General features: G+C 71.0%; 90 protein-coding genes and 3 pseudogenes (1 of these 93 running past the window's edge). 67 read left to right on the top strand and 26 right to left on the bottom strand.

Translation table 11 applies throughout. The annotated features are described in order from the left end of the window. Together ACWGJ5_RS29085 and ACWGJ5_RS29080 are read right to left on the bottom strand one after the other, a co-directional pair. Positions 1-1,089, bottom strand: the 5' portion of a protein-coding gene (locus ACWGJ5_RS29085) for an aspartate aminotransferase family protein (protein ID WP_453312621.1). Its footprint begins 276 nt before the window's first position; only the first 1,089 of its 1,365 coding nucleotides appear in the window; it begins with the start codon at positions 1,087-1,089; the stop codon falls past the left edge of the window. 19 nt (positions 1,090-1,108) lie between these two features. Next, a complete protein-coding gene (locus tag ACWGJ5_RS29080) occupies positions 1,109-1,630 on the bottom strand; it encodes an Lrp/AsnC family transcriptional regulator (RefSeq protein ID WP_453312620.1) in 522 nt (173 codons plus the stop codon). Positions 1,631-1,800: 170 nt separating this feature from the next. On the opposite strand from ACWGJ5_RS29080, the gene ACWGJ5_RS29075 reads away from it, so the two are divergent. Next, positions 1,801-3,240, top strand: coding sequence for a gamma-aminobutyraldehyde dehydrogenase (locus ACWGJ5_RS29075; RefSeq protein WP_453312619.1), 1,440 nt, complete (start codon positions 1,801-1,803; stop codon positions 3,238-3,240). 65 nt (positions 3,241-3,305) lie between these two features. Here ACWGJ5_RS29075 and ACWGJ5_RS29070 read toward each other — a convergent pair whose 3' ends face one another. Continuing rightward, positions 3,306-4,280, bottom strand: a complete 975-nt coding sequence (locus ACWGJ5_RS29070) for a hypothetical protein (RefSeq protein ID WP_453312618.1) — start codon at positions 4,278-4,280, stop codon at positions 3,306-3,308. Positions 4,281-4,455: 175 nt separating this feature from the next. Between ACWGJ5_RS29070 and ACWGJ5_RS29065 the strand changes: the two genes are divergently transcribed. Then, positions 4,456-5,649, top strand: coding sequence for an extracellular solute-binding protein (locus ACWGJ5_RS29065; RefSeq protein ID WP_453312617.1), 1,194 nt, complete (start codon positions 4,456-4,458; stop codon positions 5,647-5,649). Positions 5,650-5,753: 104 nt separating this feature from the next. Here the strand turns inward: ACWGJ5_RS29065 and ACWGJ5_RS29060 are convergent, their stop codons facing one another. Then, positions 5,754-6,206, bottom strand: a complete 453-nt coding sequence (locus ACWGJ5_RS29060) for a hypothetical protein (protein ID WP_453312616.1) — start codon at positions 6,204-6,206, stop codon at positions 5,754-5,756. A 398-nt stretch (positions 6,207-6,604) separates the two neighbouring features. Between ACWGJ5_RS29060 and ACWGJ5_RS29055 the strand changes: the two genes are divergently transcribed. The 4 genes from ACWGJ5_RS29055 (at position 6,605) to ACWGJ5_RS29040 (ending at position 9,678) form a co-directional block, all read left to right on the top strand. After that, on the top strand, positions 6,605-6,988 hold the full coding sequence (locus ACWGJ5_RS29055) for a hypothetical protein (RefSeq protein WP_453312615.1): 384 nt from the start codon (positions 6,605-6,607) through the stop codon (positions 6,986-6,988). 133 nt (positions 6,989-7,121) lie between these two features. Then, the gene (locus ACWGJ5_RS29050; protein WP_453312614.1) at positions 7,122-8,078 is read left to right on the top strand and encodes a hypothetical protein; all 957 of its coding nucleotides are present in this window, start codon (positions 7,122-7,124) and stop codon (positions 8,076-8,078) included. An 81-nt stretch (positions 8,079-8,159) separates the two neighbouring features. Further along, positions 8,160-8,816, top strand: coding sequence for a hypothetical protein (locus ACWGJ5_RS29045; RefSeq protein ID WP_453312613.1), 657 nt, complete (start codon positions 8,160-8,162; stop codon positions 8,814-8,816). Then, the gene (locus ACWGJ5_RS29040; protein ID WP_453312612.1) at positions 8,800-9,678 is read left to right on the top strand and encodes an inositol monophosphatase family protein; all 879 of its coding nucleotides are present in this window, start codon (positions 8,800-8,802) and stop codon (positions 9,676-9,678) included. The genes ACWGJ5_RS29045 and ACWGJ5_RS29040 overlap by 17 nt, the downstream gene beginning before the upstream one ends. Before the next feature lie 38 nt (positions 9,679-9,716). On the opposite strand, the gene ACWGJ5_RS29035 is transcribed toward ACWGJ5_RS29040, so the two are convergent. Next, a complete protein-coding gene (locus ACWGJ5_RS29035; protein ID WP_453312611.1) occupies positions 9,717-11,000 on the bottom strand; it encodes an SLC13 family permease in 1,284 nt (427 codons plus the stop codon). Positions 11,001-11,101: 101 nt separating this feature from the next. Here ACWGJ5_RS29035 and ACWGJ5_RS29030 point away from each other — a divergent pair, with 101 nt between their 5' ends. The 4 genes from ACWGJ5_RS29030 (at position 11,102) to ACWGJ5_RS29015 (ending at position 20,551) form a co-directional block, all read left to right on the top strand. After that, positions 11,102-16,933, top strand: a complete 5,832-nt coding sequence (locus ACWGJ5_RS29030; RefSeq protein ID WP_453312610.1) for a WD40 domain-containing protein — start codon at positions 11,102-11,104, stop codon at positions 16,931-16,933. A 65-nt stretch (positions 16,934-16,998) separates the two neighbouring features. Beyond that, on the top strand, positions 16,999-17,511 hold the full coding sequence (locus tag ACWGJ5_RS29025; protein ID WP_453312609.1) for a hypothetical protein: 513 nt from the start codon (positions 16,999-17,001) through the stop codon (positions 17,509-17,511). An 81-nt stretch (positions 17,512-17,592) separates the two neighbouring features. Next, positions 17,593-18,861 (top strand): alginate lyase family protein, encoded by a 1,269-nt coding sequence (locus ACWGJ5_RS29020; RefSeq protein WP_453312608.1) that lies wholly within the window; start codon positions 17,593-17,595, stop codon positions 18,859-18,861. A gap of 10 nt (positions 18,862-18,871) precedes the next feature. Next, positions 18,872-20,551, top strand: coding sequence for an RNA polymerase sigma factor (locus tag ACWGJ5_RS29015; protein WP_453312607.1), 1,680 nt, complete (start codon positions 18,872-18,874; stop codon positions 20,549-20,551). A gap of 50 nt (positions 20,552-20,601) precedes the next feature. Here ACWGJ5_RS29015 and ACWGJ5_RS29010 read toward each other — a convergent pair whose 3' ends face one another. Both ACWGJ5_RS29010 and ACWGJ5_RS29005 read right to left on the bottom strand, forming a co-directional pair. Then, on the bottom strand, positions 20,602-21,303 hold the full coding sequence (locus tag ACWGJ5_RS29010) for a glycerophosphodiester phosphodiesterase (RefSeq protein ID WP_453312606.1): 702 nt from the start codon (positions 21,301-21,303) through the stop codon (positions 20,602-20,604). Between the two features lie 35 nt (positions 21,304-21,338). Next, entirely contained in the window at positions 21,339-22,406 is a 1,068-nt protein-coding gene (locus ACWGJ5_RS29005; protein ID WP_453312605.1) for an adenosine deaminase, read from the bottom strand. A 351-nt stretch (positions 22,407-22,757) separates the two neighbouring features. Here ACWGJ5_RS29005 and ACWGJ5_RS29000 point away from each other — a divergent pair, with 351 nt between their 5' ends. Together ACWGJ5_RS29000 and ACWGJ5_RS28995 are read left to right on the top strand one after the other, a co-directional pair. Next, on the top strand, positions 22,758-23,507 hold the full coding sequence (locus ACWGJ5_RS29000) for a DUF4190 domain-containing protein (RefSeq protein WP_453312604.1): 750 nt from the start codon (positions 22,758-22,760) through the stop codon (positions 23,505-23,507). A gap of 109 nt (positions 23,508-23,616) precedes the next feature. After that, positions 23,617-24,066, top strand: a complete 450-nt coding sequence (locus ACWGJ5_RS28995) for a DUF4190 domain-containing protein (RefSeq protein WP_453312603.1) — start codon at positions 23,617-23,619, stop codon at positions 24,064-24,066. A gap of 154 nt (positions 24,067-24,220) precedes the next feature. On the opposite strand, the gene ACWGJ5_RS28990 is transcribed toward ACWGJ5_RS28995, so the two are convergent. After that, positions 24,221-24,784, bottom strand: coding sequence for an NADAR family protein (locus tag ACWGJ5_RS28990; RefSeq protein WP_453312602.1), 564 nt, complete (start codon positions 24,782-24,784; stop codon positions 24,221-24,223). 209 nt (positions 24,785-24,993) lie between these two features. On the opposite strand from ACWGJ5_RS28990, the gene ACWGJ5_RS28985 reads away from it, so the two are divergent. The 8 genes from ACWGJ5_RS28985 (at position 24,994) to ACWGJ5_RS28950 (ending at position 33,276) form a co-directional block, all read left to right on the top strand. Continuing rightward, the gene (locus tag ACWGJ5_RS28985) at positions 24,994-26,529 is read left to right on the top strand and encodes a gamma-aminobutyraldehyde dehydrogenase (RefSeq protein WP_453312601.1); all 1,536 of its coding nucleotides are present in this window, start codon (positions 24,994-24,996) and stop codon (positions 26,527-26,529) included. Between the two features lie 87 nt (positions 26,530-26,616). Next, positions 26,617-27,864 carry an ABC transporter substrate-binding protein gene (locus ACWGJ5_RS28980; protein WP_453312600.1) on the top strand — a complete coding sequence of 416 codons (1,248 nt, stop codon included), beginning with the start codon at positions 26,617-26,619 and terminating at the stop codon, positions 27,862-27,864. Between the two features lie 5 nt (positions 27,865-27,869). Next, positions 27,870-29,021 carry an ABC transporter ATP-binding protein gene (locus ACWGJ5_RS28975; protein ID WP_453312599.1) on the top strand — a complete coding sequence of 384 codons (1,152 nt, stop codon included), beginning with the start codon at positions 27,870-27,872 and terminating at the stop codon, positions 29,019-29,021. Further along, positions 29,021-29,956 (top strand): ABC transporter permease, encoded by a 936-nt coding sequence (locus ACWGJ5_RS28970; protein WP_453312598.1) that lies wholly within the window; start codon positions 29,021-29,023, stop codon positions 29,954-29,956. Before ACWGJ5_RS28975 ends, ACWGJ5_RS28970 begins: the two co-directional genes overlap by 1 nt. Then, positions 29,957-30,757 carry an ABC transporter permease gene (locus ACWGJ5_RS28965; RefSeq protein WP_453312597.1) on the top strand — a complete coding sequence of 267 codons (801 nt, stop codon included), beginning with the start codon at positions 29,957-29,959 and terminating at the stop codon, positions 30,755-30,757. It begins immediately after the preceding gene. A gap of 52 nt (positions 30,758-30,809) precedes the next feature. Continuing rightward, positions 30,810-32,240, top strand: a complete 1,431-nt coding sequence (locus ACWGJ5_RS28960; RefSeq protein ID WP_453312596.1) for an NAD(P)/FAD-dependent oxidoreductase — start codon at positions 30,810-30,812, stop codon at positions 32,238-32,240. Positions 32,241-32,397: 157 nt separating this feature from the next. Continuing rightward, on the top strand, positions 32,398-32,673 hold the full coding sequence (locus tag ACWGJ5_RS28955) for a hypothetical protein (RefSeq protein ID WP_453312595.1): 276 nt from the start codon (positions 32,398-32,400) through the stop codon (positions 32,671-32,673). A 144-nt stretch (positions 32,674-32,817) separates the two neighbouring features. Beyond that, positions 32,818-33,276 (top strand): hypothetical protein, encoded by a 459-nt coding sequence (locus ACWGJ5_RS28950; protein WP_453312594.1) that lies wholly within the window; start codon positions 32,818-32,820, stop codon positions 33,274-33,276. Between the two features lie 13 nt (positions 33,277-33,289). On the opposite strand, the gene ACWGJ5_RS28945 is transcribed toward ACWGJ5_RS28950, so the two are convergent. Together ACWGJ5_RS28945 and gabT are read right to left on the bottom strand one after the other, a co-directional pair. Next, complete coding sequence (locus ACWGJ5_RS28945; RefSeq protein ID WP_453312593.1) at positions 33,290-34,003, bottom strand: phosphatase PAP2 family protein; 714 nt, start codon at positions 34,001-34,003, stop codon at positions 33,290-33,292. 414 nt (positions 34,004-34,417) lie between these two features. Further along, positions 34,418-35,752: a 4-aminobutyrate--2-oxoglutarate transaminase gene (gabT, locus tag ACWGJ5_RS28940; protein ID WP_453312592.1), complete on the bottom strand. Its 1,335-nt coding sequence runs from the start codon at positions 35,750-35,752 to the stop codon at positions 34,418-34,420. 300 nt (positions 35,753-36,052) lie between these two features. Between gabT and ACWGJ5_RS28935 the strand changes: the two genes are divergently transcribed. The 4 genes from ACWGJ5_RS28935 (at position 36,053) to ACWGJ5_RS28920 (ending at position 43,159) form a co-directional block, all read left to right on the top strand. Then, a complete protein-coding gene (locus ACWGJ5_RS28935; protein WP_453312591.1) occupies positions 36,053-38,179 on the top strand; it encodes an ATP-binding protein in 2,127 nt (708 codons plus the stop codon). A gap of 147 nt (positions 38,180-38,326) precedes the next feature. Continuing rightward, a complete protein-coding gene (locus ACWGJ5_RS28930) occupies positions 38,327-39,985 on the top strand; it encodes a PucR family transcriptional regulator (RefSeq protein WP_453312590.1) in 1,659 nt (552 codons plus the stop codon). Positions 39,986-40,144: 159 nt separating this feature from the next. Then, positions 40,145-41,590, top strand: a complete 1,446-nt coding sequence (locus ACWGJ5_RS28925) for an aldehyde dehydrogenase family protein (protein ID WP_453312589.1) — start codon at positions 40,145-40,147, stop codon at positions 41,588-41,590. Between the two features lie 201 nt (positions 41,591-41,791). Then, positions 41,792-43,159, top strand: a complete 1,368-nt coding sequence (locus ACWGJ5_RS28920) for a S53 family peptidase (RefSeq protein WP_453312588.1) — start codon at positions 41,792-41,794, stop codon at positions 43,157-43,159. 118 nt (positions 43,160-43,277) lie between these two features. On the opposite strand, the gene ACWGJ5_RS28915 is transcribed toward ACWGJ5_RS28920, so the two are convergent. After that, positions 43,278-46,121, bottom strand: coding sequence for a glycoside hydrolase family 3 C-terminal domain-containing protein (locus ACWGJ5_RS28915; protein ID WP_453312587.1), 2,844 nt, complete (start codon positions 46,119-46,121; stop codon positions 43,278-43,280). A 352-nt stretch (positions 46,122-46,473) separates the two neighbouring features. Here ACWGJ5_RS28915 and ACWGJ5_RS28910 point away from each other — a divergent pair, with 352 nt between their 5' ends. The 6 genes and pseudogenes from ACWGJ5_RS28910 (at position 46,474) to ACWGJ5_RS28885 (ending at position 52,488) form a co-directional block, all read left to right on the top strand. After that, the gene (locus tag ACWGJ5_RS28910) at positions 46,474-48,183 is read left to right on the top strand and encodes an extracellular solute-binding protein (RefSeq protein ID WP_453312586.1); all 1,710 of its coding nucleotides are present in this window, start codon (positions 46,474-46,476) and stop codon (positions 48,181-48,183) included. A 28-nt stretch (positions 48,184-48,211) separates the two neighbouring features. After that, positions 48,212-49,258 (top strand): ABC transporter permease, encoded by a 1,047-nt coding sequence (locus ACWGJ5_RS28905; RefSeq protein WP_453312585.1) that lies wholly within the window; start codon positions 48,212-48,214, stop codon positions 49,256-49,258. Continuing rightward, positions 49,255-50,190 carry a carbohydrate ABC transporter permease gene (locus tag ACWGJ5_RS28900; protein WP_453312584.1) on the top strand — a complete coding sequence of 312 codons (936 nt, stop codon included), beginning with the start codon at positions 49,255-49,257 and terminating at the stop codon, positions 50,188-50,190. Before ACWGJ5_RS28905 ends, ACWGJ5_RS28900 begins: the two co-directional genes overlap by 4 nt. Before the next feature lie 72 nt (positions 50,191-50,262). After that, a pseudogene (locus ACWGJ5_RS28895) lies at positions 50,263-51,166 on the top strand (beta-galactosidase); the annotation flags it as partial. Beyond that, positions 51,135-51,731 (top strand): annotated as a pseudogene (locus ACWGJ5_RS28890) (glycosyl hydrolase family 95 catalytic domain-containing protein); the annotation flags it as partial. The pseudogenes ACWGJ5_RS28895 and ACWGJ5_RS28890, both read left to right, overlap by 32 nt. A 43-nt stretch (positions 51,732-51,774) precedes the next feature. Beyond that, on the top strand, positions 51,775-52,488 hold the full coding sequence (locus tag ACWGJ5_RS28885; protein WP_453312583.1) for a glycoside hydrolase family 12 protein: 714 nt from the start codon (positions 51,775-51,777) through the stop codon (positions 52,486-52,488). A gap of 48 nt (positions 52,489-52,536) precedes the next feature. On the opposite strand, the gene ACWGJ5_RS28880 is transcribed toward ACWGJ5_RS28885, so the two are convergent. Both ACWGJ5_RS28880 and ACWGJ5_RS28875 read right to left on the bottom strand, forming a co-directional pair. Next, on the bottom strand, positions 52,537-54,576 hold the full coding sequence (locus ACWGJ5_RS28880; protein ID WP_453312582.1) for a glycoside hydrolase family 31 protein: 2,040 nt from the start codon (positions 54,574-54,576) through the stop codon (positions 52,537-52,539). 81 nt (positions 54,577-54,657) lie between these two features. Beyond that, complete coding sequence (locus ACWGJ5_RS28875; protein WP_453312581.1) at positions 54,658-55,671, bottom strand: LacI family DNA-binding transcriptional regulator; 1,014 nt, start codon at positions 55,669-55,671, stop codon at positions 54,658-54,660. Between the two features lie 321 nt (positions 55,672-55,992). Here ACWGJ5_RS28875 and ACWGJ5_RS28870 point away from each other — a divergent pair, with 321 nt between their 5' ends. Beyond that, complete coding sequence (locus ACWGJ5_RS28870) at positions 55,993-57,930, top strand: acyl-CoA dehydrogenase family protein (RefSeq protein ID WP_453312580.1); 1,938 nt, start codon at positions 55,993-55,995, stop codon at positions 57,928-57,930. A gap of 38 nt (positions 57,931-57,968) precedes the next feature. Here the strand turns inward: ACWGJ5_RS28870 and ACWGJ5_RS28865 are convergent, their stop codons facing one another. Then, complete coding sequence (locus ACWGJ5_RS28865; RefSeq protein ID WP_453312579.1) at positions 57,969-58,433, bottom strand: hypothetical protein; 465 nt, start codon at positions 58,431-58,433, stop codon at positions 57,969-57,971. 235 nt (positions 58,434-58,668) lie between these two features. Between ACWGJ5_RS28865 and dxr the strand changes: the two genes are divergently transcribed. The 9 genes and pseudogenes from dxr (at position 58,669) to ACWGJ5_RS28820 (ending at position 67,677) form a co-directional block, all read left to right on the top strand. Further along, positions 58,669-59,940: a 1-deoxy-D-xylulose-5-phosphate reductoisomerase gene (gene dxr / locus ACWGJ5_RS28860; RefSeq protein WP_453312578.1), complete on the top strand. Its 1,272-nt coding sequence runs from the start codon at positions 58,669-58,671 to the stop codon at positions 59,938-59,940. Further along, complete coding sequence (locus ACWGJ5_RS28855) at positions 59,937-61,241, top strand: M50 family metallopeptidase (RefSeq protein WP_453312577.1); 1,305 nt, start codon at positions 59,937-59,939, stop codon at positions 61,239-61,241. Before dxr ends, ACWGJ5_RS28855 begins: the two co-directional genes overlap by 4 nt. A 174-nt stretch (positions 61,242-61,415) precedes the next feature. Further along, a pseudogene (locus ACWGJ5_RS28850) lies at positions 61,416-61,640 on the top strand (recombinase family protein); the annotation flags it as partial. Between the two features lie 43 nt (positions 61,641-61,683). Beyond that, on the top strand, positions 61,684-62,217 hold the full coding sequence (locus ACWGJ5_RS28845; RefSeq protein WP_453312576.1) for a transposase: 534 nt from the start codon (positions 61,684-61,686) through the stop codon (positions 62,215-62,217). A 170-nt stretch (positions 62,218-62,387) separates the two neighbouring features. Further along, positions 62,388-63,545: a flavodoxin-dependent (E)-4-hydroxy-3-methylbut-2-enyl-diphosphate synthase gene (ispG, locus tag ACWGJ5_RS28840; RefSeq protein ID WP_228623087.1), complete on the top strand. Its 1,158-nt coding sequence runs from the start codon at positions 62,388-62,390 to the stop codon at positions 63,543-63,545. Positions 63,546-64,068: 523 nt separating this feature from the next. Next, a complete protein-coding gene (locus ACWGJ5_RS28835; RefSeq protein WP_453312575.1) occupies positions 64,069-64,413 on the top strand; it encodes a barstar family protein in 345 nt (114 codons plus the stop codon). A gap of 85 nt (positions 64,414-64,498) precedes the next feature. Beyond that, complete coding sequence (locus ACWGJ5_RS28830; protein ID WP_453312574.1) at positions 64,499-65,347, top strand: GNAT family N-acetyltransferase; 849 nt, start codon at positions 64,499-64,501, stop codon at positions 65,345-65,347. Between the two features lie 21 nt (positions 65,348-65,368). After that, positions 65,369-65,899 (top strand): GNAT family N-acetyltransferase, encoded by a 531-nt coding sequence (locus ACWGJ5_RS28825; protein ID WP_453312573.1) that lies wholly within the window; start codon positions 65,369-65,371, stop codon positions 65,897-65,899. Between the two features lie 74 nt (positions 65,900-65,973). Continuing rightward, positions 65,974-67,677, top strand: a complete 1,704-nt coding sequence (locus ACWGJ5_RS28820) for a proline--tRNA ligase (protein WP_453312572.1) — start codon at positions 65,974-65,976, stop codon at positions 67,675-67,677. Positions 67,678-67,712: 35 nt separating this feature from the next. On the opposite strand, the gene ACWGJ5_RS28815 is transcribed toward ACWGJ5_RS28820, so the two are convergent. From ACWGJ5_RS28815 to ACWGJ5_RS28800, 4 genes are all read right to left on the bottom strand, one after another. Continuing rightward, positions 67,713-68,435, bottom strand: coding sequence for a hypothetical protein (locus ACWGJ5_RS28815; protein WP_453312571.1), 723 nt, complete (start codon positions 68,433-68,435; stop codon positions 67,713-67,715). A 76-nt stretch (positions 68,436-68,511) separates the two neighbouring features. Next, positions 68,512-69,411 (bottom strand): aminoglycoside phosphotransferase family protein, encoded by a 900-nt coding sequence (locus tag ACWGJ5_RS28810; protein ID WP_453312570.1) that lies wholly within the window; start codon positions 69,409-69,411, stop codon positions 68,512-68,514. 53 nt (positions 69,412-69,464) lie between these two features. Then, positions 69,465-69,965 carry a ferritin-like domain-containing protein gene (locus tag ACWGJ5_RS28805; protein ID WP_453312569.1) on the bottom strand — a complete coding sequence of 167 codons (501 nt, stop codon included), beginning with the start codon at positions 69,963-69,965 and terminating at the stop codon, positions 69,465-69,467. Continuing rightward, complete coding sequence (locus ACWGJ5_RS28800; protein WP_453312568.1) at positions 69,962-70,471, bottom strand: hypothetical protein; 510 nt, start codon at positions 70,469-70,471, stop codon at positions 69,962-69,964. The genes ACWGJ5_RS28805 and ACWGJ5_RS28800 overlap by 4 nt, the downstream gene beginning before the upstream one ends. Before the next feature lie 298 nt (positions 70,472-70,769). On the opposite strand from ACWGJ5_RS28800, the gene rimP reads away from it, so the two are divergent. From rimP to ACWGJ5_RS28755, 9 genes are all read left to right on the top strand, one after another. Next, positions 70,770-71,288 (top strand): ribosome maturation factor RimP, encoded by a 519-nt coding sequence (gene rimP / locus ACWGJ5_RS28795; RefSeq protein ID WP_453312567.1) that lies wholly within the window; start codon positions 70,770-70,772, stop codon positions 71,286-71,288. 2 nt (positions 71,289-71,290) lie between these two features. Next, complete coding sequence (nusA, locus tag ACWGJ5_RS28790; protein ID WP_450980285.1) at positions 71,291-72,277, top strand: transcription termination factor NusA; 987 nt, start codon at positions 71,291-71,293, stop codon at positions 72,275-72,277. Positions 72,278-72,418: 141 nt separating this feature from the next. Further along, on the top strand, positions 72,419-72,715 hold the full coding sequence (locus ACWGJ5_RS28785; RefSeq protein WP_453312566.1) for a YlxR family protein: 297 nt from the start codon (positions 72,419-72,421) through the stop codon (positions 72,713-72,715). 144 nt (positions 72,716-72,859) lie between these two features. Beyond that, the gene (gene infB, locus ACWGJ5_RS28780) at positions 72,860-75,922 is read left to right on the top strand and encodes a translation initiation factor IF-2 (protein ID WP_453312565.1); all 3,063 of its coding nucleotides are present in this window, start codon (positions 72,860-72,862) and stop codon (positions 75,920-75,922) included. A gap of 180 nt (positions 75,923-76,102) precedes the next feature. Then, positions 76,103-76,396: a DUF503 domain-containing protein gene (locus tag ACWGJ5_RS28775; RefSeq protein WP_069778419.1), complete on the top strand. Its 294-nt coding sequence runs from the start codon at positions 76,103-76,105 to the stop codon at positions 76,394-76,396. A gap of 51 nt (positions 76,397-76,447) precedes the next feature. After that, positions 76,448-76,909 (top strand): 30S ribosome-binding factor RbfA, encoded by a 462-nt coding sequence (gene rbfA / locus ACWGJ5_RS28770; RefSeq protein WP_453312564.1) that lies wholly within the window; start codon positions 76,448-76,450, stop codon positions 76,907-76,909. Then, positions 76,906-77,811: a tRNA pseudouridine(55) synthase TruB gene (gene truB, locus ACWGJ5_RS28765; protein WP_453312563.1), complete on the top strand. Its 906-nt coding sequence runs from the start codon at positions 76,906-76,908 to the stop codon at positions 77,809-77,811. Before rbfA ends, truB begins: the two co-directional genes overlap by 4 nt. 316 nt (positions 77,812-78,127) lie before the next feature. Then, entirely contained in the window at positions 78,128-82,327 is a 4,200-nt protein-coding gene (locus ACWGJ5_RS28760) for a hypothetical protein (protein ID WP_453312562.1), read from the top strand. 177 nt (positions 82,328-82,504) lie between these two features. Continuing rightward, positions 82,505-83,452: a bifunctional riboflavin kinase/FAD synthetase gene (locus ACWGJ5_RS28755; protein ID WP_453312561.1), complete on the top strand. Its 948-nt coding sequence runs from the start codon at positions 82,505-82,507 to the stop codon at positions 83,450-83,452. A 63-nt stretch (positions 83,453-83,515) separates the two neighbouring features. On the opposite strand, the gene ACWGJ5_RS28750 is transcribed toward ACWGJ5_RS28755, so the two are convergent. From ACWGJ5_RS28750 to eccE, 3 genes are all read right to left on the bottom strand, one after another. Next, positions 83,516-86,812 (bottom strand): SCO5717 family growth-regulating ATPase, encoded by a 3,297-nt coding sequence (locus ACWGJ5_RS28750; protein ID WP_453312560.1) that lies wholly within the window; start codon positions 86,810-86,812, stop codon positions 83,516-83,518. A 346-nt stretch (positions 86,813-87,158) separates the two neighbouring features. Further along, positions 87,159-87,920, bottom strand: a complete 762-nt coding sequence (locus ACWGJ5_RS28745; protein WP_453312559.1) for a hypothetical protein — start codon at positions 87,918-87,920, stop codon at positions 87,159-87,161. Between the two features lie 14 nt (positions 87,921-87,934). Then, positions 87,935-89,128, bottom strand: a complete 1,194-nt coding sequence (gene eccE, locus ACWGJ5_RS28740) for a type VII secretion protein EccE (protein WP_453312558.1) — start codon at positions 89,126-89,128, stop codon at positions 87,935-87,937. Positions 89,129-89,468: 340 nt separating this feature from the next. Here eccE and eccB point away from each other — a divergent pair, with 340 nt between their 5' ends. From eccB to ACWGJ5_RS28705, 7 genes are all read left to right on the top strand, one after another. Further along, positions 89,469-91,001: a type VII secretion protein EccB gene (eccB, locus tag ACWGJ5_RS28735; RefSeq protein WP_453312557.1), complete on the top strand. Its 1,533-nt coding sequence runs from the start codon at positions 89,469-89,471 to the stop codon at positions 90,999-91,001. A 6-nt stretch (positions 91,002-91,007) separates the two neighbouring features. Next, positions 91,008-92,282: a type VII secretion-associated serine protease mycosin gene (gene mycP, locus ACWGJ5_RS28730; protein WP_453312668.1), complete on the top strand. Its 1,275-nt coding sequence runs from the start codon at positions 91,008-91,010 to the stop codon at positions 92,280-92,282. Positions 92,283-92,424: 142 nt separating this feature from the next. Beyond that, positions 92,425-92,865: a hypothetical protein gene (locus ACWGJ5_RS28725; RefSeq protein ID WP_453312556.1), complete on the top strand. Its 441-nt coding sequence runs from the start codon at positions 92,425-92,427 to the stop codon at positions 92,863-92,865. After that, complete coding sequence (locus tag ACWGJ5_RS28720; protein ID WP_453312555.1) at positions 92,865-94,604, top strand: hypothetical protein; 1,740 nt, start codon at positions 92,865-92,867, stop codon at positions 94,602-94,604. The genes ACWGJ5_RS28725 and ACWGJ5_RS28720 overlap by 1 nt, the downstream gene beginning before the upstream one ends. Before the next feature lie 87 nt (positions 94,605-94,691). Beyond that, on the top strand, positions 94,692-95,846 hold the full coding sequence (locus tag ACWGJ5_RS28715) for a S8 family serine peptidase (RefSeq protein ID WP_453312667.1): 1,155 nt from the start codon (positions 94,692-94,694) through the stop codon (positions 95,844-95,846). Positions 95,847-95,924: 78 nt separating this feature from the next. Beyond that, on the top strand, positions 95,925-96,263 hold the full coding sequence (locus tag ACWGJ5_RS28710; RefSeq protein WP_453312554.1) for a WXG100 family type VII secretion target: 339 nt from the start codon (positions 95,925-95,927) through the stop codon (positions 96,261-96,263). A gap of 24 nt (positions 96,264-96,287) precedes the next feature. Then, positions 96,288-96,593: a WXG100 family type VII secretion target gene (locus tag ACWGJ5_RS28705; protein WP_228623110.1), complete on the top strand. Its 306-nt coding sequence runs from the start codon at positions 96,288-96,290 to the stop codon at positions 96,591-96,593. Positions 96,594-97,039: 446 nt separating this feature from the next. Here ACWGJ5_RS28705 and eccCa read toward each other — a convergent pair whose 3' ends face one another. Continuing rightward, positions 97,040-101,005, bottom strand: coding sequence for a type VII secretion protein EccCa (gene eccCa / locus ACWGJ5_RS28700; RefSeq protein WP_453312553.1), 3,966 nt, complete (start codon positions 101,003-101,005; stop codon positions 97,040-97,042). Positions 101,006-101,310: 305 nt separating this feature from the next. Here eccCa and eccD point away from each other — a divergent pair, with 305 nt between their 5' ends. Further along, positions 101,311-102,804, top strand: coding sequence for a type VII secretion integral membrane protein EccD (eccD, locus tag ACWGJ5_RS28695; protein WP_453312552.1), 1,494 nt, complete (start codon positions 101,311-101,313; stop codon positions 102,802-102,804). 302 nt (positions 102,805-103,106) lie between these two features. On the opposite strand, the gene ACWGJ5_RS28690 is transcribed toward eccD, so the two are convergent. Next, on the bottom strand, positions 103,107-103,544 hold the full coding sequence (locus tag ACWGJ5_RS28690) for a hypothetical protein (RefSeq protein WP_453312551.1): 438 nt from the start codon (positions 103,542-103,544) through the stop codon (positions 103,107-103,109). Between ACWGJ5_RS28690 and ACWGJ5_RS28685 the strand changes: the two genes are divergently transcribed. Then, the gene (locus ACWGJ5_RS28685; protein WP_453312550.1) at positions 103,543-103,755 is read left to right on the top strand and encodes a hypothetical protein; all 213 of its coding nucleotides are present in this window, start codon (positions 103,543-103,545) and stop codon (positions 103,753-103,755) included. The genes ACWGJ5_RS28690 and ACWGJ5_RS28685 overlap by 2 nt on opposite strands. Before the next feature lie 65 nt (positions 103,756-103,820). Here ACWGJ5_RS28685 and ACWGJ5_RS28680 read toward each other — a convergent pair whose 3' ends face one another. Then, positions 103,821-104,150: a DUF397 domain-containing protein gene (locus ACWGJ5_RS28680; RefSeq protein WP_453312549.1), complete on the bottom strand. Its 330-nt coding sequence runs from the start codon at positions 104,148-104,150 to the stop codon at positions 103,821-103,823. A 221-nt stretch (positions 104,151-104,371) separates the two neighbouring features. Here ACWGJ5_RS28680 and ACWGJ5_RS28675 point away from each other — a divergent pair, with 221 nt between their 5' ends. The 6 genes from ACWGJ5_RS28675 to ACWGJ5_RS28650 all read left to right on the top strand — a co-directional run bounded on the left by ACWGJ5_RS28675 (position 104,372) and on the right by ACWGJ5_RS28650 (position 110,287). Next, a complete protein-coding gene (locus tag ACWGJ5_RS28675) occupies positions 104,372-104,635 on the top strand; it encodes a hypothetical protein (protein ID WP_453312548.1) in 264 nt (87 codons plus the stop codon). Positions 104,636-104,816: 181 nt separating this feature from the next. Further along, complete coding sequence (gene rpsO / locus ACWGJ5_RS28670) at positions 104,817-105,104, top strand: 30S ribosomal protein S15 (RefSeq protein WP_228623116.1); 288 nt, start codon at positions 104,817-104,819, stop codon at positions 105,102-105,104. A 335-nt stretch (positions 105,105-105,439) separates the two neighbouring features. Continuing rightward, positions 105,440-107,659 (top strand): polyribonucleotide nucleotidyltransferase, encoded by a 2,220-nt coding sequence (locus ACWGJ5_RS28665; protein ID WP_453312547.1) that lies wholly within the window; start codon positions 105,440-105,442, stop codon positions 107,657-107,659. Then, positions 107,656-109,035 (top strand): M16 family metallopeptidase, encoded by a 1,380-nt coding sequence (locus tag ACWGJ5_RS28660; RefSeq protein WP_453312546.1) that lies wholly within the window; start codon positions 107,656-107,658, stop codon positions 109,033-109,035. The genes ACWGJ5_RS28665 and ACWGJ5_RS28660 overlap by 4 nt, the downstream gene beginning before the upstream one ends. Positions 109,036-109,068: 33 nt before the next feature. Further along, positions 109,069-109,821: a 4-hydroxy-tetrahydrodipicolinate reductase gene (gene dapB / locus ACWGJ5_RS28655; protein WP_453312545.1), complete on the top strand. Its 753-nt coding sequence runs from the start codon at positions 109,069-109,071 to the stop codon at positions 109,819-109,821. Positions 109,822-109,834: 13 nt separating this feature from the next. Further along, positions 109,835-110,287 carry a hypothetical protein gene (locus tag ACWGJ5_RS28650; RefSeq protein WP_453312544.1) on the top strand — a complete coding sequence of 151 codons (453 nt, stop codon included), beginning with the start codon at positions 109,835-109,837 and terminating at the stop codon, positions 110,285-110,287. A 138-nt stretch (positions 110,288-110,425) separates the two neighbouring features. On the opposite strand, the gene ACWGJ5_RS28645 is transcribed toward ACWGJ5_RS28650, so the two are convergent. Both ACWGJ5_RS28645 and ACWGJ5_RS28640 read right to left on the bottom strand, forming a co-directional pair. Further along, the gene (locus tag ACWGJ5_RS28645; protein WP_453312543.1) at positions 110,426-110,986 is read right to left on the bottom strand and encodes a hypothetical protein; all 561 of its coding nucleotides are present in this window, start codon (positions 110,984-110,986) and stop codon (positions 110,426-110,428) included. A gap of 90 nt (positions 110,987-111,076) precedes the next feature. Next, on the bottom strand, positions 111,077-111,313 hold the full coding sequence (locus ACWGJ5_RS28640; RefSeq protein WP_453312542.1) for a hypothetical protein: 237 nt from the start codon (positions 111,311-111,313) through the stop codon (positions 111,077-111,079). A 166-nt stretch (positions 111,314-111,479) separates the two neighbouring features. On the opposite strand from ACWGJ5_RS28640, the gene thyX reads away from it, so the two are divergent. From thyX to ACWGJ5_RS28625, 3 genes are all read left to right on the top strand, one after another. Beyond that, the gene (gene thyX / locus ACWGJ5_RS28635) at positions 111,480-112,229 is read left to right on the top strand and encodes an FAD-dependent thymidylate synthase (RefSeq protein ID WP_453312541.1); all 750 of its coding nucleotides are present in this window, start codon (positions 111,480-111,482) and stop codon (positions 112,227-112,229) included. A gap of 239 nt (positions 112,230-112,468) precedes the next feature. Beyond that, the gene (dapA, locus tag ACWGJ5_RS28630; RefSeq protein ID WP_228623124.1) at positions 112,469-113,368 is read left to right on the top strand and encodes a 4-hydroxy-tetrahydrodipicolinate synthase; all 900 of its coding nucleotides are present in this window, start codon (positions 112,469-112,471) and stop codon (positions 113,366-113,368) included. Positions 113,369-113,534: 166 nt separating this feature from the next. After that, positions 113,535-115,220, top strand: coding sequence for a ribonuclease J (locus tag ACWGJ5_RS28625; RefSeq protein ID WP_453312540.1), 1,686 nt, complete (start codon positions 113,535-113,537; stop codon positions 115,218-115,220). Positions 115,221-115,343: the final 123 nt, after the last annotated feature.

Raw genomic sequence — 115,343 nt, 5'->3', positions numbered from 1 at the left:
CGGCAGGTCGTGCAGCTTCTGCAGGGTCTGCAGGAAGGCGCCCTCGTTGTCCAGCACGTGCTGGTTCAGGCCCTCGCGCTCGAACAGGTCGAGGTTGGCCAGACCCACCGCGGCGGACACCGGGTGACCGCCGAAGGTGTAGCCGTGCAGGAAGGTGTTGTCGCCCTTGTAGAACGGCTCGGCGATCCGGTCGGAGACGACGCAGGCGCCGATCGGGGAGTAGCCCGAGGTCATGCCCTTGGCGCAGGTGATCATGTCCGGGACGTAGCCGAACTTGTCACAGGCGAACATCGTGCCGAGGCGGCCGAAGGCGCAGATGACCTCGTCCGACACGAGCAGCACGTCGTACTTGTCGCAGATCTCGCGCACGCGCTGGAAGTACCCGGGCGGCGGCGGGAAGCAGCCGCCGGCGTTCTGCACCGGCTCCAGGAAGACCGCGGCGACGGTGTCCGGGCCCTCGAAGAGGATCTGCTGCTCGATCTGGTCGGCGGCCCAGCGGCCGAAGGCCTCCGGGTCGTCACCGAAGATCGGGGCGCGGTAGATGTTGGTGTTCGGCACCTTGTGCGCGCCCGGGACGAGTGGCTCGAAGGGCGCCTTCAGGCCGGGCAGACCGGTGATGGACAGGGCGCCCTGCGGGGTGCCGTGGTAGGCCACCGCACGCGAGATGACCTTGTACTTGGTGGGCTTGCCGGTCAGCTTGAAGTACTGCTTGGCGAGCTTCCAGGCGGTCTCGACGGCCTCGCCGCCTCCGGTGGTGAAGAAGACCTTGTTCAGGTCGCCCGGGGCGTAGTCGGCGATGCGCTCGGCCAGCTCGACGGCCTTCGGGTGGGCGTAGGACCACACCGGGAAGAAGGCCAGCTCCTGGGCCTGCTTGAAGGCGGTCTCGGCGAGCTCCGTGCGGCCGTGACCGGCCTGGACCACGAACAGACCCGCGAGACCGTCGAGGTAGCGCTTGCCCTTGTCGTCGTAGATGTAGGTGCCCTCACCCCGGACGATGGTCGGAACGGGGGAGTTCTCGTACGAGGACATGCGGGTGAAGTGCATCCACAGGTGGTCGTACGCGGTGCGGCTGAGGTCCTTGGTGCTCACGGTTATCGGGTCCTCACGGTTATCGGGTTCCCCACATGTAGGTCTGCTTCTTCAGCTTCAGGTAGACGAAGCTTTCGGTGGAGCGCACGCCGGACAGGGACCGGATGCGTTTGTTGATGACGTCCAGCAGGTGGTCGTCGTCCTCGCAGACGATCTCGGCGAGGATGTCGAACGAGCCCGCGGTCATCACCACGTACTCGACTTCCGACATGTCGGTCAGCGCGTCCGCGATCGACTCGACATCGCCCTCGACGTTGATCCCGACCATCGCCTGCCGGCGGAAGCCCACGGTGAGCGGGTCCGTGACGGCGACGATCTGCATCACGCCCTGGTCCAGCAGCTTCTGCACGCGCTGGCGCACGGCCGCCTCGGAGAGCCCGACCGCCTTGCCGATCGCGGCGTACGGCCTGCGGCCGTCCTCCTGGAGCTGCTGGATGATGGCGAGGGAGACGGCATCCAGCTGGGGGGTGCCGCCGTTCCTGGACTCGCGGGTGGAGTCCCTCTGGTCTGCGCTTCGACTGGCCACGACCTCACTGTGCACGAGGTCTCGACAGTTTCGCAAGGCCTGATCGATGAAATTCGTTGTTTGAGACTCTCGGTCGTGCGGATTTCGCAGAACTCGCGGCCGCGGGGGTGTTGAAAACGCGGGCCCGACGGCTAGGGTGGGTGTCTCAGTGAGTGGACGGAAAGAACCAGATCAGGAGGCCGGCAGTGAGCACCGAGCTGCGTCGTCTGCGCAACTACATCGACGGTGAGTTCCGGGACGCCGCCGACGGACGGACCACCGAGGTGGTCAACCCGGCGACGGGCGAGGCGTACGCGACCGCGCCGCTGTCCGGCGAGGCGGACGTGGACGCCGCGATGGAGGCCGCCGCCCGCGCCTTCCCGGCCTGGCGCGACACCACCCCCGCCGAGCGCCAGAAGGCCCTGCTGAAGATCGCGGACGCCTTCGAGGAGCGCGCCGAGGAACTGATCGCGGCCGAGGTGGAGAACACGGGCAAGCCGGTCGGGCTCACCCGCTCCGAGGAGATCCCGCCGATGGTCGACCAGATCCGCTTCTTCGCGGGCGCGGCGCGGATGCTGGAGGGCCGCTCGGCCGGCGAGTACATGGAGGGGATGACCTCGATCATCCGCCGTGAGCCGGTCGGCGTCTGCGCGCAGGTCGCGCCCTGGAACTACCCGATGATGATGGCGGTGTGGAAGTTCGCCCCCGCGATCGCCGCGGGCAACACGGTCGTCCTCAAGCCGTCGGACACCACCCCCGCCTCCACCGTCCTGATCGCCGACATCATCGGCTCGATCCTGCCCAAGGGTGTCTTCAACGTCGTCTGCGGCGACCGCGAGACCGGCCGGCTGATGGTTGAGCACGACACCCCGGCGATGGCCTCCATCACCGGCTCGGTCCGCGCCGGCATGTCGGTGGCCGAGTCGGCGTCGAAGGACCTCAAGCGGGTCCACCTGGAGCTGGGCGGCAAGGCCCCGGTCGTCGTCTTCGAGGACACCGACATCGCCAAGGCCGTCGAGGACATCTCCGTCGCGGGCTTCTTCAACGCCGGCCAGGACTGTACGGCCGCCTGCCGTGTCCTCGTCCACGAGTCGATCCACGACGAGTTCGTGGCGGCTCTGGCGAAGGCCGCCGAGGACACCAAGACCGGCCAGCCGGACGACGAGGACGTGCTCTTCGGCCCGCTCAACAACCCCAACCAGCTCAAGCAGGTCGAGGGCTTCATCGAGCGGCTGCCCGCCCACGCGCGCGTGGAGGCCGGCGGCAAGCGCGTCGGCGACAAGGGCTACTTCTTCGCGCCGACCGTCGTCTCCGGTGTCAAGCAGGACGACGAGATCATCCAGAAGGAGGTCTTCGGCCCGGTCATCACCGTCCAGACCTTCTCCGACGAGGACCAGGCCGTCGCGTACGCCAACGGCGTGGAGTACGCCCTCGCCTCCTCGGTGTGGACCAAGGACCACGCCCGCGCGATGCGCATGTCCAAGAAGCTCGACTTCGGCTGCGTGTGGATCAACACCCACATCCCGCTGGTCGCGGAGATGCCGCACGGCGGCTTCAAGAAGTCCGGCTACGGCAAGGACCTGTCGGCGTACGGCTTCGAGGACTACACGCGGATCAAGCACGTGATGACCTCCCTGGGCGAGTAAGCACCGGGAACAGCAGTGAGCGGCCCCCGGACGGGTTCACCTCTCCGTCCGGGGGCCGGGCTGTGTCACGACAGGAAGCCGGTCGCTACGGCGATCAGCCTGCGGTCCCCCCGGCCCTCCTCCAGCAGCCACAAGCGGCGGATCGGCACCGCGGCGAGGGACGGGCTGGGCACTGCCCGGCCGTACGCCGTCTCACGCCCGGCCGTGTCCGTATGGACGTATCGCTGTTCCCACGGGCTGCCGACACCGTGGGTGCGCTCGGTGCCGCGGTACTCGACCGCGACACGGCCGCCTCGGACGGCGCCCCGGGTCCGCGAGATCACCAGCCGGCAGACCATGCTCCCGAAACCGGTCAGCCCGACCCCGAAGTTCACGAGGAGGATGCAGATCAACGCCGGGCCCCATCCGCCGACGAGTCCGACCAGCACGCAGTAGCAGGCCAGCACGACGAGGGCGGCGCGGGCCAGCAACTGCCGGGCGGTGAAGCGCTCCCTCAACCCCGGCCGGGAGGCGGCTTCCTGTGCCGGCGTGGTCGCCGCGAGCGCGCCGATACCCGCTTTCCCCGGCGTCGTCGGCGGCTTCGGCTGCCTGGGCGTCTTCGTCGGCTCCGGCGCGAACGGGCTCGCCGCTCCCGTCCGCTGCCGTTCCTTCCTGGGCTGCCCCTTCTCGGGCCGCTCCTTTGCGATTGCCCCCGGCGACTCCCGCCCCGCCGCCCCCGACCCGCTGCCGCCCGGCGGCCGTACCGCCCCCGCGTTGTCGCCCGGCAGCGCTCCGACGAGATGGGCGTTGAGACGGTGCAGGGCCGCGAGGCCGTCGGTCGGTTCACGCCGCGCGGATACCGGATCGCGATCCGCCACCCGTGCGGCCTGCTCATAGGCGTCCAGAGCCCGGGCGTACTCCACCGCCATCACATGGGTCACACCCGGACGGTCCGCGGTGAACGGATGCCCTGCCAGCAGCTCGCCGAATGCCGTCAACCGGCCCTGCAGACGGGCCGATTCCTCCCGCCCCTCGCGGCGCCGCTTCCCTTGTGGCAGCACCCGGTCGTCGTCCTCCCGGGAAGCGGCCGGGACACCGTGCGGTGCGGGACGAATATCCGGTCGCACGTTTCCGTACCCGGCAACGGTCCCTGATCGACAGGGTGTCGGTCAGCCGGTGGCATGCTCGACGCAGCGTCGATTGTCGGTCCGAGCGGCGGGACGGCATCCTTCCCAGATGCCCCAGACTTCTTCGCGTACGTCGCCGATGTCCCGCCGCTCCCTCCTGCGCGCGATCGGCGGCACCGCCGCGCTCGGTGCCCTGGCCGGCTGCGGGGTGCCCGCCGCCTACGTCGCGCCGGGCGACCGGGCCGTGGCCGACGAGTCGGTGTCCGACAAGAGGCTGACCTGGGCGAACTGGCCGCTGTACATCGACACCGACGACCACGATCCCAACCGGCGGCCCACGCTGGACGCCTTCGAGAAGAGCACCGCCATCTCCGTCGACTACGTCGAGGAGATCAACGACAACGACGAGTTCTTCGGCAAGATCAGCCCGGCGCTGATGAACCACCAGTCCACCGGCCGCGACCTGATCGTCGTCAGCGACTGGATGTGCGCCCGGTTCGTCCGGCTCGGCTGGGTCCAGGAGATGGACCGGGCCCGCCAGCCGAACGTGGCCAAGTACCTTGACCCGCTGCTCCGTTCGCCCGCTTTCGACAAGGGCCGCCGGTTCACGGTGCCGTGGCAGTCGGGCATCACCGGCATCGCCTACAACCGCAAGAAGCTGGGCCGCGAGATCCGGCACGTCAAGGACCTCTGGGCGAGCGACCTGAAGGGTCGCGTGACGCTCCTCTCCGGCCTGGACGAGTCCTTCGCGCTGCTGATGCAGGGCAACGGCGTGGACATCACCAGGTGGTCGGCGGACGACTTCCACAACGTCTGCGACGAGGTGGAGCGCGAGATCCACCGCGGCCAGATCCGCCGCTTCACCGGCAACGACTACACCAAGGACCTGGTCAGCGGAGACGTGCTGGCCTGCCAGGCCTACTCCGGCGACGTCATCCAGCTCCAGGCCGACAACCCCGACATCCGCTTCCTCGTCCCCGAGGAGGGCGCCGAGCTGTGGTCGGACTCCCTGATGATCCCCAACCGGGCCCGCCACAAGGCCAACGCCGAGCGCCTGATCGACTACTACTACGCCCCCGAGACCGCTGCGGAGCTCGCCGCCTGGGTCAACTACGTCTGCCCCGTCCCCGCCGCCCGGGACGTCCTGGCCTCCTCGAAGGACAAGGACACCGCGTCCCTCGCCGACAACCCGCTCATCTTCCCCGACACCGGCATGCGGGGGCGCCTGATGATCGCCCGGGACATCACCGCCACGGAACGGGTGGAGTTCGCGAAGCGGTGGAACAGGATCGTGGGGCTTTAGGGTCTGCCAGTGGGTTTGTTGTGACAGCGATTTCTAGTTGGCACTCGCAATCGATACTCGACACCAAGATCGACTCTGTGTGAAGGCAGCGGGAAGGCCGAATATCAAGAGGCCTGCGGCCGCCACCGAAGCAGCGCGGGGATGGTGGAGTGGTCTGTGGTCTCCATGGTTACGATGACCTCTCGGCCCGTGGCAGTTCCCAGCCAGGTAACGAAGTCGCGTACGGATTCGAAGGTCCTTGGATCCACCACGTCGCAAGGGTCGAAGGTGAACTCGATCTCCTCGATCTCGAAGAAGTAGCTCGTGAACCACATGTCTCCGATCTCGGCAGACAGGCTCACCGATTCCTCCGGGTCCTGTTCAAGCCGGGACCAGACGTCGGAAGCATCCGGGATGCCGGTGTCCGAGGTGTCGGCCATCGTCCAGGTCAGGACGTGCCGGCCCGGGAGCACATGCAGCCCATCGAACATGCGCCGCCAGTCGTCGAGGGTGGTGTTGAGGACACACACGTCGCGCAGAGCTCCGTCGACGACGAAGTGCTCTGGCTGGTACTCCATCACAGAAATCCTTCGCAAGTGAGCCGGCCAGCACGCCAGCTCTCTTGATGAGAGTGGTCAGAACCCTGCCCAGATCGACGGCGCCCTGCTGGAAGGACGGTGCCGCCGCCTTGATGTCGGCAGTCTTGATGTCCAGTACCTTGCCGGGGACCTTGCCGTCGCCCATCGATGAACCCCCATGTGCGTGGAACATCCGCCCCCGAGAAGGGTTCGTCATTCGGCGCGCTGCGACAGCCCTCGTGACCTGCGCTGTACCAAAGTGCCGGCCATGTCTCTGATCCGGTGCTTCCGACCGCTGAAGCTACTTGGCATCAGCACAGGTCACGAACGCTGCCCGGTGCCAACTGCCGATCCCGGTCACATAGGCTGCCGCGTACGGGCAGGAACGGGGCGGGAACATGACGGTATGGGCGTTGGTCGTCGAGACGACCGTGGGGGCCAGTGAGCGCAAGCACGTGGAGGCCCATGTGGTGGCGCACGTCTGCGGGTCTCGTGCCGACGCGCTCGTGGAGCTCGAACGGCGGGCCCGGAGCTACGCGCCCGAGCACCCCAGAAGTCCCAGGCGCCGTCGGCTCCTTCGGGAGCGCGACGGATTCCTGCTCGTCGTCGACGGGGCGTGGCAGTCCTTCGCCACCCGGTTCACGGTGGCGGAACTGCTGGAGGACTCCGACGCGCCCGTCGCCGTCCCCGAACCCGTCGACGAGCCGGTGGATCAGGTCGAGCGGTACACGGACGGAGTCCCGGTGAGGCCGGCGTGGCTCGGACGTGACGACCTTCCCTGAGCGCGTCCGTCGCATTCCTGGGGAAAAGGTGCCGCTCCCCGGGGAAAAGGTGCCGCGTTCACGGCCGATTGACGCATGGCTGACCATCCCCCCTTGCTCCTACGATGGAAGCCACCGTCGGGGGAGGGTGGACGTGACGAGGAGTACGCCACAGGGCGCCGGGCGCCGGCTGGAGAACGGGATCGCCTGGGCGGTCCGGAACCTGGACGGGCTCGTCGCCATCGGCGTCGCCCTGGTCGTCGGGGCCATGGACGTCGCCAACCAGAACATGGACGACAACATCGTCTCCGGCGCCACCCTGCTGGTCCTCGCGGCGCTGGTGTACGGCTCGCTCACCGAGCGCCGGCGGCGGATGGCCGACCTGCAGGCCGCGACCTCCGGGACCAGCCGGGCCATCGAGGACCTGGCGATGGTGCGCACCCTCTCCGGCGCCGAGGTCGCCCTCGCGCACGAGCGGGCCCGGCGCACCACCACCCGCTGGGTGTTCAAGGGCGGCACCGGCACCTATCTGCGCGCCGTCACGCTGCCCGAGTGCGTGCTGGAGGCGCAGCGGCAGCGGCGGTCCCTCAGCATGAAGATCGACATCGTCAATCCCGCAGACGAGCAGGTGTGCGCCGCCTACGCGCGGTTCCGGAGCACCTTCGGTTCCGGCCCCGGTGACGCCGAGTGGACCGTCGAGCGCACCCGCAAGGAGGCGTACGCCACCGTCGTCGCCGCGAGCTGGCACCGGCAGCGACTGGACACCCTGGAGATCGACGTCCATCTGTCCTCCGTCGCACCGGCGCTGCGGTTCGACCTCTCGGACAGCTGTCTGATCATCACCCAGGACGACCCCAGCCGGGTCAGCCTCTGCGTGGAGCACGACCGCCCGCTCTACGACTACTACGTCACCGAGCTGCACCAGAGCCGCGAGCAGGCGGTCAAGCTCGATCTGCGCGAGGCCCTCCCGCTCGCCGACGAACCGACCGTCGACGAGGTCAGACGTCTGCTCGACCGGCTCGGCCTGCCGCTTCCGCCGAGCTTCACCGACCGTGACGTCGGCGACATCATCGACAAGGCGCTGCGCGCGGAGAACCCGTACCGCAGGTGAGCGAGCGCCGTGTTCCGGCCAAGGAGGCCAAGGAGGCCGAGGGGACCGAGGGGGACCGAGGGGGACCAAGGGGGAAGGAACATGGACTATCCGGCCCTGGAACGGGCCGCCCGGCGGCACGCCGCCGCCGAGCTGATGGGACACGCCGTATCGGAACTCGACCGGATCGTCTCCGGCCGCCGCTCCCTGCACGCGGTGCGCCACCCACTCGGGTTCGTCTGCCTGCCCATCCTGCGCGACGGCAGCGACGGTGTCTGCGTCCACGTCTTCGGCACACCGGAGGCGCAGCCCGACCGATCCGTGCCCCAAGTGCACTGTCACAGCTGGCAATTGACCAGCACCGTGCTGTACGGGCAACTCGACAACCGGCGGGTGGTGATCGATGACGACACCGGGGAGCCCACCCACCGGGTCTTCGAAGTGCACAGCGATCCGTCGGGCGTGGACGAACTGCGGCCCACCGAGCGGCTGGTGCGCTGCCGGCCCGGCGTGCGGCAGACGAGCGCGCGGGGCCAGAGCTATGCCCTCCCGGCGGGTGAGTTCCACACCAGCGTGGTGCCGGACGGCCGCCCCACCGCCACGCTGGTCCTGGGCCGGACCCTGCCCGGCCGGCTGGACCTCTCCCTGGGCCCGCCGTCCGCCCCGGGGCACCGCATGGTCCGCCGGACCTGCGACGCGACCCAGACCGCCCGGATCGCTCGGGCCGCCCTCAGGAGGATCCATGAGCCCGAACCCTGACCCCTGGTCCTCCGAGCGCAGTACGGCCGTGGCCGCCGCCGAGGAGGCCGGGGCGCTGCTGCGGTCCCGCTTTCCCGACGGCTTCGCCGCCCGGCCCAAGGGCCAACGCGGCGACGTGGTCACGGACTTGGACGTGGCCGCCGAGCGACTGGTGGTCGGCCGGATCCGGGAGCGCTTCCCGCACGACCGGATCCTCGCGGAGGAGTCCGGTGAGCTGGTGGGGGACGGCGGGGGCCGTACCTGGCTGGTGGACCCGCTCGACGGCAGCAACAACGTGGTGATCGGGCTGGCCGTGTACGTCGTCGGCATCGCGTTGTGCGTCGACGACACGCCGGTGGTGGGGGTCGTCCACGATCCGATGACGGGCCGGACCTGGTCCGCGCTGCGGGGCGGCGGCGCCCACGGTCCGGGCGGACGGTTCGCTGCCGCCGCGAACGACCGCCCGCTTCCCGCTGCCGGGCCGCTGCTGGCGTGGACCCAGGGTCACGGCGTCCCCCGTGACGACCCCTTCGCCTGCTCCCTCAGGCACACCCTCGAACTCCGCTCCCGGCGCCTGCTCCAGCTCTGGGCGCCCCTGGTGGCCTGGGCGATGCTGGCCCGCGGTGACATCGACGGCTTCGTGGGCTACCGCGCGGAGGCGATCGACCTGCCCGCCGGTGCGCTGCTCGCCCGCGAGGCCGGCATCGCCCTGCGGCACCTCGACGGCGCGGAGTTCGGCGGCGGCTTCGGCGGTCCCGACACGGGGCGCTCCTTCGTCGCCGGGCGCCCCGAACTCCTCCCGCACCTCCTGGACCTCGTCAGCCCCTTCTCACCCGGCACCGAGGGCGTCCAGGCTCCGGCGCGTACGCCCAAAAGGTGCTGAGTTCCGGTGCCCCCCAATGCCTGCGAGGAGGGTCCCGTCTAGCGCGTCAGGGCCAGCGCGGCCACCGCCGCCCCCACCGCGCACACGGCCAGTACCGTGCCGGTCCCCATCAACCGGCGGACCGGCACCCGCACCCCGTACGCATGGCAGCGCTCGTACCACAGCAGCGTGGCCAGGGAGGCCCACGGGGTGATCACCGGGCCGGCGTTGGTGCCGACCAGCAGGGCGAGGAGCTGGTCGTGGTTGCCCAGGGGGACGGCGGCCTCCCCGGCCAGATAGACCGGGAGGTTGTTGAGGGCGTTGGACAGGCCGCCGCCGACCGCCGCCGCGCGGAACAGGCCGAGCGTGCCGCCGTCGCCGCCGACCGCCGAGGCCAGCAGGTGGTGCAGCCCGTGCGCGTCGAAGGTCTCGACCACGAGGAACATGCCGGGCACCATCACCAGCAGCCGCCACGGGACGAGCGTCAGCCGGAGTGCGGACCGCTGCCGTACCCCGTACGCGGCGACGGCGACGAGCGCGGCCGTCCCGGACGCCGTCCACAGCGGTACGTCGGCCACCAGGATGGCGAGCAGGAAGCCCGCGCAGGCGAGCGCGCAGGCGCGGAACAGCACCGGGTCGGCGGGGCGGTGCACGGCGGGGGGCACGTAGCGGTCGGCGGTTTCCGCACGCACGTCAGCCGCACGGGCCGCGCCCGGACCCGACACCGGAACGGCGGTCAGCAGGCCGGACTCGTCCACGCCGGACTCCTCCCGCCGCCCCCGCCGCCAGAAGAACAGCCACAAACAAGCCATCGTCACGGCCAGCGCCGCGAGTTGCGGTGCCCACATCCGTCCCGCCAGGCCCAGCGGGGACAGCGCGACCCGGTTGGCGGCCAGCAGGTTCGTCAGGTTGGACACCGGGAGGAGAAGGCTCGCCGTGTTCGCCAGCCACACCGTCGTCATCGCCAGCGGCACCGGTGCGATGCCCACCCGGGAGGCGAGCGCCAGCATCACCGGAGTCAGCAGGACGGCCGTCGTGTCCAGGTTCAGGGCGATCGTCGTGACCGACGCGAACAGCACGCACAGCAGGAACAGCAGCGGATAGCTGCCCCGCCCGGCCCGCGCCACCCGCGCCGCGATCACGTCGAACACCTCGGCCCTGCTGGTGAGTTCGGCCAGCACGATGACCGTGCCCAGGAAGGCCAGGAGCGGGGCGATGCGGGTCATCGCGTCGGACGCGGAACCCGTCGGCAGCAATCCCGTGGCCACGCACAGCAGTCCGGTCGCCAGCAGACCGACCGCCACCCGGTCGAGGACATGCAGACGCAGCAATAAGGCACGCACGGTTGGAAGGGTCGCACGTTTGTACGTCGCTGTGACCAGGGCGCTGTCGAACGCCTCGAAACGACCGGTCTCCGCCTCTCTTTTCACGGCATCATCAATACATGGTGGCTCGTCAGAACACCCCGGGGGACACCGGGCCATTGGACTTCTTCATCAGCTACTCACCTGCCGACGAACGCTGGGCGTCCTGGATCGCCTGGACCCTGGAGGAGGCCGGGTACCGCACGGTCCTGCAGGCCTGGGACTTCGTGCCGGGCACGAACTTCGTCGACTTCATGGACCGGGGCGTGAGCGGGTCCGCCGCCGTCATCGCCGTACTGTCCAGGAACTACGAGCGGTCGCGGTACGGGCGGATGGAGTGGCAGGCCGCCCTGCGCGCCGATCCGGACGCGCCGGAGCGTCGGCTGATCACCGTACGGGTCGAGGACATCCCGGTGGAGGGGCTGCTCGCCACCATCACGTATGTGGACCTGGTGCCGGTCGCCGATCCGGCGGCGGCCCGGGAGCTGCTGCTCGCGCGGGTCCGGCAGGCCCTCGACGGGCGGGCCCGGCCCAGCCTGCCGCCCGGCTATCCGGGTGGTGCGAACGGCCGTCCCGTGCCCGCCGTCCCGGCGGCACCGAGTCCCGGGCGGCCGCTCGGCGGGCCCGGGTGGGCGGGGCGCCGCAGACCCGCCGCGCCGCCGTCGTACCCGCGCGTGTCCGGGGCGGAGCGGGAGCGGGACGCGGTCACCGTGCTCCAGCTGGCCGGGCCCGCCTTCGGCCGGGGTCAGGAGCCCGCCGAGTTGCAGGCGGCGATCTGGGGCGACCTGGTGGAGCTGGCGGACTCCGGGGCGCCCTCGCCCGATCTGCTGGTCGTGACCGGGGATCTCACCGCTTCCGGCAGTCGGCGCGAGTTCGAGCAGGCCCTCGCCTTCCTCACCGGGCTGCGGGCCCTGCTCGGGCTCGAACCGCACCGGGTCGCCCTCGTCCCCGGCGGCCAGGACGTCAACCAGGCGGCATGCCACGCCTACTTCAGCACCTGCGAGGCCGACGAGATGCCGCCCCGGCCGCCGTACTGGCCCAAGTGGCGGCACTTCGCCCGGCTGTTCCAGGAGCTGTACCAGGGGCTCGACGTCGTCTTCGACAGCGATCAGCCGTGGACCCTTTTCCCCGTGCCGGAGCTGCACACCGTGGTCGCGGGGCTCAACTCCTCCATGGCCTACAGCCATCGGCGCGACGACCAGTACGGGCTGATCGGGCGTGAGCAGGCCGCCTGGTTCGCGCAGGCGCTGCGGCCGCACGAGACCGAGGGGTGGCTGAGGATCGGGGCCGTACGGCACTCGCCCGGTGCCGCCCGCGTGGCCGCCCCCGGCGTGCGGCGTGCCGGTACGGCCGCCCTGGACGGTGCCGGGCCGCTCCGCGACACCGATGTGCTGAGCCGGCTGACGGCGCCCCGGCTGCATCTGCTGCTGCACGGTCCGGCCGATCCCGGTGCCGCGCTGCCCGCGCTGGCCACCGGCTCCGGCGAGGTGCCGGTGATCGGCGCCGGGCGGCCCGGCGCGCACCAGCTGGTGCGGGTCGGCCGGGAGGGGCTGGCCGTGTGGGAGGGGCCGGGGGAGCCGCGGCGGCGGGCGGTCCAGTGGCGGCGGGCCGACCGGGCCTTCGGGCCGCAGGCCACGCCCGCCGACGACCGCGACCGCACTCCCGCGCCCGCCCCCGAACCCGAGCCGCGAGCCGTACAGACCCCCGCCGAGATCCTGCTGGCCCGGGTCGCCGAGGTCTGCCGCACCCGGCACGAGGGCGCCCAGATCCGCCCGGTGGACGGGCCGGTGCCGCAACTGCTCGTCACCTGGAGCCAGTCGGGCTTCGTACGGCAGCAGCGGGTGGCGGTCCACATCGGCACCCCGACCGCGCAGGACGTCGACCGGTTCGTGGTCCTCGTGCATGCCGCCGACGCCGAGGCGGAGGCCGAACTCGTCCACGACGGGCCGCCGCCCGCACGCGAGCTGCGCGACGCGGCCCGGCGGCGCGGCGTCCGCGTGCGCAGCTTCACCGAGTTCCAGGGGCTGCTGGACCTGCGCGGCTATGTCGCCGGGCAGAGCGAGCGGCTGCGCACCGACCCCCGCTATCCCCCGGGCATGTACCTGCCGCAGCGGTACCGGGAGGTGGAGCGCCTCGACGCCGAGGACCGCGACGGACTGGTCGATGAGATGCTGCGGCTGCTCGACTCCGACCAGGGGCGCTTCCTGCTGCTCCTCGGTGACTTCGGGCACGGCAAGACCTTCGCGCTGCGCGAGCTGGCCCGCCGGATCCCCGGTGAACTGCCGCACCTCGTCCCGTTGTTGATCGAACTGCACGCCCTCGACCGGGCCTATTCCTTCGAGGGTCTCGTCGCCGCGCACCTCGCCGCCCACGGCGTCGACAACATCGATCTGCGGGCCTTCAGGTACATGCTCCAGCAGGGGCGGATCGTGCTGCTCTTCGACGGCTTCGACGAACTCGTCAACCAGGTGACGTACGACCGTGCCGCCGAACGCCTCCAGGTGCTGCTGGACTCCGCCGTGGACAGCGCCAAGATCCTGGTCAGCAGCCGTACCCAGCACTTCCGCTCCCAGGGCCAGGTGCTCACCGCGCTCGGCGAACGCGTCGGGCTGCTCCCGCACCGCCGGGTGCTGGCCGTGCAGGAGTTCAGCGCGCAGCAGATCCGCGCCTATCTGGTCAACCGCTACGAGGGCGACGAACGCGCCGCCGACCACCGGATCCGGCTGCTGGACGCCATCCCCGACCTGCTCGCCCTGTGCCGCAACCCCCGGCTGCTCGGTTTCGTCGCGGACCTCGACGACGACCGGCTGCGCGCGGTCGCGGGCGCCGGGCGCGCCCTCAGCCCCGCCGGACTGTACGAGGAGGTGCTCACCGCCTGGCTGGGCTTCGAGACGCAGCGCGGCAGCGGCAGCCCCGGCCGGGCGCCCGGGCTGTCCCTGGAGCAGCTGTGGGACGCGGTCACCGCGCTCGCGCTGCGGCTGTGGGAGAGCGGGCAGGACTCGCTGCGCCTCGACGAGCTGACCGATGTCGCCGAGACCCTGACCGGGCTCGCGGACGCCCGGCTGTCGGTGCCGCAGACCGCCCACGCCATCGGCTCCGGCAGCCTGCTGGTGCGCAGCGACGACGGTGTGTTCCGGTTCATCCACGGCTCGGTGGTGGAGTGGCTGGTCGCCCGGGAGTGCGCCCGCAGGATCACCGACGGCGACAGTGGCCTGCTGGCCCGGCGACAGCTCAGCCAGCTCGCGGTCGAGTTCCTGTGCGACCTCGCCGACCACCGGATCTGCCAGGCCTGGGCCGAGCGGGAGCTGTCCGGCACCTCCTCGGACGCCTCGGTGGACACCGCCCGCGCCAACGCCGTGAAGATCCTCGGCCGGCTCCGCGTGCCCGCCCACACCGATCTGCGCGGCGCATCCCTGGCCGGGGAGGACCTGTCCCACCGCGACTTCTCCGGGGTGGACCTCACCCGCGCCGACCTCACCGACGCCCGGCTGGTCGGCGCCAACCTCTCCGGCGCCGTCCTGCGGGGCGCCCGGCTGACCGGTGCCCGGCTCGACGGCGCCGATCTGACCGGCGCCGACCTGCGCGGCGCCGACCTCGGGCGGGCCCGGCTGATCGGCACCGACCTGACCGGCGCCCGGGTGGCGGGCGGCCGGTGGCGGCGGGCGGCGCTGATCTCGGCGACCACCGGCCCCCTGGACCGCAGCCCCGAGCTGGCCACCGCCGCGATCGCGCCCGGCATGGCCGTCGACTCCGGCTTCCGGCCCTCCGCGGTCGGTGTGCCGTACGGCTTCGACATGCGCACCAGCCGGCTGCCCGAACCCATCTCCTACAGCCCCGACGGCGAACTGCTCGCCGTCGGCAGCGAGGACGGCGGCGTCCTGGTCTGCGAGGCCGCCACCGGCATCCCCCTGCGCACCCTCCAGGGCCACACCGGCCGGGTCTACGCCGTCAAGTTCCGCGGCCGCGTCCTGGCCACCGGCAGCGCCGACGGCACCGTACGCCTGTGGGACCCGGTCTCCGGCCGCTGTCCGCACCGGCTGGAGATCCACGCCGACGGCGTCTGGCCGGTCGTCCTCGACGCCGAGGGCGCCCTGCTGGCCACCGGCGACGCCGACGGCGTGGTCACCGTCTGGGACACCGCCTCGGGCACCGCGCTGCACCGGCTGCCCGGCCACTCCGTGCCCGTCTACACCGTGGCGTTCGGGCCGGACGACACCACCCTGGTCACCGGGGACGCCTCCGGCGCCGTACGGCTGTGGGACCTGGGCAGCGGGCGGCAGACCGGCGAACTGGCCGGCCATCGCGGCGCGGTGTACCGGGCACGGTTCGGCCCGGACGGCGGCGTGCTGGCCACCACCGACCAGGGCGACGAGCGGCAGGGCGGCACCGTACGGGTGTGGGACCTCGCCACCGGGACTCCGCGGCACGAGTTCACCGGGCACTCCGGCCGCGTCTACACCCTGGACTTCCACCCCGGCGGCACCCTGCTGGTCAGCGGGGACACCGAAGGGGAGGTACGGCTGTGGGACCTGGCCGGCGGGTGCTCCGCCGGGCTGCTCGGCGGCTGCCGCGGTGCCGTGTACCAGGTGCTGTTCGACCCCGACGGGAGCCTGCTCGCCGCCGGGGACAGCGCCGGGGTGGTCCGGCTGTGGCGGATCGAGCCGGAGGCCGACCCGGTCGCGGCGCCGCTGAACCGGCAGCCCGCCGAGCACCGCGGCTCGGTGTGGGTGTGCAAGTTCCGTCCGCACGGCGACACGCCCGCCCAGGGCACCGGCGCGCTGCTGGTGACCGGCGGCAACGACGGTGTGGTACGGCTGTGGGATCCGGCCACCGGCCAGGGCCGGCGCATCCTGCGCGGTCACGGGCGGCGGATCGCCACCCTGTCCTTCAGCGCCGACGGCGCGCTGCTGGCGGCCGGCGGCAACGACGGCGTGATCCGGGTGTGGCACTCCGCCTCCGGCCGGCGGCTGCGCGAACTGACCGGTCAGAGCGACCGCCTGGTGTCGGCGGTGTTCGGCCCCGCCGGCCCCCTGCTGGCCACCGCGAGCAGCGACGGCGACCTCTACCTGTGGAACGCGGCCACCGGCGAGTACCAGCGCGAACTCGACGTGGAGACCGACCATGTGTGGGCGGAGGCGTTCAGCGCCGACGGCGAACTCCTCGCCACCGCCAACGACGACGACACGGTCCGGCTGTGGTACCGGGCAACCGGGGCGCACGTCGCCACCATCACCGAGCACTACGGACGCGTTCGCGCGATCGCCTTCCGGTCCGACGGCGCGGTCCTGGCCACCGGGTGCGACGACCGCAAGGTGCGGATCTGGGACATGGACGGCCGCCGCGTCACCGCCGAACTCGACGGCCACGCCGACCGGGTGTACGCCGTGGCCTTCGCCCCCGACGGCTCCTGGCTGGCCAGCGCCTCCTGGGACGGCACGGCGGTGATCTGGAAGGACGGCGAGATCGACCACCGGCTGACCGGCCACACCGGCAAGCTCTGGACGGCGGCGGTGCATCCGGCGAGGCCCTTGCTGGCGACGGCGGGCGACGACCGGACCGTCCGCCTCTGGAACCCGCACACGGGCCAGGAGACTGCGGTTCTGACGGGCCACACCGGCCGGGTCCTCGCGGTGGCCTTCAGCCCCGACGGCTCCCTGCTGGCCAGCGGCGGCGAGGACGGCACGGTACGGCTGTGGAACGTGCCCGCCGACGGCCCGGCCACCCTGCGGGTCACCCTGGTCGGCATGCCCGGCGGCTGGGCGGCGCTGTCCGCGTCCGGTGGCTACAAGTACGAGGGAGACGTCACCGGCGAGTTCTGGCACGCGGTCGGCATGTGCCGCTTCGAACCGGGGGAATTGGACGGCCATGTGCCGGGGGTGTGGCAGGTGCCTCTGGACGACCCGCTGGGGTGACGCCGGGAAGGCGGAGAGACGGGGGTGCTTTTGAACGCGTTCAAAAGCGGGCGTACGCTCCTGTCATGAGCGACAGAGCCGCCCTCCTCAAGGGCATTCGCGTCTGGTTGGTCTTCTTCGTGGTGTGCCTCGTCCTGAGCGGGGCCACCGCCTTCCCCCTGGTGCACGAATTGCGCTGGACCGAGGGCGCGTTGCGCGCGCTGTCCGTGCCGGACCACCTGCCCGGGCTCATGGCCTGGATCTCCCGGGTCCGTGACGGGCTCGACACCGCCGACGCCGACTACCCGTTCCTGCTCTACGGCACCGACTGGCTCGCCTTCGCCCACCTCGTCATCGCGGTCGCCTTCTACGGGCCGTACCGCGACCCCGTCCGCAACATCTGGGTGGTCGAGTTCGCGATGATCGCCTGTGCCGGCATCATCCCGCTCGCCCTGGTCTGCGGGCCGATCCGGGGCATCCCCTTCTGGTGGTCGCTGATCGACATGTCCTTCGGGGTGTTCGGGGTCCTCCCGCTGTACGTCGTTCGGAAGAAGATCAAGCGGCTGGAGGCGCTCACGGCTGCTTCGACAGCGCCGTGATCAGCCGCAAAAAACTGTTATCCCCCGGGCCCGCGCTCCGTCTCCTGCACGTCCCGCCCCCTCACGCACGGAGCCACCCCCATGCCCACCCCCACCCACAAGCGCGTCAACAAGCACCGCCTCACGCGCCGGGGCCTGTTCACCCTCGGTGGCGGGCTCGCGGCGGCCGGAGCCCTCGGCGGTGGGATCGCCGCGTTCTCCGGCGCCGGGGCCGACGCGGCCCAGACCACGTCGGCGAAGAAGCGGGCGTTCGCCCACCCCGGCATGCTGCACAACGCCGGCGACCTGCACCGGGCCGAGGTGCGGGTCGCCGCGGGCCGCGACCCCTGGCTGGCCGGCTGGCGGCGGCTCACCGCCAACCCGCACTCGCAGAGCACCTGGCAGGCCCGCCCGCAGGCCACCGTCTACCGCGGCACGGGTTCCGGACAGAACTACCGCACCCTCTACAACGACATCCACGCCGCCTACCAGAACGCCCTGCGCTGGCGGATCGGCGGCACGAAGGCCAACGGCGACACCGCGGTCGCCATCCTCAACGCCTGGTCGGCCACCCTCACCACGCTCACCGGCAACGCCGACCGCTTCCTCGCCGCCGGCCTGTACGGCTACCAGTTCGCCAACGCCGCCGAACTCGTCCGCGACCACCCGGGCTTCGACTTCGCCCGCTTCGAGAAGATGCTGCGCACGGTCTTCCACCCGATGAACACCGACTTCCTCACCCGCCACAACGGCGCCGTCATCTCCAACTACTGGGCCAACTGGGACCTGTGCAACCTCGCCTCGGTGATGGCCATCGGCATCCTGCTCGACGACCACGCGAAGTTCCGGCGCGCCGTGAGCTACCTCGAGCACGGCGAGGGCAACGGCGCGATCAGGAACGCCGTTCCCTTCCGCTACGACGCCCAGGGCCTCGCCCAGTGGCAGGAGAGCGGCCGCGACCAGGGCCACACGCAGATGGGCATCGGGCTCATGGGCGCGATCTGCGAGATGGCCTGGAACCAGGGCGTCGACCTCTACGGCTACGACGACAACCGCTTCCTGCAGGCCGCCGAGTACGTGGCCCGCTACAACCTCGGCGACGACGTGCCGTTCACCGCCTACGGCTGGCGGTCGGGCACCGGACACGGTCAGTGGCGGGAGCAGACCGTGATCTCCGCCACGGCCCGTGGCGAGATCCGCCCGGTCTGGGAGATTCTGCACAACCACTACGCCCGCCGCCGCAGGCGCTCCACCCGTTACGTCACGGCGATGGCCGAGAAGGTGCGCGCGGAGGGCGGGGGCGGCGACTACGGGCCGAACAGCGGCGGCTACGACCAACTCGGCTTCGGGACGCTGCTCTACAGCAAGTGACACCCACGTCGTGGCACACGTACAGGAGACGGGATCGGTGGACGGGCGGCAGTGGCACGGCACCGTCGTGGCCGCGCAGGCCGGCGACCGGCGGGCGCTGGACGAGCTGGTCGCGGGCTGGCTGCCGCTGGTCTACAACATCGTCGGCCGCGCACTGAACGGCCACGCGGACGTCGACGACGTCGTCCAGGAGACCATGCTGCGCGCCGTCGGCAACCTCGGCTCGCTGCGCGACCCGGACAGCTTCCGGTCCTGGCTCGTGGCGATCGCCATGCGGCAGGTCCGGGAGCGGGCGCGCCGCCGGTCCGCGCCCGACCGGCTCCCCGGCGACGCCCGCCACGACAGCGCCGACTTCGCCGAACTGACCGTTCTGCGACTGCAGTTGGAGGGACAGCGGCGCGAGGTGGTGGAGGCGGTGCGCTGGCTGGACGACGAGGACCGCCGGCTGCTGTCGCTGTGGTGGCTGGAGGTCGCGGGCGAGCTGACCCGGCGCGAGCTGGCGGCGGCCGTCGGCATCAGCCGGCAGCACGCCGCCGTGCGCGTTCAGCGGATGAAGGGGCGCCTGGAGACGGCGCGCGGCATCGTGCGCGCCCTGGACGGCGCCTGCCCCGAGCTGCGCGAGCTGACCGCCCGCTGGGACGGGCGGCCGGACTCCGTCTGGCGCAAGCGGCTGGCCCGGCACCTGCGCGGCTGCGGCTACTGCGGGGAGACCCCGGAGTCGCTCGTCCCGGCGGAGCGGCTGCTGGTCGGCATCGCCCTGGTGCCGGTTCCGGCCGGCTTCACGCTCTCGCTCGCCCTCGGCGGCAAGCAGGCGGTGGCGGCCGCGGCCTCGGCGAGCTGGTCGGCCAAGGCGCTGGCCGCGCTGACCAAGCCCGCCGTGGCGCTGGCGGCGGCCGCGACGATCGTGGCGGGCGGCGCCTACGTCGTCGTACGGACCCCGGACCATTCGCGGCACCCGGCGGTCACACACACCCCCACGGCGACCGGCACCCCCGTACGACCGCCGGCGGCCCCTCCGCCTTCCCCGTCCGCCTCGCCCACCGCGTCCCCGACGCCCTCGGCCGACCTGTACGGCACGGTCGTCGACGCCGTGGACCGGGCGCCGGACCCGGACACGCCGCCCGCCGCCCTGCCCCACCGGCCCGAGACCGGCATCACCAGCACCGGCGGCGCCCACGCCGTCATGAACCACCGCGGGGAGAGCGTGACCCTGCGCGGCAAGGGCTATGTGCTGGTCCGCTGGCAGATCTCGCCGCAGTACCGGGCCGGCGGCCTGGTCATGCCGGCCTGGACCGGTCTGAAGGGCAGGCTGTTCCACGTGGCCTCGGGCGGCGGCCGCCGCATGGACGACCCCCTCGGCACGGACCCCGCCGCCACCGGCATGGGCAACCCGGCCGTCGGCTACGACGTCCTGCCGGCCGGCACCCAGCAGATGTGGCAGAACGAGTACTTCTACCTCGACGGCAGCGTCACCCTCACCCAGAACGAACGCGGCGCCGACTACGGCCTCAGCGTCTTCCCGACCACCTGGGCCGCGGCCGAGAGGGACGTCACCACCGGCCCCGCGCAGGGCGCGCGGCGGTACGGTCTGGTCCGTGACACCGGACGCGACGACACCCCGGTCCCGCAGTACCTCACCCGCGCCACCCCGCCCGACACGGCGACGGTGCCGCAACGCTCGCGGTTGTAGTGCTCCCGCGCGGCCATGACCTCGTCGCCGTGCTCGAAGGCTGCCGGTGTCTAACGGCCGCCGAGACCCGCGCCGTTGCGCAGGGCGTGCAGGACGTCGACCCGGTTCGTGGTGATCGAGTCGACGCCCAGCTCCAGCAGGCGGCCCATCGAGCGGCGGGTGTCCGGGGTCCAGACGGACAGCAGGTAACCGTCGTGGTGGACGCGCGCCGCCAGCTCCCGGCTCACCAGGGAGAAGCGGTAGTTGAGCCAGCGCGGGCGGACCACGTCCAGCAGCGCGGGCCGGGGCGGGGCGAGGCTCGTCCAGGTCAGCGCGATCTCGGCGGCCGGGTCGGCGGCGCGCACGGCGAGCATCGCCTCGGCGCCCGCGCAGTAGTGGACGCGCTCCCGGGCGCCGCTCTGCCGGACCACGTCCATGACCCGGTCCACCATCCGCCGCTCGACCCGCCCGCACAGGTCCACCATCACCCGGCTGTCGCCGGTCGCGGCCAGTGTCTCCGCCAGCGTCGGCACACCGCCCGCCGTGAGCCCGCGCAACTCCTCGGCGGACAGTGCGCCGAGCGGCCGGCCGACTTCCCACAGCCGCTGCAGCGTGTCGTCGTGCAGCAGCACGGGGACGCCGTCGCGGGTGAGCCGTACGTCGATCTCGACCGCGTCCGCGCCCCGGCCGAGCGCGGAACGCAGCGAGTCGATGGTGTTCTCACGGACACGGTAGGGGTCGCCGCGATGGGCCACGGCGGTCACGGTCTGCATGACCCCCATTGTGGGGTGCCCCCCTGTTGGCCGTGTCAGGAGGCGAGCCAGGTACTGGTGTACGTGTCGATCTCCGCCGCGATCCGGGCCTTGCCGTCGGCGTCCAGGAAGGAGGCCTCCACGGCGTTCTTCGCGAGGCCGGCGAGACCCCGCTCGTCCAGGTCGAGCAGCCGGGCGGCCACCGCGTACTCGTTGTTGAGGTCGGTGCCGAACATCGGAGGGTCGTCGGAGTTGATCGTCACGAGCACCCCGGCCTGCACGAACTCCTTGATCGGGTGCTCGTCCAGGGTGCGCACCGCGCGGGTGGCGATGTTCGAGGTCGGGCAGACCTCCAGCGGGACGCGCCGCTCGGCGAGGTGGGCGAGCAGCTTCGGGTCCTGCACGGAGCTGGTGCCGTGCCCGATGCGCTCGGCGCGCAGATGGGTCAGCGCGTCCCACACCGTCTCCGGGCCGGTCGTCTCGCCGGCGTGCGGGACCGAGCGCAGGCCTGCGGCGATGGCCCGGTCGAAGTACGGCTTGAACTGCGGCCGGGGCACGCCGATCTCGGGGCCGCCGAGCCCGAACGACACCAGGCCCTCCGGGCGGATCCGGTCGTCGGTGGCCAGCCGGGCGGTCTCCTCGGCGGACTCCAGCCCCGCCTCTCCCGGGATGTCGAAGCACCAGCGAAGGACGGTCCCGAACTCGGCCTCGGCAGCCTTGCGGGCGTCCTCGATCGCCGCCATGAAGCCCAGCTCGTCGATGCCGCGCCGGGTGGAGGAGAAGGGGGTGACGGTCAGCTCGGCGTAGCGCACCTGCTGCCGGGCCAGGTCGCGGGCGACCTCGTAGGTCAGCAGCCGGACGTCCTCCGGGGTGCGGATGAGATCGACGACCGACAGATACACGTCGATGAAGTGCGCGAAGTCCGTGAACGTGAAGTAGTCGGCGAGCGCCTCGGCGTCCGTCGGCACCTTGGAGTCGGGGTGCCGTGCGGCCAGTTCGGAGACGATGCGCGGGGAGGCGGAGCCGACGTGGTGGACGTGCAGTTCGGCCTTGGGCAGCCCGGCGATGAAGGTCCGCAGGTCGCGGTCGGCCGTGCCGGCGGCGGGTACGGAGCTGTCGGTCATGGGGTCCTCCCCGAGCAGGGCGCCGGCGGCCCGGTGCGGGCGCGGCGCGGGTGATCGGCTGATCGTCGGTACGGACGACATCGTAGGCGGACGGCGGGTGCGGGCTGCTCGGCGGAGGGCGGTGCGGCCGGCGCCCGCCCCTGGTCCCGTCCGAGGGTGTGCGGCGCGGCGCGATCGGCGCGGTGGCGCTTTCCCGGCGGACCGGCCGCGCGGCGGAGGTCTGCCCGCGGATTGTGCACGCCTGGGATCCGCCGGAACCGCCGCCGGGGCCCTGCGTGCCTCCGGTGGGACCGGGCCGCGGTCGCGCGGCGGCGACGCCGTAGCATGGCGGGACGAACGACCGAGGGGGACATGCCAGTGAGCGACGGAGCGCAGCCGAGTGGAGTCCCGGGCGGCGACCACAACCCGTGGGCGCCGCCCGAGCACCGCACTTCGCTGGAGAAGAAGCAGCCCCAGCCGCAGGATCAGCCTCCCGTGCAGCCGCCGTCCGTGCACGACCAGGCGACCATGACCTCCCTGCCGACCGACGGCTTCGCGCCGCCCGCGTCTTCTCCCGGCTTCGCCCCGCTCGCGTCTCCTCCCGGCTTCCCACCGCCGGCCGCCTCCGGATTCGGCGTGCCGGGTACGGCCCCGGTGGGCGGCGAGGCCGTACCGCCTCCGCCGATCGGGCCCTCGGGACCCGGCATACCCGTGCCGCCCGCTTCCGGCGGCTACGGCTACCCCGGCTACCCCGCGGGCTACGGCTGGCCCGGCATGCCGATGGCCCCGCAGAACGGCATGGGCACCGCGGCGATGGTGCTCGGCATCCTCTCCCTGTGCCTGTTCTGCATGTACGGCGTCGTCTCGGTGGTCCTGGGCATCCTCGCGGTGGTCTTCGGCATCAAGGGCCGCCGGCGGGCCGATCGCGGCGAGGCCACCAATCACGGTCAGGCCCAGGCGGGACTGATCATGGGCATCATCGGCATCGTGCTCGGCATCGTCGTGATCGTCCTGCTCGCGATCGGCATCACTGCCGCCATCCATGACGGGCGCACGCACTCCGGCCCGTACGACGACGACTCCGCCCGTGGCGTCTCGGTGACGGTGGCCGCGGACCGCTGAGTCCGCCGGGCCGTGGCCTCACGGCACCCGTCCGTCGGCCGGAACCCACCCCCTCCTCCTGTGTGCGCCATTACGATGCCTTGATCGTCAACGGAGGGGAAAGCACTTCATGTCCAACATCAACCCAGAAGCCGGTGGTTTCGGTCAGCCGGCCCCGCAGCAGCCGCAGGGATACGGATACCCGCAGCAGCCGGGGTCCGGCTACGGCTACTCTCAGCCGGGGCCGTCCTACCCGACGGCGCCGCCCGCGGCATATCCGCAGATGCCCGGGTACGGGATGCCGATGCAGCCGAGCAACGGCATGGGCACCACGGGACTGGTGCTGGGCATCATCGGAGTGGTCTGCAGCCTCACCATCGCCATGGAAATCCTCGGGATGATCCTGGGCATCCTGGCCATCATCTTCGGTGCCATCGGCCGGGGCAAGGCCAATCGGGGCGAGGCCACCAACAGGGGCGCGGCGACCGCCGGTCTCGTCTGCGGCATCATCGCCACCGTGCTCCTGCCGCTGCTGGTCTTCTTGTTCTTCGCCAGCATGTTCAGCGCCGGCACGTTCTGACGACGGCCCGGGACCCTGCGACGGCCCGGGACCCTGCGACTGCCCGGGCGCCGCGACTGCCCGGGCGCCGCGACGGACCGGGCGCCGACGCCGGGGGCCGGCCTTCAGGCCGAGCCCCTCCGGCCCCTGCCCGTCGCAGGGTCCCATGCCCCCTTCACGCCCCGGCCCCCGCCAACCGCTCGCGCGCCTCCATCAGCGCGAACCCCAGCAGGTTCGGCCCCCGCCAGCGCTCCGGATCCGAGGCCGCCTCGTCGTCCGCCGCCAGGCCGATGCCCCATATGCGGTCCACCGGGCTCGCCTCCACCAGCACCCGGTCGCCCGTGCCCAGCAGGAACAGGCGCAGATCGTCGTCCGACGCGAACTTGTGCACGCTGCCCTCGACCACGATCCGGAACCGCTCCCGCTCCCATATCGCCTCGTCGAAACCCCGGACCAGCCGGCCGGCCTTCTTGGCCTGGGAGGGATGCCCTGCGGCCAGCACCCTGCGCTCCGCCTCCGCGTCCCCGAACAGCCGTGCCTTGCCGGCCATCATCCAGTGCTCGGCCGTCGCGTACTCCACTCCGTCCACCGTGAACGGCGACGGCCACCACTGGCTCAGACAGCTCGCGCCGATCCTGCCGTCCGGCCGCGGCCGGTGCCCCCAGAAGTGGAGGTACTTGATCCGGCCGCCCGCCCGGACCTCCCTGATCAGGGCTTCCACCCCGTCGATCTTCCCCATGCACGCGAGTCTGGCACGCACCACTGACACTCCGTCCGCCCTTTTCCGCCCCGACTCGACACCTGGTCGACAGATTCCGTCGCGTAACCAAAAGGCAACAACGGAATCACTTGTTGGAGTCCTATTGCTCTGTCAGGATCGGCACTCAAATCGAGCTGGAGCTACGCCACCCACCCCCCGGGACGGGGCGCACGGCGGAGGAGAGCGACATGCACAACCCGGGCACCGCCACCCCGGAACGATTCCCCGCACAGGAGCGATTCGCCGAGGGCGCGCAGTTCATCGGCGGCCGACCGACGAAGGGCACCTCGGGCCGTACCCACGCCGTGGTCGACCCCGCAACCGGCGAGGAGGTGTACCGCTACGAGCTGGCCGGCACCGACGACGTCGACGCGGCCGTCGCCGCCGCCCGCGAGGCCTTCCCGGGCTGGGCCTCGGCCACCCCGGGCGAGCGCTCCGACGCCCTGCACCGGTTCGCCGCCGTGCTCGCCGACCGCGCGGAGGACTTCGCCCGCGCCGAGTCCCTGCAGTGCGGCAAGTCGCTGAAGCTGACCCGCGAGTTCGACGTACCGGGGACCATCGACAACACCGCATTCTTCGCGGGTGCCGCCCGGCACCTGGCGGGGCAGTCCGCCGGTGAGTACTCCGGCGACCACACGTCGTACGTCCGGCGCGAGCCGATCGGTGTCGTCGGGTCGATCGCGCCCTGGAACTACCCCCTCCAGATGGCCGCCTGGAAGATCCTCCCGGCGATCGCCGCCGGCAACACGATCGTGCTGAAGCCGGCCGAGCTGACCCCGCTCACCTCGCTGCTCTTCGCCCAGGCCGCCACCGACGCCGGCATCCCCGACGGTGTGATCAACATCGTGACCGGGACCGGGAAGGAGGCGGGCGAGCACCTGGTCGGCCACCCGGACGTCGCCATGACCTCCTTCACCGGGTCCACGGCCGTCGGCAAGCGCGTCGCCGAGGTCGCCACCGCCACGGTCAAGCGGCTGCACCTGGAGCTCGGCGGCAAGGCACCCTTCGTCGTCTTCGACGACGCCGATCTGGAGGCCGCCGTCCACGGCGCCGTCGCCGGTGCGCTCATCAACACCGGGCAGGACTGCACGGCCGCCACGCGCGCGTACGTGCAGCGGCCGCTGTACGAGGCCTTCGTGGAGCGGACCGCCGCCCTGATGGAGACCGTGCGGCTCGGTGATCCCTTCGCGCCCGGCACCGACCTCGGGCCGCTCATCTCGCACGTCCAGCGGGACCGGGTCGCCGCCTTCGTGGACCGCGCCCGTGCCTACGCGCGCGTGGTCACCGGCGGCGAGAGCCCGAAGGGCGACCTGGCGAAGGGCGCCTACTACCGGCCGACCCTGATCGCCGACGCCGCCCAGGACAGCGAGATCGTCCAGTCCGAGATCTTCGGTCCCGTACTGGTCGTACTGCCCTTCGACAGCGACGACGACGGCATCCGGCTGGCCAACGACACCCCGTACGGTCTCGCCGCCTCCGCGTGGAGCGGCAACGTCTACCGCGCGAACCGCGCCACCCGCGAGATCAAGGCGGGCTGCGTGTGGATCAACGACCACATCCCGATCATCAGCGAGATGCCGCACGGCGGCTACAAGGCGTCCGGCTTCGGCAAGGACATGTCGGCGTACTCCTTCGAGGAGTACACGCAGGTCAAACACGTAATGTTCGACAACACGGCGGTCGCCCGCAAGGACTGGCACCGCACGATCTTCGGGGACCGGTAGCAGCCGTTTGTCCGGCTGCCGCCGGGTGTGACGCTCCGGCCCTCGACCAGGCCGACCACTCAATCCTCCCGAAAGGGCACCACGCGCATGGAGCAGTACGAGCCCGACCGCCTCACCCCGGTCGAAGTCGCCGCCATACGGCGCAGTCTGCGCAGCGGCCGCGCCGCGATGACCCGCCGTTCGCTGCTGCGCGCCTCCGCGGGCGGCGCGCTCGCGGTCGGCGGACTCGGGGCGCTGAGCGCCTGCGGGATCCCCGCGGCGACCAAGACGCAAGGGGGCGTGTCCGCCGACGACCACTCGGCCAAGGAGAAGGTCGTCAACTTCTCCAACTGGCCCGAGTACATCGACGTGGACGACAAGACCAAGCGGCACCCCACGCTCGACGCGTTCGCCAAGCGGACCGGCATCCAGGTGAAGTACACCGAGGACATCAACGACAACGACGAGTTCTTCGGCAAGATCCAGCCGCAGCTCGCCGCGGGCCAGGACACCGGCCGTGACCTCGTCGTGCTCACCGACTGGCTGGCCGCCCGCATGATCCGCCTCGGGTACGTCCAGAAACTGGACCCGTCCAACCTGCCGCACGCCTTCGCCAACCTGTCGGACCAGTTCCGCGCCCCCGACTGGGACCCGGGCCGGGCCTACTCGTACCCCTGGCAGGGCATCTCCACCGTCATCGCCTACAACAAGAAGGCACTCGACGGCATCGAGGTGAAGTCGGTCTCCGACCTGCTCGACAACCCCAAGCTCAAGGGCCGCGTCGGCTTCCTTACCGAGATGCGCGACAGCATCGGCATGACCATGCTCGACATGGGCAAGGACCCGGCGAAGTTCACCGACGACGACTTCGACGCGGTGATCGCCCGCCTGCAGAAGGCCGTCGACAAGGGCCAGATCCGCCGCTTCACCGGCAACGACTACACGTCCGACCTCAGCAAGGGCGACTTCGCCGCCTGTATCGCCTGGGCCGGTGACATCGTCCAGCTCCAGGCGGACAGCCCGGACGTCGGCTACGTCATCCCCGACAGCGGCTACATGACCTCGACCGACAACATGCTGATTCCCAACAGGGCGCGCCACAAGACGAACGCCGAGCGGCTCATCGACTTCTTCTACGAGCTCGAGCCGGCCGCCGAACTCGCCGCGTACATCAACTACGTGAGCCCGGTCGCGGGGGTGAAGCCGTATCTTGCCAAGATCGACAAGAGCGCGGCGGACAACCCGCTGATCCTCCCCGACAAGGCCATGCAGGCCCGGTCCCACGCCTTCCGCTCGCTGACGCAGAAGGAAGAGACCGCCTACCAGCAGAAGTTCTCGAAGCTCACAGGGGCGTGACGACGATGACGACACCAGACAACAGCGGCGACGTCCGCCTCTCCGGTATCAGCAAGACGTACGACAACGGATTCACCGCCGTACAGCCGCTGGACCTGACCGTGCCGCAGGGCTCCTTCTTCGCCCTGCTCGGCGCCTCCGGCTGCGGCAAGACCACCACCCTGCGCATGATCGCCGGCCTGGAGGAGCCCACGACGGGCACCGTCCACCTCGGCGACCAGGAAGTGACCAGCCTGCCGCCCTACAAGCGGCCGGTGAACACCGTCTTCCAGTCCTACGCCCTCTTCCCGCACCTCGACATCTTCGAGAACGTCGCCTTCGGTCTGCGCCGGCGCGGCATGAAGAGCGTGAAGAAGCAGGTCGAGGAGATGCTGGAGCTGGTCCAGCTCGGCGAGCAGGCGCGCAAGAAGCCGCACCAGCTCTCCGGTGGCCAGCAGCAGCGCGTCGCCGTCGCCCGCGCCCTCATCAACCACCCCAAGGTGCTGCTGCTCGACGAGCCGCTCGGCGCCCTCGACCTCAAGCTGCGCCGCCAGATGCAGCTGGAGCTCAAGCGCATCCAGACCGAGGTCGGCATCACCTTCGTCCATGTCACGCACGACCAGGAGGAGGCCATGACCATGGCCGACACGGTCGCCGTGATGAACGCGGGCCGCGTCGAGCAGCTGGGCTCGCCCACCGACCTGTACGAGAACCCGAACACGACCTTCGTCGCGAACTTCCTCGGCACCTCCAACCTCATCGAGGCCGAGGTCGACACGAAGAACGGCGACGACATAGTGCTCAAGGCGGGCGGCGGCAAGCTGGTGCTGCCAAAGGCGCGATGTGCGGCCCCGACGACGGCCGGCGGCAAGGTGCTGGTCGGTATCCGCCCCGAGAAGATCTCCCTCACGCACGCCGACGACGCGGGGGACATCCCCGAGGGCCGCAACCGCCTCACCGGCAGGATCGCCGACGCCAGCTTCATCGGTGTCTCCACCCAGTACGTGATAGACAGCCCGGTCTGCGACGAGCTCGCGGTGTACGTCCAGAACGTCGAGCGCGACGGCCGGCTCGTGCCCGGCGCCGACGTCGTCCTGCACTGGAGCCCGGCCCACACCTTCGGCCTGGACGCCGCTCAGGACATCGACGCGGGCACCGAGGAAGAGGCGGCCGCCTGATGACGACGCTCACCGAAGCCGAGGCGCCCCCGCCCCTCGCGCCCACCGCACCGGAGCAGAAGCCCCCGCGCAAGCGCGGCCGGTTCACCCCGTACTGGCTGCTGCTGCCCGGCATCCTCTGGCTGATCGTCTTCTTCGCGCTGCCGATGATCTACCAGGCCTCCACCTCCGTGCAGCAGGGCTCCCTGGAGCAGGGCTACAAGGTCACCTGGCACTTCGCCACCTACTGGGACGCGTTCAGCGAGTACTGGCCGCAGTTCCTGCGGTCCGTCCTCTACGCGGCCGGCGCCACGGTCCTGTGCCTGCTGCTCGGCTACCCACTGGCCTATCTGATCGCGTTCCGCGCGGGCCGCTGGCGGAACCTGATCATGATCCTGGTGATCGCGCCGTTCTTCACCAGCTTCCTGATCCGCACCCTGGCCTGGAAGACGATCCTCGCCGACAACGGCCCGGTGGTGCACGCCCTGAACTCGCTGCACGTCCTGGACCTCACCAACTGGCTCGGCTGGACGGCCGGCGACCGCGTCCTCGCCACACCGCTGGCGGTGGTGTGCGGACTGACGTACAACTTCCTGCCGTTCATGATCCTGCCGCTGTACACCTCGCTGGAGCGGATCGACGGGCGGCTGCACGAGGCGGCCGGCGACCTGTACGCCAAGCCGTGGACCACCTTCCGCAAGGTGACCTTCCCGCTGTCGATGCCGGGCGTGGTCTCCGGCACGCTGCTGACCTTCATCCCGGCGGCCGGTGACTACGTCAACTCCGAACTGCTCGGCTCCACCGACACCCGCATGATCGGAAACGTCATCCAGACGCAGTTCCTGCGGATCCTGGACTACCCGACCGCCGCGGCGCTCTCCTTCATCCTCATGGCCGCGATCCTGGCCATGGTCACGATCTACATCCGCCGGTCCGGGACGGAGGACCTGGTCTAAATGCCCTTCGTCAACTGGCTCAAGCGCCATCTCGTCGTCATCGCCGGAACCCTGACGCTCGCGTACCTGCTGCTGCCGAACGTCATCGTGACGGTGTTCTCCTTCAACAAACCGAAGGGACGCTTCAACTACGAGTGGCAGCAGTTCTCCCTGGACGCCTGGAAGCAGCCGTGCGGCGTCGCCGACATGTGCGGCTCGCTGTCCGTCAGCCTCCAGATCGCGGTGTGGGCGACGATCGGCGCCACGATCCTCGGCACGATGATCGCCTTCGCGCTGGTCCGCTACCGCTTCCGCGCCCGCGGCGCCGTCAACTCGCTGATCTTCCTGCCGATGGCGATGCCCGAGGTCGTCATGGCCGCCTCGCTGCTCACCCTGTTCCTCAACATGGGCGCGCAGCTCGGCTTCTGGACGATCCTCATCGCCCACATCATGTTCTGCCTCAGCTTCGTCGTCACAGCGGTCAAGGCGCGCGTGATGTCGATGGACCCGCGCCTGGAGGAGGCCGCCCGGGACCTGTACGCCGGCCCCGTGCAGACCTTCCTGCGGGTCACCCTGCCCATCGCGGCACCGGGCATCGCGGCGGGCGCGCTGCTGTCGTTCGCGCTGTCCTTCGACGACTTCATCATCACGAACTTCAACGCCGGCTCGACCGTCACCTTCCCGATGTTCGTGTGGGGTTCGGCGCAGCGCGGAACACCCGTCCAGATCAATGTGATCGGTACGGCCATGTTCCTCGTCGCCGTCCTCATCACCCTGTTCTCGATGCTCGTCGGCAACAGCCGCAACAAACAAAGGGTATAAGCCTTTTCAGGAATTCCCCCGTCGGGAAAGTCCTCTGTAGGGAGTTGAAATCATGGCCCCAAGCGCCATGAGTCGTGGCAAAGACAACTGGATCGCTTCTCTCTCCGAAGCCCAGCCGGTGCCGTACTGGCTGGAAGACCCCGGCAAGCCCCACCCCGAGCCCGCCCTCACCGGCACCGACACCTGCGACCTGCTGGTCGTCGGCGGCGGCTACAGCGGACTGTGGACCGCGCTCAACGCCAAGGAGCGCGATCCGCAGCGGGACGTGGTCCTGCTGGAAGGCCGCGAGGTGGGCTGGGCCGCCTCCGGCCGCAACGGCGGCTTCTGCGCCGCCTCCCTCACCCACGGCCTGCCCAACGGCCTCACCCGCTGGCCCGGCGAGATCCAGAAGCTCGAGGAACTGGGCCGGCGCAACCTGGACGAGATCGAGGCCGCGATCGCCCGGCACGGCATCGACTGCGACTTCGAGCGCACCGGCGAGATCGACGTCGCCACCGAGACCTACCAGGCCTGGGAACTGCGCGACTGGCACAAGGAGTTGGCGGAGCAGGGCCTCGCGGACGGCATCGAGTTCCTGGACGCCGACGCCGTGCGCGAGCAGGTGAACTCGCCCACCTTCGAGGCCGGTCTGTGGGACCGCCGGGGCGTGGCCATGCTGCACCCGGCGAAGCTGGCGTGGGGCCTGAAGAAAGCGTGTCTGCAGCTCGGGGTGCGGGTGTACGAGCACACGCCCGCGCTGACGTTGAAGCCGTACGGCGCCGGGATGGCCGTACGCACGCCGTACGGCGCGGTCCGCGCCCGCAGGGTCGCGCTCGGCACCAACATCTTCCCCAGCCTGCTGCGCCGCGTGCGCTCCTACACCGTCCCGGTCTACGACTACGCGCTGATGACCGAGCCGCTGAGTGACGCGCAACTGGAGTCGGTCGGCTGGAAGAACAGACAGGGACTCGGCGACTCGGCCAACCAGTTCCACTACTTCCGGCTCTCCGCCGACAACCGCATCCTGTGGGGCGGCTACGACGCGATCCACCACTACGGCGGCCGGGTGCGCGCCGAGTACGACGACCGGCCGGAGACGTACGCCAAGCTCGCGGGCCACTTCTTCACCTGCTTCCCGCAGTTGGAGGGCGTCCGCTTCACGCATGCCTGGGGCGGCGCGATCGACACCTGCTCACGCTTCTCGGCGTTCTTCGGCACGGCACACCAGGGGAAGGTCGCGTACGCGGCCGGGTACACCGGCCTGGGTGTCGGAGCGACCCGCTTCGGCGCGGACGTGATGCTCGACCTGCTGGACGAGGAGCGCACCGAGCGGACGGAGCTGGAGATGGTCCGCAAGAAGCCGCTGCCGTTCCCGCCCGAGCCGTTCGCCTGGACCGGGATCGCCCTCACCAAGTGGTCCCTGGCCCGTGCGGACGCGCACAGCGGGCGGCGCAACCTGTGGCTGCGCACCATGGACCGGCTGGGGCTGGGCTTCGACAGCTGAGGCCTTTCGTCGGCCTGTGGGGCTTTTACCCGGCCCCCATGGCTGGGTCAAGCCCCGAGTTTCCGGAGCATGACTCTGCCGCCGCGTTCCGGCGTACTTGAAGCACGGGCCTCACCGGGAGGCACCGGCTTCCACACCGGAACAGCAGGAGAAGATCATGACCCTCATCAACCGCTTCAACCGCAAGCACGACGACGCTCGTCCCAAGCGCCGCCTGGGCGGCCTGGCGACGGCGGTGGCCTCCGCCGTAGTCGTCGCCGGAGGCGTCATGCTGCCGGTGGCGGCCGCCACGGCGGCACCGATGCACCAGACGTCCGCGGTGACCATGACTCCCCGCCACGACCACCACGACGGGGACTACTGGAGCCACGACTGGGACCACCATTACCGTCACCACCACTGCGGCGACGTCTGGTACTGGTACTACTACTGACGATCACCCCCGGCCGACGTCGAAATGTGACCCAAGTCACCTCGTTGGGGTGCGGAACCCGCGTAATGCCCCGGAAAGGCCTCCTTCTCTCCTCCTGACGCGACCGCTCCGGACGGTCGGGCGAGAGACAGGGAGGCCTTGACGATGACTGGGGCGAAGACGGCCGTGGAATGGCTGGTATCCGTCGCACCGGACCCCGAAGCCTGCCGCTGGGCATGGGAGCGCAATCCCCTCGGGGTCGCGCTGCTGCCCGCCGGCAGGGCCTGGGACGTACTGATCCTGCCGGGTGACCTCGGCTATCCGACCCTGGACGTGCTCATCCGCGTGCTCGACCGACCCGGCCCGGTGCTCGTCGATTTCGGCGACAGCCGGGTCGGGTTCTTCGTGCCGCCGGGCACCGCGGCCCGCTGGATCGGCACCGGCATCCGCACCGCCGGATACGGCACCTGGATCGTCGTGCCGTATCCGGGCCGGGCGACCCGGGGCGTGCGCTGGCTGGTGCCGCCGGACGGCTCCGGCACGCTGACCGACCCGGCGCTGCTGGAGCTGGCGATGCACGAGGCGGCGGCGCGGCTGGCCGGGGGAGGGGACAGGGATCGGTAGCGCTGCATGGGACTCAGCCGGAGCCGCGCGTCCCTCCCTTCTTCAAGACGCCGGGCTGCTTCAAGACGCCGGGCTTCTTCGAGACGCCCGGCACCAGGGACAGGGCGGTCAGCAGCACGGTGCACAGGCACCAGCTGGCCACCACGTCCAGGGGCCAGTGCCAGCCGTGCCGGACCAGGCCGTACGACACTCCGAGCACCAGGGCCGCGCACCCGGCGACCAGGCTCCGGCGGGCGGCCGTGGAGCGCAGCCAGGGCAGCAGGAGCAGTGTCGCGGAGCCGTAGGCGACGGCCGCCGTGGCCGTGTGCCCGGAGGGGAAATAGCCGACGGCCGGAGGCACCACGGGGGTCCCCGGCCGTGCGGTCCAGTCCTTGAGGGGTACGACGATCGCCGGGACCAGCGCCATCAGCGCGGCCGCGGCGGCGGGTGGCAGCCACCACCGTTCCGTACCGGTGGACCGTCCCCGCCAGAGGACGTAGAACACGGCCGCGGCGAGCACCGGGACGGCGATCTGGATGTTGCCGAGGTCGGAGAGATATGCGCCGAATCCGTCCCGATGGACCAGGTCCCGGCTGAGGCGGGAGTCCAGGCGCAGCAGCGGGCCGCGCGTCACGACCTGCCAGGTGATCACGGCGAAGAGGCCGGCCGGGAGACCGAGGAGCACAAAGTGGCGGGCTGGGGTCGACACGGTACCCAGCTTCGCAGGTCCGTTCGGCCCGGAACGCATCGTCAGGCCATGTCCGGGAAACCGGCTCGATCCGTACCGGGACCGGCTGGTGCAAGGAAAGGAGAAGGAGGTCGGCCGCCCCGGAACAGGGGGGGTAGTTCCGAGGCGGCCGTCCGGATCGGAACGTCGCGCGCCCCGGGGGGTTTGGGGCGGCGACCGTCCGATCGGTGAGGAGATCCCGGAGCCGTCAGGCGCCGGTTGTTGTGTGCGCGAGGGCACGACCAGGTCGAAGCTGGGGAGGCCCCGGCCTGAAATCGCCCACAGTCCCCTGTGGGCGGGGTGTATCTCTCATCTGGGTAGAACCTACGGCAGGCCGGGCCGCTTGGGCAGACGGAATCGGCTCCCGTCATCCACCCCGCACACGTTCTTCACACGGCCTGCCGCAGGCACCGTTCAGAGGTGCGGAGCAGTCGCTCAGATGCGCGCGAAGGCCTGCTCGATGATGTCGAGGCCCTCGTTCAGCAGGTCCTCGCCGATCACCAGCGGGGGCAGGAAGCGCAGCACGTTGCCGTAGGTGCCGCAGGTCAGGACCAGCAGGCCCTCGGCGTGGCAGGCCTTGGCGAGCGCGGCGGTGGCCTCCGGGTTCGGCTCCTTGGTGGCACGGTCCTTCACGAGCTCGATCGCGATCATCGCGCCGCGCCCACGCACGTCACCGATGACGTCGAACTTCTCGGCCATGGCGGCGAGGCGACCCTTCATGATCTCCTCGATGCGCTTGGCCTTGCCGTTGAGGTCGAGCTCCTTCATGGTCTCGATGGCGCCGAGGGCACCCGCACAGGCGACCGGGTTGCCGCCGTACGTACCACCCAGCCCGCCGGCGTGCGCGGCGTCCATGATCTCCGCACGCCCGGTGACGGCGGCGAGCGGAAGCCCACCGGCGATGCCCTTGGCGGTCGTGATCAGGTCAGGGACGATCCCCTCGTCCTCGCAGGCGAACCACTGCCCGGTCCGGCAGAAACCGCTCTGGATCTCGTCGGCGACGAAGACGATCCCGTTGTCGGAGGCGAACTGCCGGATCGCCGGGAGGAAGCCCTTGGCCGGCTCGATGAAGCCACCCTCGCCGAGCACGGGCTCGATGATGATCGCGGCCACGTTGTCCGGGCCGACCTGCTTGGTGATCTGGTCGATGGCCTGCGCGGCGGCCTCGGGGCCGCAGTTCTCCGCCCCGGTCGGCCAGCGGTAGGCGTAGGCGACCGGCACCCGGTACACCTCGGGAGCGAACGGCCCGAACCCGTGCTTGTACGGCATGTTCTTGGCGGTGAGCGCCATGGTCAGGTTGGTTCGCCCGTGGTACCCGTGGTCGAACACCACGACGGCCTGCCGCTTGGTGTAGGCACGCGCGATCTTGACGGCGTTCTCGACGGCCTCGGCGCCGGAGTTGAACAGCGCGGACTTCTTGGCGTGGTCACCGGGGGTCAGCTCGGCCAGAGCCTCCGCCACCTCCACATACCCCTCGTACGGGGTGACCATGAAACAGGTGTGGGTGAAGTCGGCGAGCTGAGCGCTCGCCCGCCGTACGACGGCCTCGGCGGAGGCGCCGACGGAGGTCACGGCGATACCGGACCCGAAGTCGATGAGCCGGTTGCCGTCGACGTCCTCGATGATCCCGCCACCGGCGCGCGCGGTGAAGACCGGCAACACGGAGCCCACGCCCTGCGCGACCGCGGCGGTACGGCGGGCCTGCAACTCCTGCGACTTCGGGCCGGGGATGGCGGTGACGACGCAGCGCTCCTGCGGAAGTGCGGTCATGGGGGCTCCTGATGATCTTGCGTACCGGGCGGTCTTGTCTGGCGTCCCGGACGATTCCGGGCGGTGCGTTTTCGGCCGCATACCTATCTTTCTTCGCAGGCTAGGGCCGGGGGTGGGGGGTGGGCATGCTCCATGTGGGCGTTGTCGGTCGCCCCGGTTGTCCGTCATGGACATAGCCGTCCGGCCGGGGTACGCCCAGTCGGCGGGCGCTCTCGGCCGCGTAAGCGGTGAACTCCCCCTGCTGGGGCGTTAGATTGCTCGCTGACGGTGGACGGAACGGCTGGTCAGGGGGCAAGGTCGATGGACAGCGACGGCACGCGCGACGCACGCGGCACGCATGCGAATCCTGTACCTCGACCTGCGGTACCACGGGAGGGGAGCGCCGTGCCACCCATGCCGGCGGTACCTCCCGGTGTGCCGCCGCAACCGGACGGCTCCGCTTTCCTGACCTGGCTGCGCACAACCCGCCCGGAGGCGGCGCCCGGCGTGTGGCGCCTCGGACACCGGCCCCGGCCCGAGCAGGAGCCCGAGCAGATCCCGGCCCGACAGCTGATCAGCGGTGCTTTCATCGCCTTTCTCGTCGGCTGGCTGTTCTGGTCCTTGCTGTGGAACGGCTATCTCGGCAGCTGGTGGGTGCTGCCACTCGAACTGCTCGTTCCCGACTCCTGGCGCAACAGCGACAGCAATGTGTCGCGCGCCTTCCTCTGGTACGGCTACTACACCGTCATCGTTCTTGCCATTCTGCTCATCGTCGGCCGTCTCGGCCGCTGGGGCGAGGTCTGGCGCCGCTACGGCCCGCCGGCCTGGCGGCCGGCCCTGCCGGTGGTCGAGCGCCCGCCCACGCCCGAGCAGGACCCGGCCGAATGGCCCCACCTGCGCCGCGCCGGTGCCCACGAGGCCGCCGATCGGCTTGCCGCCGAGGCGAAGGCCGGGCTCATGCGGGACGTCGATCACGCGCGCATCAGCCGGGCCTGGCAGGGGGTGCGGTCGGGACGGCACACGCTGGCCACCTTCACCGGCGCCGTGGTCAAGGACGGCTCCGCCGCCTGCCTGCACCCCTCCGGCGAACGTGACCTGCCCGCGCGGCACGCTCGCCACGACCTGCTCACCGGCCAGGTCCGGCTCGGCACTGCCGTCGACGACCCCCGCAACCCCTACCACTACCGGGGCGCGGGCCTCGGCCTCGACCCCGGCCTGCTCGGTACCTCGCTGCTCGTCGTAGGGCCGTCCGGCTCGGGGAAGACCGGCGCGGTGGTACGGCCACTCGCCGAGTCCCTGTGCCTGCACGCCCTCGCCGGGCGCGCCTCCGTCGTGGTCGTCGGCGCGGCGGGCACCGGACTCGGCCCGGCCGAGGCCTACGACGTCGTCGTACGGATCGGTCACCCGGAGTCCGTCTACGACCTCGACCTCTACGGCGGCACCACCGACCCCGACGAGGCGGCTGCCATACTCGCCGAGGCCCTCGCAGGCGACCTCGCCGATGCGCACCCGGGCAGCGACAGCCGCCGCTCGACCACTGTTCTCGCCCAGCTGCTCGGTCCCTTCCGTGCCGTCCACGACCGCTTTCCGTCCGTGCCCGAGCTGCGCCAGCTCCTCGACGGCGCTCCCGGCCCGCTCGCCGCGCTGCGCAAGGCGCTGACGGACACCGGACAGGAGGGGCTCCTGCGGGAACTCGACGCCCGCGAACGGCAGATGGCCCACCCGGGCGACGTCGGCACCGTGCTCGCCGACCGGATCGCGCTGCTCGACCGGCCTGTCTTCGCCGGCTTTTTCAACACCTCCGACCAGGCCCGGCCGTTCTCACTCGAGGCCCTCGACCACCCGGTGCGTGTCCGCATCGACCTGCCCCAGCGCGGGCACGCCGACGCTTCCCGGATCCTGGCCCGGCTGGTGCTGGCCCAGTTCACGGCAGCCGTGACCGTACGGGAGGACCGGTCGCTGTTCGCCTGCCTGATCCTCGACGACGCCTCCGGTGTCATCACCCCGGAGGCGGTCCGCGGCGTCCAGCGCCTCCGCTCGGCGGGTGCCGGTGCAGTGCTCACCCTGCGCACCCTGGACGACGTGCCCAGGCCGCTGCGCAGTCCGCTGCTCGGCGCAACCGGCTGCCGGATGGCACTGGCCGGGGTCACGCCCTGGGATGGGCAGGACTTCGCCGAAGTGTGGGGCAAGGAGTGGATCGAGACCCGGGACGTCACCGATCGCCAGATCATCGCCGAGACCCCGGCCGGCAAGGCCGTGCACATCCTGCGACGGGTCATCACAGGACAGGCGCCCACCGCCCGCGCCGTCACCGTCCGCCAGGTCGAGCGTGAGCGCTGGTCCGCGTCCGAGTTGGCTCATGGGGTGCCGGCGGGGCATGCGGTGTTGTCGTTGACGAGTGTGCGGGGGGAGCACGCGCCGCCGTTGCTGGTGGATCTGAGGGGGTGAGGAGGCGGCGGGGGATCGTACGGTGAGGCAGAATCGGTGTAGGCCGTTCATACGGTTCGGCCAAAGGATACGAAGGATACGGACGACAAGGTCCGACCATGAGATCCACTCATCCGTACGCTCGATCTGCCGTCGACTGAAGGCCTCATGCCCCCGACCCTCGCCTCGCTCGTCCACCACTCCGCGCTGAAGCTGACCGTGCGCGCGGGCGAGGACCGCCTCGACGTGCCCGTCCGCTGGGCCCACGTCAGTGAGCTGGCCGACCCCGTGCCGTACATGGAGGGCGGTGAGCTGCTGCTGATCACCGCGCTCAAGCTGGACGCCGAGGACCCCGAGGCCATGCGGCGGTATGTGAAGCGGCTGGCAGGGGCCGGTGTCGTCGGGCTCGGTTTCGCCGTGGGGGTCAATTACGAGGACATCCCGGCGGCTCTCGTCGACGCCTGCCGGCAGGAGGGGCTGCCCCTGCTGGAGGTGCCCCGCCGCACCCCCTTCCTCGCCATCAGCAAGGCCGTGTCCGCGGCCATCGCCGCCGATCAGTACCGTGCCGTCACCGCAGGATTCGCCGCGCAGCGGGAGCTGACCAAGCAGGCGCTGAGTTCCGGGCCCGAGGGGCTGCTCGGCGCGCTCGCCGGGCAGGTCGACGGGTGGGCCGCGCTGTACGACGCCTCCGGCGCCGTCGTCGCCGCCGCGCCCGAGTGGGCCGGCCGGCGTGCCGCCCGGCTGACGGCCGAGGTCGAGCGGCTGCGGGAGCGTCCCGCGCCGGCGTCGTCCGTCGTCGGTGGGCCCGAACACGAGGACCGGGTCGAGCTGCACTCCCTGGGGACCGGGCGGCGGCCGCGCGCCGCGCTCGCCGTCGGCACCGCCGCCGCCCTCGGCACCGCCGAGCGCTACGCCGTGCACTCCGCCATCGCCCTGCTCACCCTCACCACCGAACGCTCCCGCTCCCTGCACGCGGCCGAACAGCGCGTCGGCGCGGCCGTGCTGCGCATGCTCCTCGCCGGGGAGCCCGACCACGCCCGGGCCGTCGCCGGGGACCTGTACGGCGGGCTGCTGGATGCACCGTTCCGGATGATCGTCGCCGAGGCGGCGTCCGGATCCGCCGCTCGGGCGCACGCGGACGCCCACGGCCATGTGCGCGGGCCGGGTGCCGGTGGCGCCGTGCCTGCCGCCGGCGCCACGAGCGGTGATCCGCTGGGCGGGCTGGTGGAGGCCCTGGAGTCCGCTGCCGCGCGCTCCGGGGAGGCCGTGCTGGTCGTGCCCGAGGGGGAGCGAGTGGTGGTGCTCGCCGCCGACGGCGGCGCGGCGGTGGCCGCCTGCACGGGGCACGCGGCGGCGCTGGAGGCGGCGCGGGCCGTGCCGGAGCAGGCCGGGGGTGACGAGGAGGAGCTGGTCGTCGGGCTGTCCGCGCCGGCCGGGCCGATCGCCGCGGCGGCGGCGTACAAGCAGGCCGAGCAGGCGCTGTCGGTGGCGCGGCGGCGGGGACGGGTGCTGGTGGAGCACGAGCAGCTGGCCGCGGGGTCCGTGCTGCCGCTGCTGGCCGACGACGCGGTGAAGGCGTTCGCGGACGGGTTGCTGCGGGCGCTGCACGAGCACGACGCGACGGGGCGGGGGGATCTGGTCGCCTCGCTGCGGGCGTGGCTGTCGCGGCACGGGCAGTGGGACGCGGCCGCGGCGGACCTGGGCGTGCACCGGCACACGCTGCGGTACCGGATGCGGCGGGTCGAGGAGATCCTCGGGCGGTCCCTGGACGATCCCGACGTCCGGATGGAGCTGTGGCTCGCGCTGAAGGCGACCAGCGCCGAGTAGTCCGAACAGACCGGCACCGAGTAGTCCAAGTAGTCCAAACAGTAGTGCCGGGGCTGCCCACTGCTACGACTCGGACAAGCGACCCCCGGCCGGCCCCGCCCTACCGTGGACCACGAAAGCCAAGCACACCTCCAACGCGGAAGGGCCGGGAATCCACAGATGACTTCCACCCACGCCTTCTGGCTCGCCGGCCGCCAGGTCACCGGCGAGGACACCTTCGACGTCACCTCCCCGTGGGACGGTCGCCTCGTCGGCAAGGTCGGCGTGCCGACCGACGCCCAGGTCGAGGAGGCCGTGGCCGCCGCGTACGCCGTGCGGGACGAGTTCGCCGCCACCCCGGCGCACGTGCGCGCCGCCGCCCTCGACCACGTCAGCAAGCGGCTGGTCGAGCGCACCGAGGAGATCGCCCAGCTGATCTCCGCCGAGAACGGCAAGCCCATCAAGTGGGCCCGGGGCGAGGTCGGCCGTGCCGTCTCCGTGTTCCGGTTCGCCGCCGAGGAGGCCCGGCGGTTCAACGGCGGCGAGGCCCAGCGGCTGGACACCGACGCCGGCGGCCAGGGCCGGCTGGCGCTCACCCGCCGCTTCCCCAAGGGTGTCGTGCTCGGCATCGCGCCGTTCAACTTCCCGCTGAACCTGTGCGCGCACAAGGTCGCCCCCGCGATCGCCGTCGGTGCGCCGATCATCCTCAAGCCGGCCCCGGCCACCCCGCTCTCCGGCCTGATCCTCGGCGAGCTGCTGGCCGAGACCGACCTGCCGGCCGGTTCCTGGTCGGTCCTGCCGGTCCCGAACGACCGCATGCCCGCCCTGGTCCAGGACGAGCGCCTGCCGGTGATCTCCTTCACCGGTTCCGACAAGGTCGGCTACGCGATCATGGACTCGGTGCCGCGCAAGCACTGCACGCTGGAGCTGGGCGGCAACGGAGCCGCGGTCGTCCTCGGTGACTACACCTCCGACGCCGACCTGGACTGGGCCGCGACCCGCATCGCGACCTTCTCCAACTACCAGGGCGGCCAGTCCTGCATCTCCGTGCAGCGCGTGATCGCCGACGCCGCCGTCCACGACCGCCTGCTGCCGCGCATCGTCGCCGCCGTCGAGGCCCAGGTCACCGGTGACCCGTCCGACGCCAAGACGGACGTCGGCCCGCTGGTCAGCGAGGATGCGGCCAAGCGCGTGGAGTCCTGGGTGAAGGAGGCGGTCGAGGCCGGCGCCACGCTGCTCACCGGCGGCGACCGCGACGGCGCCTCCTACGCGCCGACCGTTCTCACCGACGTACCGGCGGACGTCACCCTCGCCTGCGAGGAGGTCTTCGGACCGGTCCTCACCGTGCAGAAGGTGGACGGCGAGGCGGAGGCCTTCGCCGCGGTCAACAACTCCAAGTACGGCCTCCAGGCGGGCGTGTTCACCCGCGATCTGCAGGTCGCCTTCCGTGCCCACCGCGCCCTCGAGGTCGGCGGCGTGGTGATCGGCGACGTCCCGTCCTACCGCGCCGACCAGATGCCGTACGGCGGCGCCAAGCAGTCCGGTGTGGGCCGCGAGGGCGTGCGGTTCGCGATGGAGGACTACACCTACGAGCGCGTGCTGGTCCTGACCGGTCTCGCGCTCTGACCTGCCACGGACAGGTCGGACGGAACGGCCGGTGCCCACTGTGCGGGGGCACCGGCCGTTCATGTTCCCGAAAGCTCTGGCTGGGTAAAGGATTCGGCATCGGCCGGTCAATAATCTTGATCTGTGCATGACTCAGTCGGTCGTCTGTGTGTCTGCTAGGGCGACCGATCAAGTCCGACTTCGGACCACTCAGGGGAACACATGCACATAGCCCGTACCGGGCGCGGCCTCGCGGCCTCCGCCGCCACTGCCGCACTCGTCGCCGCAGGACTGGCGACCATCTCCCCGGCAGGCGCCACCACCGCCGCGCCCGCCGGCGTGCCGCACACCTTCGCGCAGCCGGCCATCGCGGGGCAGACCCTCGTCCACGACGTGGCCAGCCCCCTCCCCATCGCCCAGTGCCAGGCCAAATGGCACATCAACTGCTACAACCCGCTCCAGTACAGAACGGCGTACGACCTGAACCCGCTGTACAAGAAGGGCATCACGGGCAAGGGCCGTACGATCGTCATCGTCGACTCCTTCGGGTCCCCGACCGTCCAGCACGACCTGGACGTCTACAGCAAGCAGTTCGGGCTGCCCAGCACCAAGGTCGACGTCGTCAAGTGGGGCCATGTCCCCAAGTTCGACCCGAAGAACTCGGACATGACCGGCTGGGCCGGCGAGACCACGCTGGACGTCGAGATGGCCCACGCCGTCGCGCCGGGTGCGAAGATCGTGCTGGTGGAGACGGCGGTCTCGGAGACCGAGGGCACCACCGGCCTGCCGGAGATGATGTCCGCCGAGAAGTACCTGATCGACCACGGTGTCGGCGACGTCATCACCCAGAGCTTCGGTGCCACCGAGAACACCTTCCCGGGCTTCGACAAGGGCGACTTCTCCAGCATCAAGAAGCTCCGGTACGCCTTCGAGGCCGCGCAGCGCAAGCACGTGACCGTGCTCGCCTCCTCCGGTGACGGCGGCGCCACCGACATGAAGCTGGACGGCAAGACGTACTACAACAAGCGCGTCAACTCCTGGCCGTCGTCCGACCCGCTGGTCACCTCCATCGGCGGCACCCAGCTCCACCTGAACGACAAGGGCGAGCGCGTCAAGCCGGACAGCGTCTACAACGACTACGGCGCGGGCGGCGGCGGCCAGTCCCACGTCTTCAACCGGCCGGCCTACCAGGACGGGGTCAAGAACGTCGTCGGCACCCGCCGCGGCACCCCGGACATCTCGATGGCCGCCGCGGTCAACGGCGGTGCCTGGGTGTACTCCAGCTACGACCCGACGGCCACCGGCTGGGACGTCTCCGGCGGCACCAGCGAGGCCAGCCCCCTGTTCTCGGGCATCGTCGCCCTCGCCGACCAGGCGGGCGGCCACCGCGTGGGCAACATCAACGCGGCCCTCTACACCCTGCTGAAGCAGAAGAACCCGGGTGTCGTCGACGTCAACGACGGCACCGACAACAGCTACCAGGGCGTGAAGGGCTACAAGGCCGTCAACGGCTACGACATGGCCACCGGCGTGGGCACCCTGGACGCCCTGCGCTTCGTGCCGGCCCTCGCCAAGGCGAGCCGCGGCTGACGAGTCCGACACCCTGACGCTCGCGGTCGCACGTCACCGCACGTCAGCCTGCAGAAGGGGCCCGGCACCGCTGCCTTTCGGTGTCGGGCCCCTTCCCGTCGTCGGCTGATCCGGACCCTCAACCGGAGAAGCCGACGTGCGCGAGCCGCAGCGGGCCGCGCAGCCTGAGGCGGACGTCGTGCACGCCGGCGGCGGCGATGGCGGCGCCCAGGGTGGTGTAGGCGTAGACGCCTGCGGTGGGGGTGGCCGGTGCCAGGGTGGCCAGCACCGGGCCGCCGTCCAGGGACACCTCCAGCACGCCCTCGCCCGCCACCTGCGCCGTCACCTCGTCCACCCCCGTACCGAAGTCGCAGGAGCGGTAGACGAGTTCGGCCGTGCCGCCGTGCGCCGGTGTCACCGCGTCGCCCGCCGTCCTCGTCCGGTCCACGATCGCGATGCCGGACTGCTCGTCGAAGTCGGCCGCCGCCAGGCCGCGTTGCCGGACGGCGCGCGGCGCCGGGGCAGTGCCGTCGACGTGCACGGTCGTGCGCAGCCGGATGTCCTCGCTGGACGCGCCGAGCAACAGGTCGTACGGCCCGTCCTCCAGACGCCGGCAGCCCTGCGCCACGTCCCAGAACTCCAGGGCGGTCAGCGGGACTTCGAAGGAGACCGGGATCGTCTCGCCCGGGGCGAGGGTGAGCCGGCGGTGGGCCAGGAGCTCGCGGCGCGGCCGGGGCACCGACGGGTCCGCGGCCCGGCCGTAGAGCTGCACCACCTCGTCCGCCACCCGGTCCCCGGTGTTCGTCACCGTGCACGAGACACGCACCGAGCCGTCCTCGACGCGGGCCGCGAGGCCGGCGTAGCCGAAGGACGCGTACGACAGGCCGTGACCGAAGGGGAAGAGCGGGGTGCCCTCGAAGTAGAGGTAGGTCTGCCGGCCGTCGATGATGTCGTAGTCGAGCAGGTCGGGCAGATCGGCGTCGGAGGCGTACCAGGTCTGGGGGAGACGGCCGGCCGGGGAGACGTCGCCGGCCAGGGTGCGGGCCAGGGCCGTGCCCGCCGCCTGGCCGCCGTGCGCGGTCCACAGCAACGCCGGCAGCCGCGCCACGTCCACCGCGTACGGACAGGCCGAGGTCAGCACCAGCACGGTGCGCGGGTTCGCGGCCCGGGCCGCGCGCAGCAGCCGCCGCTGGTGCCCGGGCAGCCTGAGGGTCGTACGGTCCTCGGTCTCGCGGCCGCCTATGTGCGGGTCGTTGCCCGCGACCACCACGACCACGTCCGCCCGCTCGGCCACCCGGGCCACGGCCTCCTCGCCCCGTTCGACCGTGATCACCTCGAAGAGGTCGCCGGAAGCCCCGGCCTCGGCAACCTTCACGCCGTCGGCGGCGACCCGCACATGACGACCCGTGCCCAGGTGTGTGAGGAGGTGACCGCTGCGGTGCGGTACGAGGCGGAACGTCTCCTGGACCACCCAGCCGCCCGGCTGGTCGGCGGCGGCGCGTACGAAGCCGTCCTCGGCGACCGAGAGATACCGGCCGTCGGGCGCGCGCAGGGTCAGCACGCCCTCGCCCCAGTCCACCAGCGCGAACTCGGTGCCGACGGCGTCCACGGTGAGTGGCGGCAGATCGGTGCGGCCACGCAGCAGGGCCGGATCCAGGGCGCCCTCGGCGCCGCGCGCCCCGTCCGGCGCCTCCGAGGCCGCCACCTGCAGGAAGGCGCCGGCGGCGGTGCGCAGCCGGACGCGGTCCACACCCTCCGCGAACTCCACCCGGTCCGCACCGAACCGCTCGTACAGGCCCTCCAGAGGAGTGGAGCGGTGCAGCAGACTGCCGCTGTACCAGTCGAGCTTGCACTCGTCGGCGAGCAGGCCGACCACCGCGATCCGGGTGTCCGCGGCCAGGGGCAGCAGGTCGTCTTCGTTCCTCAGCAGCACGATCGCCTGCTCGGCGGCCTCCCGGGCGAGGGCCCGGTGCGCCGGGGTGTCGAACTCGCCGGTGCCGGCGTGCGGGTCGTAGCACGGGTCGAACTCGCCGAGCCGGAACCGGACGGAGAGCTGACGGCGTACGGCGGTGTCGATGTCCGCCTCCGTCAACAGGCCGCTTTCATAGGCGCGTTCGACCCTTCCGACGATCTGCGAGCTGTCCGTCCCGTGGTCGGTGAAGCTGTCCACGCCCGCCAGCAGGGCGGCCGCGGTGGCCTCCTCGTGGGTGTCGAAGTAGTGCTCGGCGTCCACCAGGTTGGAGGGCGCGCCCGCGTCCGAGCAGACCAGCAGGTCGTCGTCGGTCCAGGTGCGCAGCTCGGAGCGCAGGTGGGGGGAGAGGTGGTTGGGGCGGCAGTTGACCAGGTTGTAGGCCGGCATCACCCCGGCCACCGCACCGGCCTCGACGGTCTCCCTGAAAGCGCGCAGATCGTACTCGTGCAGCACGCGCGGCCGGACGGAGACCGAACAGGTGGCCCGGTCCGTCTCGTTGTTGTGGGCCAGCCAGTGCTTGAGGACGGGGGCCGTGCGCCAGTACACCGGATGGTCGCCACGCAGACCGTGCGTGTACGCCGTGGCGATCGCCGAGGTCAGCTTCGGATCCTCCGAGTAGCCCTCCTCGTTACGGCCCCACAGCGGATGCCGGAGCAGATTGACCGTCGGCGACCAGACGTTGAGGCCGACCCGGTCGTCCCGGGCCCGCATCGCGCGCACCTCCTTGGACACCGCCTCGCCGACCCGACGCACCAGCTCCGGGTTCCAGGTTGCGCCCAGTCCCACGGCCTGCGGGAACACCGTCGCCGGCCCCATCCAGGCGACGCCGTGCAGCGCCTCCTGGCCGGTGCGGAAGGCGGCGACGCCCAGGCGCTCCACGGCGGGCGCGAACTGGTGCAGGAGGGCGGCCTTCTCGTCCAGCGTGAGCCGTGCCAGCAGGTCGTCGACGCGCTTCGCGAACGGCAGTTGCGGATCACGGAAGGGCGGCGTGGACGGCGAGTCAACGGTCACGAGTGGTTCCCCTTGCAGAATGGAGCGACGCAAAGCTTTCGAAGCGCTTCGATGCTCTGGGATCGAGGGTGGGGTGTCAAGGTGCCGTGCCTGAAGTCGGCGCGCATCTCGGCGACTTCCCAAGGGGCATGGACCCTGGCGGCTTGTGTGGCGCATTCGGGGAATCTTGGGAGCGACCCTTGTGCGCCCTCAGGCGTTCACTTAACCTCGCAGAACATCGAAGCGCTTCGACGTTCACGTCGATGGGCTTCCGCCTCCGTCGAAGCGCGCTTCCGCTCAGCCAGATCCACTCGAGACACCGCAGCCGACGGCCACCGCCGGGTGTCCTGGTGCGCCATGAAGGGTTGACGCAATGACGCCGAACGCCGCCTCCGCATCCTCCGCGCCCAGCCGGAGAAGCTCCCCCAGCCGCAGGAGCTTCCTCGCCTCCACCGCGGTCGCCGCCGCGGCGGTCGCCGGGGGGATGCCGCTGCTCACGGCCTGCGGAGGTCCGGACAGCGGGTCGGGCGGAGGCTCCTCCGCCGGCAAGGGCGCCAAGAGGCTGCTGCCGTCCTACGTGGCGGACAACGTGGTCACCCCGGACATCCCCGCGAAGAACGGCTCGGCGATCGGCTTCACCGGCAAGCTCGACCTCGCGACCCTGAAGACCTCGGTTCCCGAGAAGCTGGGCAAGGGCGGCAAGGTCACCGTCATGTCGCCGTTCTGGGGCACCCCGCCCAAGGGCGGCAACGCCTACTACAAGGCGATGAACGACCTCATCGGCGTCGACGTCGTCTGGCAGAACCAGGACGGCAACACCTACGACCAGAAGCTCGGCGCGGTCCTCGCCTCCAGTGACGTACCGGACGTGGTGGTCGTCCCGAGCTGGAACATGGGCGGCAAGATCCCCACTGCCATCATCGGCAAGTTCGCCGACCTCGGCCCCTATCTCTCCGGGGACGCGGTCAAGGAGTACCCGAACCTCGCGGCCGTCCCCACCGACGCCTGGCAGCGCTGCGTCATCGGCGGCAAGCTGCGCGGACTGCCGCAGCCCTCCCCGTACGTCACCGGCATCGTGCCCCTCTACCGCAAGGACATCTTCGACAAGGAGGGCTACCAGGTCCCGCGCTCGGCGGACGAGTTCATGTCCCTCGCCAAGGAGATCACCAACGCCAAGGCCAGGCGCTGGGCCTGCATGGACATGAAGTGGACCGCCTTCCAGGCCTTCGGCGTGCTCTCCGGCAGCGAGAAGCCGCTCGGCTGGAACCTCGCCGGCGGCAAGCTGATCAACCGCATCGAGACCGAGGAGTACCTCGAAGCGCTGGAGTGGACCCGCAAACTCTTCGCCGCCGGGGTCGTCCACCCCGATGCCAGGATGGGCAAGAACGCCCCCGACCCGGGCCCCAAGTTCGCGGCGGGCGAGTTCCTGATCTACCCCAACAACATCTCCCAGTGGTGGAGCCGCACCGCCGAACAGGCCACCCGGAACGCGCAGTTCAGGATCTGGGGCCTGGACGTCTTCGGCCACGACGGCGGCAACCCGCAGCTGTGGGCCGAACAGCCGGCCGGCATCTTCGCCTTCGTCAACAAGAAGGCCTCCGAGTCCGTGATCCGTGACGTGCTGGCCGTCGCCGACGTCACCGCCGCGCCGTACGGCACAAAGGAGTACATGCTCACCAACTACGGCGTCCAGGGCGCCGACTACACCGTCAGGAACGGAGTGCCCGTCAAGACCACCCAGGGCAACAACGAGGTCCTCAACGCCTACGTCATGGTCGCGAGCCCCGCCGCCACCATCGCCCACCCCGACTTCCCCGACGTCGCGAGGGCCCAGGTCGAGTGGCAGCAACGGATGGGCGCCTTCACCAAGAAGTCCAGCTTCTACGGCCAGATGATCACCGAGCCGTCCCGCTACACCAACCTCGGCAACGACTTCGAGCAGCTGGAGGACGACATCACCCGCGGCCGCAAGAAGATCAGCGACATGCAGCAGTCCGTCTCCGACTGGAAGAGCAAGGGCGGCGACAAGCTGCGCGACTGGTACAAGAAGCTCCTCGACGACAGCGGCACGGCGGCCGGCTGAGGCGAGACACCGAGGCAAGGAGAAGGCCGTGTCCCACAGCACGGTGCCTCGCAGCAGGGCCGAGGCAGACGACAGGGCGGGGAAGGCCCCGGTGACCTCCGGTGACGCCGCCGGAACGCGCAAGAACCGGAAGAGGACGAGGACCGGGAAGATGGGCCTGCGCCTCAGATTCGGACGCGACCGTGTCCTGATCCTGATGACGCTGCCGGCAATCCTGCTGCTCCTGCTCTTCAACTACCTGCCGATCCTCGGCAACATCGTCGCGTTCCAGGACTACGACCCCTACATCAGCGACAACGGCGTCGTCTCGATGCTGCACAGCCCCTGGGCCGGCATCGAGAACTTCCAGCGGATCTTCGCCGACTCGGCCTTCTGGAACGCGGTTCAGAACACCGTGGTCCTGTTCTTCCTGCAGCTCCTGCTGTTCTTCCCGGTCCCGATCCTGCTCGCGCTGCTCATCAACAGCGTGGTACGGCCGAGGGTGCGGGCGTTCGCCCAGGCGGTCCTGTACCTCCCGCACTTCTTCTCCTGGGTGCTGGTCATCTCCGTCTTCCAGCAACTCTTCGGCGGTGCAGGCGTCCTGTCGCAACTCCTGCGCCGGAACGGGTACAACGGGCTGGACATCATGACCGACCCGTCCACCTTCAAGTTCCTCGTCACGGCGGAGGGGATCTGGAAGGACGCGGGCTGGGGAATCATCATCTTCCTGGCCGCGCTGGCCTCGGTGAGCCCCGACCTGTACGAGGCCGCCGCGATGGACGGCGCCGGCCGCCGGCGCCGCATGTGGCACGTCACGCTGCCCGCGCTGCGCCCGGTGATCGCGCTGCTGCTGGTACTCCGGGTGGGCGACGCCCTGACCGTCGGCTTCGAGCAGATCCTGCTCCAACGCGACGCCGTAGGGCCGGGCGCGGCGGAGGTCCTCGACACCTTCGTCTGGTGGAACGGCGTCCGCAACCAGGACTTCGGCTACGCGGCCGCCGCCGGTCTGATCAAGGGCGTGGTCAGCCTCGGCCTGGTCCTCGCCGCGAACAAGGTGGCCCATCTCATGGGCGAGCAGGGGGTGTACAGGAAGTGACGGCCGTTCTCGACAAGCCGACGAGCAGACCCTCGCGATGGGCGGCGCCGCCGCGCCCGGTATGGGAGGAGCAGCCGAACAGGGCGGGGGTGGCCGGCAAGGGCCTGGTCCTGACCCTGGCCTGCCTCGGCATCCTCTTCCCGCTCTGGATCGTGATCGTCACCAGCCTGTCCTCCCGGAAGGCGATCGACCAGGCGGGCGGTCTGGTCATGATCCCGAAGGGCGTCACCTTCGTCGCGTACAGGGAGTTGCTGAGCGGCGGCCAGGTCACCCGGGCCGCGGCCATCAGCATCCTGGTCACCCTCGTCGGCACGCTGTTCTCCATGACGGTGTCCGTGCTGTGCGCCTACGGCCTCTCGCGCACCGGCTCCCTGGGCCACCGCTGGTTCCTGATGCTGCTGCTGGCGACGATGTTCTTCAGCGCGGGCCTGATCCCGACGTACCTGCTGGTGCAGTCCCTGGGCCTGATGGACAGCTACCTGGCCCTGATCCTGCCGAGCGCGGTGAGCGTCTTCAACATCCTCGTCCTGCGCGGGTTCTTCATGGGCATCTCGCAGGAACTCATCGACAGCGCGCGCATCGACGGCGCGGGGGACTTCCGGATCCTCTGGCAGATCGTGATGCCGCTGTCGAGGGCGGTACTCGCGGTCAGCACGCTGTTCTACGCGGTCGGGTACTGGAGTGCGTGGTTCAACGCGTCCCTGTACCTGAACGACCAGGACAAGATGCCGCTGCAGAACGTCATGATCCAGCTGGTGCAGAAGCAGCAGGCGCCGACGGGGCTGGGCCAGGCCATCAAGACCGGTGAGCTGTCGGGTCTCGCGGTGCAGATGGCGGTCATGGTGATGGCCCTGCTGCCGGTGGCCGTGCTGTCGCCGTTCGTCCAGAAGCACTTCAGGAAGGGGATGCTGACGGGGGCGGTGAAGGGGTGACCGGCGGGCATTGAAGGGGGCCAGGACTCGGCTCCGCAGCAACGACAACACCTACCAGTACGGGGAGCCCGCATGACACAGACCCTCGCCTACGTCACCCGGGGCCGCATCCTCTTCGGCGGCGACTACAACCCCGAGCAGTGGCCCGAGGAGACCTGGCGGGACGACGTCCGGCTGATGAAGGAGGCGTCGGTCAACTCCGTCACGGTCGGCGTCTTCTCCTGGGCCAGGCTCGAACCCGAGCCGGGCGCCCGGGAGTTCGGCTGGCTCGACCGGCTGATGGACCTCATGGGCGACAACGGCATCGGGGTCGTCCTCGCCACCCCGACCGCCGCGTCGCCGCCCTGGATGGGCCGGCTGCACCCGGACACGCTGCCCCGCGACGCCGAGGGGCGGACCGAGTGGTGGGGCGGCCGGCAGCACTTCTCGCACTCCAGCGCCACCTACCGGCGCTACGCCGCCGCCATCACCGAGGACCTCGCCGCCCGCTACGGCAGCCACCCCGCCCTCACCGTGTGGCACATCAACAACGAGTACTGCACCTTCGACCACGGGGACGAGGCGGCCGCCGCCTTCCGCCGCTGGCTGCGGGAGAAGTGCGGCACCCTCGACGCCCTCAACGCCGCCTGGGGCACCGCCTTCTGGAGCCAGGCGTACGACACGTGGGACGGCATCCTGCCCGCGCGGCACGCGCACTATCTGAAGAACCCCGCCCAGGTGCTGGACTTCCGGCGGTTCACCTCCGACATGCTCCTGGAGTGCTTCACCGCGGAGCGGGACATCGTCCGCCGGTACGCCCCGCACATCCCCGGTGACCACCAACTTCATGCCGCTGTGGATCGGCCAGGACGCCTGGCGCTGGGCGGCGGAGGAGGACGTCGTCTCCGTCGATCTGTATCCCGATCCACGTGATCCGCTGGGCGCGCAGCACGGGGCGCTGGTGCAGGATCGGACTGGACGACACCTACGACCACCGCCACCTCAGCCACCTCAGCCACCTCTACGGCGTCCGGCCCCTGGAGGAGATCAACCCCCACGACACCCCGGACCTGGCGGCCGCTGCTCACCGGGCCCTTCAACTGCGCGGTGCCGAGAACGACTCGGCCCACGGTCATCTGCACCACGCCCTCGTCGCCGCCCGGCTCGGGGACGCCGCCCGCGCCGCCCACGCCCTGCGCCAGGTCCTGGAGGGCGACTTCTTCCACGTCTCCCTGATGAGCGCCCACTATCCGCACCGGGACGTCTACAACGCGGACGCCGCGCACACCCTGCCCGGCGTCCTGATCGAGATGCTCGTGCAGTCCACCCCGGACCGGCTCGTTCTGCTGCCGGCTGCCCCGGAGGACTGCCTGTACGGCGAACTCCGGGGTGTGCGGACCCGGTTCGGTGCGGAGATCGACCTGCGCTGGAGTCCGGAGGGTGCCCGGGCCGTCGTACGCCCCGGCCGCACCCACCGGATCGACCTGCGGACTTCCTCCGGTGCCGCACCGCTCGACCTCGTCGCCGGAGGAGACCGCGTCCTCACCCTGGGGCCGCGGTGACCGAAGAAATCCCAGGAATCCCCCCACCCATGGAAGGGACGCCATGGCAACACGCACGCTCAGCAGGATCGCCAAGGCCCTGATCGCCCCCGCTCTCGCCCTCGGCGCCACCGTCGGCCTCGCCTCGGCCCCCGCCTCCGCCGCCGTCTGGAGCTCCTGCGACCAGTGGGGCAGCACCACACTGAAGGGCTACACCCTCTACAACGACATCTGGGGCTCCGGCGCCGGCAGCCAGTGCATCTGGGCCAACTCCGGCACCAACTGGGGCGTCTGGGCGAACCACCCGAACACCGGCGGCATCAAGTCCTACCCCAACGCCAAGAAGGTGATCAACAAGTCGATCAGCTCGCTGTCGTCGCTCACCAGCAGCTACAACGTCACCGTCCCGTCGTCCGGCGCCTACGAGACGGCGTACGACATCTGGGACACCAACTACAAGTACGAGATCATGCTCTGGGTCAACAAGACCGGCGCCGTCGGCCCGCTCGGCACCTCCCAGCGCACCCTCACCCTCGGCGGCTCCACCTGGACCGTCTACAAGGGCAACAACGGCTCCAACGACGTCTTCTCCTTCGTCCGCAGCTCCAACGCCGGCTCGGGCACGGTGAACATCCTGCCGATCCTGAAGTGGATCAAGAACACCAAGGGCTGGTTCGGCGACGTGACCATCGGTGACCTCCAGTTCGGCTTCGAGATCACCTCCTCCGCCGGCGGACTGGACTTCACCGTCAACAGCGAGAATGTCAGCAGCAGTTAGCGGGCAGGAGCGGGGCCGGTCCCGTGTGGGGCCGGCCAACTTCAGCGCTCACTCCGCGATCGGCAGCTCCGCCCCGTCCCGCAGGAACAGCGGGATGCGGTCCAGCGGCGCGTCCACCGTCACCGCCGTACCGCCCTCGTACGTCTCACCCGTCCACGCGTCCGTCCAGCGGGCGCCCGCCGGAAGGTAGGCCGTCCGGGCGGTCGCGCCGGCGGTCAGCACCGGGGCGACCAGCAGGTCCCGGCCGAAGAGGTAGGCGTCGTCCACCGACCAGGCCGCCTGGTCGTCGGGGAACTCCAGGAACAGCGGGCGCAGCACCGGCAGCCCCTCCTCGTGGGCCTCCCGCATGACGCCGAGGACGTACGGCCTCAGGCGCTCGCGCAGGCGCAGGTACTTCTCCAGGATCGCGCCGGCCTCCTCGCCGTACGACCACACCTCGTTGGGGCCGCCCGTCATCTCCGGGCCCAGCGGCATGCCCGGGTCCCGGAAGCCGTGCAGCCGCATCAGCGGGGACAGCGCGCCGAACTGGAACCAGCGGACCATCACCTCGCGGTACGCCGGGTCGTCCGGGTCGCCGCCGTGGAAGCCGCCGATGTCGGTGTTCCACCAGGGGATCCCGGACAGTGCGGTGTTCAGGCCGGCCGCGATCTGGCGGCGCAGGGTCGCGAAGTCGGTGCCGATGTCACCGGACCACAGGGCCGCGCCGTAGCGCTGACTGCCCGCCCACGCCGACCGGTTGAGGGTGATGACCTCCTCACCCCGGGCACGCAGGCCCTCGTGGAAGGTGCGGGCGTTCTCGCGCGGGTAGAGGTTGCCGACCTCCGGACCCGGGCCCGCCCAGTAGCGCAGGTTCTCCGGGAAGCCCGGCTTCAGCTCCGGCTCGCAGGCGTCCAGCCAGAAGGCGGAAATTCCGTACGGAACAAGGTAGTTGTCGCGAACCCGGGACCAGACGAACTGCCGCGCCTCGGGGTTCGTGGCGTCGTAGAAGGCCACCTGGACCGTGGACGCCACCTCCTTGTCCGGCCAGTCGGCGTGCGCCATCGGGCCGTACTGGGTGCCGATGAAATAGCCGCGCTGCTCCATGAGCTGGTGGTTCTCCGACAGCGGCGACACCGACGGCCACACGGACACCACCAGCTTGACCCCCAGCTCCTCCAGCTCGCGGACCATCGCCGCCGGGTCCGGCCACTGCTTGGGGTCGAACCGCCACTCGCCGAGGTGGGTCCAGTGGAAGAAGTCGCACACGATCGCCGACAGGGGCAGGCCCCGGCGCTTGTACTCCCGCGCCACGTCGAGGAGTTCGCCCTGCGTGCGGTAGCGCAGCTTGCACTGCCAGAAGCCGGCCGCCCACTCCGGCAGCATCGGGGAGCGCCCGGTCACCGCGCTGTAGGAGCGCTGCCCGTCGGCCGGCGTGCCCGCCGTGATCCAGTAGTCGATCTGCCGGGCCGAGTCCGCTACCCAGCGGGTGCCGTTGCCCGCCAGTTCCACCCGGCCTATCGCCGGGTTGTTCCACAGCAGGGTGTAGCCCCGGCTGGACACCAGCACCGGGACGCTCACCTCGGCGTTGCGCTGCACCAGGTCCAGCACCAGGCCCTTCTGGTCCAGGCGCCCGTGCTGGTGCTGGCCCAGGCCGTACAGCTTCTCGCCCTCGTAGGCGGCGAACCGCTGCTCGAGGCGGTGGTGGCCGTGGCCGACCGCCGTGTACAGCCGCGGCCCCGGCCACCAGAAGTGGGCCCGCTCCTCGGCGAGCAGCTCCGTACGGTCCTCGGTGCGCAGAAAGCGGACCAGGCCCCCGGCGCTCACCTCGGCGGTCAGCGCGCCGACCGTCAGCCGCGCCGCGCCGCCACCGATCTCGACCCCGGCGTCCCGGGCGGGCGGGGAGTCGAGGAGCGCGCCCGGGAGCCCCTCCAGCACCGGGCCGCCGAGCCGGGCGCGCACCCGGACCGCGTCCGGACCCCACGGCTCGATCCGCACCGTCTCCTGACGGCCGCTCCACTCCAGCGCCCCGTCCAGCTCACGGAAGGTGCCGACGGTGGGGGAGGACTGGGCGAGGCTGACCTTGGGCTGTGCGACGGCGTGCTGGTTCACGGCGTGCTCCTGAAGCAGTGCGGACAGGGTCAAGGCAGGCAGAGCCGTGCCCCGGGCGCACCGGAGCCACGGGAAGGTACGTCAGGACGCGGCCGGCGCCGGTCCCGAACTCGCCCGTACCGTCAGCTCGGGCGCGATCAGCACGACCTCGTCGCCGCCCCGCCCGTCCAGCTTGGCCACCAGGTGCTCGACCGCGTACCGGCCCATCTCCTGAGCCGGGATGGCGACCGAGGTCAGCCGGACCGAAGCCTGCACGGCGACCTGGTCCGGGCAGACCGCGACCACGGACACGTCCTCCGGCACGGCCCGGCCCTGCTGGCGCAGCAGCGCGAGCAGCGGCTCCACCACCGACTCGTTCTGCACCACGAACCCGGTCGTCGCCGGGCGCTCGTCGAGGATCCGGGCCAGGGTCACGGCCATCGCGTCGTAGCCGCCGTCGCACGGGCGGTGCAGTACCCGTACGCCCGTCTCGCGGGCCCGGGAACGCAGTCCGTCGAGGGTGCGCTCGGCGAATCCGGTGTGCCGCTCGTAGACGGCCGGGGCCTCGCCGATGACAGCGATGTCACGGTGGCCGAGCGCCGCCAGATGCTCCACGCACAGCGCGCCCGTCGCACTCCAGTCCAGGTCCACGCAGGTCAGACCGTCGGTGTCGGCGGGCAGGCCGATGAGCACCGAGGGCTGGTCGGTCTGCCTGAGCAGCGGCAGCCGCTGGTCCTCCAGCTCGACGTCCATCAGGATCATCGCGTCGGCGAGACCGCTGCCGGTCACCCGGCGCACCGCGTCGGGCCCCTCCTCCCCGGTGAGGAGGAGGACGTCGTAGCCGTGGGTGCGGGCCGTGGTGGCCACCGCGATGGCGATCTCCATCATCACCGGCACGTACATGTCGGTGCGCAGCGGGATCATCAGCGCGATGATGTTCGACCGCTTGCCGGCCAGGGCGCGGGCGCCGGCGTTGGGGTGGTAGCCCAGTTCCCGGATGCTCTGCTCGACCCGCTGCCGGGTGGTCGCGGAGATGGACCGCTTGCCGCTGAGGACATAGCTCACCGTGCTCGCCGAGACTCCGGCGTGCTGGGCGACCTCGGCAAGGGTGACCATCCGTGCTCCAAGCTTTGTGAAGCGCTTCGACTACTGCGCGTTGCCTACGGGGGTGAGTGAGAGTGAGATTGACACTAGCCTCAGCCGGGGCGGGGTGTCCATAGGTTGTCGAAGCGCTTCGACAGTTTTTCCCGGGCGGTGGTACGAGGCGCGCGCCGGGGAACCAGTACACACCCGCGCGACGGGTATCCGGCCGGGCTTTCGGCCGGATGGACGCGCGAGGGGTGGTGGGGTCGGCCCGTTTCGGGTACCAACGATCCAGTAGCACTGGTCGGTAACGAACGGTCCAATTCATCCCTCTTCGCGGCGAGGTGAGCCTCAATGTCCGCCCCCCCAAAGTCACGCACCAACGTCACCGAGCGCGAGGCACGCCGGGTGGCGGAGGCCGCCCGGCAGCAGGACTGGCACAAGCCCAGCTTCGCCAAGGAACTGTTCCTCGGGCGCTTCCGGCTCGACCTCATCCACCCCCACCCGCTCCCGGACCCCGAGAGCGTCCGGCGCGGCGAGGAGTTCCTCGGCAAGCTGCGCGCGTTCTGCGAGTCCACGATCGACTCCGCCCGCATCGAGCGCGAGGCCCGCATCCCCGACGAGGTCGTGACCGGTCTGAAGGAACTCGGCGCCCTCGGCATGAAGATCGACCCCAAGTACGACGGTCTCGGCCTCACCCAGCTCTACTACAACAAGGCCCTCGCCCTGGTCGGCTCCGCCAGCCCCGCCGTCGGCGCGCTGCTGTCCGCCCACCAGTCGATCGGCGTACCCCAGCCGCTGAAGCTCTTCGGCACCCAGGAGCAGAAGGACACCTTCCTGCCCCGCTGCGCCCGCACCGACATCTCCGCCTTCCTGCTCACCGAGCCGGACGTCGGCTCCGACCCGGCCCGCCTCGCCACCACGGCCGTACCGGACGGCGACACCTACGTCCTCGACGGGGTGAAGCTGTGGACCACCAACGGGGTGGTCGCCGACCTGCTCGTCGTCATGGCGCGGGTGCCGAAGTCCGAGGGGCACAAGGGCGGCATCACCGCGTTCGTGGTGGAGGCGACCTCGGAGGGCGTCACCGTCGAGAACCGCAACGCCTTCATGGGCCTGCGCGGCATCGAGAACGGCGTCACCCGCTTCCACCAGGTGCGGGTCCCGGCCGCCAACCGGATCGGCCCGGAGGGCGCGGGTCTGAAGATCGCGCTCACCACCCTGAACACCGGCCGGCTGTCGCTGCCGGCGATGTGCGCGGGCTCCGGGAAGTGGTGCCTGAAGATCGCCCGCGAGTGGTCGGCGGAGCGCGAGCAGTGGGGCAAGCCGGTGGCGCTGCACGAGGCCGTCGGCTCCAAGATCAGCTTCATCGCGGCCACCACCTTCGCCCTGGAGGCCGTCCTGGACCTCTCCTCGCAGATGGCCGACGAGGACCGCAACGACATCCGCATCGAGGCCGCCCTCGCCAAGCTCTACGGCTCCGAGATGGCCTGGAAGATGGCCGACGAACTGGTCCAGATCCGCGGCGGACGCGGCTACGAGACCGCCGAGTCCCTCAGGGCACGCGGCGAGCGCGCGGTTCCGGCCGAGCAGATCCTGCGCGACCTGCGCATCAACCGCATCTTCGAGGGCTCCACGGAGATCATGCACCTGCTGATCGCCCGCGAGGCCGTCGACGCCCACCTCTCGGTCGCCGGTGACCTCATCGACCCCGACAAGTCCCTGTCCGACAAGGCGAAGGCGGGCGCGAACGCGGGCGTGTTCTACGCCAAGTGGCTGCCCAAACTGGTCGCCGGGCCCGGGCAACTGCCCACCGCGTACGGCCAGTTCAAGAACGGAGTCGACCTGTCCGGGCATCTGCGCTACGTCGAGCGCACCGCCCGCAAACTGGCCCGCTCCACCTTCTACGCCATGTCCCGCTGGCAGGGCCGGATGGAGACCAAGCAGGGCTTCCTCGGGCGCATCGTGGACATCGGCGCCGAGCTGTTCGCGATGAGCGCGGCCTGCGTCCGGGCCGAGCTGCTGCGAAGCCGGGACGACCACGGCCGCGAGGCCTACCAGCTGGCCGACGCCTTCTGCCGGCAGGCCCGCATCAGGGTCGAGGAACTCTTCGACCGGCTGTGGACCAACACCGACGCCCTCGACCGCAAGGTGGTCAAGGGCGTGCTCGGCGGGGCCTACACCTGGCTGGAGGAAGGCGTCGTCGATCCGTCCGGGGACGGCCCGTGGATCGCCGACGCGACCCCCGGCGCCTCCACGCGGGAGAGCGAGCGCCGCCCCTTCGGGGACTGAGCCGCTCTCCCGCCTGTCGACCGGGGCCCCGGGGCGGGTCAGTTGCCCCAGGTGCCCTGGTTCACGGCGCAGTTCCAGCCCGAGCCGTGCAGGGTGAACTTCAGCTGGTAGCTGCGGGTGTTGAGCAGGTGCGTGGGGATCCTCATGCCCAGGCTCGCCCTGCCCTTGAACGTCCCCGCGTAGACGGACACCGAGGTGGTCGAGTTGTGGGTGATCCTGCCGCCGGTGGGCTTGGCCTTGCCGAAGCGGAGGTTCTTGACGTTCGTGACGCTGAACGTGACCTTCTTGAAGCTCGTGGCCGTCTTGCTCTTGATGCCGAAGTACAGGCCCCCGTTGGTGACCCAGCCGTGCGAGTCGATGTAGAAGCGGCTCGGGTACACGATGTTGATCGGGCAGCCGGTGCTCTGCGGAGCCCGGGTGGCGGCGGCCGCGCCCCCGGCGAAAGCGAGCTGAGTGGCCGCCAGCACACCGGCGGTGGCCAGCGCGGCCGCGGTCGTACGCATGCGGTTCAAGGTGATGTTCCTCCCCCTGTTGTTCCCCCAGTTGTGCGCGCCCTTCGCGAAGGGCGCCACGGGAAGGATGCCATCACCGGCGGCCGAAAGTGCGCGATTTCAGAAATATGATCTTCACCACGCCTTGACAACGGAAAAACCCTCCATCCGGCGACGAAAGACGTTCACGCACCCGCCCGGGGGACGCCCTGTCCTGTCGGTCACCGGTTGCGGCAACAATGGGGGGATGACCGACAGCCCCGCTCATCCGGCACCCCTCGCCGATCCGCACCTCGTCTACGACCCCCTCGCGGGCGACAGCCCCAAGGACGTGGTGATCCTCGGCTCCACCGGATCCATCGGCACCCAGGCCATCGACCTCGTGCTGCGCCACCCCGACCGGTTCCGGGTCACCGCCCTGTCCGCGAACGGCGGCCGCATTGCCCTCCTCGCCGAGCAGGCGCGCCGCCTGCGGGTGCGGACCGTCGCGATCGCCCGCGAGGACGCCGTACCCGCCCTGCGCGAGGCGCTCGCCGCCGAGTACGGCCCCGGCGAGCCGCTGCCCGAGATCCTCGCCGGACCGGACGCGGCAACCCAGGTCGCCGGCTCCGACTGCCACACCGTGCTGAACGGCATCACCGGCTCCATCGGCCTCGCGCCCACCCTGGCCGCCCTGGAGGCCGGCCACACTCTGGCGCTCGCCAACAAGGAGTCGCTGATCGTCGGCGGGCCGCTGGTCAAGACGCTGGCCAAGCCGGGCCAGATCATCCCGGTCGACTCCGAGCACGCCGCGCTCTTCCAGGCGCTGGCCTGCGGGACGAGGGCCGACGTACGGAAGCTGGTCGTCACGGCGTCCGGAGGGCCCTTCCGGGGCCGTACGAAGGCCGACCTGGCGCACGTCACCGTCGAGGACGCCCTGGCCCACCCCACCTGGGCGATGGGCCCGGTGATCACGATCAACTCCGCGACCCTGGTCAACAAGGGCCTGGAGGTCATCGAGGCACACCTGCTCTACGACATTCCCTTCGACCGCATTGAGGTGGTCGTGCATCCCCAGTCGTATGTCCACTCGATGGTCGAGTTCACCGACGGATCCACGATCGCCCAGGCGACGCCCCCCGACATGCGCGGGCCCATCGCCATCGGTCTGGGCTGGCCCGAACGCGTTCCCGACGCGGCGCCCGCCTTCGACTGGAGCAAGGCCTCCACCTGGGAGTTCTTCCCGCTGGACAACGAGGCCTTCCCCTCGGTGAACCTCGCCCGGCACGTGGGGCGGCTCGCGGGGACCGCGCCGGCGGTGTTCAATGCGGCCAACGAGGAGTGTGTCGAGGCATTCCGCACCGGCGCGCTGCCCTTCAACGGCATCATGGAGACCGTCACCCGGGTGGTCGAGGAACACGGCACCCCGGCCACGGGAACTTCACTCACCGTGTCGGACGTCCTCGAAGCGGAGACCTGGGCCCGCGCCCGGGCCCGTGAACTCACAGCCACGACGGCGACCGCGGAGGCGCGTGCATGACGACCTTGATGTTCATCCTCGGCATACTGGTCTTCGCGGTGGGCCTGCTCGTCTCGATCGCGTGGCACGAGCTGGGGCACCTGTCCACGGCCAAGCTCTTCGGCATCCGCGTCCCGCAGTACATGGTCGGCTTCGGCCCGACCGTCTGGTCGCGGAAGAAGGGCGAGACCGAGTACGGCATCAAGGCGGTCCCGCTCGGCGGCTACATCCGCATGATCGGCATGTTCCCGCCCGACGACCAGGGCCGCGTCTCCGCCCGCTCCACCTCCCCGTGGCGCGGCATGATCGAGGACGCCCGCTCGGCGGCCTTCGAGGAGCTCCAGCCCGGCGACGAGACGCGCATGTTCTACACGCGCAAGCCGTGGAAGCGCGTCATCGTCATGTTCGCGGGCCCGTTCATGAACCTGATCCTCGCGATCGCCCTGTTCTTCACGGTCCTGATGGGCTTCGGCATCCAGCAGCAGACCACCACCGTCGCCTCCGTCTCGCCCTGCGTCATCGCGCAGAGCGAGAACCGCGACAGCTGCAAGAAGTCCGACCTGGCCTCCCCGGCCGAGGCCGCCGGCATGAAGAAGCGCGACAAGATCGTCTCCTTCGACGGCAAACCGACCAAGGACTGGAACACCCTGTCGGACCTGATCAGGGACAGCGCCGGCAAGACCGTCCCGATCGTCGTCCAGCGTGACGGCAGGCAGGTCACCCTGCACGCCAAGATCGCCACCAACCTGGTCGCCAAGAAGGACTCCAGCGGCCAGTACGTCCAGGGCCAGTACGTCAAGGCCGGCTTCCTCGGCTTCAGCGCCGCCACCGGCGTCGTCCACCAGGACTTCGGCCAGTCCGTGACCTGGATGACCGACCGGGTCGGCGACGCCGTCGACTCCCTCGCCGCACTGCCCGCCAAGATCCCGGCCCTGTGGGACGCGGCCTTCGGCAACGCCCCGCGCCAGCCGGACTCCCCGGTGGGCATCGTCGGCGCCGCCCGCATCACCGGCGACATCGCCGCCCTCGACATCCCCGCCTCCCAGCAGGTGGCGATGTTCGTGATGCTGCTCGCCGGCTTCAACCTCTCGCTGTTCCTGTTCAACATGCTCCCGCTGCTCCCGCTCGACGGCGGACACATCGCGGGCGCGCTGTGGGAGGCGCTGCGGAGGAACGTGGCGCGGGTGCTGCGCCGCCCGGACCCGGGCCCGTTCGACGTGGCGAAGCTGATGCCGGTGGCGTACGTGGTGGCGGGGATCTTTGTTTGCTTTACCGTCCTCGTCCTGATTGCGGATGTCGTTAATCCAGTCAAGATCAGCTAGCAACCGATCATTCTCTGTCACGATGGCCGCAGAGTGCGCCCTTCACTCGTGTAACTCACACGGGTGAAGGGCGCGGCTTTTTCGTACGACGGAGAGGCGGACTTCGTACGTTCTGGCTGCTCATGGGTGACCCCAGCGGTGCGCTGGGGCCTGGCCAGTCTCGAAGGGACTGACATGCAGCAAGGTACTGCGCCGCACGCAGATGACAAGGTCAAGGACACGGAGACCGTTGCTGTCGTTGCATACATGCGGGTCTCCACCGCGGAGCAGAAGAGAGTTCGTGAGGACAGGGGTGAGTCAGGCTCGACGGACTCGCGTCCTGGTCTGAAGGCACTCCTTGGCGACATCTCCACGGGGCAGGTGAATCTAGTCCTCGTGCATCGTCTCGACCGTCTGGGGCGAACGGAGGCGGCCATCTGGCGTTGCATCTGGCAGATCGAGGATGCCGGAGCGCGGGTGGAGGAGAGTCTTCGAACGGATCCTGGCCCACGCGCGGAACTGGCTGAGCGAACTGGAGAACCTGTGCAACGCGGATGCCTGGCGCACGGCTGTTCTGGAGGCAGCTGCTCCGGACATTCGGTCGCTCTCGCCCTCCGAGCAACGCCGCCTGATCGAGTTGGTCGGCGTACACGTGGATTTGCTCCGCTCCAGGTACCGGGCGCACCACTTTCGCTCACCTCTGGATCTGCGAGCAGCGCTCACGGGGATGCTGCACCGCCTGCGCACAGGAATCCTTTGGCGCGACCTTCCAGACCGGTTCGGTGCGCCTGAGAAGGTCCGCTGGAGGCAGCGCACGTGGTTGGCGGACGGTGTGTGGCCGGAGATCGTGAAGCTCCTCGATGAGGAGGGGGTGGGCACATCAGTCTTGAGCCACGCGGCAGCGCCGGAGCTGGCCATCCGTACGACGCTCGACGCTGAAGCTGCCCAGAGCGCCCAAGACGGTCCGGACGTGGTTAACCCGGTGAACATCTCGTAGTCGTACGACGTTCTCGGCGGCCCGGAGGAGGATCTTTCGGGCCGCCTTCCATCGAGTGGGTTTGCCGGGTGGGATGTGCTGGCGCCTGGGCCCGTGCCGTAATCTCGAAGCCTGGAGCCCGACCGTAGACGGGACCGGACCTTGATCCACGACTTGGGGTTGCACAGCAGATGACTGCGATTTCTCTCGGCATGCCGTCCGTTCCGACCAAGCTCGCCGAGCGCCGGAAGAGCCGGCAGATCCAGGTCGGAAGCGTGGCGGTCGGCGGAGACGCGCCCGTCTCGGTCCAGTCGATGACCACGACCCGTACGTCCGACGTCGGCGCCACCCTCCAGCAGATCGCCGAGCTGACGGCCTCCGGCTGCCAGATCGTCCGCGTGGCGTGCCCCACCCAGGACGACGCGGACGCCCTCGCGACCATCGCCCGCAAGTCCCAGATCCCGGTGATCGCGGACATCCACTTCCAGCCGAAGTACGTTTTCGCCGCGATCGAGGCGGGCTGCGCGGCGGTCCGCGTGAACCCCGGCAACATCAAGCAGTTCGACGACAAGGTCAAGGAGATCGCCAAGGCCGCCAAGGACCACGGCACCCCGATCCGCATCGGCGTCAACGCCGGCTCCCTGGACAGGCGCCTGCTCCAGAAGTACGGCAAGGCGACGCCGGAAGCCCTGGTCGAGTCGGCGCTGTGGGAGGCGTCCCTCTTCGAGGAGCACGACTTCCGGGACATCAAGATCTCCGTCAAGCACAACGACCCGGTCGTGATGATCGAGGCCTACCGCCAGCTCGCCGAGAGCTGCGACTACCCGCTCCACCTCGGCGTGACGGAGGCGGGCCCGGCGTTCCAGGGCACGATCAAGTCGGCGGTGGCCTTCGGTGCGCTGCTGTCCCAGGGCATCGGCGACACCATCCGCGTGTCCCTCTCGGCTCCCCCCGTCGAGGAGGTCAAGGTCGGCCTCCAGATCCTCCAGTCGCTCGGCCTGCGCCAGCGCGGCCTGGAGATCGTCTCCTGCCCGTCCTGCGGCCGCGCCCAGGTGGACGTCTACAAGCTCGCCGAGGAGGTCACCGCGGGCCTCACGGGCATGGAGGTCCCGCTGCGGGTGGCCGTCATGGGCTGTGTGGTGAACGGCCCCGGCGAGGCCCGCGAGGCCGACCTCGGCGTCGCCTCCGGCAACGGCAAGGGCCAGATCTTCGTCAAGGGCGAGGTCATCAAGACCGTCCCCGAGTCCAAGATCGTGGAGACCCTCATCGAGGAGGCCATGAAGCTGGCCGAGCAGATGGAACAGGACGGCGTGGCCTCCGGCGAGCCGTCGGTGTCCGTGGCCGGCTGATCTTTCCGGCTTTCGTGAGTCCCGTCACCGCTGGATGGCGGGGCTCAGCCATCCAGCGGCGGGCCGCTCCGTCTCATGGTGTGTCATTCCGGGGCGGACAGCTCAGGCATCGCCCAACAGATAGCCAACGAAATGGGCGTCACCGTAAGGGCACCCACGGACAGGGTAGGCACCAATCCGCTGCTCGGCCCGGGGCAGATGATGAAGTTGATCGGTTTTTACCAGGAAATGGATCCGGGGTATTGACAATCCTGGGGCGGCTTCCTGCCTCGACCTGAATCGGGTGCGGGCAAGTACCCGGTAGGCAATGTGGTCGGCTACCTGAAGTCCGGCTACCCCATCCTCGACGTGATGGAATTGACCGTCGATTTCATTGGTGGAGCTTTCCGTGTGCCGGGCGGATCGCCTTGTGGGCATGGGGCGAAGCCGAGATCCACGTTGCCCCGGCCGACTCCACGATCCCCCTGACCCTCGCCCTCCCGCGCACCGGCTTGATCCACTCGCCCGGATGCAGGGCCGGGAGATGCGCGACTCCGACGGGGTGTTCACCCAGTTCTACGAGGCGCTGCGCCTCCCCGGCTACTTCGGCTGGAATTGGGACGCCCTACGGGACTGCCTGTGCGATCTCCACTGGCTCAAGGCGGCACACTTCCTCGTCACCATCGATGACGCCGACGCCGTGCTCTCGGAAGCCCTGGAGGAACGCAAGATCCTCTGGCGCGCCCTGAACGACGCCATGACGTTCTGGGCCGGAAGGCCCGAGCTGCCGGGACAGGAGAAGATCACCTTCGACGTCGTACTGCTGTGCCCGCCCGAGGCCCGGAAAGAGGCCCAGGAAGAGCTGCGCCGGGAGCTCCTTCGCAGGTAGGCCCCCTTTCCTCACCCCGAGGCGCCGCCCAATCGCACGAGGTAAAGTGCCGGGACCAGCAGAACCCCAGGGTGAGGCCCCGCACGTGTTGACCCAGACCACCTCTCGGGTGCTCGAACCGAGCGACCTTGACGCCGCGCTCGCCATCCTCGGCCGCGAGCCGGTCGCGAACGCCTTCGTGACCTCACGAGTCCAGGTCGCCGGTCTCGACCCCTGGCGCCTCGGCGGCGAGATGTGGGGCTGGTACGAGGACGGCATGCTCACGTCCCTGTGCTACGCGGGCGCCAACCTGGTCCCGGTCTGCGCCACCCCGCGCGCCGTCCGCGCCTTCGCGGACCGGGCGAGAAGGGCCGGCCGCCGCTGCTCCTCCATCGTCGGTCCCGCCGGTTCCACCGCCGCGCTGTGGCGACTGCTGGAACCCCACTGGGGCCCCGCCCGCGAGGTCCGCCCCCGTCAGCCCCTGATGGTCACCGACCGCATGCCCGCCGACATCGCCCCGGACCCCTACGTCCGCCGCGTCCGCAAGGACGAGATGGAGACGATCATGCCGGCCTGCGTGGCGATGTTCACCGAGGAGGTCGGCGTATCGCCGCTGGCCGGCGACGGCGGCCTGCTCTACCAGGCCCGCGTCGCCGAACTCGTCGGCTCCGGCCGCTCCTTCGCCCGCCTCGACGAGCACGGCAAGGTCGTCTTCAAGGCGGAGATCGGCGCGGCGACCAGCCAGGCCTGCCAGATCCAGGGCGTCTGGGTGGCTCCCGAGCACCGGGGGAGGGGCCTGGCGGCACCGGGGATGGCGGCCGTCCTGCGCTACGCCCTGGGGGACGTGGCGCCCGTCGTCAGCCTGTACGTGAACGACTTCAACACGGCGGCGAGGCGGACGTACCACAGGGTGGGCTTCCAGGAGGTGGGCGCTTTCATGAGCGTCCTGTTCTGAGCCCCCTGTACGCTCCCGGGCATGGACCTCGTGATCGGTTCCCTGGACCTCGCTGCCCGCGTCGACGAGGCCCTGGCCGTCCAGGCCGTAGCCTTCGGACTGGGCCCCGACGAGGTCGCCGTACGCCGGCAGATCGTCCAGCGTCACATGCAGTTCCCGGGCGCGCGGGCCCTCGGTGCCACGGTGGGCGATCACCTCGTGGGCTTCGTGTACGGCATGCCCAACTCCCGCACCCACTGGTGGTCCACCGTGGTGGAGCCGTATCTGCGCGCCAACGGCAACGACTTCTGGCTGGACGACTCCTTCGTGATCACGGAGCTGCACGTCCACCCCCACCACCAGAACCGGGGCATCGGGCGGCGGCTCATCACCACGATCACCGACACCGCCACCGAACCCCGCTCGATCCTCTCCGCGATCGACACCGACAGCCCCGCCCGTGGCCTTTACTTCTCCCTCGGGTACGTCGACCTCGCCCGCCAGGTCCACTTTCCGAGCGCGCCGAAGCCGTACGCGGTGATGGGTGCCCGCCTGCCCCTCCGCAGGCACTAACCGATTTCCGCCCCCGCAGCAAGCCCGGCTAACCTCCTTGCCATCACCGTTTTCCCGGCAGGAGTACGAGAATCATGGCGAACGCACCGGTCCAGCGCATGTCCCAGTTGATGGCGAAGACGCTGCGCGACGACCCGGCGGACGCCGAGGTCCTCAGCCACAAGCTCCTCGTCCGCGCCGGCTACGTCCGCCGCACGGCCGCCGGCATCTGGAGCTGGCTGCCCCTCGGCAAGAAGGTCCTCTCCAACGTCGAGCGGATCGTCCGCGAGGAGATGGACGCCATCGGCGCCCAGGAGGTCACCCTCCCCGCCCTGCTGCCCCGCGAGCCGTACGAGGCCACCGGCCGCTGGGACGAGTACGGCCAGGAGCTGTTCCGCCTCAAGGACCGCAAGGGCGGCGACTACCTCCTCGGCCCCACCCACGAAGAGATCTTCACCCTCCTGGTCAAGGACCAGTGCACGTCCTACAAGGACCTGCCGGTGATCCTGTACCAGATCCAGACCAAGTTCCGCGACGAGGCCCGCCCCCGCGCCGGCATCCTGCGCGGCCGCGAGTTCCTGATGAAGGACTCGTACTCCTTCGACCTGGCGGACGAGGGGCTCGCGCAGTCGTACGCCCTGCACCGTGAGGCCTACCAGCGCATCTTCGAGCGCCTCGGCCTCGACTACCGCATCTGCGCGGCCACCGCCGGCGCGATGGGCGGCTCGAAGTCGGAGGAGTTCCTGGCCCCGGCCGAGGCCGGCGAGGACACCTTCGCCGACTGCCCGAACTGCGACTTCGCCGCCAACACGGAGGCGATCACGTACGCGCTCCAGCCGGTGGACGGCTCGGCCGTGCCGGCCCTGGAGGAGATCCCGACCCCCGACACCCCGACCATCGAGACCCTGGCCGCCTCCCTCGGCGTCCCGGCCTCCGCCACGCTGAAGAACCTGCTGGTGAAGGTGGACGGCGAGATCGTCGCCGTCGGCGTGCCCGGCGACCGGGAGGTGGACCTGGACAAGGTCGAGGCGCACTTCGCCCCGGCCGTGGTCGAGATGGTCACCGAGGCCGACTTCGCCGGCCGTGCCGACCTGGTCCGCGGCTACGTCGGCCCGCAGGGCCTGGGCGAGAAGGTCAAGTACATCGCCGACCCGCGCGTGGCGCCGGGCACCTCCTGGATCACCGGCGCCAACAAGGAGCACACGCACGCCAAGAACGTCGTCGCCGGCCGTGACTTCGAGGTCGACGACTACGTGGACGTCGTCGTGGTACAGGAGGGCGACCCCTGCCCGAAGTGCGGCACCGGCCTGAAGCTGGACCGTGCCATCGAGATCGGCCACATCTTCCAGCTGGGCCGCAAGTACACCGACGCCCTCAAGCTCGACGTCCTCGGCCAGAACGGCAAGCCGGTCCGCGTCACCATGGGCTCCTACGGCATCGGCGTCTCCCGCGCCGTCGCGGCCATCGCCGAGCAGAGCGCCGACGACAAGGGCCTGGTGTGGCCCAAGGAGGTCGCCCCGGCCGACGTGCACGTGGTCGCCGCCGGCAAGGCCCTGCAGACCGAGCTTGCCCTCGACGTCGCCGAGAAGCTGGCCGCCGCGGGCGTCCGCGTCCTGGTCGACGACCGGGCCGGCGTCTCCCCGGGCGTGAAGTTCACCGATGCCGAGCTGATCGGCGTCCCGCAGATCCTGGTCGCCGGCCGCCGCTCCGGCGAGGGCGTGCTGGAACTGAAGGACCGCAGGACCGGCGAGCGCGAGGAACTGCCGGTCGAGGACGCGATCGCCCGCCTGACGGCCTGACGGCCTGACGGCCTGACGGACGGTGAGGGCGGCGGTCACGTGTGCGAGCGCCGCCACTCCTGCCGGGAGAGCGTCCAGTACTCCCGGCTTCTGAAGGTGACGGAGAAGACGGTGCCGTAGCGGGCGCGTGCCTCGGCGACGGTGGCGCCGCCGGGCTCCGGACCGCACCGTCCCTCCGGGGCGGGCGAGGGACACGGAGTGGGGTCCTGGACACGCCACGCCGGGTCCCACGGGTCGTCCCACTCGACGGTGAACGACGGATCGTTGAGCTCCGGCCGGGGCAGGCGCAGCCCGTCGGCCTGCCGGCCCTTGTCCCGCTGGTACTCCAGGGCGTACCGGAGCCCGCCGACCCCGCCGGTGTCCGGGCCCCCGCCCGTCGGGCCGCCCCAGTCGCCGAGGCGCGCCCGGCCAATGTCCCGAAGGGTGGGCGTCACCCCGCGGGGCGCGCCGTAGTAGGCGATGGCATCCATCTGGCAGTGCACCACGTCGGGGTCATCGGACTGGTCGAAGAGATCGGGCTGACGCGGACCGAAGCAGAAGTCGCTGAACCGCAGCAGCACGGGTTCCAGTGAAGGAAGCGCGGCGAAGGCCTTCACCCGCTCACGAACGGCCCGCTCCGCCGCTGCCCGCTGGTGCCGCGCCGCCGACGACATCGCCAGACGGTGGCGTTCGCCGGCATCCGGCTGCGCGGCGGAGCAGCCCGCCACCAGCAGCCCGGCCAGCGCCGTGAGCATCCCCCTGCGCCATGTTGTCCGCATGCGGCGACTCTGCCCGGCACCCAGCCCAGCCGGCACGGGTGCCCCTACCCACGTGCATGAGTACGCATACTCATGCCTAGAGCCAGCTCGCGAACTCCAGCAGCAGCTCCGCGTCCTTCTCGCGGCCGACGCGCCGGGCCCGCACCCCCGACTCCACCGCCCGGAACAACGTCCACCCCCGCAAGCGCTCCTGGTCCACCTCCAGCGACTCGGCAAGCCGCTTGATGCGCCGTCGTGTCGTCGCCGCACCCGCCGGTGCCGCGATCAGGTCCTCCACCCGGTCCCGCACCAGCCGCGCCAGATCGAAGGCGCACTCGCCGACCACCGGATCAGGGCCCACCGCGAGCCACGGCATCCGCTCCCCGGCCAGCACCTTGCTCTGCCGGAACGTACCGTGCAGCAAGCGGTGTTCGGGCGGCGCGGCCAGCAACTCCTCGCGGGCCGCGAGCGCCGCGTCGACCAGCGGCGCCACCTCGGCGTCGGCCTCGGCGCCCGCCCGCATCGCCGCCGCCTGGCGCCCCGTGCGCTCGGCGACGGACTCGAAGGCATGACCGGCCGGCGGCTCGACCCACAGCCGTCGCAGCGTGCCCGCCGCCTCCAGCAGTGCCTTCGCCTCCGGCAGCGACCGCACGGACACATCCGGGTGCAGCCGCTCCAGCAGCAGCGCACCGTCCTCCGCGTCCGCCTCCAGCAGCTGTACGGCGCCCAGCCCGCCCCAGTGCGCCAGCGCCGCCCGCTCACTCTCCGGACGGGCCCTCGGCGGGGCCAGCTTCAGCACGGCCGGGCTGCCGTCGGCCCGCCGCACCAGCACCACCAGGCTGCTGCGCCCACCCGGCACCTGAACCCGCTCCACGGTCAACTCGCGCCTGGCAACGGCCCGTTCGGCGGTCGCGGGCAGCTGAGCGAGCCAGTCGTCCCCGGCCGGTGCCGTCTCACCGAGCGCCCGTACCAGGCGCGGCGGCGGTTCGAAAGCCATGCGTGAGTCGTTCCCTTCCTGTCCGGGTCCTGTCGTACGGGCGCCCTATGCGGTCACGGGGAGACCGAGGCCGAGGCGGGGGCCGACGGTGTCGTACCGGCCGCACCGGTCCCTTCGCCGGAGGAACGCTCGGCGAGCCCAGGGAAGGCTACGCTCTCCCCGTTCCAGCGCACCGCGCGCACCGCGGCCTCCCGCAGCGCGGCGGCGGCCGCGCCGCGCCGCGCGCCCGTCGCGGCCCGCACCAGGTCCGCGTAGACGCCCGCCACCCGCTCCTCCAGCCGCGCGGCGAGCAGCACTGCGGCGGGCGAATCCGGCACCGGGAACGGCAGCGCGTACCCGGCGTTCGCGGCGACCGGCTCCCCGCCCAGGTCGCGGACCTCGCGGATCAGCGCGTCCCGGCGCGCCCGGTGGGCGTCGTACGCCGCCCGTGCCTCGCTCCGGCGCGCCGCGCCGATCCGGCCGCCGACGACACCGTAGCCGTACACCGCCGCGTGCTCCGCCGCCAGCGCCGCCTGCAGTGCGGTCAGCTCGGCCGGCCTCGTCCCGTCGCTCACTTCGCCCCCTTCGTCAGCAGGTACGCGTGCGTGGCCCCGGCCGCCGCCACCGACGCGAGCAGCCGCGCCAGTTCGCCCGGCACGTCCAGCAGGCTCTGGGCGCGCCGGTCGGCGAGCGTGCGCTCGGCGGCGGCCAGGGCGGCGAGGGCGTCCTTCTCGGTGGCCGGCACGGGGGCCGAAGAGTGCGACACGGACGGCGACTTCGAGGGCGTCGGCGTCGCGGACCCTGCGAAGGCAGCGGTGTGGGCGGCGACCTGGGCCCGCAGCGGGCCCAGCCGCTGCGCCAGCCCCGGGTGCGCGGCGAGGACGGCGTCGTACCGCTCCAGCAGCTCCTGGCTGTCCCGCGCCGCACGCGCGCGTGCCCGCTCCTCCGCCGACGAGGCGCTGCTGCCGCCGGAGTCCGGACCGGCGGTGCAGCCCACCAGCAGGGCGGCGCCGGCGGCCGAGGCGAGCAGGGATCTTCTGCGCGGCCCCGAGGGGGCACGCAAGGGTGGCGGGTACGGCACGGCTGACGTCCTCGGGGGCTCGTACAAACACACGGGCGGGAGGGCGGCCCGCCGGTGATCACGGTACCCGCGCACCCCCTCGCCCCATGTCACCGGCTCAGCGGACCCGCCCAAGGGGCGCGGGGAACTGCGCGAACAGCCCCCACGACCCGCACCCGCTCCAAGACCCGGCCCTCCGAGCTCACAGGCGCCCCGCCCCACCCCCGGAGGGGACGGCAACACCCCCCGCGACCGGATACCCTTTGACCAGACACGCGACCCATCCCACAACAGCACACGCGGCCGAGGAGTCACCCGGATGAGCACCACCCAGAGCGAGAGGCTGCGAGAGCTGCTGGAACCGCTCGTCACGTCCCAGGGGCTGGATCTCGAAGAGATCGCCGTCGACTCCGTCGGACGCAAGCGGGTGCTGCGCGTGGTCGTCGACTCCGACACCGGAGCTGATCTGGACGCCATCGCCGATGTGAGCCGCGCGCTCTCGGCGAAGCTCGACGAGACCAACGCGATGGGCGACGCCGCGTACGACCTGGAGGTCGGAACCCCCGGCGCGGAGCGCCTCCTCACCGAGCACCGGCACTTCGTGCGCGCCACCGACCGGCTCGTGAAGTTCCAGCTGACCGCGGGCGGCGAGCTGGTCGCCAGGATTCTGAAGGTCGACGACGAGGGCCTCGACCTCGAGGTGCCCGGGGTGAAGGGCCGCAAGGCCACCACCCGCCGGCTCGGCTTCCCGGAGATCGCCAGGGCGCGCGTGCAGGTCGAGTTCAACCGCAAGGACGAGAAGGTCGAGAAGGACATGAAGGAAGAGGAGGAGGCGTAGCCGTGGACATCGACATGAGCGCCCTGCGGGGCTTGGTTCGGGAGAAGGAGATCTCCTTCGACCTGCTGGTCGAGGCGATCGAGTCGGCCCTCCTCATCGCCTACCACCGCACCGAGGGAAGCCGCCGACACGCGCGCGTGGAGCTCAACCGGGAGACCGGGCATGTGACCGTGTGGGCGAAGGAGGACCCCGAGGACCTGGAAGAGGGGCAGGAGGCCCGCGAGTTCGACGACACCCCGTCGGGCTTCGGCCGGATCGCAGCCACCACCGCCAAGCAGGTCATCCTGCAGCGGCTGCGCGACGCCGAGGACGACGCGACCCTCGGCGAGTACGCGGGCCGCGAGGGCGACATCGTCACCGGCGTGGTCCAGCAGGGCCGCGACCCGAAGAACGTGCTGGTCGACATCGGCAAGCTGGAGGCCATCCTGCCGGTGCAGGAGCAGGTCCCCGGCGAGACCTATCCGCACGGCATGCGCCTTCGGTCGTACGTCGTCCGGGTGGCCAAGGGCGTGCGCGGACCGTCGGTCACCCTCTCCCGTACGCACCCCAACCTGGTGAAGAAGCTCTTCGCCCTGGAGGTGCCGGAGATCGCCGACGGTTCCGTGGAGATCGCCGCGATCGCCCGTGAGGCCGGTCACCGCACCAAGATCGCCGTACGGTCCACCCGTTCGGGCCTGAACGCCAAGGGCGCCTGCATCGGCCCCATGGGCGGCCGGGTGCGCAATGTGATGGGCGAGCTGAACGGCGAGAAGATCGACATCGTCGACTGGTCGGACGACCCGGCCGAGATGGTGGCGAACGCCCTGTCACCCGCTCGGGTGAGCAAGGTGGAGGTCGTGGACCTGGCCGCCCGCTCCGCCCGGGTGACCGTGCCGGACTACCAGCTGTCGCTCGCGATCGGCAAGGAGGGGCAGAACGCCCGCCTCGCCGCCCGGCTCACCGGCTGGCGGATCGACATCCGGCCCGACACCGAGCAGGTGGCCGAGTAACACTCGGATAACGCCTTGTGACGCCGAGCAGCCAGGTGGCCGCGGGAATAGATCCAAGCCGCAGGTCGCTTGGTTTACGACAACAGCCGTTCGATCTTTGCCCCAAAGGGGTGAGGTCGGTACGGGGAGGTAGACTTAACCGTGTCTGGCCGGACGCACGCCGGAGCATGCCCTGAACGCACCTGTGTGGGGTGCCGGAAGCGGGCGGCCAAGAACGATCTGCTGCGGATCGTGAGGATCGAGGACGCATGCGCCCCCGATCCTCGCGGTACGCTGCCCGGCCGGGGTGCCTATGTACACCCCGCACTGGTCTGTTTCGACCAGGCGGTACGCCGCCGGGCGTTCCCGCGGGCACTGCGCGCCCCGGGGCCGCTCGACACAAAGGCGTTGCGCCGATACGTCGAGCAGACAACAGTTGCCGAGCAGGCAACACCGTAAGACGTGCCGTACGGAACACCGTGCGGCCTGGTACCTCGCGAGTCGAAAGCAGGTCGAGATTGCGATGAGCACTCGATGAGTACGCGATGAGTACGCCCATGAACTAGCGACGGTCCGGCTTCACCCGGACCTCAAAGGAGCGAAGTGGCTAAGGTCCGGGTTTACGAACTCGCCAAGGAGTTCGGAGTTGAGAGCAAGGTCGTCATGGCCAAGCTCCAGGAGCTCGGTGAATTCGTCCGTTCGGCGTCTTCGACCATCGAAGCGCCCGTAGTACGCAAGCTGACCGACGCCTTCCAGGGCGGTGGCAGCGGCAAGTCCGGCGGTAAGCCCGCCCCGCGCAAGGCAGCCCCCAGGCCCGCCGCGCCCTCTCCGGCGCAGGCGGCTCGTCCGGCTGCCCCGAGGCCGGCCGCCCCCAAGCCTGCGACGGCGCCCGCTGCCCAGCAGACGCCCGCCCCGGCGGCCCCTGCCGCCCCCGCGGCGGCCCCGGGCCCGCGTCCGGTTCCGGGTCCCAAGCCCGCGCCGCGTCCGGCTCCGGCCGCCCCGGAGTTCACCGCTCCGCCGGCCGCCCAGGCCCCGCAGGCCCCGGCCGCGCAGGGTCCGCGTCCCGGCGCCCGTCCGGGTGCCCCGAAGCCCGGCGGTGCCCGTCCGGGTGGTCCCGGCCAGGGTCAGGCCCGTCCGGGCCAGGGTGCCCCGCGTTCCGGTGGCCAGGCCCCGCGTCCGGGTGCCCGTCCGGCCGGTCCGCGTCCGGGTAACAACCCCTTCACCTCCGGTGGCTCCACCGGCATGGCCCGTCCGCAGGCCCCGCGCCCGCAGGGCGGCCCGCGTCCGGGCGGTCCGGGTGCCCCCGGCGCCGGTCCCCGTCCGCAGGCCCCCGGCCAGCAGGGTGGCGGTCCGCGTCCGCAGGCTGCGGGCGGTTCCCGTCCGTCGCCCGCCGGCATGCCGCGCCCGCAGGGCGGGCCGCGTCCCGGTCCGTCCGGTCCGCGCCCGAACCCCGGCATGATGCCGCAGCGTCCCGCTGCGGGCCCGCGTCCGGGCGGCGGTGGCCCCGGCGGCCGCGGTCCCGGTGCCGGCGGTCGTCCCGGTGGCGGCGGCGGTCGTCCCGGCGGCGGCTTCGCCGGTCGTCCCGGTGGCGGCGGCGGTGGCGGTGGCTTCGCCGGTCGTCCTGGTGGCGGCGGCGGTGGCGGTGGCTTCGCCGGCCGTCCCGGCGGCGCTCCCGGCGGTGGCGGCGGTGGCCGTCCCGGCTTCGGCGGCCGTCCCGGTGGTCCCGGTGGCCGCGGTGGCACGCAGGGTGCCTTCGGCCGTCCCGGTGGTCCCGCGCGTCGTGGCCGCAAGTCGAAGCGGCAGAGGCGCCAGGAGTACGAGGCCATGCAGGCCCCGAGCGTCGGCGGCGTGATGCTGCCGCGCGGCAACGGCGAGACCATCCGTCTCTCCCGCGGCGCGTCGCTCACCGACTTCGCGGAGAAGATCAACGCCAACCCGGCGTCGCTCGTCGCGGTCATGATGAACCTCGGCGAGATGGTCACCGCGACGCAGTCCGTCTCCGACGAGACGCTGCAGCTCCTCGCCGACGAGATGAACTACACGGTTCAGATCGTCAGCCCGGAGGAGGAGGACCGCGAGCTGCTCGAGTCCTTCGACATCGAGTTCGGCGAGGACGAGGGCGACGAGGAGGACCTGGTGGTCCGTCCGCCGGTCGTCACCGTCATGGGTCACGTCGACCACGGCAAGACCCGCCTGCTCGACGCCATCCGCAAGACGAACGTCATCGCGGGCGAGGCCGGCGGCATCACCCAGCACATCGGTGCCTACCAGGTCGCGACCGAGGTCAACGACGAAGAGCGCAAGATCACCTTCATCGACACCCCGGGTCACGAGGCGTTCACCGCCATGCGTGCCCGTGGTGCGAAGTCGACCGACATCGCGATCCTGGTCGTCGCGGCCAACGACGGCGTCATGCCGCAGACGGTCGAGGCGCTCAACCACGCCAAGGCGGCCGACGTGCCGATCGTGGTCGCGGTCAACAAGATCGACGTCGAGGGTGCCGACCCGACCAAGGTGCGCGGTCAGCTGACCGAGTACGGCCTGGTGGCCGAGGAGTACGGCGGCGACACCATGTTCGTCGACATCTCCGCCAAGCAGGGTCTGCACATCGACTCGCTGCTGGAGGCCGTGATCCTCACGGCCGACGCCTCGCTCGACCTGCGGGCCAACCCGGTCCAGGATGCGCAGGGCATCTCGATCGAGTCCCGCCTCGACCGCGGCCGTGGTGCCGTGGCGACGGTCCTCGTCCAGCGAGGCACGCTGCGGGTCGGCGACACGATGGTCGTGGGCGACGCCTACGGCCGGGTCCGCGCCATGCTCGACGACAACGGCAACAACGTCGCCGAGGCCGGCCCGTCGACGCCGGTCCAGGTCCTGGGCCTGACCAACGTCCCGGGTGCGGGTGACAACTTCCTGGTGGTCGACGAGGACCGTACGGCCCGTCAGATCGCCGAGAAGCGCGCCGCCCGTGAGCGCAACGCGGCCTTCGCCAAGCGCACGCGCCGCGTGTCCCTGGAGGACCTGGACAAGGTGCTCAAGGCCGGCGAGGTCCAGCAGCTGAACCTGATCATCAAGGGTGACGCTTCTGGTTCCGTCGAGGCCCTGGAGTCCTCGCTGCTCCAGCTGGACGTCGGCGAAGAGGTCGACATCCGCGTCCTGCACCGCGGTGTCGGTGCGGTCACGGAGTCCGACATCGACCTGGCGATGGGCTCCGACGCCATCGTGATCGGCTTCAACGTCCGCGCGGCCGGCCGCGCGGCGCAGATGGCCGAGCGCGAGGGTGTGGACGTCCGGTACTACTCGGTCATCTACCAGGCGATCGAGGAGATCGAGGCGGCCCTCAAGGGCATGCTCAAGCCGGAGTTCGAAGAGGTCGAGCTGGGCACGGCGGAGATCCGCGAGGTCTTCAAGTCGTCCAAGCTGGGCAACATCGCCGGTGTCCTCATCCGCTCCGGCGAGGTCAAGCGCAACACCAAGGCGCGCCTGGTCCGCGACGGCAAGGTCATCGCAGAGAACCTCAACATCGAGGGTCTGCGTCGCTTCAAGGACGACGTCACCGAGATCCGCGAAGGCTACGAGGGTGGTATCAACCTCGGAAACTTCAACGACATCAAGGTCGACGACGTCATCGCGACGTACGAGATGCGGGAGAAGCCGCGGGCGTAACGGCCGACGGTACTTGCAGCTGGCCGGCGGGACCTCGGTCCCGTCGGCCAGCTGGCCGTTGCCGGGGCCACGGAAACCCCGTCGAGCGACCGCGCAGGTTCGCGTAACCTTTTGGTGTCCCCGGCCCACACGGGTCCGGGGCCATCGATCCCGTACCGGCGGGTAAACCCGGCACACAACATGTACGTGGGGACTCTGTCCTTCGACCTCCTCCTCGGCGACGTCCACTCGCTGAAGGAGAAGCGCTCCGTCGTCCGCCCGATCGTCGCCGAACTCCAGCGCAAGTACGCGGTGAGCGCGGCCGAGGTGGACCACATGGACCTCCACCGGCGAGCGGTCATCGGCCTCGCTCTGGTCTCCGGCGACGCGGCGCACCTCACCGACGTACTCGACCGGTGCGAACGGCTGGTCGCCGCCCGCCCCGAGGTGGAGCTGCTGTCCGTACGACGGCGCTTCCACGGCGAAGACGATTGACGACCAGACCCAACACCAACGCAAGCAGAAGAAAGAACGGGAGACGGACCAGTGGCCGACAACGCGCGGGCGAAAAGGCTGGCGGACCTCATCCGGGAGGTGGTGGCCCAGAAGCTGCAGCGCGGGATCAAGGACCCGCGGCTCGGCTCGCACGTCACCATCACGGACACCCGGGTCACGGGTGACCTGCGGGAGGCGACCGTCTTCTACACGGTCTACGGCGACGACGAGGAGCGGAAGGCCGCCGCGGCGGGCCTGGAGAGCGCGAAGGGCATCCTGCGCTCCGAGGTCGGACGCGCGGCCGGTGTGAAGTTCACGCCGACCCTGGCCTTCGTCGCGGACGCCCTGCCGGACACCGCCCGGACCATCGAGGACCTCCTCGACAAGGCACGGCAGTCCGACGAGAAGGTCCGCGAGGCCTCCGCGGGCGCCAGCTACGCGGGCGGCGCGGACCCGTACCGCAAGCCGGCCGAGGACGACACGACCGAGACGGACGGCGACGCCGCGGAATGACCCAGAAGCACACCACGCCCGACGGCCTCGTCATCGTCGACAAGCCGTCGGGCTTCACTTCGCACGACGTGGTCGCCAAGATGCGCGGCATCGCCAGGACCCGCCGGGTCGGCCACGCCGGCACCCTCGACCCCATGGCGACCGGCGTCCTGGTCCTCGGTGTCGAGCGCGCCACCAAGCTCCTCGGGCACCTCGCCCTCACCGAGAAGGAGTACCTGGGCACCATCCGCCTGGGCCAGAACACCGTCACCGACGACGCCGAGGGCGAGGTCACCTCGTCCACCGACGCCTCCAAGGTGACCCGGGACGCCATCGACGCCGGCATCGCCAAGCTGACCGGCGACATCATGCAGGTCCCGTCCAAGGTCAGCGCCATCAAGATCGACGGCGTACGGTCGTACAAGCGGGCCCGCGAGGGCGAGGACTTCGAGATCCCCGCCCGTCCGGTGACCGTCTCCTCCTTCTCGGTGTACGACGTCCGGGACGCCATGACCGACGACGGCACCCAGGTCCTCGACCTGGTCGTCTCCGTCGTCTGCTCCTCCGGCACCTACATCCGCGCCCTCGCCCGAGACCTGGGCGCCGACCTCGGCGTCGGCGGCCACCTCACCGCGCTGCGCCGGACGCGCGTCGGGCCGTACAAGATCGATACGGCGAGGACGCTGGACCAGCTCCAGCAGGAGCTGACCGTGATGCCGATCGCGGACGCCGCCGCGGCCGCGTTCCCCCGCTGGCAGGTGGACGCACGGCGCGCCCGGCTGCTGCTGAACGGCGTCCGGCTGGAGATGCCCGACGAGTACGCGGGCGCCGGTCCCGTCGCCGTCTTCGACCTCGAGGGCCGCTTCCTCGCACTGGTCGAACAGCACAAGGGCAAGGCCAAGAGCCTGGCCGTCTTCGGCTGAGACATCCGGACCCGTCTTCGGCCGACACGTCTGCTGAGACGGATGCCATGGGCGCTTGAGACGGATGCCATGGGCGCTGCCCGTGGAGCGGCGGCCGGCCACGGGGTGGGCCCCTGCCGCCGCTCCACGATCCCCCCTCGGTTCCCCCATCCCTAGGGTTATCCAGCGGCACCCGCCTATTCACCCGACCGGGCAGGCGCTCGGAGTGAACCGGGGGAGCGGAAGGGGGCGCGTTCGCCACACGATCTGTCCCGCCGATCATCGCCCGCCTACCGTCTTGAAACAGGGCACGCGGGCAAGGCGGGGAGGTACGGCCATGACGGGACGGGGCCCGCGCACCGGAAGCGGTCGCCGGCCGGTGGCGGACGGTACGGGGGAGGCGGCGGACGGCTTCCGCCGGGGACACCGGACCCGTAAGGACGACAGGGGCGCCCGGGCCACCACCTACACCACGGGCAGCCTCGGCACCGGCAGCACCGCAGGCCTCTCCGACCCCACAGCCGCCCCGGGCACGCACCACGCCGGCCCCGACCCCGCCCTCGTCCAGATCCGCGACCTCGCCGGCCGTCTCCGAGGCGTCGGCTTCCTCGCCGATCACCAGGGCACCCTGCTCACCAGCCACGAGACGGTCGACGGCCTGGCCCGGCTCGTGCTGCAGGTCGCGGGCGGGGACCGGACCTGTGTGGTCGCCGCCGACGCCGTCACCGCGCTGCCCGAGCGCGACCTGGCCCTGGTCCGCACCGAGGGCCTGGGACTGGACCCGCTGCCGCTGTCCGTACGGGAGCGGATCGACGCCGGAACCTATGTACGGATCCCCGCGGGCTGCTGGCGCCAGGCGCGGGTGCTGGCCGCCACCGAGGTGACGTACACCGCCACCGACCGCTTCCACCTCCTGCAGGACGCGCTGGAGCTGGCGATCGGCACCGCCGGCCGGGACGCACTGCGGCTGGGCGGCGGGGCGGCCGGGGGACCGGTGCTCGACGCGCAGACCGGCGCGGTGATCGGCGTCCTCGGTACCGCCCTGCACTCCGCGCAGCGCGACATCGGCTTCGCGGTGCCGCTGCGGCCCGCCGACGGCCCTCTCGGCGAGCTCCTCGCCCGCAGCGCGGCCACCGCGCCCGCCTACGGCGCCGACCTGAACCTGGCCGGAATGCTGCAGCTGACCGCCACCTCGGTCGGCCAGGACGGCCCGCAGGGCTTTCTAGCCGGTGCCGTGGAACCGGTCGAACGCCACGGTGTCGCGCGGGAGTTGGCCGCCTTCACGGACGGCGACCGGGCCGTGCTCGGGCTCGTCGGCGCCCCCGGCAGCGGCCGTACGACGGCACTCGCGGCCCTCGCCGCCCGCCGGGCCCACGGCGAGCGGCCCGCACCGACGCTGTGGCTGCGCGGCGCCGACCTGGAGGATGCCGACGACTCGGTGGCCGATGCGGCCCGCCGCACCCTGGAGCGGGCCGCCAGGATCGTCGCCGCCGCCCGCGCCGTGCGCCCCGAATCCCTCGGCGACCTCACTCCCGAGCACCTGGCCCACCTCACCGCCCGGGCCGGCCGTCCGCTCCTGCTCCTCCTGGACGGCCCCGAGGAGATGCCCCCCGTGCTCGCCCACCGCCTCCCCGACTGGACCAGGGGCACGGCGGCCTGGCTGCGCAGCACCGGGGCGCGCCTGGCGGTCGCCTGCCGGGAGGAGTACTGGGAGCGAGCGGGAGCCCACTTCCCGTCCGACCTGCTGCACACACCGACGCCCCCCGCAGCCACCGCCACTCCACCGACTCCGGCGACTTCAGCCCGCTCCGCTGGTTCCGGGGCTCCGGCGGGGTCCGCTGCTTGTGCGGCTTCGACGGGGTCCGCCGCTTCCGGGGTTTCGGCCGGGTTCGCCGGTTCCGGGGTTGCGGTGGGGTCCGCTGCCTGTGCGGCGTCGACGGGGTTCGCCGCTTCCGGGGTTTCGGCCGGGTCCGCTGGTTCCGGGGTTTCGGCGGGGTCCGTGGGAGCTGAGGCTTGGATCGGCTCCACGGTTCCGGGCGCTCGCGCCGCTTCCGCGGCTCCCGCCGGTTGTGCGGCTTCCGCTGCTCCAACCGGATGCGAGGTCCCAGGCGCCCCCACCGGTCCCGTAGCGCCGACCGGCTTTGCGGGGCCGGGGATTCCCGACGCTCAGGCCACCCCGTCCGGGTCCTCAGTGCCCGCCACTGCTGCCGGTCCTGCCGACCCCACTTCGGCCGGTCCTGCCGATCCCGCCGCTCAGGCAGGCCCCGCAGCCCCGGCCCCCGCCGAACCCTGCACGCCCCGCACCACGCCCACCAGGCCCACGGCACCCCTACCGCCCTGCCTGCACCTCCCCGACCTCACAGCGGAGGAGGCCCGTCTGGCCCGCGTGCGTCACGCGATCCCCGACGGTGCCCTCGCCGAGGGCGACGCCCGGCATCCGCTCACCCTCCGGCTGCTGTCCGAAGTCCGGGCCGCCACCCCGGATGCGGAGATCGCGGGGCCGGTCGACCGGCACGAGGTGTTCGCCGCCCACCTGGACCTGATGTGCCTGCGGATCGCGGTCCGGCTGGCCGCGGAGAGCGGGCTGCGCGGCACCGCCGTGCGCCGGCTCGCCGCTCGCGTGGCCGGGCAGGTCCACGAGGCCTCCCGGCGGAGCCTCGGGCCCGGGCAGGGCGAGCTGGACCGGGCGTCGTTCGAGGCGGTGTTCCCCTGGGGGCCTGCCCCGGACCGGCTCGGCGGCGGCAGCGGCTGGGCGGCCGCCGTACTGGCCGAGGGCCTGCTCGTCCCGGCCGGCCGGGGCTACCGCTTCGCGCACGAGGAGCTGGCCGACTGGATCCAGGGCATGCACCTCGACCTGGACGAGGCCCTGCGTGCCCTGGTCCACCGCCCCCGCGGCGACGGCGAGACCGCTCCCGTGCCGGTGCCGCACCATCGCGTCGGCCCCGTCGTCCAGGCCCTGCTGCTCCTCGCCCGGCAGCACGGCGAGCGCCAACTGGCATCCCGCCTACGGGACTTGACGGACGCCCTGGACCGCGACCCCGGCTCCTGGTGGGCCGCCCGGCTGCTGGCCCGCACCCTGCTACAGGTCCCGGACGCGGCACCGTACACCCAGGTGCTGCGGGTGCTGGCCGACCGGATCGTCGCCTGGCGCCGTGCACAGCGGCCCGTGCCGGCCGAGTTCGGCCCGGGCTTCTGGGCCGAGCTGCCGGTCCGCGACACCGAGCGGCTCGAGCTGCTGCGCCGGCTCGTGCTGGCCGACCAGGCGCCCCCGGAGGCAGGCGAGCGTTACCTCGACGCCGTCGCCCGGCTGCTCGCGGCCGCGCCCGCCGTCGTACAGCCCAGGCTGACCTGCTGGTTCGACGACGAACGGCCACTGCCGGCAACCCCGCACGCCACCGTGGCGACCGCCGCGCAGGCGCTGCTGCACACCCACCGGCACGGCGCGCTGGACGACCTCACCGAGATCCTGGTGGCCGCCGCGCACCGGCGCGCCGACGAACTGCTCGCGATCCTCGCCGAGGACGAGCCGTCGGCCGTCTGCCGGGCGGTCGACCGCTGGGCGCACGACGAGCGCCCCGCCCGCCGGGTCGCGGCCGTGACCTTCGGCCTGCGCGTGGCATCGCACGTCCGTTCGGAGGCCGACCGCGAGCTGCTGCGCTACGCCGCCCTCGCCCTGCTCGCCCGCCCCGCCGACTGCACCCTGCACGGCGGCGCCCTCGCCCTGCTCGTCCACGACCCGCACACCCGCGACCGGCACCTCGCCGCGGCCCTGCGGCACTTCGCCGACGACGACCCGCAGCTCCCGCCGAGCGCCCTGGCCCCCGCCCTGACCACCCACCCCGAGCCGGTCCTGGAGGCCTTCCGCGCCCGGCTGCGCGGCCCGCACGCGGAGGAGGCCCTGGGCACCCTCACCGACGTCACCACGCCGGCCCTGACCCGCCGCGTGGCGGACCTGATCCAGGAGGCGGTACTGCTGCGCCCGCACACCGCCGGCCGCATCGCCGCCCACGTCGACCGCCGCCTGGCCCAGGGCCCCACCGTCCGCCCGGTCCTGCTGCCCCTGGTCACGGGCCTGCTCGAGGACGCCCCGGAACAGCTCCGCGCCGCCCTCGCCGCCGTCCTCGCCGCCGCCGGCACCCCCGCCTCCCGCCCGCTGCGCCGGGAGCTGCTGGAGGTGCTGCTCGCGCGGGAACAGGAACCGTCCGTGCTGGACGCCGTCCTGCACGCAGCGGCCGAACCAGGCCACGGCAATGACTACGGCGACGGCTGCGGCAATGGCGAGGGCGACGGCGGCGGCGACCGTCTCGAGGAGGAGATCCGCGGGCTCGTCCACCGCATCGGGCTGCTCCTCGTCCGCACTCCCGAGGGCGCCGCACGCTTCGACCGCGGCCTGGTCGACCTGGGCCGGCACGTGCCCGGCTTCGCCGCGCGCATGGCCGGCTGGCTGGCCGCCGCACCGGACGAATGGGCCGCCGTCGTGGGCCCCAGCACCCGCCGCATGCTGGAGAACCTCGCCGGCGTCCGCGTACCGGCGTGAGCGGCACGGACGTACGGCCCGAGCGGCGGCGAAAAGGGACGGCCGGGAAGACGGCCCGGAACGTGCGCCCGGTCACAGCCCCGATACCGATGCGGGTCCGGGGCACCTGGCATGGCACCCTTAGATCTGCGCAAGTCTTAGGCGTCGATATGGACACGGGTTCGAGGAGCGGTCACAGTGCAGCGCTGGCGTGGCTTGGAGGACATCCCCCAGGACTGGGGGCGCAGCGTCGTCACCATCGGTTCCTACGACGGCGTCCACCGCGGCCACCAGCTGATCATCAAGCACGCCGTCGACCGTGCCCGCGAGCTGGGCGTCCCGGCCGTCGTGGTCACCTTCGACCCGCACCCCAGCGAGGTCGTCCGCCCGGGCAGCCACCCGCCGCTGCTCGCCCCGCACCACCGCCGTGCCGAGCTGATGGCGGACCTGGGCGTTGACGCGGTCCTGATCCTCCCCTTCACCACCGAGTTCTCGAAGCTCTCACCCGCCGACTTCGTGGTGAAGGTCCTGGTGGACAAGCTGCACGCGAAGGCGGTCGTGGAGGGCCCGAACTTCCGCTTCGGCCACAAGGCCGCCGGCAACGTGGACTTCCTCGTCGAGCAGGGCAAGACCTACGACTTCGAGGTCGAGGTCGTCGACCTGTACGTCACCGGCGAGGCGGGCGGCGGCCTGCCGTTCTCCTCGACCCTGACCCGCCGCCTGGTCGCCGAGGGCGACGTGGAGGGCGCCCGCGAGATCCTGGGCCGCCCGCACCGTGTCGAGGGCGTGGTCGTCCGTGGCGCCCAGCGGGGCCGTGAACTGGGCTTCCCGACGGCCAACGTCGAGACGCTCCCGCACACCGCCATCCCTGCCGACGGCGTGTACGCCGGTTATCTGCACGTCGAGGGCGAGGCCATGCCGGCCGCGATCTCCGTCGGCACGAACCCGCAGTTCGACGGCACCGAGCGCACGGTGGAGGCATACGCCATCGACCGCGTCGGCCTCGACCTGTACGGCCTGCACGTCGCCGTCGACTTCCTCGCCTACGTGCGCGGACAGGCCAAGTTCGACACGCTGGAGGCCCTGCTGGAGCAGATGGCCGCGGACGTGAAGCGGTGCCGGGAGATCGTGGCGGCGGAGGAGTAGGCCTTCGGCGCTTCTACGACCCCAAAGGGCGGCCGGTGCGATGAGCACCGGCCGCCCTTTCGCTTACTGCTGTTGCTGCGGCGGCGGGGCCTGCGGCGGTTGCTGCTGCGGGTAGCCGGGCTGCGGCTGCTGCTGCCCCTGCGGCGGCTGGGGGTAGCCGTACGGCTGGCCCGGCTGCTGCGGAGGGTAGGACTGCTGGCCCGGCGCGGCCTGCGGGTACGGCTGCTGACCCGGTGCCTGCGGGTGGGGCTGCTGGGCCGGTGCGGCTTGCGGGTAGGGCTGCTGACCCGGTGCGGCCTGCGGGTACGGCTGCTGGCCCTGCTGGGGCGGATAGGGCTGCGGCGGCCCGGTGTACAGCTCCTGGCCGGGTGCCTGCGGGTAGGGCTGGCCCGGCATCGGCTGGCCCGGCATGGGCTGGCCCGGCATCGGCGGGGCGGCCACCGGCGGCGGGTTGCCGTCACTGGTCCACAGGCCGTGCGCCTGCTGGTGCCGTACGAAGTCCTCGGCGACCAGTGCGGCGAGATTGAAGTACGCCTCGCGCGTCCTGGGCCGCATCATGTCGAGGTCGACCTCGGCACCGGCGGCCAGATGCTCGTCGAAGGGCACGACCACGACCGCCCGCGTCCGCGTCTCGAAGTGCGTCACGATGTCCTCGACCTTGATCATCTTGCCGGTCTCGCGGACACCGGAGATCACGGTGAGCGAGCGGGAGACCAGGTCGGCGTACCCGTGCGCGGACAGCCAGTCCAGCGTCGTACTGGCGCTGCTCGCACCGTCCACGGACGGCGTGGAGATGATGATCAGCTGGTCGGCGAGGTCGAGCACCCCGCGCATGGCGCTGTACAGCAGACCCGTGCCCGAGTCGGTCAGGATGACCGGGTACTGCCGGCCGAGGACGTCGATCGCGCGCCGGTAGTCCTCGTCGTTGAACGTGGTCGAGACCGCCGGGTCCACGTCGTTGGCGATGATCTCCAGACCGGAGGGCGCCTGCGAGGTGAACCGCCGGATGTCCATGTACGAGTTCAGGTGCGGGATCGCCTGCACGAGGTCACGGATGGTGGCACCCGTCTCCCGGCGCACGCGCCGCCCGAGCGTACCGGCGTCCGGGTTCGCGTCGATGGCGAGGATCTTGTCCTGCCGTTCGGTGGCGAGGGTGGAGCCCAGCGCGGTGGTGGTCGTCGTCTTGCCGACGCCGCCCTTGAGGCTGATGACCGCGATCCGGTAGCAGGAGAGCACCGGCGTACGGATCAGCTCCAGCTTGCGCTGCCGCTCGGCCTCCTCCTTCTTGCCCCCGAGCTTGAACCGGCCGCCCGCCGCCGCGGGCCGTCCGCTCTTCGCCTTCTGCTTCTTGTTGTTCAGCAGCCGGTCCGAGGACAGCTCCACGGCGGCCGTGTAACCGAGCGGCGCGGCACCGGGGTTGGTCGGCTGCCGCTGGTCGTGCCGGACGGCCTGCGGCCACGCGGCACCGGACCGCGGATCGACCGGGGCCTGCGCGGCCTGGGCGGCCTGCGGGGGTGCCTGCGGGGCCGGGGCCTGCCAGCCCTCGGCCGCCGGCGCGCCGTCGGGCCCCTGCGGGTGCTGCGGGAAGCCGTAACCACCGGCGGTGTTGGGGTTGTTGGGGTTCGGCTGGGGCGCGGGGGGCTGCTGCGGGAAGCCGTAACCGCCCGGCTGGGGCTGGGGCTGGGGCTGGGGCTGCGGCTGGGCGTTGGGGGTGCCGGGGTGGGGGAAGCCGTAACCACCGGCGGCGTTGGGGTTGTTGGGGTTCGGCTGGGGCGCGGGAGGCTGCGGCGGGAAGCCGTAACCGCCGGACGCGTCGGGGCCCGCCGGGTTCGGCTGACCCGGCTGACCGGGCTGACCGGGCTGACCGGGCTGCGGTGTGAAGGGTGCGCCGGCCTGGTTCGGCTGATTCACCTGGTTCGGCTGGTTCCAGGCGGCGGGCGCGGGCTGCGGGGCTTGCGGCTGGAACGGCGGCTGCTGGCCGGGCCCGCCACCGGGGCCCTGCGCGGCCGACGGCTGCGGCTGGGCGGGCATCGGGCCGGGCTGCTGCTGCGCGGGCCACTGGGCCGCCGGAGCGGGCGCCGCGGGCTGGTAGGAGGGCGGCAGCGGGGGCACCCCGCTCGGCGGCGCGGGCGGAGGCGCCCAGCCGGGCTGGGCGTCCTGGGGCGCCGGGGGAGCGGGCGGTACGGCGGCCTGGGGTGCGCCGGTCTGTGCGGTGCCGTCCGGCTGGGCGCCGTCCGCCGCTGCGCCGGGCTGAGGCACGCTGTCCTGCACACCGGCCTCGGCGGCGGTGGCGTCGGCATCCTGCGCGACCGCATCCGGGGCTACAGAGCCGTCGGACTCGGCGCGGCCGGCCTCGGTGTTGTCGGAGGCGGTGTTGTCGGCGGTGGCGTTGTCGGCGGACCCTTCCGGGGCGCCGTCCGTCTCCCCTGCCTCGGCACCGGCGTCGCCCTCGGCCGTGTCCTCGACCTCGGCCTGGGCCCTGCCGCCACCGTGGCCTTCGTCCTCATCCACATCGGCCTCGGAAACAGCCGAGTCCTCCCCGGAACCGACGTCATGCCCGGAACCGGAACCGGAATCGGAATCGGCCTCCGCGGAAACCGCGTCCGCAGGTGCCACCCCCGACCGCTCGCCGGCGCCTTCGGCGGAGCCTTCCGACGCCGACGCCTCGCCCTCACCACCGGCGGAGCTCGTCGTCGGAGCGGTCCCCGCTGCGGAGCCCTCCTCACCGGCGCCGTCCCGCATCGCGGCCGCGCGCTCGGCGATCTCCGCCATCTCGCGCTTCAGGGCCACGGCGGAGAACCGCATGGTGGCCCCGCTCTCCAGGTCCCCGTTGCTCGTCTCCGGCCCGACCGCGGGCGCCGGGGCCGGCGGCTGTGGCTGCTGAGCCGGCTGGGCGGCCTGCGGCTGCTGCGCCTCGAAACCCTCGGGCAGTTGCGGCATCGGGACGGGATTCCCGGCGGGCGGCCCGGGCGGCACGGGCGCGGCGTAGGGGGTTCCCTGGTCGGGAGAGGGCGGGGCGTATGGAGAGCCCTGGGCGGGTGACGGCGGGGTGTAGGGGGTTCCCTGGTCCGGAGAGGGAGGGGCGTACGGCGCGCCCTGGGCGGGTGACGGCGGGGCGTAAGGGGCGCCCTGGTCCGGCGGAGGCGGGGTGTAGGGCGCGCCGTGCGCCGCCGGGGGTGGCGGGGGCGCCGGAGCCGACGAAGGCGCACCGGACGAGCTCTGCGCGTTCTGCGTGTACCAGGCGGGCGGCGCGTAGTCGATGGTGAACTCGCCCGTCATCTCGATGCCGGACTCCGCGTCGGTCTGGTCGTCGTCGGGTGTGTCCCAGCCCCCGCGGATCCCGTCCCGATCGCTGTTCACAGTTCCTCCTGGTGTGGTCGAACACCCTCATGCCGTGCCGGGGCGACCATGTCGTGTCGTTCCGAGTCGTCCGTAGTCATTCGGGGCAGTCCGAGCCGACGGCCCTCCCCCTGGGACACCGATCGCCCGGTCACGGGTCGTGCCATCGCGCCCGCTCCCAGCCTAATCACCACGAGCCGTCCCCCGGCAGGCCCGCCCGCCTCCGAGCAGACATCCACCGGGTCACCGCGCACCCCGAACGACCCCGTCTGCCACGTTGATTGCCGGATGGATTGAGGAGGAATCGGCGGACAACGGACGAACAGGGGACCCGGACACCATGAACAAAACAGACAGGAAGGGTAGTTCAGTCCATTCGGCGAGGTGTGCCCAACAATCCGATCTCGGCGTCGGTGGGTTGGGTCATCACGTACTGCCGGTCACGATCCGTGCACCACAGGGTGACGCCGTCGGGCAGCGTCGGCAGCGTCTCCACCTCGGTACGCGTCAGTCCCATGGTGCGTCCGAGTTCGACGGCCTCGTCCGGCGAGACCCGCTGGATGCCGGCGAGCCGCGCCTGGCGCAGCAGCCGCGGAGCGACGGGGCTGAGGTACGGCAGCAGGGTCACCACCGATTGCCAGGGCCCGGACACGACGCGTCCGCGGGGCGGCCGCATACCGCAGTCCCGCACCACCAGCACGGGCGTACCGGCTGAGGCGCCCTGTGGCGGCACCCGGCCGACGTCGAACACGGACAGTCCGTTCTGTCCGCCGCCCATCGCGTGCACCATCTGCATCCAGGCCTGCGGCCGGCCGGTCTCCACCGCGACCCGGGCGCCGGTGGCGGCCGAGCGCAGCGCCAGTACCTGCGCGGTCCACAGGCCACCGATCAGCACGACGTCGTACGGAGTCGGCCGGTTGATGCCCAGTACGGCCGGCTGGCCCTCGGCGTCGACGCCGGCCACCACGCCGTCGTCCCCGATGGGCAGGGCGAGCGCGTCCAGTTGCTGTGCGGGCAGTCCGTGCCGCCCGTGCCGGGGCCCGATCAGGCCCAGTCCGTGCCGCAGCAGCTCGCCCACCCGGCGCGGACCGGACGCCGCCGGTGCGTCCGCGCCCGGCGTCGAGGACATCGTCGGAATCGTCGTCACCGCGCACCTCCGAGGGGCAGTGTGGCGAGCATGCCGGGCAGCTGTTCCCGGTCGAGGCGGGCCAGACCGGCCCCTGCCTGCCGGGCGGCGCCCTCCAGCGCGCGTCGCGCCGCCACGAGTTCGTCGTCGCTGCGCCCGGTCACCCGCAGATGCGCGGACAGGGTCACTTCCTGCCGTTCGCCGTGCGTAAGAGTGAGGCTGAACGTGGTCGCGAGGGCCGGTACCGCCGTGACCCGGGCGACGAAGTGCGGCAGTGACTCGCCCCGGCCGCCGCCCAGTTGGGGCCAGCGCCTGACCCAGTACGTCGTGTGCCGCCGGTTGTCGCAGCGCCAGCTGCGCCCGGACTCCTCCGTGCGCCGCTCACGGGTCTCGCTGCGCCCCGCCTCGGCGGTGACCAGCGGGTTGGCGCAGGCCGAGGTGGCGAGCGTGGCGACCAGCTCCTCCTCGTCGAGCACGCGCGCCCGGAACCCGGCGCCCGTCAGCCGGCTCGCGAGATGGTCCGCCGCCCGTACGACACATTTCTGCGCCCCGAGCAGCCCGCCCCCGCGCGCGGCCACGGCCTCCGCGCACGCCTCGGGGTCGAGCTTCAGCGCGATCCAGGTGATGCGCACCGCCGGGGCGCCCGTCTGTTCCTGCAGCGGAAGGTAGTTGGATACGGCGACGGACTGCTGGGGCAGGTGCAGCGCGGGCGCCGGCTGGGTGTGCAGCACGATCTGGGCCGACTCCAGGCGGATGCCGTCCACTTCCAGCGCATCGCGCACGAGGGCGACCGGCAGCGGCTGCCGACTCCGCTCGGCCCGCAGCGCGGTCGCGTCGGCCTCGACCTGGAGCACGGCCGTGACGAAGGTGCCGTCCCCGACGATGCCGACCGGGCGCCGGTCACGCGGGCCGTGGGAGTACGTACGCAGGGCGGGCTCGCACTCGAGTGCGGGCACCAGCGCCGGTTCGGTGCCCGGCGGTATCGACGTACTCGCTGCCCGCCGCTGGCGCGCCTTCAGCGCCCGTGCCGTGGCCAGCCATTCGGGCAGCGACCGCCCCCGGCGCCGGACGAACGCCAGCACGATCAACAACAGCGCGACGACCGCGGCGGGCACCAGGGCCATGGGGCCGATGACCCAGCCGACGACGACCGTCGCCACGGCGAGTTCCGGCAGTACAAGCCGTTGCAGGCGGAATGTACCGGACTGCATCGGACGGACAGCCGAACGTGCCGCGTCCGGGACCTGCCCTTCCCGGCGCGGCCTCGGCAGCTGTCCCGCCGGTTCCGGACCGGCCGCCGCAGGGCCGGGTGTCCGCTCCTGCCGGCGAGTTCGGGACCGCGTCCCCGAAGCCCTCAATTCGTCCCCCCGTTTTCCTCACAGTTCGTTGGAATTCCGCCCCCGAGTACGGCCTTTGAGAGCCCGGGTACCCTACCCGCTCCACGGAGCCGATCAGATACCAGGCATAGTAGGGGGTCGGTCCGACAACGGAGGAACGGAGACGGTGGTCTCCGGCCGTCATCCGGGCGGCACACGGGGAGAAACAGGGCAGATGGCATCTCGGCGGGATCAACTCAACGCCTACACCTTTGCGAAGCAGCGCATGCTTGCGGCGTTCGTCCAGCCTTCCTCGGACGGCTCGGAGGAAGGAGCTCCCAAGCCCCTGCGGGCGATCGTGCCCAGCACCATCGTCGGAGTGGTCGTCATGGCCGCGTTCGGCGCCTGGGGCATGTTCCGGCCGACCGCACCACAGGGGTGGGACACTCCAGGCGAAAAGGTGATCATCGCCAGCAAGTCCACCACGCGATACGTCGTCCTCACCACGAACGGCAAGACCGAGCTGCACCCGGTGCTCAACATGGCGTCGGCGAAACTCCTCCTTGCCGACGGCAAGGGCGAAGTGGTCACCGTCGACGAGTCGATCCTGGACAACGGCAAGATCCCGCACGGCGTCACCATCGGCATCCCGTACGCCCCCGACCGCCTGCCCTCCAGCGAGGGGGCGGGTGCCAAGAAGCGCTGGGCCGTCTGCGAGCGCCCGAGCGCGGGCGGCACAGCCATCCAGAAGGCGGCGTTCGTCCTCGCCGCCCGGGACATGAGCAAGACCGAAGGGAGCCGCGAGAAGCTCAGCGGCGGCGAACTTCTGTACGTGGCCGACCCGAACGGGAAGCGCTCCATCGTGGACGCCCAAGGCACCGCGTACGAGGTCGACAAGAACGACGAGTTGCTGCTGCGTACCCTGGTGGGCGCGGGCCGGCAGCCCGAGCGGGTGTCGCGGGAATGGCTCGCAACCCTTCACACGGGTGATCCGGTCGAGTTCCCGAAGGTCGAGGGAAACGTGAGCGCGCCCGCCGGTGTCCAGGGCGGCCTGCCGGACGAGGCGAACCGGGTCGGCATGGTTCTCCGGGCTCCCAACGGCGACCACGAGCAGTACTACGTCGTCGAGCAGGGAAAGGTCCTGCCCGTCTCGGACTTCACCGCGAAGCTGCTCCTCAACAGCAAGGACCTGGTCGGCCTCGGCCAGGCCGGAAAGGCCCTCGACGTCAGTGCGGGGGCGTTCGAGCCCGGCACGACCGCCTTCGCGGCCGACCACAAGTGGCCGAGCCTCACCCCCGAGGTCGTCAACGACCCGGGCCTCTCAGGTGGCAGCCGCAACACCATCTGCAACGTCCTGCGCGACGTCGACAAGGACGACGGTACGCGGACCACCCTGAGCACCTGGGCGGGCACGGACTTCCCCGCCGCGCTCCCCACCGGGTCGTCGAGTGCGTACGTGACCCCCGGCTCGGGCCAGCTCTACCGCCAGTACCAGGGCACGAACACCAAGGTCGGCGGGCTGTTCCTCGTCACCGACACCGGCCTGCGCTACGCGATGCAGTCCAACGCCGACAGCGACACGGACGGCACCGAGTTCGGCATGACGGCGAAGCAACGCAAGGAGCTGCGGCAGGAGGCCCAACTCGCCCAGATCCGCCTCGGATACTCCGATGTGGACCCCGCTCCCGTACCGGCGGCCTGGTCCCTGTTCCTGCCGACGGGACCGCGTCTGTCGACCACGGCGGCGAGCCAGCCGCAGGGTTCGTAGGAGGGCCTGGTGTCGTACGCTCAGTCGTCCTCGCGCCTGCTCCGTACCGCCGCGACCGCGGCCGCCGCGCTGTGCACCGCCGGCGTCGCACTCGCGCCGCCCGCCGCTGCCGACTCCTTCAGCGACCAGTGCACCTTCCCGAACAAGAAATACCCCGGCACACCCTGGGCCCTTCAGCGCGTCAACCTCGACGAACTGTGGAGCCAGTCCAAGGGCAAAGGAGTGAGGGTGGCCGTCATCGACACGGGTGTCGACACGGCCAACCCGCAGCTCAGCCGCGCGGTTGACGGGGCCCTGGGAACGAACCTCCTGCCCCCCAAGGACAGCAAGGGCAAGCCGGTCGACGGCGCCAAGTCCAAGCCCACGACCGACACGGTGGGCCACGGCACGCGCGTGGCCGGCATCATCGCCGCCCGCCCCATGAAGAGCACCGGCTTCGTCGGCCTCGCCCCCGAGGCCACCATCGTCCCGATCAAGCAGAACGACGCCGAGGGCCACGGCACGTCCAAGTCCCTCGCCCAGGCGATCCAGCACGCGATCCAGGTCAAGGCACAGGTCATCAACATCTCCCAGGACACCACGAACGCCGTGGCACCGGGCGACGACCTGCACAACGCGATCAACGAGGCCCTGGACCACAAGATCGTCGTGGTCGCCTCGGCAGGCAACGACGGCCTCGACGGCAACGTCAAGCCCACCTACCCCGCTTCCTACCCCGGTGTCCTGGCGGTCGCCGCGTCGGACCGCAACAACGAGCGCGCGCCCTTCTCCCAGTCCGGCGACTTCGTGGGCGTTGCCGCCCCCGGCGTCGACATGATCTCGACGGTCCCCAAGGGCGGCCACTGTTCCGACAACGGCACGAGCTTCTCCGCGCCGTACGTGGCCGGCGTGGCCGCCCTCATCAAGGCCAAGCACCCCGACTGGACACCCCGCGAGATCGTGGCCCAGATCGAACAGACGGCAGAACGCTCCGTCGCCGGCCACGACCGCCTGGTCGGCTGGGGTGTCGTCGACCCCGTCCGCGCCCTGACGGAGGACGACCGTCCCCTCGAGCGGCCCGAGCCGCACGAGGGCCTCAGCCGGGCCGAGGCTCCGACCCCGGCCCGACTGGAACTCGGTGAGACGGCGGACGAACGCAACGCCCGTCTGGCGACGTATGTCTCCGTGGGCGCGGCCGTACTGGTGGCCGCCCTCGGCGGGGCGGCGGTGGCGATCCGCGACGCGCGCAGGAAGGCGGGGACCGGCGGGCTGGGCGAGGCCGCAGCCGTGAAAGATGCGTGAAGAACCGCTTGGCAGTAGCAGAGTTGTCACACAAGTCGGTTGGGGGTGTCAGATCCGTTGACTAGAGTGACTGCATTGCGAAAACGAATGCTCGAGGCGTGCGCTTGCCGCGGGCAGGGGACAGAAACGGGGGAGGCGCAACGTGCTGCCTGACGGGGGCGGAAGCGACCTGAGGCGCGGTCTGGAGGCGCTGAAGACCTTCAAATCGCGTGTGGACACCCTTCTCGACAAGTTCGAGCGTTCGCCGGGCAATCCGAAGAAGGTGGCGATGCACACGCTCTCCCCTGCCTCGTTCTGCGGCAAGGGCGAGTTCGCCGAGGCCACTGACCTCCACAGCCAGTACCACACCGTTCACGAGCGCATCATGTCGCTCTCCGAGACGCTGAAGCTGCAGATCGAGGCCATGCAGATCGCCGTGCACGGCGCGGACATCGGTTACGACAAGCTGGAGGACGATCTCCGGCGTCGCTTCCACGAGATCCGGACCCAGATCAACGAACAGATCGACGAACAGCAGGCCGGGGCGCAGACGAGCACCCAGCAGAAGCGTACCGACCAGAACCAGTCCAACGCGGGGTACTGATGGGCGACCACCACATCCAGCCGGATCGCTACCAACTGGAACGCGAGCTGGCCCAGGCGGAGATCCACGACGCGGACACACAATGCGTCCCCCAGCACGGGCGTACCAGTGCGGCCGCACAATGCGTCCCCCACAACGGGCGTACCAATTTCGAGAAGCACCAGCTGAACGACATGGTCGACATGGTGGAGTTCGCGAACCCGGAGCACCTGGAGGACGCGGGCAAGGCACTCTGGGACGCCCGGGACGCGATCAACGACGCTGCCGACGAACTGAGCGGTCACATCGGCCGGATCGACTGGCACGGTGAGGCGGCCACCGCGTTCCACACGTGGGCCTCCGGCCTCGTCACCAATGCGTACACCCTCGGGGTCTACGTGGAGGACATGGGCGGGCACATCACCGCGGCCTGCACCGGACTCGCCTCCGTACGCAAGGCCGTCATCCCGCTCCGTGACACCCGGTTGATCCCCAAGACCGTCGACGACTTCCCGACGGTTACGCAGGTCGCCGGCAACAAGGACTACCAGGCGGCCCTGAAGGTCGAGGGGCACCGCCAAGAGGCGATCAACCAGATGATCCGGTTGGCGTCGTACTACACGGTGACCGGGAACGCGTTGCGGGACGGGCAGGAGCCTACGTTCGGGAAGATGCCGGATATGGGGGTGCCGCAGGCCAGCGTCGTGCCCGTACACGAAGGCGGCGGGGATGAGACGGCTCCTTCGGGTGCTCCCGCGGTGGGCGGTGCAGAACGAGTGCGTCGTCACTCCGTCGCTGCTCCGGCTGGCCCCGAGGCGGGGCAGACTCCCGAACCGGTGAAGAAGCTGCATGACGTCGTCACAGCGCCGGATCGGCATGTGCACACCGTTTCGCCGCAGCCCGTGGGGACCGATATCGACAGCGTAAATACACTCCCGCCGGACACAGTGAAGCCGACAGCCCCTGTCACTCCGCCGACAGTACCTGGCCCCGGTGGAGGCGGCGGCGGACCGATTCCCCCAGTTCCCGTTGGCCCTATGCCCCCGACCATGCGGCTGCCCGTCGGGCCCGGCGGAACAGGCGGCCCACGCGGCCCGATGCCGACGACGCCGCGTCTGGCTCCTCGTGCCGGCGGATCGTCCCGAGTCGGCGGTGGCACAGGACGTGGCCCTGTCGGCCCCGTGGGACGGGCTGCCGTGCCCGGCGAGGTGGAACCGCGCGGGCCTGTGTCGCCGGTCGGCAGGGCACCCGTGGGCAAAGCGCCCTTGGGCGAGGCTCCTGTGGGCAGGGCCCCGATAGGCCGTAGTGTCGTCGGCGGAACCCCCAAAACCGTAGGCCTGCCCGCTGAGGGCGTGGGCGGTACGGGCCCGACCGGCGCAGCACGGACCGGTGGTGTCATCGGTGGAAGGCCGACCACGCCACCCGCGCAAGCCGTGAACGGCTCCAAGGCGCCGCGTGCCACGGTCGTCGGCGGCGAGACCGCTTCCCACAACCCGCGCGCCGCAGAGCGGCCCGGGCAGCGCGGGGTGATCAGCGCGCCCGAGCAGGAACGCGGCGGCGACGGACAGGCGTCGCGCAGGCCTGTGACGCCCACCGGTGGTGTGGTCGGGACGTCCAACGGCAACACGTCGGCGGCCAGGAACGGCGGACGAGTCTCCGGTGAGAGCGTCCCGGGCCGTGTTTCCGCGGGCAAGCGAGGTTCTGGACGGGACGGTGGCACGAAACCGTCCCGTCGGCAGCAGGCGCCGGAGACCGAGTAGAACCAGATGAAGCGAGGACGTACGAGAGGCATGTTGTCAGCGAGCAGGAGACGAGTGACCGCCGGATGCGCAGCACTCGGCGCACTGATGGCTCTGTCGGTGGGACTGGCCCCCGGCGCGGCAGCCGACGACGTCCAGTCGCAGCAGTGGTACCTGTCGGCCATGAAGGCGGACCAGATGTGGAAGGTGAGCACCGGCAAGGGGGTCAAGGTCGCCGTCATCGACTCGGGCGTCAATGCTTCGACTCCCTCCCTCAGGGGCCAGGTACTGGCTGACGAAGTGCAGAAATCCGTTGCGTATGGAGCCACGAAGGACTACAACGGCCACGGCACTACGATGGCGGAAATCATCGCTGGGACTGGCGCTGGAGGAGGACTGAAAGGCCTGGCTCCGGGCGCCAAAATCGTGCCCTATCGCGTTGCGCTTGAAGGGCTGTCCCTGGCTGAGGAGAACAAGGCTCCTCGAATCGGCGCGGTGATCAAGGCTGTTGCCAACAGCGACGCCAAAATCATCAACATGTCGTTCACAGCCAACATCAGCTATGACGACGAGGCTGCAGCCATCAAATACGCCGCTTCCAAGGGAAAGTTGTTGTTCGCTGGCGAAGGAAACGACGCAAAGACGACGAACAACGCTGGGTACCCGGTGTCGTATCCCTATGTTGTCGGCGTCTCAGCCTCCGACAAGACCGGCAAGGTGGGCAAGTTCTCGACCCACGGGCGCTACGTCGATCTCGCAGCCCCCGGTGTAGACGTACCCGAATGGTGTGACGCGACCTTCCGTTCTTATTGCGTCCACGGGAACGGAACGAGTATGGCCACCGCCGTAGCCTCCGCCTCCGCCGCCCTGATCTGGTCCGCCCACCCCGACTGGACCGCCGATCAGGTGCTCCGCTCGCTCATCGACACGGCCGGCCGGGACTGGCCCAAGGACGCGCCGAGCAACTACCTCGGCTACGGCCTGATCCGCCCCCGCATGGTGCTGCAGAACCCGAACTACAACCCAGGCCCTACGAACGTCGATCCGCTTGCCAAGGAGAACTCGGCCGGCAACAACGGGGCTTCACCCGCCACCTCCTCACCGCCCCCCAAGTCCTCCTCGGGCGGCCAGACTTCGGCGACCGGAGAAACGTCGAAGTCGTCCGGCGGTGCCCTGCCCTGGGTGGCCGTCGGCGCGGTCGCCGCGCTCGTGGTGATCGGCGGCGCAGCCTTCGCCGTCATCCGGTCACGACGACGTGCCTGACGGCTCACAGGAAGGGCGCTACCACCCGGTGACGCCCAGTCAAGACGAAGTACAGCTCTCATGAAGGGGAGTGCCGAAATGGCTGATGGCCGCAAGTTTCAAGACGATCACGCACAAAAGCTCCAGACGAACGTCATCGACCGGTACGAGTCCGTCAAGAAGCAGCTCGGCAGGCTCCAGGGCACGATCGACATGATCGAGGCCAACTGGACGGGCCACGGTGCCAACGCGTTCAAGGGGAAGCAGCACGAGATCAACCAGCACATGGCTGCCATCGGGCGCATGCTCGAGGACTTCCTCGAGGGCGTCCGCCTCAACAAGGGCGACAAGACCAAGCTCGAGGACGAACTCCACTCGACCATCTCGAAGATCGAAGTGGACGCCGGCGCGAACACCTCGGCGCTGAACCTGTACTGACGGGCCCGAAGGGAAGAGGAAGACATGACCGGCACACCGCACTACCAGGACCTGTCCGTCAAGTACGGCGCCCTGGACGCGCTCGCAACCGAGCTCGGCAACGTGGCCAAGCAGCTCGAGGAGGACCTCACCGCTCTGAAGAAGGGCGTTCTCGACGTGGCCGAAGGCTGGAGCGGTGAGGCGTACGACGCCTTCCAGCGCAAGTCGAGGAAGTGGGACGAGCACGCCACCGGCATCCACCAGGCGCTGCTCTCCATCACGCACCGCGTGCACGCCGCCGGCGGTGACTACCGCGGTGGCGACCTCAAGGGCGCCAGCTACTTCGAGTGAGGCACGCGCAGTAAGGACAGCGGGGGTGGGCACGCGCGGGAGGCGCCCACCCCCGTTTTGCACCTTGGCGACGCACACCAACCGAGGGCACACGGGGGGCGATTGTCCGTGACCGAGGCATCAGAAGCGCAGCATGCGGGCGTCAGCGGGGCTGCACACCCGGCCGGTATGCGGCTGAACCAGTTGCCGGCCGACCAGACAGGGGAGCTCGCCGCCATGTGGGGTGCTTCCGTGCCCGTTCTCTCTCGGTCAGGGCGCCGGCTGAACCTGTGGCGAGCCTCTCTGCGCAGTGATGGGCGGCCACCGGCGGTGGGCGGCCCTGGGGCGCCGGCCTTTGCCGGTCCCGTTCCATGGGGCAGCAGCGATGCGGCAGGGGCGGGAGCCGGACACACGCGTCCGGCTCCCGCCCCGTCAGCCGCTGCGGCCGCTGAGCGCCTGCACCTCACTCAGTAATCGCCGCTGACCAACCCCGTCTGCACCAGCATCTTGCCCCGCCTACGCGAGACGAAGACGCCCCGCCCCGCCGGCATGGGCCGCGGCCGCACCCCGCCGAGCAGGTCTCCTTCGCCCGGGTCGCCGGCCAGCACCACGCCTTGCGCGCCCAGCTCCGTCATCCGCTGCATGAACGGCTCGAAAGAGGCCCGCCCCGCCCCGGCCGTCGACCGCGCGATGATGAACCGCACGCCGACATCACGGGCGAACGGCAGCAGCTCGGCGAGACCGCCCAACGGGTTGCCGCTGGATGTCGACACCAGGTCGTAGTCATCCACGACCACGTACACCGTCGGACCGCGCCACCAGCTCCGCTCCCGCAGCTGCTGGGCCGTGACGTCGGCGGTGGGCGTGCGCCGCTTCATCAGGTCGGCGAGGGCCACCATGTGGTGGTCCATGGCGTTGGACATGGGGATGTACTCGGCGAGGTGCGAGGCAGGGGTGACGTCCAGCAGGGAGCGCCGGTTGTCGACCACGAAGAACTTCGCCTCGTCGCCCGAATAGCGCTGCGTCAGCTGTGTGATGAGCAGCCGCAGCAGGTTCGACTTGCCCGCCTCGCTCTCGCCGAAGACCAGGAAGAAGGGGTCCTGTTCGAAGTCGACGAAGACGGGTTCGAGGTTGTCCTCGTCGAGGGCGAAGGCGATGCCGTGCTGAGGGAGGCGGTCGCCCGGAGGCAGCTGCTCCGCGGGGAACTCCCGGGGGAGGAGCCGCACCTGCGGTGCCTCGGGCGCCTGCCAGTGCCGGGAGACCTCGGCCGCGAGGGCCGCCGTCGCGTCGGCCAGGTCCGTGTCGGACGTCAGGCCGTCTATTCTCGGCACCGCCGCCATGAAGTGCAGCTTCTGCGGCGACACACCGCGCCCCGGCACCCCTGCCGGAACGTTCGCCGCCACCTTGCGGTCGATCTCGGAGTCCATGGTGTCGCCGAGCCGCAGTTCGAGGCGGTTCATCACGTGGTCCTTGAGGTTTGCCCGGACCTCCATCGAGCGTGATGCCGTAAGGATCAGGTGGATGCCGTAGCCGAGGCCGCGTGACGCGATCTCGAGGATGGCCGGTTCCAGGTTCTCGTAGTCCGAACGGAAGTTGCCCCAGCCGTCGATCACCAGGAACACGTCGCCCCACGGCTGGTCGGTGACCGAGATGTCGCCGCGCGCCCGCCGGGCGCGGAAGTCCGCGATCGAGGCGATGCCCGACGACCGGAAGTACTCCTCTCGGCGCCGCAGTACGCCGTACACCTCCGACACCGTACGTCGTACCCGCTCCGGGTCCAGCCGGGAGGCGACACCGCCGACGTGCGGCAGGCCGGTCACCGACACCATGGAGCCGCCACCGAAGTCCAGGCCGTAGAACTGCACCTCGTACGGCGTGTGTGTCAGCGCGAAGGAGCAGATCAGCGACCTCAGCAGGGTGGACTTGCCGGACTGCGGGCCGCCGAGGATCTGCAGATGGCCCGCGGCCCCGGAGAAGTCGAGCCACAGGGGCTCACGGCGCTGTTCGTACGGCTTGTCGACCAGGCCCGCGGGGATGACGAGGCGTCCTGCGCCCTCGTAACCGGGCTGCGTGAGTCCCCGTTCCGGCACGGCCGTGAGCTTGGGCAGCAGCCCGTCCAGCGAAGGAGGGCTGTCCAGCGGCGGCAGCCACACCCGGTGCGCGGCGGGCCCCTGCGCCTCCAGCCGGCGCACGATCACGTCGAGCACCGTGTCCGCGAGGGCGTCGTCGACCTGTGACGTCGGCTCCGTCCGCTGCTGCGGGACCGGCGCGTACTGCACGGGCACCTCCGTGGCCGTGAACAGCACCGGGCGCCGGTCGACGGGCAGCGCCCCCCCGTCCGAGGCGGCCTGCCGGTTCCCGGAGCGGTACACGCCGGAGACGTACGCCGCCTTGAAGCGCACCATCTCGTCCGTGCCGAACTTCAGGAAGCCGGAGCCCGGGACGTTGGGGAGTTCATAGGCGTCGGGGACGCCGAGTGCCGCACGGGACTCGGCCGCGGAGAAGGTGCGCAGGCCGATCCGGTACGACAGGTACGTCTCCAGGCCGCGCAGGCGGCCCTCCTCCAGACGCTGCGAGGCCAGCAGCAGGTGCACGCCCAGCGATCGGCCGATACGGCCGATCTGCACGAACATCTCGATGAAGTCCGGCTTCGCGGTCAGCAGCTCGCTGAACTCGTCGATGACCAGGACGAGGGACGGGATCGGCTGGAGCGGGGCGCCGGCCGCGCGGGCCTTCTCGTAGTCATGGATGTTGGCGTAGTTGCCCGCGTCGCGCAGCATCTCCTGGCGGCGGTTCAGCTCGCCGCGGATCGAGTCGCCCATGCGGTCGACCAGGGTGAGGTCGTCGGCCAGGTTGGTGATGACCGCGGCCACGTGCGGCATCTGCGCCATGCCGGCGAACGTCGCACCGCCCTTGAAGTCGGCGAGGACGAAGTTCAGCGTCTCGGAGGAATGGGTCACCGCGAGCCCGAGCACGAGCGTGCGCAGCAGTTCCGACTTGCCGGAGCCGGTGGCTCCCACGCACAGGCCGTGCGGACCCATGCCCTCCTGCGCGGCCTCCTTGAGGTCCAGCATCACGGGACGGCCGTCCACGCCGACACCGATCGGCACCCGCAACCGCTCGGCCAGCCCACGCGGCCGCCAGGTGCGCTGGGGGTCGACGGACGCCGCGTCCCCGAGGTTCAGCAGGTCGGTGAACTCCAGGTTGGCGAGCAGGGGTTCGTCGTCGTCACCGCCGGAGGCGAGGCGCAGCGGGGCCAGCTGCCGGGCGAGAGCCTCGGCGGACTCGTAGGACAGGGCGTCCGGCGTGCCCTCGTAGACCTCACCGCCCGCCGACTCCAGACGCAGGGCGGTGGGTCGTACGACGACCGAGAGGTCGCCGCGTGCGGCGGTGGGTTCACCGGGCACCACCTCGATGACGGTGACGCCCTGCAGCCCTTCGAGGTTGGCCAGCACGGAGTCCGGCGGCAGGGAGACACCGTCGAGGACGACGACGATGTGGGGCTCGTCCAGGAGCGGCGCGGCACCCGGGTGGAATCGCGGCCGGCCGGAGAGGCGAGCGGCCAGCAGGCTCTCCAGATCGCGGGCGTCAGGGCTGATCAGCCGGCGGACACCCGCTCCGTCCACGACACCGGCCGCCTGAGCGTGCGGCAGCCACTTGGCCCACTCCCACTGCGGGAGCGTGTCGGGTCCGGCCGCCACGGCGAGGACCAGATCCTCCGGAGAGTGCAGCGCGGCCAGCGAGCCGGTCAGGGCACGGACACAGGAGCGCACGGATTCGGCGTCACCGCTGACCGTGACGTGGTAGAAGGCGCGCAGCGACACGGCCATCGGCAGGTCGGTCAGGGTGCCGTGGACGTCGAGGAAACGCTGCACGGCACCCGCCGTGAGCGGTTCCAGCCGGCCGGCCGGGCCGGTCTCGGGGGCGACGAGCGGCGTGGCCAGCTCCTGGGCCCCCAGTCCGATGCGCACCTGGGCGAAGTCCTCGTCGCCCGGCCTGCGTTCCCACGCCCGGCTGCCCTCGGCGACCAGTGCCCACAACTGTTCCGGTGAGGGGTGCAGGTAGTACTGCGCGTCGCGCTGTGCCTTCGCGGTGTCCACCGCCGCGCGTCGGGTCTGCGACAAGTAGCGCATGTAGTCGCGCCGCACGTCAGCGAGTTGCCCCTGGGAACCACGCCGGAAGCGGACCACCATTGCGATGGACATGGCGACCGTGGAGGCGATCATCACCATGCCCATGATCTTCATGAACGGCTGTCCGTTCGTGAAGAAGAAGACCACCGAGCCGCCCATGCCGAGCGTCGGCAGCAGCTGCATGAGGACGCTCTCCTGCGGCCCCCGGGGCAGTTCCGGGGGAGGCTGGAGAACGACCTCTTCTGTGGGCACTTCGGACGGCAGCGCCCGAGGCGGGCGCTTCACGACGATGTGACTCACTGCTCCCCAATTCCTTTGCCGGGCCCCAAGAATGAGGTCCGCCCCCCGTTGATGGACGGACGCAGGCCGCCGCGTGATCCTACTGACTCCACGAGTGACCGGTGCGCGGTAGGGTGCCGGGTGTTCGCTCGAGCACACGCGAACGCACCCCGCGAACCGGGGTATTCCGTGCGAGGCGTCACCGCACGCCGGCCCTGGCGGAGCCCGGTGGCGCCCTTCGCGTCACCCTCCGGCGGTCCCGGCCGGGGAAAGACGCAGGATTCTCACATCACGGGCGCAGAACCATCACTGAGGGGGAGCACAAGGTGAGCACGACAGCCACGGGCACAGCGGTGCCCGGCTCGGGGGCGGGGTCGGGGCTCGGTTTCTGCCGGGTCACGATCGTCGCGCCCGACAGCCGGATCGACGTGGCGCTGCCCGACGACATCCCGGTCGCCGACATCTACCCGGAGATCCTCCGGCTCTCCCGGCAGCGCCCCGCCGAGGGTGCGCCGGTCGGCTACCACCTCGTACGCAGGGACGGCACCGTTCTCGACAGCGCACGCTCCTTTGCCGCACAACGGATTCTCGACGGTGAACTGCTGACGCTGCGCCCCTTCTCCGAGTCATTGCCGCCCGCCGTCTTCGACGACGTCTCCGAGGCGGTCGCCTCGGCAGTGACCCGGCACCGCACTCTGTGGAGCGGCGACCTCACGCGCGCCGCGGGACTCGCGGGCGCGGGCGTGCTGTCAACCCTGCTCGCCTTCGCCGCCTGGAACGCCGATCCCCGGCACGACATGCACAGCCTGCCCGGGATACTCGCGGGCGTCGCCGGAGTGCTCCTCGTGGTCTTCGCCGCCGTACGGGGCCGGGTCTACGACGACCGGGGCTCGGCGACCGCCCTGGGTCTCGGCGCTCTGCCCAACGTCGGCGTGGCCGGATCGGGACTCCTCTCTCTCGCCCACGGCCAGGGCATCGGCAAACTGCAGCTCCTGCTCGCCTGCGCAGCGGTCCTGCTCGCCTCGGTCATCCTGACGCTGTGCACACCGGGCGGGGACGCCCCGTTCGTCGCCTTCGTCGTCGCGTCCGCGATCGGCCTGATCACCCTCTTCGCGGCGATCCTCGTGCACTGGACACCGAAGGAGATCGCCGCCCTGTGCGCGCCGGTCGCGGTGGCCGGTCTGGCCTTCCTGCCGGGCCTGTCCATGCGCTTCGCCCGGCTGCCCATCGGCTTCGACCCGCCGAACTCGGCGCAGAGCAACGTCTACGGCACGGAGACAGCCGTGCAGGAACCGGTCGACATGAGGCGGATCGAGGCCCAGGCCCGCCGTGGCCACGGGATCCTGGTCGGTCTCGTCGGCGGCTGTGCGCTCACCGCGCTCGCCTCCTGCGCGGTGCTCGGATTCTCCGACGACGTCTGGGCCCAACTGCTCGCCTGCGCGACGGCCGTGGCGCTGCTCATGCGCGCCCAGCTCTTCCGCTACACCGGCCAGGTCGCCCCGCTGCTGGCGGCCGGACTCGGCTCACTCGTCCTGCTCGGTCTGGGCCTGGCACTCAACCCGCCGCACTCCGTACTGCGCGAGGCACTCACCGGAGACCGCTCCGGCCTCGACATCCGTGTGACCTGGCTCGCCGCGGCCATCGCAGCCGGGGCGGCCCTCGTGGCAGCCCTGGGCCTCATCGTCCCGCGCCGGGGCCTCGGCCCCTTCTGGGGCCGCTTCCTGGAGATCATCGAAGGCTTCGTGCTCCTGACACTGGTGCCCCTTGCGCTCGCCGTGTTCGACGTGTACGCGACGGCCCGCGCGATGACCAGTAAGTGACCCGGGCCGACCTCGTCGGCCTCCCGGCCCCGTCAGCGGCGGCGAAGAAAAGGACTCAGCAGCGTGAGCTTCGGCCCACCCCCGTCCACGTACACCCAGTCCGCGCCGGCGGCCGACTGGTCGCGGAACGGACGCCGTTGACGCATACTCGGCGCGGTCGCCGCGGTGGTGGCCGCCGTCGTGTGCCTCGGCGCGGGTCTGTTCTGGTACCACTCGGCCGACCGGACGAAGGGGCGGACCGACGCCAAGGCGGTCCAGCAGGCCCCGGTCGCCCTGCGCGAGACCGTGGAGGAGACCCCGTCTCACCGGAGAGCCAGGTCGTCGTCCCGCACAACGAAGGCGGCCTCACCGGGAACCAGCAGCGGTTCGCGCCCGCCACTTGGGCCACGGACAAGATCGTCGCGCGGACCCTCGCCGACCGCATCGAGGGCTACAGGACCGAGCCCGATCCCGGCCGGGACGCGAAGGCATGGACCCTCCGACTCGGCGGCCACGTCCGCGCCGTCGGCCGCGACGTCGCCGCCGACGGCCGGACCGCCGTCGTTGTCGGGACCGGGCGCACGGACGACCCCCAGTACGGTGTCTGTGACGAGGTGGTCATGGTCGACCTCGGCACCGGCAAGAAGCTCTGGCAGGAGAAGATGCCGGTGGCCGACGCCGCCGCCATCATCACCAACATCTCCCTGCCCCGGGGCGTCGTGTCCATCGCCTGGGGGCCAGGGATCGGTGGCGTACGACATGGACAGCGGCAAGCGGCTGTGGAAGACGCTCGGCACGTCACAGTGCCGCGACTCGGCCCATGCCGGTGGCGGGGCCCTGCCGGCCCTCGTCAAGCGCGGCGACTCCAGCGCCCCCACCTGCCGGGCGGAGAAGCCCGAGCCGGGCACCGGCAAGCCGAAGGACCCGGTGCTCTCGGTGATCGGAGTGGGCACCGCCGGGCTGAAGCACTGAAAGACGGCTGAAGCACTGAAAGACGAAGGGCGGCACGCGTGCGTGCCGCCCTTTCTCGCGTTCCGCTACTGCCCCGCGAGCCCCCCATTGCGCTCCGACGGCTCCAGGTCGAACTCCCCGTCCCGCGCCCCCAGTACGAACGCCCGCCACTCCGCCTCGGTGTAGCGCAGCACGGTGCCGTGGTCGAGGGAGGAGCGCATCGCCACCGCCCCGCCGGGCAGGTACGCGATCTCGACCCGTTCCTCGTGCTCCTCCGTGCCCGGAGCGCTGTGCCACTCCGCGTCGGAGATGTCGAGCGCGTACAACTCGTCCCGTTCCCGCTCCTTGCGTGCCTTGACGTCTTCCTGCGATTCCGGCGCCGGGGTCCCGGCGCTCGTACCCTGTGTCTCGGCCATGGTGAAGCGGCCCCCTTCGGCTCACGGACAGCGTTGCGTTGTCACCCTACTGGGAGGCCACGCACGCGTACGGTGAAACGGCCTGGTCAACGCCTGGAGGAGGGGCCGGTCCGACACGCGGGGTGGACGGGCCGCCGTCTTGTGCCCAGGGAGCGGAGGTTGCGTCACAGGCAGGCAACGGTCGTGCTCATGCCATGCAATGCTCACTTAAGGTCCCGGCCATGAGCATGCCTGTCACCGCCCCATGGTCCCCCTCGTCCGCCGACGTACGTGCCCTGGGCCGCGGCCGGGGCGGCGGCCATCACGGCAGCTATCACGGCAGCTATCACGGCAGCTATCACGGCAGCTATCACGGCAGCTATCACGGTGGCCACCACCACTACGGGAGCCACGGATCCGGCGGCGGCTTCGTGTGGACAATGGTCATCGTCCTGGTCGTCGTGATCGTGGCCGTCCTGGTCTGGAACGCCCGACGCGACCGGTGACACGGACGGCCGAACCGTGCTGGTACCCTGAGTGACGGCCGTTTGTGTACGCACCCCCGGAGCCCTACGAAAAGGCCCTGGAGGCCGCGCCCAGCGGATCCCGCCGCCCGAGTAACGGAAGCTCCCCCGAGACGTAGACCGGGGGCACTCGGTGGCACTCAACAGACTATGAGGAGTACGCGTGTCGCTCGACGCCGCAGTGAAGAAGCAGATCATCGCCGAGTTCGGTACCAAGGAGGGTGACACCGGCTCCCCCGAGGTCCAGGTCGCTCTGCTCTCCCGTCGGATCTCCGACCTGACGGAGCACCTCAAGACCCACAAGCACGACCACCACTCCCGTCGTGGCCTGCTGATCCTCGTCGGTCAGCGCCGTCGCCTGCTGCAGTACCTGGCGAAGAAGGACATCCAGCGCTTCCGTACGCTGGTCGACCGCCTCGGCATCCGCCGCGGTGCGGCCGGCGCCAAGTAAGACGCCGTGAAGGGAGCGGTTCCCGGCAGGACCCGGGGACCGCTCCCTTCGTCGTACGTGGGAGGTCTTCCTCGCACGGGCGGAAACGTGCGGAGTGTCACTCACGCTTTGTAGTGTGGTAGCACAACGCAGTACGCACGACACAGCACGACAACGAACGACGAGAAGCGCACCTCGCCGCCGCCGGTCCTCGGTAGTGGCCCCCGGGGGGAAGCGAGCCCCGGGTGCTTCGATCGAAGACCGGCCCGCACCAGACGGCGCGCTTCTCCACCACCGTCCCCCTGCCACACGGGCAGCCAAGGGACGAAAGACGATATGTAACGGAGAAAACGCTAGTGGAGAACGAGACCCACTACGCCGAGGCCGTCATCGACAATGGCGCCTTCGGCACCCGCACGATCCGCTTCGAGACGGGCCGTCTGGCCAAGCAGGCCGCCGGCTCCGCCGTGGCGTACCTGGACGACGACACCATGGTGCTGTCGGCCACCACCGCCTCCAAGAACCCCAAGGACCAACTCGACTTCTTCCCGCTGACGGTGGACGTCGAGGAGCGCATGTACGCGGCCGGGAAGATCCCCGGTTCCTTCTTCCGCCGTGAGGGCCGCCCCTCCGAGGACGCGATCCTCACCTGCCGGCTGATCGACCGCCCGCTGCGCCCGTCCTTCAGGAAGGGCCTGCGCAACGAGATCCAGGTCGTCTGCACGGTCATGGCGCTCAACCCCGACCACCTGTACGACGTCGTGGCGATCAACGCCGCGTCCGCGTCCACGCAGCTGGCCGGTCTGCCCTTCTCCGGCCCGATCGGCGGCGTCCGCGTCGCGCTGATCCGCGGCCAGTGGGTCGCGTTCCCGACGCACACCGAGCTCGAGGACGCCGTCTTCGACATGGTGGTCGCGGGCCGTGTCCTGGAGGACGGCGACGTCGCGATCATGATGGTCGAGGCCGAGGCGACCGACGGCACCATCAAGCTCGTCGAGGGTGGCGCCGAGGCGCCGACCGAGGAGGTCGTCGCCTCCGGTCTGGAGGCCGCCAAGCCCTTCATCAAGGTCCTGTGCCGCGCCCAGTCGGACCTCGCCGCCAAGGCCGCCAAGCCGACCGGCGAGTTCCCGATCTTCCTGGACTACCAGGACGACGTCCTGGAGGCCCTGACCGCCGCGGTCAAGCCCGAGCTCGCCCAGGCGCTCACCATCGCCGGTAAGCAGGAGCGCGAGGCCGAGCTGGACCGCGTCAAGGGGCTCGCCGCCGAGAAGCTCCTGCCGGAGTTCGAGGGCCGCGAGAAGGAGATCTCCGCCGCGTACCGCTCGCTGACCAAGACTCTGGTCCGTGAGCGCGTCATCAAGGAGAAGAAGCGCATCGACGGCCGCGGTGTCACCGACATCCGCACACTGGCCGCCGAGGTCGAGGCCATCCCGCGGGTGCACGGTTCCGCGCTGTTCGAGCGTGGCGAGACCCAGATCCTGGGCGTCACCACCCTCAACATGCTCCGCATGGAGCAGCAGCTGGACACCCTCTCCCCGGTGACCCGCAAGCGCTACATGCACAACTACAACTTCCCGCCGTACTCCACCGGTGAGACCGGCCGCGTCGGCTCCCCCAAGCGCCGCGAGATCGGCCACGGCGCCCTCGCCGAGCGCGCGCTGGTGCCGGTGCTGCCCACGCGCGAGGAGTTCCCGTACGCGATCCGCCAGGTGTCCGAGGCCCTCGGCTCCAACGGCTCGACGTCCATGGGCTCGGTCTGCGCCTCCACCATGTCGCTGCTGAACGCCGGTGTGCCGCTGAAGGCCCCGGTCGCCGGTATCGCCATGGGTCTGATCTCCCAGGAGATCGACGGCGAGACGCACTACGTCACCCTCACCGACATCCTCGGTGCGGAGGACGCCTTCGGCGACATGGACTTCAAGGTCGCCGGCACGAAGGAGTTCGTGACCGCCCTCCAGCTCGACACCAAGCTGGACGGCATCCCGGCCTCCGTCCTGGCCGCGGCCCTCAAGCAGGCCCGCGACGCCCGCCTGCACATCCTCGACGTGATGATGGAGGCCATCGACCGGCCCGACGAGATGAGCCCGCACGCCCCGCGGATCATCACCGTCAAGATCCCGGTCGACAAGATCGGCGAGGTCATCGGCCCCAAGGGCAAGATGATCAACCAGATCCAGGAGGACACGGGCGCCGAGATCACCATCGAGGACGACGGCACGATCTACATCGGTGCCGCCGACGGCCCCTCCGCCGAGGCCGCCCGCGCCACGATCAACGGCATCGCCAACCCGACGATGCCCGAGGTCGGCGAGCGCTACCTCGGTACGGTCGTTAAGACGACCACCTTCGGTGCGTTCGTCTCCCTGCTGCCCGGCAAGGACGGTCTGCTGCACATCTCGCAGATCCGCAAGCTGGCCGGCGGCAAGCGTGTGGAGAACGTCGAGGACGTCCTCGGTGTGGGCCAGAAGGTCCAGGTCGAGATCGCCGAGATCGACTCCCGCGGCAAGCTCTCCCTCGTTCCCGTGATCGAGGGCGAGGAAGGCTCCGACGAGAACAAGGACGACGCCGAGCAGTGACGTCCCGTAGCTCCAAGGTGACGGCCCGCCCCTCTTCGGAGGCGCGGGCCGTCGCCCGTACCCAAACCCTCATCAAGGGCCAGAACGGCATCGGCACGGTCCGCAAGACCACCCTCCCGGGCGGCCTGCGCATCGTCACCGAGACCCTGCCCTCGGTCCGCTCCGCCACCTTCGGCATCTGGGCGCACGTCGGCTCCCGCGACGAGACGGCGGCCCTGAACGGCGCCACGCACTACCTCGAGCACCTGCTCTTCAAGGGCACGCAGAAGCGCAGCGCGCTGGACATCTCCTCCGCCATCGACGCCGTCGGCGGCGAGATGAACGCGTTCACGGCCAAGGAGTACACGTGCTACTACGCGCGCGTGCTCGACACCGACCTGCCGCTCGCCATCGACGTGGTCTGCGACATGCTGACCGGCTCGCTCATCCTCGAGGAGGACGTCGACGTCGAGCGCGGCGCGATCCTGGAAGAGATCGCCATGACCGAGGACGACCCGGGCGACTGTGTGCACGACCTGTTCGCGCACACCATGTTCGGCGACAACGCCCTCGGCCGCCCGGTCCTCGGCTCGGTCGACACGGTCAACGCCCTCACCGCCGACCGCATCCGCCGCTTCTACAAGAAGCACTACGACCCCACCCACCTGGTGGTCGCCTGCGCCGGCAACATCGACCACAACAAGGTCGTACGACAGGTCCGCGCGGCCTTCGAGAAGGCCGGCGCCTTCAAGAACCTGGACGCACGGCCGGTCGGCCCCCGCGACGGCAGCCGTACGATCCGCACCTCCGGCAAGGTCGAGCTGCTCGGCCGCAAGACCGAGCAGGCGCACGTCGTCCTCGGCATGCCCGGCCTCGCCCGCGCCGACGACCGCCGGTGGGCCATGGGCGTGCTCAACACCGCCCTCGGCGGCGGCATGTCCTCCCGCCTCTTCCAGGAGGTCCGGGAGAAGCGCGGCCTGGCCTACAGCGTGTACTCGTACACATCCGGCTTCGCCGACTGCGGCCTGTTCGGCGTGTACGCCGGCTGCCGGCCGAGCCAGGTGCACGACGTGCTGAAGCTCTGCCGCGACGAACTCGACCACGTCGCCGTCAACGGCCTGACCGACGACGAGATCGCCCGCGCCATCGGCCAGCTCCAGGGCTCCACCGTCCTCGGCCTGGAGGACACCGGCGCGCTGATGAACCGCATCGGCAAGAGCGAGCTGTGCTGGGGTGAGCAGATGTCCGTCGACGACATGCTGGACCGGATAGCGGCGGTCACCCCGGACGAGGTCCGCTCGGTCGCCCGCGACATCCTGGGACAGCGCCCGTCGCTGTCGGTCATCGGCCCGCTCAAGGACAAGCAGGCCGCGCGGCTGCACGACGCCGTCGCCTAATCACCTCCCGGTCACCCCCTAAGGAAGCAACAGATGAGCAAGCTGCGCGTGGCGGTCCTCGGTGCCAGGGGCCGGATCGGCTCCGAGGCGGTCAGGGCGGTCGAGGCCGCCGAGGACATGGAGCTGGTCGCCGCCCTCGGCCGGGGCGACAAGCTCCAGACCCTGGCGGAGACCGGCGCCCAGGTCGCCGTGGAGCTGACCACCCCCGACTCCGTCATGGACAACCTCGACTTCTGCGTGCACCACGGCATCCACGCGGTCGTCGGCACGACCGGCTGGACCGAGGAGCGCCTCGCGCAGCTGACGGGCTGGCTCGCGGAGTCCCCGGAGACCGGTGTGCTCATCGCGCCGAACTTCTCCATCGGCGCCGTCCTGACGATGAAGTTCGCGCAGATCGCCGCGCCGTACTTCGAGTCGGTCGAGGTCGTCGAGCTGCACCACCCGAAGAAGGTGGATGCGCCGAGCGGTACGGCCACGCGCACGGCGCAGCTCATCGCCGAGGCCCGCCGGGCGGCCGGTACTGCCCCGGCGCCGGACGCCACGGTGACGGCCCTGGACGGCGCGCGGGGCGCCAGCGTCGAGGGGATCCCGGTCCATGCCGTCCGCCTGCGCGGCCTCCTGGCCCACCAGGAGGTGCTGCTCGGCGGCGAGGGCGAGACCCTCACCATCCGTCACGACTCCCTCCACCACAGCAGCTTCATGCCGGGCATCCTGCTCGGCGCCCGCCGCGTGGTGACCACTCCAGGCCTCACATTCGGCCTGGAGCACTTCCTGGACCTGAGCTGAGACAGACCCCCCGATGCGCGCGAAGATCACCTACCTCGTCACGGCCGCCGTCCTGGTCTTCTACTTCGTCCTGGTCGGCAGCCGCGGCGTCATGCTCATAGAGTCCGGTACCGCCATCACCGTCACCTTCGGGGTCGCGGTGCTGATCCTGCCGGTCATCGGCCTGTGGTTCCTGTGGAAGAACACCCAGTTCGTCCGCAGGGCCAACGCCCTCGCCGCCGAGCTCGACGCCGAGGGCGGACTGCCGGTCGACGAGCTGAAACGCCTGCCCAGCGGCCGGATCGACCGCGACTCGGCCGACGAGGTCTTCGCCAAGCGCAAGGCCGAGACCGAGACGTCCCCCGACGACTGGCGCTGCTGGTTCCGGCTCGCCGTCGCCTACCACGACGCCCGCGACACCCCGCGCGCCCGCAAGGCGATGCAGAGGGCCATCGCCCTGCACGACGGCAAGCCGGTCGAGGCCTGACGCGTCCCTACGGGGCGCTCTCGCCGGCGTAGCCTGCGGGCAGTCGTGCCGCTGGGGCGGCACGGGGGCGCAGGCAGCACCTCGCAGCGAGCAGCGCCCGACTCCACCCCCGGCCGCACCAGGACAGGGCGCCGTCGGTCAGCCGCGCCCGCCCCCGTACTCCGCCGCCCACGCCTCCACCGTGTCCGCCGCCCGGTCGAACGCGGCCGGGCGGCCCAGGAAGTCCAGGGTGTGCGTGGTCAGCAGCGGGGGCGTGTCCTCGGCCGGCCGGTCCCTGCGTACGAGCGCCAGCGCCTGCCCCTGCACCGTCCGCGGCAGCCCCAGCCAGCGCACCGGCCGCTGCACCGTCCGCACCGAGAGCACCCGCGCCCACGGCACCGTACGCGTCACCAGGAAGCCGACGTGGCGCAGCCCGCGCCCGCTCACCCACACGCCCATGCGCAGCAGCCGCAGGGCACCGGTGATGATCACGAGCCCCGCGATGAGGATCGCGCCGGCGGAGGACACCGAGCCGGTCAGGGCGATGAGCACCGCGGAGAACAGCACGAAGGAGGCGAGCAGCAGCACCAGCGCCGCCAGAGCCACACGCCAGGGGCCGGGACGGTAGGGGCGCCGCCAGCGCTCCCGGTCGTCGTACGGCAGCGCGCTCTCGGATGCGGCCTCGAACGTGCGGTCGGCCGTCAGGAAGGACAGGGGCACGGCTGGTCCTCATTCGCATGCGTGCGTGGGCTGTGCCCGGTGAGGTTATCCGCCGGTGTTCGCGCCCACCACCCTGGGCGGCCGGAAGAGTCAGTGCCCCTGCGAGGCCTGGGACTGCTGCGTCGGCGTGCTCGACGGCGTGGACATCGCCGGCATACCGACGATCAGGCCCCCCGCCAGCCCGGCGACGAGGGTGAGCCCCAGCAGCCAGCGCCCGGCTGTCTCGCCGAAGGAGGCCCGCGGACGGGGCGGGGGAGTGACATTGCTGCGGAACCTGTCCGCCTCGGCCAGGAAGGCGAAGGGTACGGGCTCGCGCCGACGGAACATCGCGGTACGTCTCCTTTCGGGTCGAACGAGTGGGCTTCACCGGTACAGACGCTCGAGTGCTGCAAAAGGTGCCCATGTCGGAAAAAATCCCTGGCGGGATTTTGAGGCCGGGTACCGCCGTGGCCCGGGCGGGTGCCCCGTAAGGTGGGCGCGAACCACAGCTGTGATGGGAAGGACCCCAGACCCCGTGACCACCCCCGAGTCGCTCACGTTCCGCAGTGACGTCACCGTCGAGCTGGTGAAGTCCAGTGCTTCGGACGCCGACGTCCTCTTCGCCGCGCGGGTCTCCACCGCCGGCGAGCAGTCCCTGGACGAGCTGAAGAAGGACCCCGAGCGCTCCAAGGGACTGATCAACTTCCTGATGCGCGACCGGCACGGCAGCCCGTTCGAGCACAACTCGATGACGTTCTTCGTCAGTGCCCCGATCTTCGTCTTCCGCGAGTTCATGCGGCACCGCGTCGGCTGGTCCTACAACGAGGAGTCCGGTCGCTACCGGGAGCTCCAGCCGGTCTTCTACGTCCCCGGCGCTGACCGCAAGCTCGTGCAGGAGGGCCGCCCCGGCAAGTACGTCTTCGTCGAGGGCACCCCGACCCAGCACGAGGCGGTCACCAGCACTCTGCGGGAGTCGTACGAGCAGGCGTACGCGGCCTACCAGAAGATGCTCGCCGAGGGCGTCGCCCGCGAGGTCGCCCGCGCGGCCCTCCCCGTCGGCCTCTACTCCTCGATGTACGCCACCTGCAACGCCCGCTCCCTGATGCACTTCCTCGGCCTGCGCACCCAGCACGAGCTGGCCAAGGTGCCGTCCTTCCCGCAGCGGGAGATCGAGATGGTCGGCGAGAAGATGGAGGCGGAGTGGGCCAAGCTCATGCCGCTGACGTACGCCGCCTTCAACGCGAACGGGCGCGTGGCGCCGTAAGAGGCTCGTGGCCCCGTAAAAAGGCCTACGAAGCCCTGTTCCCCCATCAGGAACGGATGTACGGATCAGCCTCGCGAAGTGTCCGTATTGCGGCATTTGGAGAAGTTCATCTAGCCTGATCAAACGGACCCGGCACTGCTTGAACCCCCGAGCAGGCAGTGCCGGGCTCCGCATTTGTCCTGACTTTCCCGACCCCCCGAGGGCAGACCGCACAGGGAGCACCGAGTAGCGTGTTACCCATGGCTCCGACCTCGACTCCGCAGACCCCCTTCGGGCGGGTCCTCACCGCCATGGTCACGCCCTTCACGGCGGACGGCGCACTCGACCTCGACGGCGCGCAGCGGCTCGCCGCCCACCTGGTGGACGCAGGCAACGACGGCCTGATCATCAACGGCACCACCGGCGAGTCCCCCACCACCAGTGACGCGGAGAAATCGGACCTCGTACGAGCCGTCCTGGAGGCCGTCGGCGACCGCGCCCACGTCGTCGCCGGCGTCGGCACGAACGACACCCACCACAGCATCGAGCTGGCCCGCGAGGCCGAGCGCATCGGCGCCCACGGCCTTCTCGTCGTCACGCCGTACTACAACAAGCCCCCACAGGAGGGCCTGTACCGGCACTTCACGGCCGTCGCCGACACCACCGGCCTGCCGGTCATGCTCTACGACATCCCCGGCCGCAGCGGCGTCCCGATCAACAGCGAGACCCTCGTCCGGCTCGCCGAGCACCCGCGTATCGTCGCCAACAAGGACGCCAAGGGCGACCTCGGCCGCGCCAGCTGGGCCATCGCCCAGTCCGGCCTGGCCTGGTACTCCGGCGACGACATGCTGAACCTCCCGCTGCTCTCCGTGGGCGCGGTCGGCTTCGTCTCGGTCGTCGGCCACCTGGTCACCCCCGACCTGCGCGCCCTGGTCGACGCGTACGTCTCCGGTGACGTCGTCAAGGCCACCGAGATCCACCAGAAGCTGCTCCCGGTCTACACCGGCATGTTCCGCACCCAGGGCGTCATGACCACCAAGGCCGCGCTCGCCCTCCAGGGACTGCCCGCAGGCCCGCTGCGCTCGCCCATGGTCGAGTGCTCGCCCGAGGAGATCGCCCAGCTCAAGATCGATCTTGCCGCCGGCGGGGTACAGCTCTGACAACAGACTTGGCAGCACACGGGCTTCACAACTGAAGAGCAACTGAAGAACAACAGAAGAGGCGGGCCACCGGTGCCCGCACCCCACAACGACAACTGCTTCTGCACGAACGTCTCACGCGCCACGTGCCCGACCGGTACGTGGCGCGTGTGGTGAGGAGAGTCTTTTGAGTCATCCGCATCCCGAACTCGGCCCGCCCCCGCCCCTTCCCGGGGGCGGCCTGCGGGTCACCCCGCTCGGCGGTCTCGGCGAGATCGGCCGAAACATGACGGTCTTCGAGTACGGCGGCCGCCTGCTGATCGTCGACTGCGGAGTGCTCTTTCCCGAGGAGGAGCAGCCCGGAATCGACCTGATCCTGCCGGACTTCTCGTCCATCCGGGACCGTCTCGACGACATCGAGGGCATCGTCCTCACGCACGGCCACGAGGACCACATCGGCGGTGTCCCGTTCCTGCTCCGCGAGAAGCCGGACATCCCGTTGATCGGCTCCAAGCTGACCCTCGCCCTGATCGAGGCCAAGCTCCAGGAGCACCGGATCCGCCCGTACACCCTCGAGGTGGCAGAGGGGCAGCGCGAGCGCATCGGCCCCTTCGACTGCGAGTTCATCGCCGTCAACCACTCCATCCCGGACGCGCTGGCCGTCGCCATCCGCACCCCCGCCGGTATGGCGGTGCACACCGGCGACTTCAAGATGGACCAGCTCCCGCTGGACAACCGCCTCACCGACGTGCACGCCTTCGCCCGGCTGAGCGAGGAGGGCATCGACCTCCTGCTCACCGACTCCACGAACGCCGAGGTCCCGGGCTTCACGCCGCACGAGCGGGACATCTCCAACGTGCTGCGGCAGGTCTTCGCCGGTGCCCGCAAGCGGATCATCGTCGCCAGCTTCGCCAGCCACGTCCACCGCATCCAGCAGATCCTGGACGCGGCCCACGAGTACGGCCGCCGGGTCGCCTTCGTCGGCCGCTCCATGGTCCGCAACATGGGCATCGCCAGGGATCTGGGGTACTTGAAGATGCCCCCGGGGCTGGTCGTGGACGTGAAGACGCTGGACGACCTGCCCGACCACGAGGTGGTCCTCGTCTGCACGGGCTCCCAGGGCGAACCGATGGCGGCGCTGTCGAGGATGGCGAACAGGGATCACCAGATCCGGATCGTCGACGGCGACACCGTCATCCTGGCGTCCTCGCTCATCCCCGGAAACGAGAACGCCGTCTACCGGGTGATCAACGGCCTGACCCGCTGGGGCGCCAACGTCGTCCACAAGGGCAACGCCAAGGTGCATGTTTCCGGCCACGCGTCCGCGGGCGAGCTGCTGTACTTCTACAACATCTGCCGCCCGAAGAACCTCATGCCGGTCCACGGGGAGTGGCGCCACCTGCGCGCCAACGCCGAGCTGGGCGCGCTGACGGGCGTCCCGCACGACCGGATCGTCATCGCCGAGGACGGTGTCGTGGTCGACCTGGTCGAGGGCAAGGCCAAGATCTCCGGCAAGGTCCAGGCGGGTTACGTCTACGTCGACGGCCTCTCCGTCGGCGACGTCGGCGAGCCGGCCCTCAAGGACCGCAAGATCCTCGGTGACGAGGGCATCATCTCGGTCTTCGTGGTCGTGGACTCGTCCACCGGCAAGATCACCGGCGGCCCGCACGTCCAGGCGCGCGGCTCCGGCATCGAGGACGCGGCCTTCGCCGACGTCATCCCGAAGATCACGGAAGTGCTGGAGCGGTCCGCCCAGGACGGCGTCGTGGAGCCGCACCAGCTCCAGCAACTCATCCGGCGCACTCTCGGCAAGTGGGTCTCGGACACCTATCGCCGCAGGCCGATGATCCTGCCTGTGGTCGTGGAGGTCTGACGGTCCGTCGGAGCATCACCCGAGCGGGGGGGGGGGGCCGGTTTTGGGGGGGGCCCCCCCCGCGCCGGTTTTGGTCGCCCCCCCCCCCGCCCCCCCCCACACCCCCCCGCGGCCCGCCGGCCC

This window comes from Streptomyces sp. NPDC054783 (assembly GCF_053611725.1).
This window is presented reverse-complemented; position numbering and strand designations above follow the sequence as displayed.

Coding starts and splice junctions, on each gene's coding strand:
- ACWGJ5_RS29065 (WP_453312617.1), top strand. CDS start 4,456: ATGCCCCAGACTTCTTCGCGTACGTCGCCGATGTCCCGCCGCTCCCTC.
- ACWGJ5_RS29060 (WP_453312616.1), bottom strand. CDS start 6,206: ATGGAGTACCAGCCAGAGCACTTCGTCGTCGACGGAGCTCTGCGCGAC.
- ACWGJ5_RS29055 (WP_453312615.1), top strand. CDS start 6,605: ATGACGGTATGGGCGTTGGTCGTCGAGACGACCGTGGGGGCCAGTGAG.
- ACWGJ5_RS29045 (WP_453312613.1), top strand. CDS start 8,160: ATGGACTATCCGGCCCTGGAACGGGCCGCCCGGCGGCACGCCGCCGCC.
- ACWGJ5_RS29040 (WP_453312612.1), top strand. CDS start 8,800: ATGAGCCCGAACCCTGACCCCTGGTCCTCCGAGCGCAGTACGGCCGTG.
- ACWGJ5_RS29030 (WP_453312610.1), top strand. CDS start 11,102: ATGGTGGCTCGTCAGAACACCCCGGGGGACACCGGGCCATTGGACTTC.
- ACWGJ5_RS29025 (WP_453312609.1), top strand. CDS start 16,999: ATGAGCGACAGAGCCGCCCTCCTCAAGGGCATTCGCGTCTGGTTGGTC.
- ACWGJ5_RS29020 (WP_453312608.1), top strand. CDS start 17,593: ATGCCCACCCCCACCCACAAGCGCGTCAACAAGCACCGCCTCACGCGC.
- ACWGJ5_RS29010 (WP_453312606.1), bottom strand. CDS start 21,303: ATGCAGACCGTGACCGCCGTGGCCCATCGCGGCGACCCCTACCGTGTC.
- ACWGJ5_RS29005 (WP_453312605.1), bottom strand. CDS start 22,406: ATGACCGACAGCTCCGTACCCGCCGCCGGCACGGCCGACCGCGACCTG.
- ACWGJ5_RS29000 (WP_453312604.1), top strand. CDS start 22,758: ATGCCAGTGAGCGACGGAGCGCAGCCGAGTGGAGTCCCGGGCGGCGAC.
- ACWGJ5_RS28995 (WP_453312603.1), top strand. CDS start 23,617: ATGTCCAACATCAACCCAGAAGCCGGTGGTTTCGGTCAGCCGGCCCCG.
- ACWGJ5_RS28990 (WP_453312602.1), bottom strand. CDS start 24,784: ATGGGGAAGATCGACGGGGTGGAAGCCCTGATCAGGGAGGTCCGGGCG.
- ACWGJ5_RS28985 (WP_453312601.1), top strand. CDS start 24,994: ATGCACAACCCGGGCACCGCCACCCCGGAACGATTCCCCGCACAGGAG.
- ACWGJ5_RS28980 (WP_453312600.1), top strand. CDS start 26,617: ATGGAGCAGTACGAGCCCGACCGCCTCACCCCGGTCGAAGTCGCCGCC.
- ACWGJ5_RS28975 (WP_453312599.1), top strand. CDS start 27,870: ATGACGACACCAGACAACAGCGGCGACGTCCGCCTCTCCGGTATCAGC.
- ACWGJ5_RS28970 (WP_453312598.1), top strand. CDS start 29,021: ATGACGACGCTCACCGAAGCCGAGGCGCCCCCGCCCCTCGCGCCCACC.
- ACWGJ5_RS28965 (WP_453312597.1), top strand. CDS start 29,957: ATGCCCTTCGTCAACTGGCTCAAGCGCCATCTCGTCGTCATCGCCGGA.
- ACWGJ5_RS28960 (WP_453312596.1), top strand. CDS start 30,810: ATGGCCCCAAGCGCCATGAGTCGTGGCAAAGACAACTGGATCGCTTCT.
- ACWGJ5_RS28955 (WP_453312595.1), top strand. CDS start 32,398: ATGACCCTCATCAACCGCTTCAACCGCAAGCACGACGACGCTCGTCCC.
- ACWGJ5_RS28950 (WP_453312594.1), top strand. CDS start 32,818: ATGACTGGGGCGAAGACGGCCGTGGAATGGCTGGTATCCGTCGCACCG.
- ACWGJ5_RS28945 (WP_453312593.1), bottom strand. CDS start 34,003: ATGCGTTCCGGGCCGAACGGACCTGCGAAGCTGGGTACCGTGTCGACC.
- gabT (WP_453312592.1), bottom strand. CDS start 35,752: ATGACCGCACTTCCGCAGGAGCGCTGCGTCGTCACCGCCATCCCCGGC.
- ACWGJ5_RS28935 (WP_453312591.1), top strand. CDS start 36,053: ATGGACAGCGACGGCACGCGCGACGCACGCGGCACGCATGCGAATCCT.
- ACWGJ5_RS28930 (WP_453312590.1), top strand. CDS start 38,327: ATGCCCCCGACCCTCGCCTCGCTCGTCCACCACTCCGCGCTGAAGCTG.
- ACWGJ5_RS28925 (WP_453312589.1), top strand. CDS start 40,145: ATGACTTCCACCCACGCCTTCTGGCTCGCCGGCCGCCAGGTCACCGGC.
- ACWGJ5_RS28920 (WP_453312588.1), top strand. CDS start 41,792: ATGCACATAGCCCGTACCGGGCGCGGCCTCGCGGCCTCCGCCGCCACT.
- ACWGJ5_RS28910 (WP_453312586.1), top strand. CDS start 46,474: ATGACGCCGAACGCCGCCTCCGCATCCTCCGCGCCCAGCCGGAGAAGC.
- ACWGJ5_RS28885 (WP_453312583.1), top strand. CDS start 51,775: ATGGCAACACGCACGCTCAGCAGGATCGCCAAGGCCCTGATCGCCCCC.
- ACWGJ5_RS28875 (WP_453312581.1), bottom strand. CDS start 55,671: ATGGTCACCCTTGCCGAGGTCGCCCAGCACGCCGGAGTCTCGGCGAGC.
- ACWGJ5_RS28870 (WP_453312580.1), top strand. CDS start 55,993: ATGTCCGCCCCCCCAAAGTCACGCACCAACGTCACCGAGCGCGAGGCA.
- ACWGJ5_RS28865 (WP_453312579.1), bottom strand. CDS start 58,433: ATGCGTACGACCGCGGCCGCGCTGGCCACCGCCGGTGTGCTGGCGGCC.
- dxr (WP_453312578.1), top strand. CDS start 58,669: ATGACCGACAGCCCCGCTCATCCGGCACCCCTCGCCGATCCGCACCTC.
- ACWGJ5_RS28855 (WP_453312577.1), top strand. CDS start 59,937: ATGACGACCTTGATGTTCATCCTCGGCATACTGGTCTTCGCGGTGGGC.
- ACWGJ5_RS28845 (WP_453312576.1), top strand. CDS start 61,684: ATGCCGGAGCGCGGGTGGAGGAGAGTCTTCGAACGGATCCTGGCCCAC.
- ispG (WP_228623087.1), top strand. CDS start 62,388: ATGACTGCGATTTCTCTCGGCATGCCGTCCGTTCCGACCAAGCTCGCC.
- ACWGJ5_RS28835 (WP_453312575.1), top strand. CDS start 64,069: ATGCGCGACTCCGACGGGGTGTTCACCCAGTTCTACGAGGCGCTGCGC.
- ACWGJ5_RS28825 (WP_453312573.1), top strand. CDS start 65,369: ATGGACCTCGTGATCGGTTCCCTGGACCTCGCTGCCCGCGTCGACGAG.
- ACWGJ5_RS28820 (WP_453312572.1), top strand. CDS start 65,974: ATGGCGAACGCACCGGTCCAGCGCATGTCCCAGTTGATGGCGAAGACG.
- ACWGJ5_RS28815 (WP_453312571.1), bottom strand. CDS start 68,435: ATGCGGACAACATGGCGCAGGGGGATGCTCACGGCGCTGGCCGGGCTG.
- ACWGJ5_RS28810 (WP_453312570.1), bottom strand. CDS start 69,411: ATGGCTTTCGAACCGCCGCCGCGCCTGGTACGGGCGCTCGGTGAGACG.
- rimP (WP_453312567.1), top strand. CDS start 70,770: ATGAGCACCACCCAGAGCGAGAGGCTGCGAGAGCTGCTGGAACCGCTC.
- ACWGJ5_RS28775 (WP_069778419.1), top strand. CDS start 76,103: ATGTACGTGGGGACTCTGTCCTTCGACCTCCTCCTCGGCGACGTCCAC.
- truB (WP_453312563.1), top strand. CDS start 76,906: ATGACCCAGAAGCACACCACGCCCGACGGCCTCGTCATCGTCGACAAG.
- ACWGJ5_RS28760 (WP_453312562.1), top strand. CDS start 78,128: ATGACGGGACGGGGCCCGCGCACCGGAAGCGGTCGCCGGCCGGTGGCG.
- ACWGJ5_RS28745 (WP_453312559.1), bottom strand. CDS start 87,920: ATGTCCTCGACGCCGGGCGCGGACGCACCGGCGGCGTCCGGTCCGCGC.
- eccE (WP_453312558.1), bottom strand. CDS start 89,128: ATGCAGTCCGGTACATTCCGCCTGCAACGGCTTGTACTGCCGGAACTC.
- eccB (WP_453312557.1), top strand. CDS start 89,469: ATGGCATCTCGGCGGGATCAACTCAACGCCTACACCTTTGCGAAGCAG.
- ACWGJ5_RS28720 (WP_453312555.1), top strand. CDS start 92,865: ATGGGCGACCACCACATCCAGCCGGATCGCTACCAACTGGAACGCGAG.
- ACWGJ5_RS28715 (WP_453312667.1), top strand. CDS start 94,692: ATGGCTCTGTCGGTGGGACTGGCCCCCGGCGCGGCAGCCGACGACGTC.
- ACWGJ5_RS28710 (WP_453312554.1), top strand. CDS start 95,925: ATGGCTGATGGCCGCAAGTTTCAAGACGATCACGCACAAAAGCTCCAG.
- ACWGJ5_RS28705 (WP_228623110.1), top strand. CDS start 96,288: ATGACCGGCACACCGCACTACCAGGACCTGTCCGTCAAGTACGGCGCC.
- ACWGJ5_RS28685 (WP_453312550.1), top strand. CDS start 103,543: ATGGACAGCGGCAAGCGGCTGTGGAAGACGCTCGGCACGTCACAGTGC.
- ACWGJ5_RS28690 (WP_453312551.1), bottom strand. CDS start 103,544: ATGTCGTACGCCACCGATCCCTGGCCCCCAGGCGATGGACACGACGCC.
- ACWGJ5_RS28680 (WP_453312549.1), bottom strand. CDS start 104,150: ATGGCCGAGACACAGGGTACGAGCGCCGGGACCCCGGCGCCGGAATCG.
- ACWGJ5_RS28675 (WP_453312548.1), top strand. CDS start 104,372: ATGAGCATGCCTGTCACCGCCCCATGGTCCCCCTCGTCCGCCGACGTA.
- dapB (WP_453312545.1), top strand. CDS start 109,069: ATGAGCAAGCTGCGCGTGGCGGTCCTCGGTGCCAGGGGCCGGATCGGC.
- ACWGJ5_RS28650 (WP_453312544.1), top strand. CDS start 109,835: ATGCGCGCGAAGATCACCTACCTCGTCACGGCCGCCGTCCTGGTCTTC.
- ACWGJ5_RS28640 (WP_453312542.1), bottom strand. CDS start 111,313: ATGTTCCGTCGGCGCGAGCCCGTACCCTTCGCCTTCCTGGCCGAGGCG.
- thyX (WP_453312541.1), top strand. CDS start 111,480: ATGGGAAGGACCCCAGACCCCGTGACCACCCCCGAGTCGCTCACGTTC.
- dapA (WP_228623124.1), top strand. CDS start 112,469: ATGGCTCCGACCTCGACTCCGCAGACCCCCTTCGGGCGGGTCCTCACC.